The 115,343-nt window shown below is 32.1% G+C and carries 99 protein-coding genes, 1 other RNA gene, 1 pseudogene, 1 riboswitch and 3 other annotated features; of the genes and pseudogenes, 15 read left to right on the plus strand and 86 right to left on the minus strand.

All coding sequences use genetic code 11. The annotated features are described in order from the left end of the window. Positions 1-194: 194 nt before the first annotated feature. The 24 genes from BDW31_RS04190 to BDW31_RS04305 all read right to left on the minus strand — a co-directional run bounded on the left by BDW31_RS04190 (position 195) and on the right by BDW31_RS04305 (position 23,604). Positions 195-971 (minus strand): tRNA threonylcarbamoyladenosine dehydratase, encoded by a 777-nt coding sequence (locus BDW31_RS04190; RefSeq protein ID WP_011275590.1) that lies wholly within the window; start codon positions 969-971, stop codon positions 195-197. 91 nt (positions 972-1,062) lie between these two features. Continuing rightward, a non-coding RNA gene (ssrS, locus tag BDW31_RS04195) (6S RNA) lies at positions 1,063-1,253 on the minus strand. 233 nt (positions 1,254-1,486) lie between these two features. Further along, a complete protein-coding gene (aspS, locus tag BDW31_RS04200; protein ID WP_053024734.1) occupies positions 1,487-3,253 on the minus strand; it encodes an aspartate--tRNA ligase in 1,767 nt (588 codons plus the stop codon). Positions 3,254-3,270: 17 nt separating this feature from the next. Beyond that, positions 3,271-4,542 carry a histidine--tRNA ligase gene (gene hisS, locus BDW31_RS04205; RefSeq protein WP_037550954.1) on the minus strand — a complete coding sequence of 424 codons (1,272 nt, stop codon included), beginning with the start codon at positions 4,540-4,542 and terminating at the stop codon, positions 3,271-3,273. 360 nt (positions 4,543-4,902) lie between these two features. Continuing rightward, entirely contained in the window at positions 4,903-5,778 is an 876-nt protein-coding gene (locus tag BDW31_RS04210) for an N-acetylmuramoyl-L-alanine amidase family protein (RefSeq protein ID WP_053024735.1), read from the minus strand. Then, complete coding sequence (gene dtd, locus BDW31_RS04215) at positions 5,775-6,227, minus strand: D-aminoacyl-tRNA deacylase (protein ID WP_037550958.1); 453 nt, start codon at positions 6,225-6,227, stop codon at positions 5,775-5,777. Before dtd ends, BDW31_RS04210 begins: the two co-directional genes overlap by 4 nt. A gap of 15 nt (positions 6,228-6,242) precedes the next feature. After that, the gene (locus BDW31_RS04220) at positions 6,243-8,432 is read right to left on the minus strand and encodes a RelA/SpoT family protein (protein ID WP_053024736.1); all 2,190 of its coding nucleotides are present in this window, start codon (positions 8,430-8,432) and stop codon (positions 6,243-6,245) included. 368 nt (positions 8,433-8,800) lie between these two features. Then, on the minus strand, positions 8,801-9,319 hold the full coding sequence (locus BDW31_RS04225) for an adenine phosphoribosyltransferase (RefSeq protein ID WP_037536725.1): 519 nt from the start codon (positions 9,317-9,319) through the stop codon (positions 8,801-8,803). Positions 9,320-9,340: 21 nt separating this feature from the next. Continuing rightward, positions 9,341-11,614, minus strand: coding sequence for a single-stranded-DNA-specific exonuclease RecJ (gene recJ / locus BDW31_RS04230; RefSeq protein WP_037550962.1), 2,274 nt, complete (start codon positions 11,612-11,614; stop codon positions 9,341-9,343). A 141-nt stretch (positions 11,615-11,755) separates the two neighbouring features. Continuing rightward, a complete protein-coding gene (gene secDF / locus BDW31_RS04235) occupies positions 11,756-14,041 on the minus strand; it encodes a protein translocase subunit SecDF (RefSeq protein ID WP_053024737.1) in 2,286 nt (761 codons plus the stop codon). A gap of 224 nt (positions 14,042-14,265) precedes the next feature. After that, entirely contained in the window at positions 14,266-14,526 is a 261-nt protein-coding gene (gene yajC, locus BDW31_RS04240; RefSeq protein ID WP_011275581.1) for a preprotein translocase subunit YajC, read from the minus strand. A gap of 15 nt (positions 14,527-14,541) precedes the next feature. Further along, the gene (gene tgt, locus BDW31_RS04245) at positions 14,542-15,681 is read right to left on the minus strand and encodes a tRNA guanosine(34) transglycosylase Tgt (RefSeq protein WP_037536731.1); all 1,140 of its coding nucleotides are present in this window, start codon (positions 15,679-15,681) and stop codon (positions 14,542-14,544) included. Between the two features lie 19 nt (positions 15,682-15,700). Next, entirely contained in the window at positions 15,701-16,726 is a 1,026-nt protein-coding gene (gene queA, locus BDW31_RS04250; protein WP_037550966.1) for a tRNA preQ1(34) S-adenosylmethionine ribosyltransferase-isomerase QueA, read from the minus strand. A 19-nt stretch (positions 16,727-16,745) separates the two neighbouring features. Beyond that, complete coding sequence (ruvB, locus tag BDW31_RS04255) at positions 16,746-17,735, minus strand: Holliday junction branch migration DNA helicase RuvB (RefSeq protein WP_037550968.1); 990 nt, start codon at positions 17,733-17,735, stop codon at positions 16,746-16,748. Between the two features lie 52 nt (positions 17,736-17,787). After that, on the minus strand, positions 17,788-18,393 hold the full coding sequence (ruvA, locus tag BDW31_RS04260) for a Holliday junction branch migration protein RuvA (protein WP_053024738.1): 606 nt from the start codon (positions 18,391-18,393) through the stop codon (positions 17,788-17,790). 12 nt (positions 18,394-18,405) lie between these two features. Further along, a complete protein-coding gene (locus BDW31_RS04265; protein ID WP_037550972.1) occupies positions 18,406-18,861 on the minus strand; it encodes an ACT domain-containing protein in 456 nt (151 codons plus the stop codon). Between the two features lie 11 nt (positions 18,862-18,872). Then, complete coding sequence (gene obgE / locus BDW31_RS04270) at positions 18,873-20,165, minus strand: GTPase ObgE (protein ID WP_037550974.1); 1,293 nt, start codon at positions 20,163-20,165, stop codon at positions 18,873-18,875. A 152-nt stretch (positions 20,166-20,317) separates the two neighbouring features. Beyond that, complete coding sequence (gene rpmA, locus BDW31_RS04275) at positions 20,318-20,602, minus strand: 50S ribosomal protein L27 (RefSeq protein WP_011275573.1); 285 nt, start codon at positions 20,600-20,602, stop codon at positions 20,318-20,320. Positions 20,603-20,613: 11 nt separating this feature from the next. Next, positions 20,614-20,934 (minus strand): ribosomal-processing cysteine protease Prp, encoded by a 321-nt coding sequence (locus BDW31_RS04280; RefSeq protein ID WP_037536746.1) that lies wholly within the window; start codon positions 20,932-20,934, stop codon positions 20,614-20,616. Between the two features lie 3 nt (positions 20,935-20,937). Further along, positions 20,938-21,246, minus strand: coding sequence for a 50S ribosomal protein L21 (gene rplU, locus BDW31_RS04285; RefSeq protein ID WP_002448968.1), 309 nt, complete (start codon positions 21,244-21,246; stop codon positions 20,938-20,940). A 13-nt stretch (positions 21,247-21,259) separates the two neighbouring features. Beyond that, positions 21,260-21,336, minus strand: a sequence feature (ribosomal protein L21 leader region). A 46-nt stretch (positions 21,337-21,382) separates the two neighbouring features. Continuing rightward, complete coding sequence (gene mreD / locus BDW31_RS04290) at positions 21,383-21,892, minus strand: rod shape-determining protein MreD (protein ID WP_037550976.1); 510 nt, start codon at positions 21,890-21,892, stop codon at positions 21,383-21,385. After that, complete coding sequence (mreC, locus tag BDW31_RS04295) at positions 21,892-22,728, minus strand: rod shape-determining protein MreC (RefSeq protein ID WP_053024739.1); 837 nt, start codon at positions 22,726-22,728, stop codon at positions 21,892-21,894. The genes mreD and mreC overlap by 1 nt, the downstream gene beginning before the upstream one ends. A 196-nt stretch (positions 22,729-22,924) precedes the next feature. After that, positions 22,925-23,047: a hypothetical protein gene (locus tag BDW31_RS12705; RefSeq protein WP_011275568.1), complete on the minus strand. Its 123-nt coding sequence runs from the start codon at positions 23,045-23,047 to the stop codon at positions 22,925-22,927. 80 nt (positions 23,048-23,127) lie between these two features. Beyond that, a complete protein-coding gene (locus BDW31_RS04305; protein ID WP_053024740.1) occupies positions 23,128-23,604 on the minus strand; it encodes a DUF4930 family protein in 477 nt (158 codons plus the stop codon). A 165-nt stretch (positions 23,605-23,769) separates the two neighbouring features. Between BDW31_RS04305 and BDW31_RS04310 the strand changes: the two genes are divergently transcribed. After that, positions 23,770-23,949, plus strand: coding sequence for a hypothetical protein (locus BDW31_RS04310; protein WP_011275566.1), 180 nt, complete (start codon positions 23,770-23,772; stop codon positions 23,947-23,949). Positions 23,950-24,005: 56 nt separating this feature from the next. Here BDW31_RS04310 and BDW31_RS04315 read toward each other — a convergent pair whose 3' ends face one another. The 5 genes from BDW31_RS04315 to BDW31_RS04335 form a co-directional block, all read right to left on the minus strand. Beyond that, a complete protein-coding gene (locus BDW31_RS04315) occupies positions 24,006-24,287 on the minus strand; it encodes a hypothetical protein (RefSeq protein ID WP_053024741.1) in 282 nt (93 codons plus the stop codon). Between the two features lie 69 nt (positions 24,288-24,356). After that, a complete protein-coding gene (radC, locus tag BDW31_RS04320; protein WP_110709210.1) occupies positions 24,357-25,043 on the minus strand; it encodes a RadC family protein in 687 nt (228 codons plus the stop codon). Positions 25,044-25,058: 15 nt separating this feature from the next. Continuing rightward, positions 25,059-25,754, minus strand: coding sequence for a prepilin peptidase (locus BDW31_RS12930; protein WP_080287551.1), 696 nt, complete (start codon positions 25,752-25,754; stop codon positions 25,059-25,061). Positions 25,755-25,946: 192 nt separating this feature from the next. Next, positions 25,947-27,209, minus strand: coding sequence for a bifunctional folylpolyglutamate synthase/dihydrofolate synthase (locus tag BDW31_RS04330; protein ID WP_037550987.1), 1,263 nt, complete (start codon positions 27,207-27,209; stop codon positions 25,947-25,949). 11 nt (positions 27,210-27,220) lie between these two features. After that, on the minus strand, positions 27,221-29,851 hold the full coding sequence (locus BDW31_RS04335) for a valine--tRNA ligase (protein WP_110709212.1): 2,631 nt from the start codon (positions 29,849-29,851) through the stop codon (positions 27,221-27,223). A gap of 43 nt (positions 29,852-29,894) precedes the next feature. Next, positions 29,895-30,113, minus strand: a binding site (T-box leader). A gap of 56 nt (positions 30,114-30,169) precedes the next feature. Here BDW31_RS04335 and BDW31_RS04340 point away from each other — a divergent pair. Continuing rightward, positions 30,170-30,724: a DNA-3-methyladenine glycosylase I gene (locus BDW31_RS04340; protein ID WP_053024744.1), complete on the plus strand. Its 555-nt coding sequence runs from the start codon at positions 30,170-30,172 to the stop codon at positions 30,722-30,724. 126 nt (positions 30,725-30,850) lie between these two features. Here the strand turns inward: BDW31_RS04340 and BDW31_RS04345 are convergent, their stop codons facing one another. The 28 genes from BDW31_RS04345 to BDW31_RS04480 form a co-directional block, all read right to left on the minus strand. Beyond that, positions 30,851-31,927 (minus strand): AbrB family transcriptional regulator, encoded by a 1,077-nt coding sequence (locus BDW31_RS04345; protein ID WP_053024745.1) that lies wholly within the window; start codon positions 31,925-31,927, stop codon positions 30,851-30,853. Between the two features lie 80 nt (positions 31,928-32,007). Continuing rightward, on the minus strand, positions 32,008-33,291 hold the full coding sequence (gene hemL / locus BDW31_RS04350) for a glutamate-1-semialdehyde 2,1-aminomutase (protein ID WP_037550994.1): 1,284 nt from the start codon (positions 33,289-33,291) through the stop codon (positions 32,008-32,010). Between the two features lie 22 nt (positions 33,292-33,313). After that, positions 33,314-34,288 carry a porphobilinogen synthase gene (hemB, locus tag BDW31_RS04355; RefSeq protein WP_037550996.1) on the minus strand — a complete coding sequence of 325 codons (975 nt, stop codon included), beginning with the start codon at positions 34,286-34,288 and terminating at the stop codon, positions 33,314-33,316. Further along, entirely contained in the window at positions 34,278-34,958 is a 681-nt protein-coding gene (locus BDW31_RS04360; RefSeq protein WP_037550998.1) for a uroporphyrinogen-III synthase, read from the minus strand. Before BDW31_RS04360 ends, hemB begins: the two co-directional genes overlap by 11 nt. A gap of 26 nt (positions 34,959-34,984) precedes the next feature. After that, a complete protein-coding gene (gene hemC, locus BDW31_RS04365) occupies positions 34,985-35,917 on the minus strand; it encodes a hydroxymethylbilane synthase (protein ID WP_037551000.1) in 933 nt (310 codons plus the stop codon). A 30-nt stretch (positions 35,918-35,947) separates the two neighbouring features. Next, positions 35,948-36,760: a cytochrome c biogenesis protein gene (ccsA, locus tag BDW31_RS04370; protein ID WP_053024746.1), complete on the minus strand. Its 813-nt coding sequence runs from the start codon at positions 36,758-36,760 to the stop codon at positions 35,948-35,950. Positions 36,761-36,781: 21 nt separating this feature from the next. After that, positions 36,782-38,128, minus strand: coding sequence for a glutamyl-tRNA reductase (hemA, locus tag BDW31_RS04375; protein ID WP_110709214.1), 1,347 nt, complete (start codon positions 38,126-38,128; stop codon positions 36,782-36,784). A gap of 170 nt (positions 38,129-38,298) precedes the next feature. Beyond that, positions 38,299-38,886, minus strand: a complete 588-nt coding sequence (gene yihA, locus BDW31_RS04380; protein ID WP_053024748.1) for a ribosome biogenesis GTP-binding protein YihA/YsxC — start codon at positions 38,884-38,886, stop codon at positions 38,299-38,301. Positions 38,887-39,103: 217 nt separating this feature from the next. Beyond that, entirely contained in the window at positions 39,104-40,366 is a 1,263-nt protein-coding gene (clpX, locus tag BDW31_RS04385) for an ATP-dependent Clp protease ATP-binding subunit ClpX (RefSeq protein WP_037551007.1), read from the minus strand. A 157-nt stretch (positions 40,367-40,523) separates the two neighbouring features. Then, positions 40,524-41,828, minus strand: a complete 1,305-nt coding sequence (gene tig / locus BDW31_RS04390; RefSeq protein ID WP_037551009.1) for a trigger factor — start codon at positions 41,826-41,828, stop codon at positions 40,524-40,526. A 158-nt stretch (positions 41,829-41,986) separates the two neighbouring features. Further along, positions 41,987-42,910: a hypothetical protein gene (locus tag BDW31_RS04395; RefSeq protein ID WP_110709216.1), complete on the minus strand. Its 924-nt coding sequence runs from the start codon at positions 42,908-42,910 to the stop codon at positions 41,987-41,989. Positions 42,911-42,922: 12 nt separating this feature from the next. Continuing rightward, on the minus strand, positions 42,923-43,531 hold the full coding sequence (locus tag BDW31_RS04400) for an NUDIX domain-containing protein (protein WP_053024750.1): 609 nt from the start codon (positions 43,529-43,531) through the stop codon (positions 42,923-42,925). Positions 43,532-43,815: 284 nt separating this feature from the next. After that, positions 43,816-44,172, minus strand: a complete 357-nt coding sequence (gene rplT / locus BDW31_RS04405) for a 50S ribosomal protein L20 (protein ID WP_011275545.1) — start codon at positions 44,170-44,172, stop codon at positions 43,816-43,818. 54 nt (positions 44,173-44,226) lie between these two features. Then, the gene (gene rpmI, locus BDW31_RS04410) at positions 44,227-44,427 is read right to left on the minus strand and encodes a 50S ribosomal protein L35 (RefSeq protein ID WP_002448990.1); all 201 of its coding nucleotides are present in this window, start codon (positions 44,425-44,427) and stop codon (positions 44,227-44,229) included. Positions 44,428-44,454: 27 nt separating this feature from the next. Next, positions 44,455-44,982 (minus strand): translation initiation factor IF-3, encoded by a 528-nt coding sequence (gene infC / locus BDW31_RS04415; protein WP_029376631.1) that lies wholly within the window; start codon positions 44,980-44,982, stop codon positions 44,455-44,457. A gap of 22 nt (positions 44,983-45,004) precedes the next feature. After that, positions 45,005-45,131: a sequence feature (ribosomal protein L20 leader region), on the minus strand. A gap of 63 nt (positions 45,132-45,194) precedes the next feature. Beyond that, the gene (locus BDW31_RS04420; RefSeq protein ID WP_053024751.1) at positions 45,195-46,688 is read right to left on the minus strand and encodes an amino acid permease; all 1,494 of its coding nucleotides are present in this window, start codon (positions 46,686-46,688) and stop codon (positions 45,195-45,197) included. 158 nt (positions 46,689-46,846) lie between these two features. Beyond that, positions 46,847-47,022, minus strand: a riboswitch (Lysine riboswitch). A gap of 49 nt (positions 47,023-47,071) precedes the next feature. Beyond that, entirely contained in the window at positions 47,072-49,009 is a 1,938-nt protein-coding gene (gene thrS, locus BDW31_RS04425; RefSeq protein ID WP_037551017.1) for a threonine--tRNA ligase, read from the minus strand. Positions 49,010-49,329: 320 nt separating this feature from the next. Further along, on the minus strand, positions 49,330-50,250 hold the full coding sequence (gene dnaI / locus BDW31_RS04430) for a primosomal protein DnaI (protein ID WP_053024752.1): 921 nt from the start codon (positions 50,248-50,250) through the stop codon (positions 49,330-49,332). Continuing rightward, on the minus strand, positions 50,251-51,636 hold the full coding sequence (gene dnaB / locus BDW31_RS04435) for a replicative helicase loading/DNA remodeling protein DnaB (protein WP_053024753.1): 1,386 nt from the start codon (positions 51,634-51,636) through the stop codon (positions 50,251-50,253). Continuing rightward, positions 51,637-52,107 carry a transcriptional regulator NrdR gene (nrdR, locus tag BDW31_RS04440; protein ID WP_037551021.1) on the minus strand — a complete coding sequence of 157 codons (471 nt, stop codon included), beginning with the start codon at positions 52,105-52,107 and terminating at the stop codon, positions 51,637-51,639. 254 nt (positions 52,108-52,361) lie between these two features. Further along, entirely contained in the window at positions 52,362-53,387 is a 1,026-nt protein-coding gene (gene gap, locus BDW31_RS04445) for a type I glyceraldehyde-3-phosphate dehydrogenase (RefSeq protein WP_110709218.1), read from the minus strand. A 220-nt stretch (positions 53,388-53,607) separates the two neighbouring features. Next, positions 53,608-54,216, minus strand: a complete 609-nt coding sequence (gene coaE, locus BDW31_RS04450; protein WP_053024755.1) for a dephospho-CoA kinase — start codon at positions 54,214-54,216, stop codon at positions 53,608-53,610. A 16-nt stretch (positions 54,217-54,232) separates the two neighbouring features. Beyond that, on the minus strand, positions 54,233-55,105 hold the full coding sequence (mutM, locus tag BDW31_RS04455) for a bifunctional DNA-formamidopyrimidine glycosylase/DNA-(apurinic or apyrimidinic site) lyase (RefSeq protein ID WP_053024756.1): 873 nt from the start codon (positions 55,103-55,105) through the stop codon (positions 54,233-54,235). A gap of 15 nt (positions 55,106-55,120) precedes the next feature. Beyond that, positions 55,121-57,751 (minus strand): DNA polymerase I, encoded by a 2,631-nt coding sequence (gene polA / locus BDW31_RS04460; protein ID WP_053024757.1) that lies wholly within the window; start codon positions 57,749-57,751, stop codon positions 55,121-55,123. A 243-nt stretch (positions 57,752-57,994) separates the two neighbouring features. Continuing rightward, positions 57,995-59,692: a two-component system histidine kinase PnpS gene (gene pnpS, locus BDW31_RS04465; RefSeq protein WP_110709220.1), complete on the minus strand. Its 1,698-nt coding sequence runs from the start codon at positions 59,690-59,692 to the stop codon at positions 57,995-57,997. Continuing rightward, complete coding sequence (locus BDW31_RS04470; protein ID WP_037536805.1) at positions 59,692-60,402, minus strand: response regulator transcription factor; 711 nt, start codon at positions 60,400-60,402, stop codon at positions 59,692-59,694. Before BDW31_RS04470 ends, pnpS begins: the two co-directional genes overlap by 1 nt. A gap of 369 nt (positions 60,403-60,771) precedes the next feature. Beyond that, complete coding sequence (gene icd, locus BDW31_RS04475) at positions 60,772-62,040, minus strand: NADP-dependent isocitrate dehydrogenase (RefSeq protein ID WP_037551095.1); 1,269 nt, start codon at positions 62,038-62,040, stop codon at positions 60,772-60,774. Between the two features lie 43 nt (positions 62,041-62,083). Then, positions 62,084-63,202: a citrate synthase gene (locus tag BDW31_RS04480; RefSeq protein ID WP_037551027.1), complete on the minus strand. Its 1,119-nt coding sequence runs from the start codon at positions 63,200-63,202 to the stop codon at positions 62,084-62,086. A gap of 349 nt (positions 63,203-63,551) precedes the next feature. Between BDW31_RS04480 and BDW31_RS04485 the strand changes: the two genes are divergently transcribed. Continuing rightward, the gene (locus tag BDW31_RS04485) at positions 63,552-64,913 is read left to right on the plus strand and encodes an amino acid permease (protein ID WP_053024759.1); all 1,362 of its coding nucleotides are present in this window, start codon (positions 63,552-63,554) and stop codon (positions 64,911-64,913) included. 118 nt (positions 64,914-65,031) lie between these two features. On the opposite strand, the gene BDW31_RS04490 is transcribed toward BDW31_RS04485, so the two are convergent. The 9 genes from BDW31_RS04490 to BDW31_RS04530 form a co-directional block, all read right to left on the minus strand. Continuing rightward, positions 65,032-66,009, minus strand: coding sequence for a tRNA dihydrouridine synthase (locus tag BDW31_RS04490; RefSeq protein WP_037551029.1), 978 nt, complete (start codon positions 66,007-66,009; stop codon positions 65,032-65,034). A 289-nt stretch (positions 66,010-66,298) separates the two neighbouring features. Next, positions 66,299-68,059: a pyruvate kinase gene (gene pyk, locus BDW31_RS04495; RefSeq protein WP_053024760.1), complete on the minus strand. Its 1,761-nt coding sequence runs from the start codon at positions 68,057-68,059 to the stop codon at positions 66,299-66,301. An 18-nt stretch (positions 68,060-68,077) separates the two neighbouring features. Beyond that, positions 68,078-69,046: a 6-phosphofructokinase gene (pfkA, locus tag BDW31_RS04500; RefSeq protein WP_037551031.1), complete on the minus strand. Its 969-nt coding sequence runs from the start codon at positions 69,044-69,046 to the stop codon at positions 68,078-68,080. Positions 69,047-69,332: 286 nt separating this feature from the next. After that, positions 69,333-70,280: an acetyl-CoA carboxylase carboxyltransferase subunit alpha gene (locus BDW31_RS04505; RefSeq protein WP_110709222.1), complete on the minus strand. Its 948-nt coding sequence runs from the start codon at positions 70,278-70,280 to the stop codon at positions 69,333-69,335. Further along, positions 70,273-71,139, minus strand: coding sequence for an acetyl-CoA carboxylase, carboxyltransferase subunit beta (gene accD / locus BDW31_RS04510; RefSeq protein ID WP_037551033.1), 867 nt, complete (start codon positions 71,137-71,139; stop codon positions 70,273-70,275). Before accD ends, BDW31_RS04505 begins: the two co-directional genes overlap by 8 nt. 128 nt (positions 71,140-71,267) lie before the next feature. Continuing rightward, positions 71,268-72,497, minus strand: coding sequence for an NADP-dependent malic enzyme (gene ystJ / locus BDW31_RS04515; protein WP_053024761.1), 1,230 nt, complete (start codon positions 72,495-72,497; stop codon positions 71,268-71,270). Positions 72,498-72,653: 156 nt separating this feature from the next. After that, positions 72,654-75,857: a DNA polymerase III subunit alpha gene (locus BDW31_RS04520; protein ID WP_053024762.1), complete on the minus strand. Its 3,204-nt coding sequence runs from the start codon at positions 75,855-75,857 to the stop codon at positions 72,654-72,656. Between the two features lie 21 nt (positions 75,858-75,878). Then, on the minus strand, positions 75,879-76,817 hold the full coding sequence (locus BDW31_RS04525) for a DHH family phosphoesterase (protein ID WP_053024763.1): 939 nt from the start codon (positions 76,815-76,817) through the stop codon (positions 75,879-75,881). A gap of 37 nt (positions 76,818-76,854) precedes the next feature. Beyond that, on the minus strand, positions 76,855-78,159 hold the full coding sequence (locus BDW31_RS04530; RefSeq protein WP_110709223.1) for a DRTGG domain-containing protein: 1,305 nt from the start codon (positions 78,157-78,159) through the stop codon (positions 76,855-76,857). Positions 78,160-78,387: 228 nt separating this feature from the next. On the opposite strand from BDW31_RS04530, the gene BDW31_RS04535 reads away from it, so the two are divergent. After that, positions 78,388-78,801 carry a universal stress protein gene (locus BDW31_RS04535; RefSeq protein ID WP_037551038.1) on the plus strand — a complete coding sequence of 138 codons (414 nt, stop codon included), beginning with the start codon at positions 78,388-78,390 and terminating at the stop codon, positions 78,799-78,801. A 121-nt stretch (positions 78,802-78,922) separates the two neighbouring features. Here the strand turns inward: BDW31_RS04535 and BDW31_RS04540 are convergent, their stop codons facing one another. Continuing rightward, positions 78,923-79,612: a metal-dependent hydrolase gene (locus tag BDW31_RS04540; RefSeq protein WP_011275517.1), complete on the minus strand. Its 690-nt coding sequence runs from the start codon at positions 79,610-79,612 to the stop codon at positions 78,923-78,925. Between the two features lie 154 nt (positions 79,613-79,766). Here BDW31_RS04540 and BDW31_RS04545 point away from each other — a divergent pair, with 154 nt between their 5' ends. Continuing rightward, positions 79,767-80,822 carry a M24 family metallopeptidase gene (locus tag BDW31_RS04545; RefSeq protein WP_053024765.1) on the plus strand — a complete coding sequence of 352 codons (1,056 nt, stop codon included), beginning with the start codon at positions 79,767-79,769 and terminating at the stop codon, positions 80,820-80,822. A gap of 72 nt (positions 80,823-80,894) precedes the next feature. On the opposite strand, the gene ald is transcribed toward BDW31_RS04545, so the two are convergent. Further along, complete coding sequence (ald, locus tag BDW31_RS04550; protein WP_037551040.1) at positions 80,895-82,016, minus strand: alanine dehydrogenase; 1,122 nt, start codon at positions 82,014-82,016, stop codon at positions 80,895-80,897. Between the two features lie 145 nt (positions 82,017-82,161). On the opposite strand from ald, the gene BDW31_RS04555 reads away from it, so the two are divergent. Further along, complete coding sequence (locus tag BDW31_RS04555) at positions 82,162-82,659, plus strand: universal stress protein (protein WP_037551041.1); 498 nt, start codon at positions 82,162-82,164, stop codon at positions 82,657-82,659. Positions 82,660-82,807: 148 nt separating this feature from the next. Here BDW31_RS04555 and BDW31_RS04560 read toward each other — a convergent pair whose 3' ends face one another. The 7 genes from BDW31_RS04560 to ezrA all read right to left on the minus strand — a co-directional run bounded on the left by BDW31_RS04560 (position 82,808) and on the right by ezrA (position 90,994). Then, positions 82,808-84,004 carry an acetate kinase gene (locus BDW31_RS04560; RefSeq protein ID WP_053024766.1) on the minus strand — a complete coding sequence of 399 codons (1,197 nt, stop codon included), beginning with the start codon at positions 84,002-84,004 and terminating at the stop codon, positions 82,808-82,810. 81 nt (positions 84,005-84,085) lie between these two features. Further along, on the minus strand, positions 84,086-85,033 hold the full coding sequence (locus BDW31_RS04565) for a class I SAM-dependent methyltransferase (RefSeq protein WP_037536841.1): 948 nt from the start codon (positions 85,031-85,033) through the stop codon (positions 84,086-84,088). A 132-nt stretch (positions 85,034-85,165) separates the two neighbouring features. After that, positions 85,166-85,660 (minus strand): thiol peroxidase, encoded by a 495-nt coding sequence (gene tpx / locus BDW31_RS04570; RefSeq protein ID WP_110709225.1) that lies wholly within the window; start codon positions 85,658-85,660, stop codon positions 85,166-85,168. Positions 85,661-85,750: 90 nt separating this feature from the next. Beyond that, positions 85,751-86,527, minus strand: a complete 777-nt coding sequence (locus BDW31_RS04575; protein ID WP_037551043.1) for a sulfite exporter TauE/SafE family protein — start codon at positions 86,525-86,527, stop codon at positions 85,751-85,753. Positions 86,528-86,568: 41 nt separating this feature from the next. Continuing rightward, positions 86,569-87,792 carry a tRNA uracil 4-sulfurtransferase ThiI gene (gene thiI / locus BDW31_RS04580; RefSeq protein ID WP_037551044.1) on the minus strand — a complete coding sequence of 408 codons (1,224 nt, stop codon included), beginning with the start codon at positions 87,790-87,792 and terminating at the stop codon, positions 86,569-86,571. Then, complete coding sequence (locus BDW31_RS04585) at positions 87,793-88,929, minus strand: cysteine desulfurase family protein (protein WP_085060167.1); 1,137 nt, start codon at positions 88,927-88,929, stop codon at positions 87,793-87,795. A gap of 370 nt (positions 88,930-89,299) precedes the next feature. Beyond that, positions 89,300-90,994 (minus strand): septation ring formation regulator EzrA, encoded by a 1,695-nt coding sequence (ezrA, locus tag BDW31_RS04590; protein WP_037551046.1) that lies wholly within the window; start codon positions 90,992-90,994, stop codon positions 89,300-89,302. Between the two features lie 129 nt (positions 90,995-91,123). Between ezrA and BDW31_RS04595 the strand changes: the two genes are divergently transcribed. Continuing rightward, on the plus strand, positions 91,124-91,591 hold the full coding sequence (locus BDW31_RS04595; protein WP_053024774.1) for a GAF domain-containing protein: 468 nt from the start codon (positions 91,124-91,126) through the stop codon (positions 91,589-91,591). 224 nt (positions 91,592-91,815) lie between these two features. After that, on the plus strand, positions 91,816-92,418 hold the full coding sequence (gene rpsD / locus BDW31_RS04605) for a 30S ribosomal protein S4 (RefSeq protein WP_011275505.1): 603 nt from the start codon (positions 91,816-91,818) through the stop codon (positions 92,416-92,418). A 72-nt stretch (positions 92,419-92,490) separates the two neighbouring features. Here the strand turns inward: rpsD and BDW31_RS04610 are convergent, their stop codons facing one another. Continuing rightward, on the minus strand, positions 92,491-93,237 hold the full coding sequence (locus BDW31_RS04610; RefSeq protein WP_037551048.1) for a glycerophosphodiester phosphodiesterase: 747 nt from the start codon (positions 93,235-93,237) through the stop codon (positions 92,491-92,493). A gap of 78 nt (positions 93,238-93,315) precedes the next feature. On the opposite strand from BDW31_RS04610, the gene BDW31_RS04615 reads away from it, so the two are divergent. The 3 genes from BDW31_RS04615 to serA all read left to right on the plus strand — a co-directional run bounded on the left by BDW31_RS04615 (position 93,316) and on the right by serA (position 96,620). Next, positions 93,316-93,756: an OsmC family protein gene (locus BDW31_RS04615; protein ID WP_037551049.1), complete on the plus strand. Its 441-nt coding sequence runs from the start codon at positions 93,316-93,318 to the stop codon at positions 93,754-93,756. Positions 93,757-93,871: 115 nt separating this feature from the next. Beyond that, the gene (locus BDW31_RS04620) at positions 93,872-95,032 is read left to right on the plus strand and encodes a pyridoxal-phosphate-dependent aminotransferase family protein (protein WP_037551050.1); all 1,161 of its coding nucleotides are present in this window, start codon (positions 93,872-93,874) and stop codon (positions 95,030-95,032) included. Then, complete coding sequence (gene serA, locus BDW31_RS04625) at positions 95,022-96,620, plus strand: phosphoglycerate dehydrogenase (protein WP_110709227.1); 1,599 nt, start codon at positions 95,022-95,024, stop codon at positions 96,618-96,620. The genes BDW31_RS04620 and serA overlap by 11 nt, the downstream gene beginning before the upstream one ends. Before the next feature lie 128 nt (positions 96,621-96,748). On the opposite strand, the gene BDW31_RS04630 is transcribed toward serA, so the two are convergent. The 3 genes from BDW31_RS04630 to BDW31_RS04640 all read right to left on the minus strand — a co-directional run bounded on the left by BDW31_RS04630 (position 96,749) and on the right by BDW31_RS04640 (position 100,519). Continuing rightward, the gene (locus BDW31_RS04630) at positions 96,749-97,873 is read right to left on the minus strand and encodes an HAD family hydrolase (RefSeq protein ID WP_085060172.1); all 1,125 of its coding nucleotides are present in this window, start codon (positions 97,871-97,873) and stop codon (positions 96,749-96,751) included. Positions 97,874-98,097: 224 nt separating this feature from the next. Beyond that, entirely contained in the window at positions 98,098-99,561 is a 1,464-nt protein-coding gene (gene nagE / locus BDW31_RS04635; RefSeq protein WP_110709229.1) for an N-acetylglucosamine-specific PTS transporter subunit IIBC, read from the minus strand. Between the two features lie 334 nt (positions 99,562-99,895). Continuing rightward, a complete protein-coding gene (locus BDW31_RS04640) occupies positions 99,896-100,519 on the minus strand; it encodes a lysophospholipid acyltransferase family protein (protein ID WP_037551054.1) in 624 nt (207 codons plus the stop codon). Between the two features lie 167 nt (positions 100,520-100,686). Here BDW31_RS04640 and BDW31_RS04645 point away from each other — a divergent pair, with 167 nt between their 5' ends. Then, positions 100,687-101,973 (plus strand): S1C family serine protease, encoded by a 1,287-nt coding sequence (locus BDW31_RS04645; protein ID WP_110709231.1) that lies wholly within the window; start codon positions 100,687-100,689, stop codon positions 101,971-101,973. Positions 101,974-102,052: 79 nt separating this feature from the next. Here the strand turns inward: BDW31_RS04645 and BDW31_RS04650 are convergent. The 3 genes and pseudogenes from BDW31_RS04650 to tyrS form a co-directional block, all read right to left on the minus strand. Continuing rightward, positions 102,053-103,445, minus strand: a pseudogene (locus BDW31_RS04650) (DHA2 family efflux MFS transporter permease subunit). Positions 103,446-103,564: 119 nt separating this feature from the next. Beyond that, complete coding sequence (locus tag BDW31_RS04655) at positions 103,565-103,954, minus strand: MarR family transcriptional regulator (protein ID WP_229664813.1); 390 nt, start codon at positions 103,952-103,954, stop codon at positions 103,565-103,567. A gap of 203 nt (positions 103,955-104,157) precedes the next feature. Next, positions 104,158-105,420: a tyrosine--tRNA ligase gene (gene tyrS, locus BDW31_RS04660; protein ID WP_110709233.1), complete on the minus strand. Its 1,263-nt coding sequence runs from the start codon at positions 105,418-105,420 to the stop codon at positions 104,158-104,160. 383 nt (positions 105,421-105,803) lie between these two features. Here tyrS and BDW31_RS04665 point away from each other — a divergent pair, with 383 nt between their 5' ends. Beyond that, the gene (locus BDW31_RS04665) at positions 105,804-106,718 is read left to right on the plus strand and encodes a biosynthetic peptidoglycan transglycosylase (protein ID WP_037551097.1); all 915 of its coding nucleotides are present in this window, start codon (positions 105,804-105,806) and stop codon (positions 106,716-106,718) included. Positions 106,719-106,860: 142 nt separating this feature from the next. Here BDW31_RS04665 and BDW31_RS04670 read toward each other — a convergent pair whose 3' ends face one another. After that, on the minus strand, positions 106,861-108,528 hold the full coding sequence (locus BDW31_RS04670; RefSeq protein ID WP_037551056.1) for a formate--tetrahydrofolate ligase: 1,668 nt from the start codon (positions 108,526-108,528) through the stop codon (positions 106,861-106,863). A 332-nt stretch (positions 108,529-108,860) separates the two neighbouring features. Next, complete coding sequence (gene acsA / locus BDW31_RS04675) at positions 108,861-110,570, minus strand: acetate--CoA ligase (protein WP_110709234.1); 1,710 nt, start codon at positions 110,568-110,570, stop codon at positions 108,861-108,863. A 164-nt stretch (positions 110,571-110,734) separates the two neighbouring features. On the opposite strand from acsA, the gene BDW31_RS04680 reads away from it, so the two are divergent. Together BDW31_RS04680 and BDW31_RS04685 are read left to right on the plus strand one after the other, a co-directional pair. Next, the gene (locus tag BDW31_RS04680) at positions 110,735-111,367 is read left to right on the plus strand and encodes a GNAT family N-acetyltransferase (protein WP_085060177.1); all 633 of its coding nucleotides are present in this window, start codon (positions 110,735-110,737) and stop codon (positions 111,365-111,367) included. 34 nt (positions 111,368-111,401) lie between these two features. Beyond that, positions 111,402-112,559 carry an acetoin utilization protein AcuC gene (locus BDW31_RS04685; protein ID WP_037551060.1) on the plus strand — a complete coding sequence of 386 codons (1,158 nt, stop codon included), beginning with the start codon at positions 111,402-111,404 and terminating at the stop codon, positions 112,557-112,559. Positions 112,560-112,705: 146 nt separating this feature from the next. Here the strand turns inward: BDW31_RS04685 and ccpA are convergent, their stop codons facing one another. Both ccpA and BDW31_RS04695 read right to left on the minus strand, forming a co-directional pair. Then, positions 112,706-113,698, minus strand: coding sequence for a catabolite control protein A (ccpA, locus tag BDW31_RS04690; RefSeq protein WP_085060178.1), 993 nt, complete (start codon positions 113,696-113,698; stop codon positions 112,706-112,708). A gap of 319 nt (positions 113,699-114,017) precedes the next feature. Continuing rightward, complete coding sequence (locus BDW31_RS04695) at positions 114,018-115,109, minus strand: bifunctional 3-deoxy-7-phosphoheptulonate synthase/chorismate mutase (protein ID WP_037536884.1); 1,092 nt, start codon at positions 115,107-115,109, stop codon at positions 114,018-114,020. Between the last annotated feature and the right edge of the window lie 234 nt (positions 115,110-115,343).

The raw sequence follows: 115,343 nt of genomic DNA on the forward strand, positions 1-115,343 counted from the left end.
AAACTCATTAAAAGGGTATCTTTTGGTTATAGAAATTATGATAATTTGCGTAATCGAATTATTATAACTTCGCGACTATTTGCCTCAACAACAAAAAAAGAGATTAAACAACCTAAGGTTGCTTAATCTCAATATTTGGACTCATCAGTCCGATTTGACGTAGAGCCTTTTAAATTTGATTCATAGTCTATTATTTAAATATTACCTTTATCCTTAATACGGCGTACAGGTATATTTTTTAAAATGTCGTTTACTACGTAACTCGCACAGATTAATCCTACTGTACTTGGTACAAATGCATTTGATGATGGAGGCATTTGCCCTTTACGATTAATGGCGTTTGCATCTCCAACGGTTGCTTTTACATCTTCACGAATTACAATAGGACTTTCATCAGAAAACACGACAGGTACACCCTTTTTTATACCTTGACGCTTTAGTTTATTACGGATAATTTTAGCCATAGGGTCCATATAAGTTTTAGAAATATCTGCTATTTTAAATCGTGTAGGATCAGTTTTATTAGCTGCCCCCATGCTTGAAATCATCTTAATTCCTCGTTCTAAACACTCTTTCATCAGATGAACTTTATATATTATAGTATCACTTGCATCGATAAAGTAATCAATATCATAATTATTAAATAAATCCTCATATGTCTCCTCAGTATAAAACATGTGAAGTGGTGTTACTTTACAATCAGGGTTAATAAGTTTAATACGTTCTTCCATCAAAGTGACCTTACTTTGTCCGATAGTTGTAGTGAGTGCATGTATTTGACGATTGACATTTGTAATATCTACGTCATCTTTATCGATTAAAATAATATGACCAATATTGGTTCTAGCTAATGCTTCGGCAGCAAATGAACCAACACCACCTACCCCAAGAACTGCAACTGTTTTTTCTTTTAATAGATCTAAACCCTCTTGTCCATATGCTAATTCGTTTCTTGAAAATTGATGTTTCATTTTAAACTCCTTTATAAAAAACAATACGATAACTATATGTTAACAGAAAAAGACAAATAAAAATACGCAAGACATAAAGCCTTGCGTACCGGTAGAGTCCGTGATTGCCGTAGTTATAAAAAGCTTGATCATTCGGCCTGCTATATACAGGTGGGTGCCCTGTTTCTTGTTTTGCAAGTCCTCCAATTGAGGCGTGTGCGCTGCAAGAAAACCTATTGGGCTCCCTGATCAAAAAGTGTTAGGCCCAAATAAAAAGCAAACATACGAACAATACAGATGACTACCTTATGTTTATATATTACCACAGAGGTTTAAATAAAGAAATCCTTATGAACTAGATGGAATATACATTTTGTGAAGAAAAATTTTAATTATATTTAGTTTACATAATATTATTATAGTTTTTATTGGATGAATATAGTTCTACAACAAAACGAAAAAACGCTAAATAAAAGTCACCAAAATCAATTGTGATTTTGATGACTAATGTATTTATATCATTTTATATGTTAAATCTAATGACGAATACGTAAAGAAAGCTCTTCTAATTGTTTGTCTGAGACTTCACCTGGTGCATCTGTAAGCAAGCAAGTCGCAGAAGCTGTTTTAGGGAATGCAATTGTATCACGTAAGTTTGTACGATTAGTTAATAGCATTACTAAACGGTCTAAGCCTAGTGCAATACCGCCATGTGGTGGTGTACCATATTTAAATGCATCTAATAAGAATCCAAATTGTTCTCTAGCTTGTTCTTTAGTGAATCCTAATACTTCAAACATTTTTTCTTGTAATTCACCGTCTGCAATTCTGATTGATCCCCCACCTAATTCATAACCATTTAAAACGATGTCATAAGCATTCGCTTGTGCATTTTGAGGTTCTGAATCTAATTTACTAATATCCTCTTGTTTAGGTGAAGTAAATGGATGGTGTGCAGCTACATAACGTTTAGCATCTTCATCATATTCTAATAACGGCCAATCTGTTACCCATAAGAAATTAAGTTTATTTTCATCGATTAAACCTAATTCTTTGGCAATTTTAATACGTAAAGCACCTAAACTTTGAGCTACTACACTTGGTTTGTCAGCGACAAACATTACTAAGTCTCCTGATTCAGCCTGTGTAAGTTCTTTTAAAGTCGCGACATTTGAATCTTCAAAGAAACGAGCGATTGGACCACTCAATCCATCATCAACAACTTTTACCCATGCTAGACCTTTAGCACCATAAATATTTACGAATTCTGTTAATGCGTCCATGTCTTTACGAGTATAATTGTCGGCTGCACCTTTAGCTACAATGGCTTTTACTTCGCCATTATTTTCTACAGTATCTTTAAATACTTTAAAGTCCATTTCACGACCTAACTGTGATACATCTTTAAGTTCCATATCAAAACGAGTATCAGGTTTATCTGAACCATAGCGTCTCATCGCTTCTTCATAAGTCATTCTAGGGAAAGGACCTGATACTTCAATGCCTTTAACATCTTTAACAATTTTTCGTAACATTTCTTCACCCATTTCAATCACATCTTCTTGATCAACGAAACTCATTTCAATATCGACTTGAGTGAATTCAGGTTGACGATCTGCACGTAAATCTTCATCACGGAAACATTTAACAATTTGATAATATTTGTCAAAACCACTAATCATTAATAATTGTTTAAATAATTGAGGTGATTGTGGTAATGCATAAAATTCTCCTTCATGAACTCGAGAAGGTACTAAATAATCTCTGGCACCTTCCGGCGTAGATTTAGTTAAAACAGGAGTTTCAATATCGAAGAAACCATTGTTATCTAAATATTCACGAATAGAGCGTGTTGTTTGATGTCTCATTTTGAAAGTTTGTGCCAACTCTGGGCGTCTTAAATCTAAATAACGGTATTTTAAACGGATGTTTTCATCAACATTTTGATTTTCTTCATTAATAGAAAATGGTGGTGTTTCTGATTTATTGATAATTGTTATATTAGAAACTTGTACTTCTACTTGACCAGTTTTAATTTTAGGATTCACAGTATCTGGATCTCTCTTGGTTACTGTTCCCTCAACTTCAACTACATATTCTGATCTTACTTTTTCAGCTACATTTAAAGCTTCTTCAGAAAAATCAGGGTTAAATACGATTTGCACGATACCTTCTCTGTCACGTAAATCGACAAAGATTAAACCACCTAAGTCACGACGATTATGAACCCAACCTTTTAAAGTAACTTTTTGGTTTAAAAGTTCTTCTGTAACTAAACCACAATACGTTGTTCTTTTACTCATTTGTATTCTCCTTTTTATTAATTATTTTTTTCTTGAAAATAATTTACTAAGTTATTTAAGTTAATAGTTTCTGTTTCACCTGTTGACATGTCTTTGACATCAATCACTTCATTTTCAAGTTCTTGATCACCGATAACAACTGTATATTGAGCATTCAACCGATCAGCTTGTTTCATTTGACCTTTAACTTTACGTTGTAAATAATCTTTGTCGGCTTTTATACCCGATTTTCTGAGTTGATTTAAAAGCTTAACGCTATATCGTTCAGCTTCTTCACCCATAGTAACGATGAAAAGATCAAACGTATCCTCGACGTCCAAATCAATTCCTTCTTCTTCAAGCGCCAATAACAATCTTTCAATACTTAAAGCGAAACCAATACCCGTTTGATTTGGTCCATCTAATAATTCAAGCAGTCCATTATATCGACCACCACCACATAAGGTAGTTATTGCACCATCATAATTAGGATTATCCATCATTAATTCAAAAGCAGTGTGTGTGTAATAATCAAGACCACGTACAAGGTTAGGATCTTCAACATATGAAATACCTAAATCATCTAAGTGAGTCTTCACTTCATTAAAGTAAGCTTTTGAATCGTCATTTAAGTAATCAGTAATTCTTGGTGCATTTTTAACCGCTTCTTTATCTCTATCAATTTTGCAATCTAGTATTCTCATTGGATTTGTGTGTAATCTTGATTTACAATCATCACAAAATGTATCTATCACTGGCTCAAAATGACGTATTAGTGCCTCATTATATTCTTTACGTGAATCAGCATCACCAATACTATTGATAACTAATTTTAAATGTTTAAGGCCGAATGATTCATAGATATGCATCACCATAGCTAGAACTTCAGCATCCATGCTCGGATTTTCAGCGCCAATCGCTTCAACGCCGAATTGAGTGAATTGACGGTATCGCCCTTTTTGTTTACGTTCATATCTGAACATTGGCCCATTATAATATAATTTAACAGGCTGATTTGGAATACCTTGCATTTTATTCTCAATGTATGAACGTACAACAGCTGCTGTTCCTTCTGGTCTTAAAGTTATGCTTCTGTCACCTTTATCTTTAAAAGTGTACATTTCTTTTTGTACGACATCTGTAGAGTCACCCACGCCACGTGCAAACAAATCTGTACTTTCAAATATAGGCGTGCGAATTTCTTTATAATTATATAATTTCATTAATTTATCAAGTTGATTTTCAATGTAACGCCATTTACTAGAATCTTCAGGTAAGATATCTTGTGTACCTCTAGGAATTCTAATCACACAATCACTCCTTCTTTTTATTTTTACAAACTCCCTTTAATAAAAAAAGTCCCTTATATAGCATTTCTGCTATACAAGGGACGAATCGCCGTGTTGCCACCCTAATTGTAATTAAATTCGTTAGTAAAACTTAATTACCACTCAAAACGTGTAACGTACGTAAAACGGCTTAATCTATTAAAGCACCTGTTCTTGTGTTCAAAGTAATAAATTACTCAGTATAATCTTACAGCCATGGATTATATCTCTTCACAATATCAATTATTGCTACCTCTTTCATTTACACTTTCAAGAATCATAACGGTATTATATATAAAGTTCACTAATTATAATAACGAGTTTATGCATAGTTTGCAAGCTTTAAGAGGCAAAATATTGTTTTAAACCATCCACTACAGCTTCTTCTACAACTTGTCGATGAATTTGATCTCGTATCATTACCTCATCTGTTGGATTACTTATATATCCTAATTCTAATAACACGGCTGGCTTATTGGTCTGTCTTAGTACTTGGAAGTTCTCTTGTCGAGTTCCTCTATTAGACAACATGGCTTTCTTTTGTATGTTTGTATTTAACGTTTCAGCTAAAGCTTCTTGATTATTTTTATACCAATAAACAGTTGCACCATTAGCATTAGGACTATCAAGAGAATCATTATGTATACTAATGTATGCGTCACCATTAAGTTTTCTATCATCTAAGCTAACATATGTATCATCAGAACGTGTTAATTTAACTGTTGCCCCCGCTTTTTCAAGAGCACGTCTCAATTCTTTAGCTGTTTTTAAAGTATAGTTCTTCTCCAAACTCTTTTTTGAAGTATTACTGGATGCACCCTGGTCATTGCCTCCATGGCCAGGATCTAAGACAATGACCTTATTTTTTAATGGGTTTACTTTTTTATTCGCATCCGCTTCAATATTTAAGCTTGTGTGCCACCCAGCTATCCAACCTTTTTCAGAACCATCTCTGCTTTCAACTTCTATCCATTTACCTGATTTATTCAATCTAGTAAACGTATCACCTTTTTCGATTTGGTAAATCACAGGATAAGCAGCATTTGGACCAGTTCGTAATTCAGCATTCTCTGAAACTATAATTCTATTACTCCCTTGATCACTATGATTCATTAGCATAAATAATAATATTAAAAATAATATAAAAGCACCTACAACAATCAATGTTGTCAGATTTTTAAGGTCATGTTTAGATAACCATGCATCTATTTTGTTCATATTATTTTGCCATCCTGACTTTCATAAATAATAGTAACTGGACCATCATTGATAATTTCAACTTCCATATCAGTACCAAATTCACCTGTTTTCACTTCAACGTCATAAGCTTTTAAAGCAGTGTTAAATTTTTCGTATAACACATTGGCTTCTTCAGGATTTTTTGAATTTGAAAATCCTGGTCTATTCCCTTTACGTACATCAGCATATAAAGTAAATTGAGAGATAGATAAAATTTGACCTTCAACTTGTTGGATATTTAAATTAAGTTTGCCATTTTCATCTTCAAACAAACGAGCGTTAATAATCTTTTTAGCAACTGCATCTATATCTGCTTCTGTTGTATCCTTACCTATTCCGACTAAAAGACAGAAACCCTTGTCGATTTCATTGTGAATGCTGTTATTTGTAACTGCTGCTCTTTTTACTCTTTGTACAACTACTTTCATATTAATAGCACCTCATTAATTCCAAACTCTTGACACTGTATATACATCACTTAATTGTTTTAGTTTTTCAACTACACGGAATACATCATTAACATTACGCACCATAACACTAATAGTGATAATTGCATTCTTATCAGTATCAGACCGTCCATTGATTTTAATAATACTTCCGACTGTAGAGTTAACGGCTTGTATTACTTCATTTAATAAACCATTACGATCATATGCACTAACTTCTAAATCTACTTGGTATCGTTGAGTAGAATCTTTAGATTTAACCCACTCAACTGCTATTAATCGTTCTGTTTCATTTTTAACATTTGGACAATCTGTACGGTGCACTTTTATACCATGTCCTTTAGTGATATATCCTACAATATCATCTCCAGGGATTGGATTACAACATTTTGAAAGCTTTATCAATACATTCTCTATACCTTCGACATAGACACCACTATCAGTGATGATATCATCTTTAATTGGAAGTGATTTAATAACTTCCTGCGCCTCGTTTAGCGCTTTTTGTTTATCTTGTATACGTTGTCTTTCGGTCAATTTATTAACAACCTGTAAAGCTGTTACACCACCAAATCCAACTGCTGCAAATAGATCATCATCATTAGCAAAATTGTATTTCTCATTAACAACTTCTATATTTTTATCAGTTAAAATATCATCTACTCTAAAGACCTGTTCTTTAATTTCTGCTTCGACCATAAACTTACCTTTTTCAATGTTAGATGAACGGTCTTGTTTTTTAAAGAAACCCTTAATTTTACTTTTAGCACTTGATGATTTAACTATCTTTAGCCAATCTCTACTAGGTCCATAAGAGTGCTTACTTGTACGAATTTCAATAATATCTCCGGTTTGAAGAACATAATCAATAGGAACAATTTTACCATTAACTTTTGCACCAATCATCTTATTTCCGACTTCGCTATGAATAGCATAAGCGAAATCTATTGGAACCGCACCATAAGGCAATTCAATAACATCACTTGCAGGTGTGAAAGCGTACACTTTATCACTTTGTAAATCATATTTCAGTGATTCCATAAATTCTTGTGCGTCAGATGATGTATGATCAGCTTCAGCTAATTCTTTTAACCAATTTAATTTATTTTGAAAATCTTGATTCTTTTCATTAACTGTTTTTCCTTCTTTATATGCCCAATGAGCTGCAACACCATGCTCAGCTATTTCATGCATTTCATATGTTCTAATTTGTATTTCTAAAGGGTCACCATTAGGACCAACGACAGTTGTATGTAGAGATTGATACATATTCTGTTTAGGCATGGCAATATAATCTTTAAATCTTCCAGGCATTGGTTTCCATAATGTATGGACTAACCCTAAAATTGCATAACAATCATTAATAGAATTTACAATTACACGAATAGCTAATAAATCGAATATTTGATCAAACTGCTTTTTCTGCTTCATCATTTTTCGGTATATGCTATAAATATGTTTAGGTCTACCGCTAATTTCTCCAGTGATGTCCATTTTAATCATTTCTGTTTGAATTTTATCTATTGCATTAGCGATATAAGCTTCCCGTTCACTACGCTTTTTCTTCATTAAATTGACAATACGGAAATACTGAACACTGTCTATATATCTAAGTGCAGTATCTTCTAATTCCCATTTAATCGTATTAATACCTAATCTATGTGCCAATGGTGCATAAATTTCTAGTGTCTCTTTAGAGATACGCACTTGTTTTTCTCTAACCATAGCTTTTAATGTTCTCATGTTATGTAATCTATCGGCTAATTTGACAAGTATCACTCGAACATCTTTTGCAATTGCAATAAATAATTTACGATGATTTTCTGCTTGTTGTTCTTCTTTAGAGCGGTATTTTACCTTTTTAAGTTTAGTAACACCATCAACAATTCGCGCTATTTCTTCATTAAACATATCTTTAACATCGTCAAATGTGTATGGCGTATCTTCAATGACATCATGCAGAAAGCCTGCCACTATCGTTGGACCATCTAAACGCATTTCTGTTAATATGCCCGCTACTTGAATTGGATGCATGATATACGGAAGACCATTTTTGCGGAACTGTCCTTGATGGGCTTCATAAGCTATATGGTAACTTTTTAGGACATATTGATAATCATCAGTTGATAAATATGATTTAGCTTTATTTAGCACCTCATCAGCGCTATATGGATACTCGTTATTCAATATATGACACCCCAACTCATTTGTATTTCAAATACTCAACTCATATTCGAATTTTTGAAAATTAAGAAAATATACATTGTCCCTTCATTAATCCGAGTATATCATCTATTTAGATATAGAAATGCGAGTATTACTTTAATTTTATCAAATGTTAAAAGAACTACAAAAGCCTTAACATTTTTATAAATAATAGTTCTATGATACTACAAGTTTATAAATAAATAAATGGTGTTACGCTGAAATCAAATCAAGTAAACAATTTAACGAAAAAATGGGAATGAGATAGAATCCCATTACGAATTCATTATCTCATTCCCAAAAATTGTTAGACATTAAAAGCATATACTATGTCTTTTAATTCTAGTCATCTATTCATCATATGAAATTAAACTCATCACATCATAATCTTTAATTTTTTCAATACCGTTTAAATATTTAAGTTCAATTATAAATGCAATACCTACGACGATTCCTCCTAGTTTTTCAACTAGTTTAATTGCCGCCTCTATAGTACCTCCAGTAGCTAATAAGTCATCAGTTATAAGAACACGTTGACCTGGTTTAATTGCATCATTGTGCATTGTAAGAACATTTGTACCATATTCTAAGTCATATTCATATCGGATAACTTCACGAGGTAATTTACCCTCTTTTCTCACGGGCGCAAAACCAATACCCATTGAATAAGCTACAGGGCACCCAATTATAAATCCTCTTGCCTCAGGACCTACAACTATATCAACGTCTCTCTCCTTAGCATATTTTACAATTTGATCGGTAGCATAACCATAAGCTTCCCCGTTATCCATAATTGTTGTTATATCTTTAAAACTGACTCCCGGTTTAGGCCAATCTTGCACTTCCGAAACATATTGCTTTAAATCCATATATCTATTTCCTCCTATGTACTAACCCTTCTGTGATTTGATCCAAGTTTTTAATTGCGTAAAATCATCATAAAGTAAAAGTTTCTCAACTTCCATTCTGGATTGTCTTAATTGATAAACACGACTTGTTTCAATATTTTGTTTGTCAGCATTATCTACAATTTTAATTATACCATTTTCTTCTGTTACAAAACCTAACTCATAAAATACTTTAAGCATAAATTTTAAAATATTAGGTTTAACATTCAAATGTTGACATAGTAACATACCCTCTTGTTCAAGATTGGTTTCTTTTTTGGTCATTAGCGCTTTGAAACAGCTTTTAAATTGATTTGACGAGGGCATACCATCAAAATATATACTCTGCTGATGTTGCAAAACTAAATAGAGTTGTGAATAATTTAAGTTTTTGAGACTATCTTTAAGACTGTCTAAATCATTTGGCAAATCTCTTAAAATTACTACTTCATGTTCTTGATCGATTTTATCACCATAATAATAGTAATTATGATTCAATTTTTCTTTTTTAGGGTGTATTAAAAAAGCAACTCTAGTATCGTTTGGGTCTATATTTAATTGTTTACGTTTACTTCGGTAATCTAATATTTGTTCTTTATTCGTTGCTATATCTTGAATAATAAACTGTGGTGATTGATTTCCGTTCCATTCATTGATTTGTAAATTTCCTAGTAGATTGATTGGTTGACCAGGTTCAATTTGAGTTGCTAACTGACCATTTTTCCAAAATAGGCTTTGTAATTGTAACTGACCGGTTACTAATTTCAAATGGTTTTTATCTTTTCCTATTGCTCTAACATCAACGACTTCATTATCATCTATTTCCAATAATGGTTTTTCAAAGTCTGTGCCAAATGGACTTAGTCTTTGAATATCACGAATGTTATTTATAGAAATATCATTCTCTTCTAATTTAACTGATACATGTTTTGCCGGCGCTAGTGACGTATGTTCTGATAATTTAAACATCCAGTCATTCAATCCTTGCTCTAAAGCTTCAATATAATCTATTTCCATAGTCATACCCGCTGCCATATGATGACCACCAAACTTAGAAATTAAATCTTGATGTGCACTCAAAATTTCAAACATTGAAACTTGTTCTATACTACGAGCTGATCCTTTAGCATGATTTTGTTCTAAATCAATATTCAGAATTAAGGTAGGTAATGCATATGTCTCAACAATTTTAGATGCTACTATACCTAAGACACCTTCATGCCAATTTTCTTTAGCTAATAGTAAAAATTGATTGCCATTATTCACTTTTTCTTCAGCAATGGCTAGTGCCTCATCAGTTATCTGAGCTACTATTTCTTTACGTTCAACATTAAAATCTTCTACTTGTTCAGCTAGAAATTCAGCTTCTTCTTCATCCTCGGTCATTAATAACTCCGCAGCTAACGATGCATCCTCTAATCTACCAACAGCATTAAGTCGAGGCCCTATAATAAAACCTACAGTTTCTTCGTTAATCGTGTTATTATAACCAGCTTGGTTAAGTAATGCTTTAATTTGAATCGGACAGCTTTGATTTAAAAATGATAAACCTTGTTTTACTATAGAGCGGTTTTCATCTGTCATTGACACTAAATCTGCTATAGTACCAATCGCAGCTAAACTTACAAAATAATTAGGAGGATTGTCTAATAAAACTTGAGATAATTTGTAAGCTACACCAGCACCGCATAAAAAGTGAAATGGGTATTCATACTCTGGATGCATTGGATGGACGATGGCATACGCTTCAGGCAAAGTACGTCCAATTTCATGATGATCAGTTACTATGACATCAACTCCTAGCTTTTGTATCATTTCAATCTCTTTATGACCTTGTATGCCATTATCGACAGTTATGATGAGAGACACGCCTTCATCATAGGCATTTCTAAATGCAAGTTCATTAGGACCATAACCTTCTGAAAATCGATTAGGAATATACCAACCCACTTCAGCACCTAATGTCTGCAATGTATTAACTAATATAGTTGTAGAAGTGACACCATCGGCATCATAATCACCATATACCAATATACGCTCATTTTTATCAATTGCTTCATTGATTCGAGTCACCGCTTTTTCCATATCACTTAATAGCCATGGATCGTGATTAATGATAGTTTCATCTAATAAGGCTTTTATTGACTCATCATCAGTTATCGATTTACTTTCAAGCAGTTTTTTTATAATCGGTGTTAATTGATATTTTTTTATTAAAGTTTCATTTATGTATTCTGTTGGAGGTTCATAGAGCCAGTTATATTTAGATTTAATCATGTAATTATCCTCCCTTTTTCCAAAAGCCATTATACCGAAAATTCAACTAAATAAAAAGTAAACAACGCTAAGTTGATAAAACTATTAATGATACTAGAAAAAGAGTAGAACATTGAATACAATGTCCTACTCCCTAATAATTTATACTAAAATCTTTTCATCATTTGATTTTTTCTCTTTGTATACCGTTAATTTACCGTTATCTGCTTTTTTAAGTTGTCGTTTCTTCATTATACCCCATAAAGGTACAGCGATAAATACTGAAGAGAATACACCAGATACTAATCCAATTAATAATGCTAATGAGAAATTGAATAAGCTTGATGCCCCAAATATTAAAATCGCAACTACGACAACAATTACTGTTAAAACAGTATTAACGGAACGAGTCATTGTTTGACGAATAGAGCGATTAACGATGTCATCGATTTGCTCTGGTTTGGTAATGACTTTAATTTTATGCAGATTTTCTCTTACACGGTCAAATGTTACAATCGTATCATTAATTGAATAACCTACGATAGTTAGTACTGCTGCAATAAATGTAATATCAACTTCCAAACGAAGTAAGCTGAATAATGCAACAATCATAAAGACATCATGCAGTAATGCTAATACCGATGATAGACCCATTCTCCATTCGAATCTTAGTGAAACATAGATAATAATACCTATTGCCGCATAGATAAGAGCCTTCATAGCGTTTTTAGCTAATTCTTGTCCAATCATTGGTGATACTGTATTTACAGTTGGTTTATGACTGTATTCATTGTTCACTTTTTTGTTAAGTTCTACAACTTCATTTTTAGATAAATCTTTCTTAAATCTCACAGTTGCTTGTTTATTGTCACTACCATTTATTTGAACTTGATCTGGAGTTAATCCCATGTCTTTCATCGTACGTTCAACTTTAGGTTGAGACAATTTTGTATCAGAGTCAATATCAACACGCGTACCTGCAGAGAAATCAATACCTAAGTTTAATTTGAATATACTTAAAATCACAATACCAACAATCAAAATCAGAATACTGAATCCGATTAATGGTTTGGCTAATTTAACAAAATTCCACTTTTCATATGAAGTTTTAAGATCATGAACATCTACACCTTCATTAATATCATGTCTATTTTTCTTACTAACTCCAAATAGCCAGAATTTCTTCTTAAAGTAATTAGATGATACAAGTAATGATAATAAACCTCTTGATAAAAATACAGCTGTTACAAATATCATAAGAATACCTAAAAGTAACATTGTCGCAAAACCTTTTACTGAACTTTCACCGAAGAAGAATAATACACCCGCAGCAATAACTGTAGTTAAGTTCGAGTCAAATATCGTTAAGAGTGAACTCTTGTTTGCTTTAGAGTAGGCTTGTTTTAACGTCCTACCAATTCGCAATTCATCTTTTATCCGTTCATACATAATTATGTTCGCATCTACAGCCATACCTACACCGAGTACGAGAGCTGCTAATCCTGGTAATGTAAGAACACCAGAAATGAAATTAAATGCTACTAATGTAAGATAAATATAAACAGTCAATGCGATGATAGCAACTAAACCAGGTAGTCTATAGAAACCGACCATAAATAGATATATAATTGCTACGCCTATCGCTGATGCAAATATTGTTTTATCAAGTGCATCTTGACCAAACTGTGCACCTACTGAATTAGAATAAATTTCTTTTAAATCAACAGGTAGTGAACCAGCATTTAGTAATTCTGCAATTTGTTTAGCTCTTTCCACACCTTGTTGACCATGGAATCCACCTGAAATTTCAACACTATCTGAATTAATAGGTTGATCTACTGAAGCAGCTGAAACGTATTTACGTTTATCTTCAGTTTTTTCTAACTCTTTATGGTAGCTATCACCTTTTTTATAATCAAGCCATACTACCATCATATTTTCTTGTTTTTTCGAAATTTCTTCTGTTACTTTTTTAAATTTAGCACGATCTTTTAATTTAAATGTAACAGCTGGTTCATTAGTACCTTGCTTAAATTCTTGTTTTGCTGAACCTTGTACAATATCTTTACCAGTTAATTTAACTTTATCATTGGCATCACGAATAGTTAAATTGGCTTGGGAAGATAATATTTTACGAGCTTCATCTGGATCTTTAACACCCGCTAATTGAACTCTAATTCTGTCTGGATCCTCAACTTGAATATGAGGTTCAGAAACACCGAGAACATTGACACGATTTTCCAAAGTTCTAGCAGTTGATTGTAAGGCTTTCTCATCAATTTTTTTATCACCATCTAATGGTTTAACTTGATAAAGAACTTCAAATCCACCTTGTAAATCTAATCCAAGATTTACGTTTTTAACTACATTCTTATATGTAAGTCCCATTCCAACGAACAAAACGGCTACAATTAGTATGAATGCAATTATCCTACTAAATTTCTTCACATGAACACCTCATTGTTTACTTATGTACTAAGAATAATCTTTTAATAAACCATGTGCAAGTTAATTAAAAATTACATAGTTATTACATGACCTATCTATATTAACATACTACATCTTTTAGTGAAATTAAGATTATTACGCATATACTTATAATAAAAAAACTGTCAACATAGTATGAACTTTGTCGACAGTTTTAAATAAATAAATTTCATTTCCCCTTAACTTTAAGAAGGGTCTACTTGTTTAATTGCTGGTTTTTCAAAAGTCATTTCTGTTCCATGACCATTAACTGTGATAACAACTGTAGTTTCATCAACAGCTTTAACAGTTCCTTTCAAACCACCAATTGTAGTAATACGTTGACCAGATTCGATTCGGCTAATCATTTCACGATGTTCTTTAGCACGTTTTTGTTGAGGTCGAATTAAAAAGAAATAAAATACTATAATTAAAATTATAGGTAAAATAAGTGCTGAAACGTTCATTATGTTGTCTCCTTATTAGAAATTTTTAGGGTTTTCTACATTAAGCCCATATTGTTCAAAGAATTCATCTTTAAAATCTAAAAGACGATCTTCTCGAATAGCTTGTCTAATATCTTCCATCAATTTTAGCAGAAAATGTAAATTATGAATAGTAGTAAGACGGATACCGAAAGTTTCTTCAGCTTTAATCAGATGTCTGATATAAGCACGTGAATAATTCTTACATGTGTAGCAATCACAATTTTCATCTAGTGGTTTAAAATCGTTTGCATATTTAGCATTCTTAATTACTAATCTTCCGTTTGAAGTCATACATGTACCATTTCTAGCAATACGCGTTGGTAATACACAATCAAACATATCCATGCCACGTATGCTACATTCAATTAATGCATCAGGAGAACCTACGCCCATTAAATAACGAGGTTTATCATCTGGCATATATTGCACTGTATGTTCAACCATTTCATACATAACTGGTTTAGGTTCGCCTACCGACAACCCACCAATAGCATATCCAGGGAAATCTAAAGCAACTAATTCCTTAGCGCTTTGTTCTCTTAAATCTTTATATTCGCCACCTTGAATAATACCAAAGAGTGCTTGGTCCTCTGGGCGCTTATGTGCGTTTAAACAACGCTCAGCCCATCTCGTAGTGCGTTCAATTGAATCCTTAACATACTTATACTCAGAAGGCATAGGTGGACATTCATCGAAAGCCATCATTATATCTGAACCTAAGTCATTTTGTATTTCCATTGATTTCTCTGGACTTAAAAATAACTTTGATCCATTTGTATGATGTCTAAACTCAACACCCTCTTCAGTTATCTTACGGAGATTACTTAAACTAAATACTTGGAAACCACCTGAATCAGTAAGAATAGGGCCATCCCAATTCATAAACTTATGCAGACCCCCAGCTTGTTTGATAATATCATTTCCAGGTTGTAACCACAAATGATACGTATTTCCTAATATTATTTTCGCTTCTATTTGTCTTAATTCTTCAGGACTCATTGTTTTAACAGTTGCTTTTGTTCCTACCGGCATAAACATAGGCGTTTCAAAAGAACCGTGCGGTGTATGAACGATACCTAAACGTGCACCTGATTGTTTACATGTCTTTATATGTTCATAAGTTACTGCTGGCATATTTAATACCTCTCATTCATTAAATAATTAACATCGCATCTCCAAAACTGAAAAATCTATATTCTAGTTTAACAGCTTCTTTATATGCGTTTAAAATGTTTTCTCGACTACTAAATGCTGATACAAGCATGACTAAAGTTGATTTAGGTAAATGGAAATTAGTAATTAAACCATCTATAGCTTTATATGTAAATCCTGGATATATAAAAATATCAGTCCATCCACTAACAGCTACAAATTCATTGTAATCACGACGAATAGTCTCTAAAGTCCTTGTTGAAGTTGTACCTACAGAAATGATTCTATGACCTTCTTTTTTTGTTTGATTTAATAAGTCAGCTGTTTCTTGGGTCATTTGATAATATTCACTATGCATTTCATGGTCATTAATATCTTCAACACTTACAGGTCTAAATGTTCCTAATCCAACATGCAATGTTATAAATGCAATATTTATACCTTTTGCTCTAATTTCATCTAAAAGTTCATCTGTAAAATGCAACCCTGCTGTTGGTGCTGCTGCAGAACCACTTTCTTTAGCGTAGACAGTTTGATAGCGGTCAGGATCATCTAACCGTTCTTTTATATATGGCGGTAAAGGCATTTCACCGAGTTCATTTAATCTTTCCTCAAGAATTCCTTCATAATGCAAACGCATGATACGTCCACCTTGATCCAATTCCTGTATACATTCAGCTATAATCTTACCCTCTCCGAAAGACAACTTATTCCCAACTTTAATTCGCTTTGCTGGTTTAAGTAATACTTCCCAATCATTATTCTCAATTCGAGTAAGCATAAGCATTTCAACTTTTGCACCAGTCTCTTCTTTTAAACCAAATAATCGTGCAGGCATAACACGTGTGTCATTTAAGACAAGTGTATCACCAGTTTCCAAGTAATCAATGACATCTTTAAAATGTTTGTGTTCAATGTTACCACTGTGTCTACCTAACACTAACAATCTACTTTGGTCTCTATCTTTTAAAGGGGTCTGAGCAATTAATGATTCAGGCAAGTCATAATCAAATTCCTCAACATTCATTTTTTATATCCCTCATTTATTAAAAATTTTTGAAATGTTCGTATGCAAATGCAGTAGCTTTTCTACCTCTTGGTGTACGCTCTATAAATCCTTTTTGAATTAAAAAAGGCTCATAGACATCTTCAATTGTTATACGCTCCTCACCGATTGAAACAGCTATAGTATCAAGACCCACCGGACCACCATCATATTGATTAATGATGCATCTCATCATTTTATGATCAATGTAGTCTAAACCTTCTGCATCTACTTGAAGCAATTGTAAAGCTTGTTTAGTAGTCTCAATATAAATCTGTTCATCTTCATTGACTTGTTGAAAATCTCTAACGCGTTTCAATAAACGATTTGCGACTCGAGGCGTTCCTCGTGAACGTTTAGCTAACTCAGTTGCACTTTCATCATCAATTTTTGTGTTTAACACTTCTGCTGTTCGAATTATAATTTCCTTTAAATCATTTTCATTATAATATTCTAATCTCAGATGAACGCCAAATCTATCTCTTAGTGGACCAGTTAAGCTTCCAGCCCGTGTAGTCGCACCTACTAGTGTAAATGGAGGCAAATCTATTCTAATACTACGAGCTTCATCACCTTTTCCAATGATAATATCAATGAAGAAATCCTCCATCGCTGAATATAAAACTTCTTCAACGGTGCTGCTTAAACGATGAATTTCGTCAATAAATAGTACATCCCCAGGTTGCAAACCAGATAGTATTGCTGCTAAGTCACCTGGTCTATCTAATGAAGGACCTGAGACAGTTCTTATATTAACGTTCATTTCATTTGCGATAATATTGGATAGTGTTGTTTTACCTAATCCTGGTGGTCCGAATAGAAGTACATGATCCAATGGCTCTTCACGTAGTTTAGCAGCTTTAATGAATACTTCTAAGTTGTTCTTTATTGATGATTGCCCAATATATTGTTTTAACATTGTTGGTCTAAGTGATAATTCGAAAGAAGTTTCTTCACTATGCAAAGATTGATCAACCATTCTGTCATCCATAATTTCTCCCCCCAGATACATTAGTAGTTGTAAATAATACGAATTTTCTAATTTAAGACACAAGTGTTTTTAGTCCTAGTTTTACTGCTTCATCAACAGAATCAAATGTTGATTTGTTGAGTACTTTTTCAACTTTAGAAATTTCTCGTTTTGAGTAACCTAAAGCCTCTAGGGCGAGTAATGCTTCTTTAACTAGTTTTTCGTTATTTGAATTTTCTTCATTGATGCTTAAAAGTGTCTCAGTTGTTTCACTTGTAATTTGAACTTTGCCTTTTAGATCCAGCACAATTTGACGTGCAGTTTTCTTACCAATACCTGGAAACTTAGTCAAATAAGCATCATTCTCATTTTCAATTGCCATTTTAACTTCATTTGGTGTACTAGTAGCTAAAATTGCTAATGCAGACTTTGGACCTATACCTGTAACTTTGATTAAACTTAAGAACATATCTTTTTCTTCTTCATTAATAAATCCATAAAGTAACTGAGCATCTTCTCTAACAATTAAAGATGTATAAATTACTAATTCTTTCTCTAAATATTTTTGAAATCGATAGGAATTTGGAGTCTGAATTTCATATCCAACCCCATTAGTTGATTCAACAACTACATGCGTTGGAAATAATTGCGTCAATTTACCTCTAATATAAGCGTACATTCGTTACCTTCCTTACATACTCATACTTATTAATTCAACTTTAGAAACATGTTCAATATTTCTTAATGCCTTTATAATTTCATCAATTGAAATGGTGGTATCTTTTGCGCTAAGTGATAATGTTATCGTAGCTTTCTCTTCCATTGGTACACTTTGATGTATAGTAAGAACAGATAATTGCAATTTAGAAACCTTATTAAGTACTTGCGCTAACATCCCAACAATATCATTAACATAAAGAATAAGCGTAAATTCACGATGATCTAACATTTTTTCATCTACAGGGAAGATTGTTTCTCTATATTTATAAAATGCACTACGTGAAAGATCAAATAATTTAACAGCTTCATAAATGGACAATTCCGGATTATTTTTTAAAGCATCTTTAATTTTTAATGTTTTTACCACTGATTCAGGTAAGACATCTTCACGTATCAAGTAAAACTTTTTATAATCTTTATTGTCCACTGTTAGCACTCCTATTCTACAAATTCAAATTCTCCACCTAAAATTCTAACGATGTCTCCATTACTACAGCCACGTTCTCTCAGTGCATCATCAATACCCATTGAACGCATTTGTCTAGCAAACCTTCTTACTGCTGGGTCACTATTAAAGTCTGTCATTTTGAACATTCTCTCAATTGCATTACCACTTACTACATACGCACCATCGTCGTCTCTAGTGATAGTGAATTTATCTTGAGAAGGCGTATGTTTATAAAGTACACGGTTAACACCTATTTCTTCATCGTTATCAACGCTAAAGTCAATATCTTTAACTTCATCTAATTTATCTGCTATAGCGTATAATAACTGTTCAATATTATCTCTTGTAATTGTAGAAACAGGAATTATCGTAACGCTATCATCTACTTGTTCTTTAAATAAAGTTAAATTATCTTGTGCATCGGGCATATCCATTTTATTAGCGACCACAATTTGAGGTCTATCCTCTAATCGTTGTTTATAATTTATTAATTCTTTATTTATAATTTGGTAATCATCAAATGGATCTCTACCTTCTGATCCACTCATGTCTATCATATGAACAATCACTTTTGTACGTTCAACATGTCTTAAAAATTGATGTCCTAATCCAACACCATCTGAAGCACCTTCAATTAAACCTGGTAAATCGGCCATAACAAAACTTCTATTGTCAGGTGTTGAAACGACACCTAAATTTGGCTTAATTGTAGTAAAATGATACGCACCAATCTTTGGTTTTGCTTTTGAAACTATTGACAATAATGTTGATTTACCAACACTAGGGAATCCAACTAATCCAACATCTGCTAATAATTTAAGCTCTAATGTTACATCTAATTCTTCACCTGGCTCACCATTTTCACTAAAGTCTGGTGCTGGGTTTCTAGGTGTAGCAAAACGAGAATTACCTCGTCCACCTCGTCCACCACGAGCTACGACAGCACGTTGGCCATCTTCAACAAGGTCAGCTAATACTTCATCCGTTTCCACACTTTTGATTATTGTACCAGGAGGTACTTTTAAAACTAAATCGTCTGCACCTCTACCATGCATATTACTACTTTGCCCATTCTCGCCCTTTTTAGCTTTAAAATGACGTTGGTATCTAAAATCTAATAATGTTCTTAATCCCTCATCTACTTCAAAAACAACTGATGCGCCCTTACCACCGTCACCACCAGCTGGACCTCCAAATGGAACATATTTCTCTCTTCTATAGGCAGTGATACCATTACCACCATCACCAGCTTTAAGAGATATTGTAACTTGATCGACAAACATATATCTCACCTCTTTTACGATTTGTTCTTTAATGACAACATTATATCATTATCCATTAAAGCATGAAAAATTAACACTATAAAGTTACTACTTTTGTATTAAAACAAAATAAAACACCAGAAGCATTCACTTCTGGTGTTAACTAGACAAAATTATTCAGCTACTGCGTATACAGAAACTTGTTTTTTGTCGCGACCTTTGCGTTCGAAACGAACAACGCCGTCGATTTTAGCGAATAATGTATCATCGCCACCACGACCTACATTTTCACCAGGATAAATTTTAGTACCACGTTGACGGTATAAAATAGAGCCGCCTGTAACGTATTGACCATCAGCACGTTTAGCACCTAAACGTTTTGATTCTGAGTCACGACCGTTTTTAGTAGAACTTACCCCTTTTTTAGATGCAAAGAACTGTAAGTTTAATTTTAACATCGGGATACACCTCACTTGTAATTTAATCTGATATTTTCATTATATTCATCTTCAATCGTTTGTAAAGAAACTAACATTGCTTGAAGAATTAATTGCGCTTGTTCATTGTTTGTATCTACACTTCTTATATGAAAATGACCTCCATCATCCTCATAGTCAATGTCTGGTTTCTCAGAAGTTAAACCTAGAATTGCATTAACGCTTCCAAACAAAACCGCTGAGGCACCTGCACAAACAATGTCATGTCCATATTCACCATGATTAGCATGACCATCCATAATAACGTCTGTTACTTTTCCACTATCATTAATAGTGATGTCAACTGTAATCATAAATTAAGCGTTGATTTTATCAATAGTTAATTTAGTATATGGTTGACGATGGCCTTTTTTACGTTTAGAGTCTTTACGACGTTTATACGTAAATACAGTGATTTTTTTACCGCGACCTTGTTTGTTAACTGTAGCAGTAACAGTAGCACCTTCAACAGTTGGGGCACCAACTTTAACTGAATCGCCACCTACAAATAATACTTTATCAAATGTGAATGAGTCACCTTCATTAACATCTAATTTTTCAACGAAGATTTCTTGACCTTCTTCTACTTTAATTTGTTTACCGCCTGTTTCGATAATAGCAAACATACTTTGCACCTCCTATATTAATAAGTCACGCCATATATAGGTGACATTAAAAATGTTCTTAAACCTATATTTGAGCGGTTGTATGTAGCTATAAAACTACTCAACTATTGCATCTTACCATTACTAAATACCGGTGTCAATCTTGTATATGAGTTTTTTTCATAAATTTTATAAAAACTGGGAAAAGTATAATAAGTAAAATGACATTTAATAAAATAGTTGGAATCATTCTTAATAAGATGAAATTGATTATATCAATATTAGCAAATCCAATCACACCATAAATAATTGCTACGTAAATTTCGAAAACAATAATACTAATAATACTCAAAATACAAATCATTGTATAGTCTCGATAAAAAACTTTGAGAAATTTATCAAATATAACGACAAGTGCTAAGTAACCAAACATATATAATCCATAGACACTGCCGACATATATATCAGTTACGATTCCAAACAGAATTGCGAATATTAATCCGATTCCAAAGCTACGATAAATCGTTATCAACAAAATATACAACAAAATTAAGTGAGGAATAAAATTAAACTCGAAATGACCAAGATGCATTGGGATTATAAGTCCAATGATACTGTCAATGTAAAACAGTACTACACCAACGATTAAGTACAAAAATACTCTCATCAATTGTCCCTGCTTTCATCGGTAGCATTGTCAGGATCTTTTTTGGCGATATATATGTGGCTAATATCGGATAAATTAGCGCCTGTTTTAACTCTAACTTCTTTTGCTAATCCATACTCATCATTTTCAACTTTGGTCACTTCACCTATGTATAAATCACTTGGCAATTGATCGGCTAATCCACTAGTTATGACCTTATCGCCTTTTGAAACCTTATCTTTATTATTGATATTGCCAATGACTAGTTCTTGATTCTTTTTATCATACTGGTCGATTAAGCCAAATACATTTTTAGAATCGTGTTGAATGTTAACAGACAATTTACCTGTTCTAGTGTTAGTAGATAATAAGTCTACTTGTGCTGAAAATTGGTTAACTTTCGTTACTCTTCCAACTAAACCTTCAGCTGTCATAACAGCCATATTTGATTTAACACCGTCTTTATTTCCTTTATCAATGATTATTGTATTCATCCATTGGTCAGCATTTCTAGCGATTACAGCACCAGAAATTGGATCATATTTAGAAATATCAGTCATATCTAATTCTTTTTTTAAATCTTTATTTTCCGCTTCTAACTTTTCATTTTTAGCCTCTAGTTGTTTTATTTTCTTGTTGTCAGTTGTTTTATTTGAGCTAAAAAGATTATTTATCGCTCCAGTAACAAAATTGACAGGATAGCTCACGACTCTTTGCCCAAGAGAAACAGAATCCCCCACATATTGTTCAGGAGGTGATTGGGTATGTGACCTTAATGACAAACCAATCAGTGCAATAAAAATTATAACCGCACAAAAAACAACAATTAATTTGTTATTTTTAAAAAACTTTTGCACTCATAACACCTCTACAAATTCTAATTTAAATCATCCTTTATTATTTTATATTACTCGTTGTTTGAAATAAAGCACTAAGTTCATTCTATATCAACATCTTTAATTAAAAAAGAGATTAGATAGCACGACTATTACGCAATGCGTCAAATAGTTAGTGGTACCTAATCTTAATAAACTCAGTATGAACTCAATTTAGTTATTTATCTTTATCCTTTTTATCATCGTCACTATAAAGTTTTTCATCTTTTCTCCATTTAGCGAAAAGATTTTGTGCTTTAGCTTGTTCATTTGCTTGTTTTTCTTTAGATTGTTCAGACATGTATCACACCAACCTTTGAAATATAGTTTATAACTTAACCATAACGTAGAAAATAAACTAGTTCAATTATGAAAACTTAATTAATATGCATCAAAAGGCTTTAATTCAATATATTGACCAAGTGCATTCAAATCTTGTTCCATTTCTATTTCAGTTCGATATACTTTTATTTGATCACTACCAAATTTATAAATAATGAATTCGTCATTACGTTGTCCAGCAATGTAATTGTCATTATATCCCATTCTTCCTAAGCCTGATACAGCCATAAACTCTTTCTTGTCTATGTATTTAAATACATTTCTTGTTTGACTTGCCGGGATATTTTGTAAAATATCATTATCCTCAAGCACATAACGCTTACCATTTGTTGATATGTTATGAGGACAATCTAAATTGCTAGGTGAGTTATTCAACTGCTCATTGTTTATAGAATGATTTATCGGATTCCAATCTTGATCCCTTAGAAATGGTGCGTATTTTAATGCAAAATATATAATACAAATAATAGCTATAACTGCAATAATATTTTTTATAATACTAAGAAAAAACCGCATTAAATACCCTCCAATAGTAATCTTTATTATAATAGAACAATACTATATCAACATCAGTCTTTAGCATGATAATGGTATGTACTAAAGTATGATTCCAAATTAATACTGGATGCTTTATAATAAGGTTATATTATCGTTTATGGATATTCATGAGGAGTGTTGATAATGAGTATTGTGAGTATCATTTTAATTGCATTACTTGTGATATTGTTATTTAGAGTTGGGTTTGCAATTCTTAGATTTATAATATCTGCAGCCTTAATATTATTAGGATTATATTTAGGATATCAAGGCATACTTTGGATTATGGAAAATTTCCAAGTACTATCAGCCTATATTCAATAAATTATTAAACTAGCCATGTCTCAATTCTTGTAGGATTGATATTGCAATGGCTAGTTTTATTTTTTAAATGTATGTGTCAGATAGTTAAATAATTTATATACACCTGATAATAATAGTCCCCATATTACCCCTGTAATTAACGAGGCAAAAATTAATGATGTTATATTAATATTTTGACCGCTTATCAGTACACCTATTACAGAAAATAAGACAATCCCTATCATAGATAAAACAATTGTCGTGAACATTTCCTTAAGTCCAATCGTATGTTCTTTGATTGTCAGTCTAAGAACATAAACTACTGGTATCAAAATTCCTATTATTAAAAATAATGTCATAATGCACCTCTATAAAATTTTTCAACCATAATTATACAGGATTACTAATATTTTAAACAAATGATATCATTAATTACTCAAGTCAAAGTAACCTTCTTCTACTAAACTAGCATATTTTTGATCACCAATAATTATATGATCAAGGACTTGAATTCCTAGTAATTCACCACATTCTTTTAATCTAATTGTTGTTTCAATATCTTCTTTAGAAGGTGTGACATCGCCAGAAGGATGATTATGTAAAACTATAATCGCATTACTAGTTGCTCTAATAGCTGCTTTGAAAACTTCCCGTGGATGTATTACTGAAGAATTTAATGTCCCTTTATAAATCGTTTCTTCTTTTATCACAATGTTTTTAGAGTTTAATAAAAGTACTACAAAATGTTCTTGAGTCAAATCTTTCATTTTTGACATCATAATATTAGATACATCACTTGGTGATGTTATCTTAATTTTTTCATTAAAATCTCTAGCATACATTCTTTCACCTAATTCAAAAGCAGCTTTAAGGATGACTGCTTTATATAGTCCAATTCCTTTAATGGTTGTTAAATCATTAATTGATAAATGTTTTAATTCTTTCAAACCATTAAAGCTAATCATTAATTCATTAGCAATATCTAAACTTGAAAATCCTTGTCTTCCTGTATTTATAAGAATTGCTAATAACTCACTATTTGATAAACTTTTTGCTCCATTGTGAATAAGACGCTCTCTAGGTAATTGAGACTTTGCCATACTTTTAATTCTCAAACTAGATCAACCTTTCTAAATGTATAATAGCGTGTTCTGGTATAAATAATTTGTCATCATAAAACCAATAAACATGAATGGTACAAAAGGAATATAAGTTTGCTGTTTCATTATTAATAAAATTGAAGAAACTATAATAGCGATTAATAGCGTATAAAGAAGAAATATCAAATAAAAGTGATATGGGAAAAAACAAGATAAGATACTTAATAGTAATATATCACCATATCCTATTTGTCTTGGAAAAAGAAAATAGTATAGATGTAATATTAAAGTGAAGAATATAAAGGTTGAAAAATAAATCATCGTGATTTTTGCACATACAATAGTATATAGAATTATTATGACTATATTAATTGTTAACGTTTGAAGGTCATACAATGCCATTGTAAGAAGGAATAAATAAGTAGTAATAAATAGAGAGAAGTGTACATTAGTATCAAAATTAATTATTAAAGGGATAATTAAGAAGGCTAAGCATTCCCCAAAAATATAATGACGTTTTAACTTTTGATTACAACAATTAGATTTTCCTTTTAAAATAAAAAAGCTAAATATAGGTATTAATTCGAACCAACCTAATTTACGACCGCAATGATCACACTTGGAACGCCTAACCAGATAATTCAAATTCAAACTGTTCGTATTGGTGAGATGGTATAAAAAACTAAACAAAACACTACAAACATAAGATATTAATAACACTAGCATCACCTAAACTAATTATAACTATTTCATCTTGAAAGTAAATGAGTTATGTTATTTATTTTATAAATAAATAATAGTATTTAAGAAAAATGTTAATTTCATTATCAATAACTAAAATTTAGTGATAATCAAATATCCCCGAGTCATTTAGGTACAACGTTATCCTAAATGACTTGGGGATATACTATTTCAAGTTTAAAATTCAGTTTTACTTTTTACTTCACTTATAAAATATAAACTACCAGTAATTAATAACCCATTGCCATCATAATTTTTTATATAAGAAACATAATCATCAATAAATTCAATATGCTCTAAATTTACTTGTTCTGACAACTCATCTTTAGTCAATGCTTTAGGGAAATCGAATTCAGTGAAATATAGGTGATTTGAGATCTCTTCAAGTTTATTAAGCATGCCATGCACTGGTTTACCTTTTATTGCCGAGAAAAGAACGTCCATTTTTTCGTTATCATAATAATTCTTAATCGTATCAATTAAAGCTTCAATACTTTCGTTATTGTGGGCTCCATCTATAATGATTAATGGATTCTCTTTTACTTGTTCAATACGACCAGTCCAACTAACACTCTCAATAGCATCAATCATTTTATTAAAATCTAACGTAATAATTTCTTGTTCATATAGCTCAATCAATGCAGTAATTGCAAGCGCTGCATTTTCTTTTTGATGTTCACCAAGCATGTTTAAAATAATTGTTTCTAACTCATAGTCCTTATAACGATAAGTGAATTCATCGTCTTGTGAAACAACCACAATCTCACGGTCTAATTCAATTGGTTTCGCCTCATTACTTTCAGCTAAGTCTCTAATATATTTTAATGCTTCCTCATTTTTAACAGCATAAATCACAGGTATATTAGGTTTAATAATGGCACCCTTGTCTTTTGCAATATCTAAATAAGTGTTACCTAAAATATCAGTATGATCTAATCCAATACTTGTAAGTACTGAGAGAATTGGGTTAAACACATTAGTAGAGTCATTTTTTATACCTAACCCTGCTTCAACTACAACAAAATCAACAGGGTGAATTTGTCCAAAGTATACAAACATCATTGTTGTAATGATTTCAAACTCAGTAGCACCACCTAGTTCTGTTTCCTGCTCTAAAGCTTCACTAATTGGTTTAACTATTTCGACTAATTCAACAATCTCGTCATTTGTAATTGGAAGTCCATTTAGACTAATTCTTTCATTAAAAGTTTCAATAAATGGAGAAGTAAAAGTTCCTACCTCATAACCATTTTCCACTAAAGCTGCTCTAATGTAAGCTACAGTTGAGCCTTTTCCGTTTGTACCACCAACATGTATGCCTCTAATATTTAATTGAGGGTTATTCAAACGATCTAGCATCCACTCCATACGTTTTACACCAGGTTTGATACCAAATTTAGTTCTCTCATGTATCCAATACAAACTCTCTAGGTAATTCATTGGCGATTCTCCTATGCTTTTAATTGTTCAATTCTGTTTTTTACACCATCATATTTTTCTTGATAACGTAGTTGTTTTTCTTTTTCTTCGTTGATAACTTTTTCAGGCGCTTTATTAACAAAATTTTCATTAGATAATTTTTTATCAACACGATCAAGTTCTTTTTGTAATTTATCTAATTCTTTTTCTAAGCGTGCAATTTCTTTATCCATATCAATTAGACCTTCTAAAGGTAATATAACTTTACCAGCGATTACCACTGCAGTCATTGCTTTTTCAGGAATATCAATATGTGTATCAATCGTTAATTCACTAGGATTACAGAATTTATGAATATAATCTTCATTTACAATTAGTGTTGCTTTAATATTTTCATCTTTAGCTTGAATGTAAATAGGTATAGCTTTAGAAAGTGGCGTATTTACTTCAACACGAGATTGTCTTACAGATTTGATAATTTCAACTAATTGTTGCATCGTTTGCTTACTTTCTTCAAATACAAGTTCTTCCCTAACCTTAGGCCATGATGCTTTCACAATCGTATCGCCTTCATGTGGAAGACTTTGCCATATCTTCTCAGTAACAAAAGGCATAAACGGATGTAACATTCTCATAATTTGATCTAGTGTATAACTTAAAACAGAACGTGTCGTTTGTTTTTGTGCTTCATCTTCACCATTCATTGGTATTTTACTCATTTCAATATACCAATCACAGAACTCGTCCCAAATGAAATTATATAGTGCACGACCAACTTCTCCAAACTCATACTTTTCACTTAAATTAGTAACTGTTTCAATCGTCTCATTTAAACGAGTTAAGATCCATTTATCCGCTAATGAAAGGTTTCCAGTTAAATCGATATCCTCAAATTTAAATTCATCACCTATATTCATTAAGCTAAAACGTGCACCGTTCCATATTTTATTAATGAAATTCCAAACAGACTCTACTTTCTCAGTAGAATAACGTAAGTCATGACCAGGTGATGATCCTGTTGCCAAGAAATATCTTAAGCTATCTGCTCCATATTCATCAATTACATCCATAGGATCTACACCATTACCTAATGATTTACTCATTTTCCGACCGTCTTCAGCTCGAACTAAACCATGAAGTAAAACATCGTTGAATGGTCTTCTGTCAGTAAATTCAAGACCTTGGAATATCATTCTTGCAACCCAGAAGAAAATAATGTCATATCCAGTTACAAGTGCATTAGTTGGATAGTAACGTTTAAAATCATCTGCATCAATATTCGGCCAACCTAAAGTTGAAAATGGCCACAATGCACTAGAGAACCAAGTATCTAAAACATCTTCATCTTGCACCCAATTATCAATATCTTTAGGCGCTTCTTCACCAACATAAATTTCACCAGTTTCTTTATGGTACCAAGCAGGTATTTGATGCCCCCACCATAATTGTCTAGAAATTGTCCAGTCTCTAATTTCTTCCATCCAACGATTGAAAGTGTTCTCAAAACGTGGTGGATAAAAATCGATGCGATCATCTGTTTTTTGATTATCAAGTGAACGTTGCGCTAACGGTTTCATTTTTACAAACCATTGCGTTGATAAGTAAGGTTCAACAACAGCACCTGAGCGTTCAGAATGACCAACTGAATGAACATGCTCTTCAATCTTAATGACTAGATCTTGCGCTTTTAAATCTTCAACCAATTGTTTACGACATTCAAATCGATCTAATCCAGCATATTTATCAGCTTTATCGTTCATTTTACCATTTTCATCCATGACAATAATGTTCTCTAAACTATGTCGTTGACCAATCTCAAAATCATTTGGATCGTGTGCTGGCGTTACTTTCATAGCGCCACTACCAAAATCAATATCAACATATTCATCAGCTAATATCGGTAACTCTCGACCAACAATTGGTAATATAACTTTCTTACCAATTACATCTTTATAGCGGTCATCATTAGGATTAACAACTATGGCAGTGTCTCCTAACATTGTCTCAGGTCTTGTTGTCGCAATTTCAATATGTCCATCACCATCAGCATAAGGATACTTAAAATGATAGAAATGACCCTGCACATCCTCGTGAATTACTTCAATATCTGATAAAGCCGTTCTAGCTTCAGGATCCCAGTTAATAATACGTTCACCACGATAAATAATGCCTTTATTGTATAAGTCAACGAAGACTTTTCTTACTGCTTTACTTAACCCATCATCTAAAGTAAAACGCTCTCTACTATAATCTAGACCCAAACCTAATTTAGCCCATTGTTGGCGTATAAATGACGCATATTCTTCTTTCCATGACCAAGCGTGTTCTAAGAACTTCTCACGTCCGATATCATGACGAGAAATGCCTTGTTCTTTTAATTTAGCATCTACTTTTGCTTGAGTAGCAATACCTGCATGGTCCATACCAGGTAGATATAGTGTGTCATACCCTTGCATACGTTTCATACGCGTAATAATATCTTGTAAAGTTGTATCCCACGCATGTCCAAGGTGTAATTTTCCTGTCACATTGGGTGGTGGAATTACAATTGTATATGACTCTTTTGATTTGTCTTCTGAGGGTTTGAAATAATCATTCTTTACCCATTCTTCATAACGCCCAGCCTCAACTTCGCGTGGATTATACTTAGGCTCCATGTTCATCGATTAAAACCTCCTAATAATTAAAAAAACATCCTCCTAAATAATATAGGACGGATGTTCCGTGGTACCACCTAAATTCAAGTATAAATTAATATACCTGCACTTAATTTGATTAACGCTCAAACACGCTTTTATCTACTAATAAATGATTCAATAAAAGTTCAAGTGGGCTACCTTCAGATTGAATGTTATACATATTTACACCAACCATATGCTCTCTGTGCTATCATTCAAACTTACTCTTCCCAATAATATATTTCATTACTTAATTATAGTATAATGGATATCGTGATAAGTCAATCTCTTGGAGGTATATTTATGAATGAATGTGCATTTAGTACAAAAGACCCGACTTACTTAGATTATCATGACAATGTATGGGGACAACCCATATATGATAGCAAAGCCTTATTTAAGCTAATGGCTTTAGAATCTCAACATGCTGGGTTATCTTGGCTAACCATTTTAAAAAAGAAACAATCTTATGAACAAGCATTTTACAACTTTGAGCCAAGCAAAATTGCTCAGCTATCTACGAAAGATATAGATAATTTAATGGAATTTCCTAACATTGTTCATAATCGTAAAAAGTTAGAAGCGATTGTATCACAAGCACAAGGTTATTTTGAAATAGAAAAGGATTTTGGTAGTTTTAGTAATTTCCTTTGGTCATATGTTAATCATCAACCTATAGATTTGAACTATACAACTGCCTCAGAAAGAATTACTGTTGATGATCGTGCTAAACAATTATCTAAAGACTTAAAAAAATACGGTTTTAAATTTTTAGGACCAGTAACTGTTTTTTCATTTTTAGAAGCGGCAGGTTTATATGATGCCCATTTGAAAGGATGTCCATCTAAGCCTTCATAATAATTTATATAGGTTGTGTCATAGAGTGCAATTTAAGAAATAAGTCGAAAGGTAATTGTAGGTAAAGGTTTTATCAACCTTCTTTAATATTAAAATTACTAACGCTTAAACTTTGCATGACACAACCTATCTTTTTTGATGAAATTTTAAAATACCGCCACGTAAGAAAAAGCCAATGATAGGCGCTACTACAAATAAAATAAAAAAGATTCTAAATATGTGGAAACTAGAAATCATTGCTACATCCGCCCCCGTTGCCATAGCCACTAAAACAATCTGACTCATACCTCCTGGCGCTCCGCCCAAAAACAACTCATTAATATTATTATTTGTAAATATGTGCACAATATATACCATGATAAATGATCCAATGATTAGAAAGATATTTTGATAAATGATTGCAACGGCAATTCGACCTTTTAAATCGGAAAGTAAATTGGCAATCTGCAATCCAATTCTAATCATATAAATCACTTGTGCAGAAGCAAGAATATAATTATCTAATGTAAATATGTGATGTGTAGTTAAATTCCATATTACTAACACGACAATAGGAGCCAATAATTGCTTAGTAGGAAAATTGATTTTAGCCATAAGACTATAAATGATTGCAATACAACAAATTAATAGTATTACTTGCGATAAGTTTAGTACTTCCGTTAATGGAGGTGATTTAATAGAAGTTGTTTCATTTCCACTATCACTACTAAAGAAATAAGAAATTAAGGGTACTAATATCACGACGAATATAACGCGAGACGTTTGAGTTAAACTCACTACGAGAATATTTGCCTTTTTATTTTCCTCTGCCATAATTAGCATTTGACTTAAAGCACCTGGAATGACACTTAATATAGCTGTCTCAGTGTTTACTCTTGCTATTTTTTTGAAAAAGAAGGCGATCAATAGAGATAAAACTAATAGTAATAGTGTAATAACAACAATCATCAACCAATCATTTTTAATATCATGCAACACTTCAGACGTAAATGTTGATCCAATTTGTACCCCTAATACAATCAATCCAATTTGACTAAGCCAGAATGGCCATTTGACCTCTAATTTAAATACTTTAATGACGATTATCGATGCAATAATCGGACCGAACATAAATGGTAAAAGAACGTGCGCAACATGTAATAACAAACTTATAACAACAGCAGTCACTAATAGAATAAAGTTATTGATCCATACACTTTTCATTATGCAGCCACTTCTTTCATTAAAAATGAGGTTAAGACGTCATCGAGTTGAAAGTCCTAACCTCATTCTATTTCATAACATTATACAATACGACTTAAAGCAGTATCAAATGCTTGGATTGTTTTTTCAATGTCTTCTTTATTATGTGCTGTAGATAAGAATGTTCCTTCAAATTGAGAAGGTGGTAGGAATACGCCTTCTTTAGCCATTTCACGATACATTTGACTGAACAATTCTAAATTACTTTTATTTGCTTCTTCAAAGTTAGTTACTGGTCCTTCATTTAAGAAGTATCCAATCATAGATCCAGCTCGATTAATAGTAATTGGGACATTATGTTTGCTAAATACTTTTTTAAGTCCTTCTTCTAAGATATCACCTAATTCTTGGAAATACTCATAAGATTCAGGTGTTAATTGACTTAGAGTTTCGTAACCACTCGTCATTGCTAAAGGATTCCCGGATAATGTTCCAGCTTGATAAATATTTCCAACTGGAGCAACTTTGTCCATAATCTCTTTTCTACCGCCAAACGCACCTACTGGTAATCCACCACCAATAACTTTACCTAAACATGTAAGATCTGGTGTAACACCAAAGTAACCTTGCGCACAATTGTACCCTACTCGGAAACCTGTCATTACCTCATCGAATATTAATAGCGCACCATAGTCATTTGTAATCTCACGTAACCCTTGTAGGAAGCCATCTTTAGGAGGTACAACGCCCATATTACCAGCAACTGGTTCTACGATAATTCCAGCGATATCATCTCCATAATTTTCGAAAGCAATTTTAATTGCTTCTAAATCATTATACGGAACTGTAATCGTATTCTTAGCAGTACCTTCTGGGACACCAGGTGAGTCTGGTAATCCTAGTGTTGCAACACCAGAACCCGCTTTAATTAATAAGGAATCACTATGACCGTGATAACAGCCTTCAAATTTTATAATTTTATTTCTTCCAGTATAACCACGAGCCAATCTTAACGCTGCTAACGTTGCCTCAGTTCCTGATGAAACCATACGCACTTTTTCAATTGATGGTACGCGTTCGATTACTAATTCTGCAAGTTTGTTTTCTTCTAAGGTAGATGCTCCGAAGCTTGTTCCTCTATCAACCGCCTCATGTAGTTTTTTTATAACTTGTTCGTTTTTATGTCCTAGAATTAAAGGTCCCCAGCTTAATACATAGTCAATATACTCGTTACCATCGATATCATAAATTCTTGATCCTTTTGCTTGATCCATAAAAATCGCTGGTGTATCAACAGATTTAAATGCTCTTACAGGACTATTAACGCCACCTGGCATTAAATTTTCAGCTATTTTCATCGCTTCAATCGATTTCTCGTAACCCATATCAAAATCCTCCTAAAATTAATTATTTATCTAAGTAATGACAAATATCTTTCGCAAAGTAAGTAATAATCATATCTGCACCTGCACGTTTCATTGAAACCATTTGTTCCATAACAACACGTTCTTCATCTATCCAACCATTTTGTGCTGCTGCTTTTGTCATTGCATACTCACCACTTACGTTATAAACAATAACAGGAATATTTGTATTGTTTTTAACATCTCTTACAATATCTAAATAACTTAGCGCTGGTTTTACTATCATCATATCTGCGCCCTCTTTTAAGTCACTTTCAAGTTCGCGAAATGCTTCTAAACGATTCGCTGGGTCCATTTGGTAAGTCTTTCTGTCACCAAAAGAAGGTGCAGAATCAGCCGCATCTCTAAATGGACCAAAGAAACTTGATGCATATTTGATACCATAACTCATAATTGGAATATTGTAATAACCGGCATCATCTAGACCTTTACGAATTTCTGCAACAAAACCGTCCATCATATTACTTGGTGCTATAATGTCTGCACCCGCTTCAACTTGTGAGATAGCTGTTTTAACAAGTAAAGGTAATGATTTATCATTATCTACATCATGAGTATGATCATCAATAACACCACAATGTCCATGATCGGTATATTCACATAAACATGTGTCTGCTACAATTAATAAATCTTTATGTAATTCTTTAGCCTTTCTTGTTGCTTCTTGGATAATACCATTATGATCATATGCACCAGAACCTACCTCATCTTTAGAATTTGGTACACCAAAGAACATGATTGCTCTAATTCCTAGTTCATATGCCTCATTTATTTCATCATCTAATAAATTCAAGCTAATTTGGTAAACGCCTGGAAGTGATTTAATCTCACTTTTTACATTATCTTTTTCAACTACGAATATTGGATAAATTAAATCGTCTTTTCTAACATGGTTTTCTCTAACTAAATTACGCATTGACTCTGATGAGCGTAATCGTCTATGTCTATCAAATTTCATTATTATACCAACTTTCAATAATTTTATTTATAAGTGATTCCGAAGTTTGTTTATTAGCTATTAATGGATTGAGACCGTTCTTTCGTAATGTGTTTGCAGTTTGGGCCCCAATAGCAACATACTTATCAAAACCACAAGGAACGTCATGCCTTATATACGCTTTTACTGCAGATGAACTTGAAAATGTTACCGCATGAACTTTATGATGTTCTATCAATTGAATGACTTCTCTAATATTCCTATCATTAGGAATAGGTTTATATAAATCGATTTTAGTCACTATATTGTTTTGTGCTAATGTATGTTGGAGTTTGGGACGCGCTTCAGCACTACTTGGTATGAGAATGCTTTGTTGATCTTTTTTAAACTGATTCAAAAATCCTTCTTGAGAGTAGTCATTAGGTATAAAATCAACATTAATTTTAAGCGTTTCACAAAGTTCGGCAGTTTTCTTTCCAATGACAGCTACATATTTAACATCTAATTGATTTAAATATTTATAAAATATGCGAACCGCATTTTTAGAAGAAAAAATAATCCAGTCATATTTATGATGCAAAACTTGAGTATCAAATTCAAGTGATTGAATTTCTATAAATGGCTTATGCATTATTTCCACTAAATCACTATTAAATTCACTCGATTGCGTCATAGCTACAACTGGTTTCATATTTCATTACACCTCAACAATATGGTTTAATGCGCTTGTTCTTCATTTAGTTTTTTGATTATTTCATAAGCACCCTGCTCTTTTAAAACACGGCTGACTGTTTCACCTAAATCAACAGGATTTTTACCAACTTCTGTGTGCTCATATCTCTTTGTACCGTCTGGAGTCATAATTAACCCAGTAAATTCAATTTCACCATTCTCCTTATTAGTTGCATACCCTCCAATAGGTACTTGACAACTACCATCCATAGCTGAAAGGAATGTTCTTTCAGCTGTAACACAATTCGCTACTGCTTGATTATGAACTTTACTTAATAATTCCAATAGTTCGACATCATCACTACGACACTCTATACCTAATGCACCTTGTCCAATAGCTGGTAATAAAATATCTTTGTCCAGATATGTCGTTACAATATCATCTGACCAACCCATACGTCTAAGTCCTGCAGCAGCTAAAATAATTGCATCATAATCTTCTGTTTCTAATTTTTTAAGTCGTGTGTCAATATTTCCTCTTATCCATTTAATTTCTAAGTTTGGATATTTAGATAAAATTTGAGCACCACGTCTTAATGAACTCGTACCAATAATACTACCATCCGGTAATTCATTTAACGGTATATGATTATTAGAAATATAAGCATCAAATGGAACTTCTCTATCAGGTATGCAACCTAATGTTAAACCTTCAGGAATGATACTTGGTACATCTTTCAGTGAGTGTATTGCCATGTCAATTTCTTTGTCAAAAAGTTCTTGTTGGATTTCTTTAACAAATAATCCTTTACCGCCCACTTTAGATAATTGTTTATTTACGATGCGGTCACCTTTAGTAACAATCTCCTTAATTTCTATTTCAAGGGTTGGATCCACCGCTTTTAACTTATCTATAAATTGTTGACTCTGAGTTAAGGCAAGCTTACTTCTACGTGAGCCTACAACCAATTTGCGCATAATTGTTGCCTCCTAATGACATTTGAAATTTTAAGTGAAATGTGTTGTAAAAAATAGATTAATCATGCATAAGCAAAATAACATAATATTAAAGTAAATTAAATAAATTGTTTTAAACCATCGATTAATACGACTTAGTAAATAAATAGCATAAAAAATTGTAATAACAGAAGATAGTACTACTTTAGGGTCAGCAAAAATACTATGTCCAATTGCATAGACACCCCACTGTGCGCCTAAAATAATACTCAAAATTAAAATAATGAAACCACTTAAAGATGAATAAAACACAACTGTTTCAAGTGTGGCTACGCTACCAATTCTAAAGTATTTTTGATCAAAATTCTTTTCCCTTAAATTGCGGTATTGAATAATATAAAGTAATGAATTTACAAAAGCTAATGCAAAAAGAGCATAACTTAATACCGCTAAGCCTATATGCACTAATAACAATTCATTTATAACTGCAATGCGTTGCACATTTGTTGAGTAATATTCAGGTTGAAAAGTATTCATCATCAATAATATAAATCCAATAACATTGAGAAAGAATACTGAAAAACTTAATACTTTAACTACATTTAAAACCAGTGCTATACATATAATTATCCATGATAAAAAGAAAAATACATCAAATAATGAACTCAACGGAATTTCATTATGCGAAGTGATATAAACAGACAAAGAGATTGTTTGCAATATCCAAACAATCCCTAATGTATAAATTCCTAATTCTCTAATTTTATGACTCTTTTTAACGAAATCTATAAAATAACAGAGAATACTAATTAAATATATAATTAATATTATTTCATGAAATCTAATAAACAGGGTCTCTTGCATATTATCACCATATTAATATGCTTATTCAAAACTAAAGATGTGACGGATAGAAACTTCTTTTTCTTTTTGTGCTTTACGAGCTTTAATATCCTCGTAAGGGTCTGCAGCATCAATATCAAATATGTTTTGAAATAGCTCTAATTTTTCATTACTTCTCTTATCATTACTCAATTCTTTGGCCTGTTTTATTGGATCTTTCAACATTTGATTAATAATACTTTTAGTATGTTTCGAAATGATTGTACGTTCTCTATCACTAAGATCAGGTAGCTTTCTATCAATACTATCCATTGTTTCTGACTGGATTGTCATTGCTTTTTCACGCAATGCTCTAATTACAGGTACAACACCTAACATATTTACCCAATCATTATGAGCCTGGACTTCATCAGGAATCTGACTTGCTATAAAGTCAGCAGCCATCTGACGTTCTCGCAAGTTAGCATCAACTAAACCTTTAAGATCATCCACATCATAGCTGAAAATATTTTCACTGATATTAACATTTGGTTCGATATCTCTAGGAACCGCAATGTCTATTAACAATAATGAAGAAGCTTTTCTATTAAGATTGACCGACTCTATCATAGATTTTGTAACAATAAAATCTGGCGAACTTGTTGAACTGATAACAATATCAGCATTAGTCAAAAGAATTGGTAATGACTCAAGTGTATTATAATTTACGCCGTGCTTCGTTGCTAATTTATACGCATTAGTTTCAGTTCTATTAACGACAGTAATATCATCAATACCAGAACCTAATAAATTTAAGAGTGATAATTCACTCATTTCCCCTGCACCTATAATAATAGCTTGTTTACCTTTTAATTTACCAAATACCTTTTTAGCTAATTCAACTGCTGCATATGAAACACTCACAGCATTATCTGCTATGTCAGTCTCATTATGAGCTTTTTTAGCGAAAGTAATAGCCTGTTTAAATAAATGATTAAAAATTGTACCAGTTGTTTGAATGTCTTGAGCTAAAAAGAATGCACCTCTCATTTGTCCAAGAATTTGAGTTTCACCTAATACAATTGAATCCAAGCCAGAAGTGACTCGCAGTAAATGTTCAACTGCTTCGTCCCCCACTTTAACTTCTGACATATTTTTTATATCATCTACATCAAATCCAAATGAACGCGCTAAAAATCTTTGAATATAGTAACGACCTGTGTGAATTTGATCAACAATAGCATATACTTCAGTACGATTACATGTAGATAAAATGACGTTCTCTAAAATAGATTTAGTTTCGAACAAATCTTCATGGGCTAATCGCAAGGCATCATCTCTAAAAACTACTTGCTCTCTAAGTGCTACATCAGCAGTGCGATGATTTATACTTATAGCAATAAAATGCATTTATAACGCCCTCCAAATACTAACAATACTGATAGTATAACACATTATTTAATGATTTTAAGTTGATTGCTCAAACAAATTAGAAAGATTCTAATTTGAAGTCAAAATTTTGACACTTATCCCATTAAAAAATCTAAACAGAAGTTTGACCCCTTCTTAGATTAAAATCATTATAAATAATCAGCAATTAAATCCCATATTTGTTGCTGCTTTGTATTTTGAATTGATGAGTAACTAATAATCGTATCATCTGGATCTAAATCTAATTTCTCTTTAATATTTTTAATATGCTTTTGAATCTTACCCTTTGCAATCTTGTCCTCTTTAGTACAAATAACTAGTGTAGGTATATCAAAATGTTTTAAGTAATTATACATTAAAATATCATCTTCAGTTGGATTGTGTCGTAAGTCAACTAGTTGAATGACTAGCTTTAAACTCTCTCTCTTAGTCAAATATTCTTCAATCATTTTACCAAATTTCTCACGTTGTGATTTACTCACTTTTGCATAGCCATACCCAGGGACGTCGACAAATATTAATTGATTATCAATATTAAAGAAATTTAATGTTTGTGTTTTACCTGGTTGTTGCGACGTGCGAGCCATATTTTTTCTGCCAATCATACTATTAATGAAAGAAGATTTACCAACGTTTGAACGTCCACTTAATGCCACTTCAGATAAACCTGTATCAGGATATTGAGCCTCTTGTACAGCACTTATAATCAAATCAATGTTATTAGGATTAATATTCATAAATTATCCTCTCTTTTGTAATTAAATTTAACTGTTTCATTATAATATATATTTCATTATATCTAAATAAGCAATTTTTTAATTAAAAAAGGAGCAGAACAGAATTCAAATAGAATTCGATGTTCCACTCCAACTTTAATTGTTTATAGGATCTTAAAAACATTTCACTTGTTCGGCGCAATCTTTACAGAGCGTACTCAAACTTAAATAACTTATATTATGCTGATGTTTTACTATCATTCAATAAGTTACCTTCAGAATCGTATAATTCTGGGTCAACTTCATCATTAATTGTTTTATCAGTAATAACAACTTTAGTTACGTTTTCTGATGAAGGAACATCATACATAATATCGATTAATGCTTCTTCAATAATAGAACGTAATCCACGTGCTCCTGTTTTACGCTCAATAGCTTTCTCACTTACCGCAGCTAATGCTTCTTCGGTAAATTCTAACTCAACATTATCAAGTTCTAACATTTTAGTATATTGTTTTACTAAAGCGTTCTTAGGTTGCGTTAAAATGTTTTTAAGCGCTTCTACATCTAATGTTTCTAAGTTAGCAACTATTGGCACACGACCAATAAACTCAGGAATTAAACCATATGATTGCAAATCTTCTGGGCGAATTTGTTCTAACAATGCTTCCTCATCATATTTATCCGCTTCATTACTTGCAAATCCAATCACTTTTTCTCCTAAGCGACGTTTAATTACTTCATCGATGCCATCAAACGCACCACCTAGAATGAATAAGATATTTGTTGTATCAATTTGTATTAATTCTTGGTTGGGATGTTTACGTCCACCTTGTGGAGGCACACTTGCAGTCGTACCCTCTAAAATTTTAAGTAAGGCTTGTTGAACACCTTCACCAGATACATCACGCGTAATTGATGTGTTTTCAGATTTTCTAGCAATCTTATCAATTTCATCAACATAGATAATACCTTTTTCAGCTTTATCAATATCGAAGTCAGCTGCTTGAATTAATCGTAATAAAATATTTTCTACATCGTCACCAACGTAACCTGCTTCAGTTAAACTTGTAGCATCTGCAATAGCAAATGGAACGTTTAAAGTTTTAGCTAATGTTTGTGCTAATAATGTTTTACCGCTACCAGTTGGTCCTATTAACGCAATATTACTTTTTTGTAATTCAACTTCATCTTCATTAGGTCCTAATTGTTGGATACGTTTATAGTGATTATATACGGCAACTGCTAAAGATTTTTTAGCTTTTTCTTGACCAATAACATATTCATTTAAATGATCCATAATTTCTTTCGGTGTAGGCAGTTCAGTAAACTCTTCAGAAGTCGATTGAGCTAATTCTTCTTCTACAATTTCTGAACATAGTTCGATACACTCATTACAGATATATACGCCACTTCCTGCGACTAATTTCTTAACTTGGTCTTGGTCCTTACCACAGAAAGAACATTTTAAATTTTCTTCATCTTCATTGAATTTAAACATTCATTTACACCTCTATTCTTAAACGACTATACTAGATAGCATTCTACAATGCAAATTCATGGTTAACAACTAAAATGCTTAAAATATAGAGTAGCAGGTTACATATATTGATGCACCTGCTACTTTAAATTTTAATTATTAATTTAACAATGAATTATTATTTATCTTCTTTAGTAGATTCAACGTATTTAGCATTGTCTCTAAGTAAGTCAATTACTTTTTGGATACGTACATCATTTTTAATAATGTCAGTATTACCTAAAGTATTTTTAATATCTTCAACTGAGATATTAAATTGTTTACTCATTTTTTCTAATTCTTTTTCGATATCTTCATCATTTGCTTCAATATTTTCTTTATCGGCAATAGCTGAAAGTGTTAAGTTTGTTTTAATGCGTTGTTCTGCATCATCTTTCATTTGTTCTCTTAATTGAGATTCATCTTGACCTGAAATTTGGAAGTAAGTTTGTAAATCTAATCCTTGTTGTTGGATTCTTTGACCAAATTCTTGAACCATACGATCTAATTCAGTGTCAATCATTGCTTGAGGAATATCGATTGTAGCATTATCAGTTGCTTTATTAATTGTTTCTTCTTTTTCAACATTTTCAGCTTCCTCAGCTTTTTGTTCTGATAAACGTTTGCGTAAGTTTTCTTTGTACTCATCAACACTGTTAGCATCTGAATCTAATTCATTTGCAATTTCATCATCTAATTCAGGTACTTCTTTATATTTAATTTCATTTACTTTAGTTTTGAAAGTAGCTTCTTTGCCTGCTAATTCTTCAGCATGATATTCTTCAGGGAAAGTTACAACTACATCTTTTTCTTCACCTGTTTTAACGCCTACTAATTGATCTTCAAATCCAGGAATAAATGAGCCTGAGCCAATTTCAAGATCATAACCATCTGCTTGTCCACCTTCAAATTGCTCGCCATCAACATAGCCATCAAAGTCAATGTTTACTGTATCTCCATTTTCAACAGCACCATCTTCTTTAACTACCATATCAGCTAAGTGTCCTAGGCTGTGGTCAATTGCTTCTTGTAAATCTTCATCAGTTAATTCTGAATCTTGTTTTTCTATTTCTAAACCTTTGTAATCACCTAATTGAACTTCAGGTTCAACAGTTACAGTAGCTTCAAATTCAAAATCTTTACCTTTTTCAATTTGTGTAACATTAATTTCTGGTTGAGCTACTGGATTGATTCCAGTTTCATCAATAGCTTCACCATATGCTTCAGGTAATAGAATATCTACTGCATCTTGATATAATGCTTCTACACCGAAACGTTGTTCAAAGATAGGACGAGGCACTTTACCTTTACGGAAACCAGGCACGTTAATTTGTTTAACTACTTTTTTAAATGCTTGATCTAATGCTTTGTCTACTTTTTCTGCTGGAACTGTAACTTTTAATAATCCTTCGTTACCTTCCTTTTTTTCCCAAGTTGCTGTCATGTATAAATACCTCCATGATTACATTTTTATTTTTTCAACTTCCCTATTATAGCACACGTCCTATACGGACACAAACAGTCTTTTATAGGGCTTAAAACACTTTTAAAATTCAATAATCTAACTTTAACGAATTAATTTAACAATATAAAATAATTTGCTCAAAGTTGACCATCAAGACTATTAATAAAATTTAATATTTTTACATTCCCTTGCTTAGTTTGTATACCAATCATTGATTTAAAGTAAACATCATAACCAGTAATCCAATCATCACAGGTGTATAAATCGAATATATTGAGTGGATATAGTAAAATAGCATGATTATTCATGGTATGTATTGCTTCATCAATGATATTGAGTGCTCCATTTTCTAGTTTATCAATTACTCGAGGAATTACTTGAGTTTTAAGTTCAGTATGTTCCAAACCATTAAGCTCATTAGGAATAACGTTAACTGTATAATTCATCTTGTTAATATTAATTGGTATATTGTAGCCAGCAAATCTTAAAAATTCTAGCATTAAACTTTTTAAATTATCTGCCTCAACCTCATTAGATAATAAAAAGGCTATAGTTTCTTTAAATTCATAATGCCCATTATCAATTAATTTAAGAACTAATTGTATTTGTTCATTCAAATTGAGCGTATTAAATTTAGCCAATGATTGGCTGGTGATATGTTTATCTTCATTGAGTTGAGATTGAGCATATTCTTTTAATGGAAATAACGCCATTCTTGTTTTATGACGTTGAACCTCGTCTATAATTTGATTGATAACATTTACAGACTCATAATACTGACCTAAGCCATTTAACGCCTTGATATAATATAACATTAACTCATCATACGCTTGAATGCCTCTTTTTAAAAGTACAATAGCTTCTTCTCTTAACTCCAAAAACGAATTCAAATGAAATAACATATCACATTTAATTAAGGCTAATGTCTCATCTAGTTCAAATTGTGCTTCATAATCTTCAATTAATTGATATACCATTTCGTAATGTTGACTGTTATGAGATGATTTAATATCTTTATACATTTTTTGCTGTAGTTTTGGAAAAGGGATGATGTCTGACATGTTGTATCCCTCCTATAAATTTTGTAAAATTAATGCACTCCATGTTTCAAATTCATCATAATTATCAATACGCTCTTTTTCTAACCATTGAATTTTTAATGTATCTGTTTCACGTACTTCAATATCATTTGAGTTAACTTTAATTTTAAAGACTACACCTATATGTACTTTACCCACATCGTTTGTATCATCATTTATAAAACCTATATATTCCAAATTCTGAGAATTAGCTTCTAATAAACCGACTTCTTCTTCTAGCTCTCTTTGAGCATTTACCCTTAAAATTTCATTTACAGAACTTGCGCCAATCACATCATTCATGTGTCCACCTACACCGATAGAAGATTGACCATGTAAACGTGACTCTCCACCACCACTTAATCTTTTGTATATTAATATTTCATTTTTCTCATTTTCTAAAAGACAATATGATATTAATTGTTTATACGAAGGATCTTCTTCCATATCTCCACGTCTTTTAACTTCATAATTAGAAAAAGTATTAAATATCGCTTCACCTTGTGGATCATTTTTAGTTAAAAAGCCGTTAAAAGCATTTGACTCTTGTTCAAAAAGGATATCTCTTGATACTACTATTATTTGTTCATCATATTTAGACATAATGTTCTCCTTACATTAGTTTCTTAATTAGCATTTTATCAAACTAAATCATTAAACAACAAATAAAGGTGCATAAATTAATAATGTACTATTCACCTGATGGTTAAAATAAAAAGGAGTGGAACAGAAATAATATTTTTAAAAATTCATTTCATCGTCCCACCCCGACAAAGTTGTTTAGAATTAAAAACTTGTTACAAATGAAAATTTAATTCAAGCAACTGTTGCCAATATATAATTATAGCCTGAGACATTAGATTATGTCACAGGCTCGGAAAAGTTAATTATTTTAAAGCTTCTTTAGCTTTTGATACTAACTCTGCGAAAGCTTTTTCATCTGAAATAGCAACTTCAGAAAGCATTTTACGGTTAATATTGATGTCAGCTTTTTTCAAGCCATTCATTAATCTTGAATAGCTCATGTCATGTTGACGTGCAGCTGCGTTAATACGTGTAATCCATAATTTACGGAAATCACGTTTACGTTGACGACGGTCACGGAAAGCGTATTGACCTGATTTCATTACTTGTTGTTTTGCTACTTTATATAATGTGTGTTTAGCACCGAAGTAACCTTTAGCTAATTTAATCGTTTTTTTACGACGTGCTCTTGTTACTGTTCCACCTTTAACTCGTGGCATATTAAATTCCTCCTTAGATATAACAATTAATTATCGTTCATTTATCAATTACAATTATTTTTTATAAGCTAATAATTGTTTTACTCGTTTCATATCGCTTTTAGAAACTAATTTAGCTTTACGTAATTTACGTTTTTGTTTAGTGTTTTTATTTGCAAATAAGTGTGATGTGAAAGCTCTTGAACGTTTTAATTGACCTGAACCAGTTCTTTTAACACGTTTAGCTGCTCCACGGTGAGTTTTCATTTTTGGCATGATTCATTTCCTCCTAATAATAGTGAATTATTTTTCGTTAATAGGCGCTAACATGATAAACATTTGACGCCCTTCCATTTTAGGTTTCTGTTCAACAGTGGCAATATCTTTACATTCGTCAGCGAATTTTTCTAATACGCGCTGACCAATTTCCTTATGAGTGATTGCACGACCTCTGAAACGAATAGAAACTTTACATTTATCGCCTTTAGATAAGAATTTACGACCATTTTTCAACTTAGTTTGGAAATCATGTTCCTCAATAGTTGGACTTAGGCGTATTTCTTTAACATTGATAACTTTTTGTTTCTTTTTCATTTCTTTTTCTTTTTTCTGCTGTTCGAATTTGTACTTACCATAATCCATAATTCTTGCAACAGGTGGTTTAGCATTTGGTGCTACAACTACTAAATCTAATTCAACACGTTCAGCCATTTCTAATGCTTCTCGTTTTGATTTAACACCAATTTGGTCACCATTTTGGCCAATTAAACGTAATTCTTTAGCGCGAATCTTTTCGTTAACTTGCGTTTGATCTTTTGCTATGGTTGACACCTCCCAAAATTTTACGAAATTTTCCAAGCAAAAAGAGCGGACAAATTATGCCCGCTCTTCTCTCATACACATTTATGTGTGACATGATTGACCTGCCAACTACTTTAAGCGTCGCTACAGGTGAGAAACGGGTGTTTCTACTTGGTACGTTTCGTATTCAACGTTAATAATCATATCAGTGTATATCATATAAGTCAACAATTATTTTAATATTAGTGATGTTTTACTTCATCCATTGAAACATCTTGTCTTAAATCTACATTATCTAATGGAATTATCTTCGTTTTATATCTCAATTTATGATAAATAAAGAATACTACGAAAACTGGGATTCCCATATATGTGATAATGAAGCGATTTAAATCGAAATGACCTGTTTTAATAAAATCAACATCTTGCCCAATTATGACAATCACACAGAGCAAGCCTGCGAATATAGGACCGAATGGGAACCATTTAGCTTTATACTTCAATTCCCTTTTACTATGATGTTGTTTTTCGAAAGCTCTTCTAAATCTGTAGTGACTAATTGCAATACCTACCCATGCGATAAAGCCAGTCATACCACTAGCAGCAACTATATACTCATATGCATCACCACTTAGTTTTTGCACTAAGAAAATAATAACTACTAAAATCGCTGTTCCAACTAGTGATAAATAAGGAACACCATATTTATTCGTTTTACCAAACGAATGAAAAGCTAATTTATCTTTACTCATTGAATAAAGCATTCGTGTTGAGGCATACATACCTGAATTACCTGCTGATAATACTGATGTTAAAATAACTGCATTCATAAATGATGCCGCAAAAGCTAACCCTGCATTTTTAAACACGAGTGTAAATGGAGAAGTAGCAATATTATCATCGCCACCCATCAATGCATTACTATCGTAAGGAATTAACATACCTATAACAAATATTGCTAATATGTAGAATAATAATATTCTCCAGAATACTTGTTTAATAGCTTTAGGTACAGCGCGTTCTGGATTTTCAGATTCTCCAGCTGTAATACCAATTAATTCTGTACCTTGGAATGAGAATCCAGCAACTAGAAAGACGCCTAGAATTGATAATAAACTTCCACCTAAGTTACCACCTAGAATTGGTCCGTCACCTTTCGTAAATGTCTCGAAACCTACAAATTCTCCACCCATAATACCTAGTATCGTTAAAAGACCAATAATGATAAAGATAATGACTGTTACAACTTTGATTAAAGCGAACCAATATTCACTTTCACCATAAACTCTAACAGATAAAGAGTTTAGTGCGAATATAATAACTAAGAATATACAACTCCAAACCCATGCTGGAATACCAGCCATAGGTGTCCAATATTGAATGACTTGTGCAGCAATGGTTACATCTGCTGCAACTGTAATAACCCAGTTAAACCAATAGTTCCAACCTAACGCAAATCCTAAAGATGGATCTACAAAACGTGTTGCGTAAGTACTAAATGAACCAGACACTGGTAAATACGTTGCCATTTCACCTAAAGATGTCATGAGGAAGAATACCATAGCTCCAATAATCGCATATGCAATTAAAGCACCTAGTGCCCCTGCATCGTGTATTGCTCCCCCAGAGGTCATAAATAATCCGGTACCGATACAACCACCCATTGCTATCATAGAAATATGACGGTCCTTCAGTCCTCTTTTGATTCCATCAACTTGATTTTCGACTTTTTTCATAGAAGCTCCCTTTCTTACAGTAGAGGCTAACTAAAATAGTTTTGTTGTGTTATGCGATGATTATGAACGCATTCAAATTATACTTCCAAATAGTTTATAATTCTTTAAAGCATAAAAAATGGTTGCATACCTTTAGATATGCAACCATCTGCTTAATCTATGTCGGTAGCACATCACAAATTGTGACAGTACAGTTTCTATTCGATAACTGTCCCAACAAATGATAATTAAGGGTATCATTCATTTCGGCATCTTTACCTTCCACACTTTCAACATACGTTCCTTAATAACTTCTGAAGTGTTACTAATTAAAGACGCAACCTCTAACTCTTTTTTTAATTAACTATATAGTAATATACATTAAGCTATCATTTTTATCAAGACTATCTATGTTTTTTCAAACGAATTTCATCTACTAAATTCCAAATAAATTCATCTTTTTCAACTGTTTCTTGATCTTGAGAGCCGTATTTACGTACATTGACTTGATTGTTTTCAACTTCTTTATCACCAACAACTATTTGATAAGGTATTTTTTGCATTTGTGCTTCACGAATTTTGTACCCCATTTTTTCATTACGGTCATCAATTTCTACACGTACACCTTGTGATTTTAATTCATCTTGTAAATTTCTAGCATAGTCATAGTGTAAGTCAACATTAACAGGTATTATTTCAACTTGTTTAGGTGCTAACCAAGTTGGGAATGCACCCTTAGTTTCTTCAGTTAAGAACGCTACAAATCGTTCCATAGTTGAAACTACACCACGATGAATAACTACTGGACGATGATTTTCACCATCGCTACCGATGTATGTTAGTTCAAAACGTTCTGGCAATAAGAAATCAATTTGAGCAGTTGATAAAGTTTCTTCTTTACCCATAGCAGTCTTAACTTGAACATCTAGTTTTGGACCATAGAATGCTGCTTCACCAATTGCTTCAACATATGGTAATCCCATTTCATCGACTGCTTCTTTTAACATAGTCTCAGCTTTGTTCCACATTTCATCATCATCCATATACTTCTCTTTATCTTCTGGATCTCTGTAACTTAATCTGAATGTGTAATCTTCAAAGCCAAAGTCACTATATACTTCTTGAATCATGTTAACAACACGTTTAAATTCATCTTTAATTTGATCAGGTCTAACAAATATGTGTGAATCGTTTAATGTCATTCCACGTACACGTTGTAATCCTGATACAGCACCACTGGCTTCATATCTGTGCATAGTTCCTAATTCTGCAATACGGATAGGTAGTTCACGATAAGAATGAGGACGGTTATTATAGACCATCATATGATGTGGACAATTCATTGGTCGTAATACCATTTCTTCTGTTTCGTCTAATTTCATTGGTGGGAACATATCATCTCTATAATGATCCCAGTGTCCAGAAGTTTTGTATAACTCTACATTTGCTAACACTGGAGTATATACGTGGTCATAACCCATACTTACCTCTTTATCAACTATATAACGTTCAATTTCTCTACGGATTGTAGCACCATTAGGCAACCATAATGGAAGACCTGCACCTACTAATTGATTGTTAGTGAAAAGCTCTAAATCTTTACCAATTCGACGGTGATCACGCTCACGACGTTCTTCAAGCATCTCTAAATGTGCTTTCAAATCTTTTTTATCAAAGAATGCTGTACCATAAATACGTTGTAACATTTTGTTATTGCTATCCCCGCGCCAATATGCACCGGCAGTTGAAAGTAATTTAAATTCTTTGATTTTTGAAGTTGAAGGAACGTGTACACCTCGACATAAATCAGTAAATTCACCTTGTGAATATAAAGTAACACTTTCATCTTCAGGTATAGCGTCAATTAATTCCAATTTATAAGGATCGTCTTTGAAGAATGATTTAGCTTCTTCTCTTGATACAACTTTACGTTCAATTTTATGATTTTCATCAACGATTTGTTTCATCGTTTTTTCAATTTTTTCAAAGTCATCTGACGAAACCTTTTCATCCATATCAAAATCATAATAGAACCCACCATCTATAACAGGGCCAACTCCAAACTTAACATCCCCATATAAACGTTTTAAAGCTTGAGCCATTAAATGGGCAGTAGAATGACGTAAAACTTCAAGCGCTTCATCACTACCTGGAGTCACAATTTCAATTGAACCATCTTCTTCTAATGGTCTAGTTAAATCAACCATTTGATTATTAAATTTACCAGCAACCGCTTTTTTTCTTAATCCAGGGCTAATTGATTGTGCTATTTCTTCAGTTGTTACGCCTTTATCAAACGCTTTCGAATTACCATCTGGGAATTGAACATTTATTTGATCCATTATAAAACCTCCATAAATAAATTCTAATTTCAATTAAATTCTAATTTCGTTGAAATAAAAAAACTCGCCCCTAAAAAAGGGACGAGTTCGTCGTGGTACCACCCTAGTTATTTAGCAACAACTAAATATCTCTACTTAAGATAACGGTCTTGAGCCGGGCATTGATTACCAACACCTAATGATGAAGGAGTAATAATTTAATTTGTTAGCTAATCTCTCATCATTTATTAGCTCGCTGTATAACATGGATTAAATTATCATATCTTCAATTATTTCAACGATTAAGATTTATCTTAATTATACAATAGTTATTTTAAATTTCAATTGTTTCTTAAATTTTTACCATCCAAATAATATGGCGTTGATAAAGATTTAATTCTTTCAATAATTCTAGCAGCTTTTGTTTCTTCCGCACCTTCACGTGTGATAGATAAATGATGTTCTAGCTCATCAAAATTTAAATTCGATGAGAAAAACGTTGGTAGTTCTTGAACCATGCGATAGTGTAGTAATGGTCCAATTACTTCATCTCTAACCCAAGGTGTTACTTCTTCCGCACCTATATCATCTATCATTAATATATTTGCCTCTCGTATTCGTTGTAACTTTGTTTCATAACTACCATCTCTGAAACCACTTTTTAGCGTGCGAATATATTCAGGTAAATAAACAATCGTAGAAGCAACACTTTTAGCTTTAAGTTGATTGGCAATTGCACCTAGAATAAATGATTTCCCAGTTCCAAATGGACCGTGAATATACATTCCTTTTACATTTTCTCCATTTACTAATTTTTTACAGATATCATTTACATTTTTAGCAATAACTAATCGGTTCAAATCAGTGTCATAAATATCTTTCATCTTAGCGTTTAATGTATCACGTTGCATATGGTGTGATGTGATTAAGTGAGAATTAAATCTTTCTTCATCGTGTTTAATTTTGCAAGGGCACATATTATAACGTATTTTAATTCTATTATTGTCGATATATAATTCAGGTACATGACCTTTAACAAAGTTCGGACAATTTTCATAATCATGCCCATCATAATTTTTTTGTTGGTCTTTATACTCTTGTAACACATTTAAGTCATTATCAATGATTTCATTGGTCAATTCAGATTGATGTTCATTTAAGAATGATTTAACATCAGGATCGTTAACGACTTGTTTTTTTATTTTAGCAATTCTTTTTTCTAAATCGCCATTTGATTTGATAATACTATTGAATGATTTCATTTAATCCTCCTCCCAATCGCGTTTTAATTGTTCACGAAACGCAGCTCTTTCCTTTTCAAACTGTTCTTGTTCTTCTTTAGTCGTTTCTTTATCAGTATTTTCTTGACCTCTATTTTTTAACCATCTAGGTGTTTTTTCTCTAGATACAATCTCACGTGATTTTGAATAACGTTTTCTTGATTGACGTTGGTCATTACCTTTATATTCTGATTTTGATTCATTTGCTTTTAACGCATAGTTATATGCTTCTTTTGCAGTCTTAATACCTAATTTTTTCCAATTAGAAGCGATTTCTAAAATATATGTTTTAGGTAGTTTCATCTCATTTTTTAGCATTACAAATTGTAAAAGAATATTAATTACACCAAAGTTTAATTTTTCTCTTTCAACTAACTCTTCAATCATTTTCTTTTGTTGAAATGTTGGTTCTGATTCTGACCATGACGCCAACATATCTACTGGACTTGTTTCCTCTAACAATTGAAACCAATCATCATTTGAAGTGGGTTGACTTGAAGACACAGATTGATTGTTACTATTCACTTCATTTTGATTACTAGCCTTAGTTTCTAGCTCAGGTAATTGTTGATTATGTTCAATTAAATAATACGAACGCGCATGCTTTCTCATTTCTTCGTATGATAATTGTTGATTACTTGTAATAGAATTTAATATAATTCGTTTCATAGCATCTTCAGTTAAACCATACAATGTAGCCAATTGAACAATTAAATCTCTAGCTTCTTTAGTTATAATTTCATCGCTAATAAAATGATGACGTAGCATTTCTTTTAAAATCTCAAAATCAAATGATACATTGGATAAATCTATACCATGATATGGTTTTTCTTTTTTTATTGATGAAGCATCAATAGTAACGCTTGAGTGTGGAATTTTAAAAACATCAGTAAACTTGCGAGTTACTTGTTGAAACCCACTTAAATCAAAATCATGCTTTTTAAAATAATTTTTTAAGCTTTTAAAACGTTGTTTATCGACTTGGTTATATAGATAAATCGATAACATAGGATCATTAAAAAATTGATAGGCAGTTGGTGGCTGTATCAATTCGTAAATAAAAAATGATTGTTGTTCATCATGCTTTACATATGTTTTAAATAAACCGATTGCTTCCAATAAATCCATATACTGTCTAAATTCTGATAAATTCATTTTCAATTCATTCATTATTGTGTAATGCGTTAATGTGTCATCACTATTCACGAATTGGTTCATAAAGTGATATGTACCTATCGCTTGCGCGCCAATTAATGGCATATACAATCTATTAAGTATTTCCAAATGATTATGATTTATTTGGAACTGACGATACACTTTAAAACCGTCATGTGGACTCAAACCATACTCATACGATTGTAAACTCATTTATATATCACTCCGTTTATTATCGTTCAAGATACCTTGCATTGATGCTAACAATTGATCAACATCTTTAAACTCTTTATAAACTGAAGCAAATCTCACATAAGAAACTTGATCGACATGCATCAATAGGTTCATAACATGTTCACCAATATCTCGTGAAGATATTTCAGTTTGTCCGCTATCACGTAGCTGCCATTCAACTTTATTAGTAATATCTTCTAATTGTTGATAACGTACTGGTCTCTTTTCACAAGATCTAACAAGACCATTTAAAATTTTCTCTCTTAAAAATTGTTCTCGAGTTCCATCTTTTTTTACTACAATTAATGGACTTACTTCTATATGTTCGAACGTCGTAAATCGAGTACCACAATTTTCGCATTCTCTTCTTCTTCTAATTGCATTTGCATCATCGGCATGTCTAGAATCAACTACACGCGAATGTGTTGAACTACATTTTGGGCATTTCATATCTTCATCCTCTTGAATAGATTATGATTTATTATACTATAAAAGCATTCTTGACAAAAGAAGTCTAATTCTCATTTAAATTAGACTAAAACAAAAGTATCTTAATAAGAATCTAGTTATATGCATAATATATTTCTTAAATGACAAGAATGTGTGAAAGTTTAAATACAAAATCACATAAAAATAAAATACGAGACTATCAAATCTTAGTCAAAAGATTTAACAGTCTCGTTTTAATTTATAGTGATATCTTCTTAGTTAGCCGTTGCAACATTTTCAGAGGCAATTAATTTAGCAATTTGTTGAGCAACTTCAACTACTCTATTTGAGTAGCCCCACTCATTATCATACCATGCAATCACTTTTACTTTATTATCATCCATCACAATTGTGTTTTGAGCGTCAATAACTGCTGAATTAGGATTTGTATTGAAGTCCATTGATACTAGAGGCGCGTCTTCTACATCAAGAATACCATCTAGGCCAGCATTTCTGAATGCATCATTGACTTGTTCAGCTGTAACATCTTCTTTTAAATCTACAACTAAGTCTACAAGTGACACGTTTTTAGTTGGCACACGTAAAGCTAAGCCATGCAATTTACCTTCTAATTCTGGAAGTACTTCTTTTAAAGCTTTAGCTGCGCCAGTTGAAGTTGGAATAATACTTTCATTACATGAACGTGCACGACGTAAATCTTTATGCGGATTATCAATATTATTTTGATCGTTAGTAATCGCATGTACTGTTGTCATAAGACCGTTAACGATGCCAAATTTATCATTAAGCACTTTTGCTACCGGACCAATGCAGTTAGTTGTACAAGATGCATTACTAAAAATGTCATATGTATCTACATCTAATTGGTTATCATTTACCCCTTTAACCACCATTTGTACATGGCCACCCTTAGAAGGACCAGTTAATAATACTTTTTTAGCACCTGCATTAATATGGCCTATTGCTTTATCTCCATGGTTAAATTTACCTGTAGCTTCAATTACAATATCAATGTCTAAGTCTTTCCAAGGTAAATTTTCAGGATTACGGTCAGAAACAAGTTTAATATCTTGTCCATCGACCCGGATACCGTTCTCAATTGGTTCTACTTTTTTATCAAATCTACCATGAGTAGTATCATAATTTATTAGATGTGCAATTGTTTCAGGTGGATAGCTTGCGTTAATCGCTACAACGTTTAAATCTTCTTTATGTAATGCGATTCTTAACACCATTCTACCTATTCTACCCATACCATTAATTGCAATATTTGTTGACATTTAAAGCACCCCTTGATCGTTTGTTTATATGTTATACTTTATAAAAATAGTGTAACATAATAATTTGATTTTGAAAGCGTTTTCTATTAATTTTAAAAAATTTTTTAATCGACAATATTTGATTAACAAAAAAGCTCTAATAGACTTCTCTATGTAAAAATTTGACATTTACATCATTCATCTACTAGAGCCGAAGCATAAATAATTGCTTAAGCAAATTTTATATATCTTTGTTAATAAAACCTTTATCAGTCAATAGCTGTTCTAAGTTTTGTTTCAGTTCCAACTTATCCCCTAGGTTATCAATAACATGGTCTGCCATTCTACTCTTTTTATCTATCGATATTTGACTATAAACGCGCGCTTTCGCATCCTCTAGCGACAATTGATTTCGCTCCATCAATCTCTCAATTTGAATACTTTCAGACGTGTATACTAACCATACTTCTTCAACTGTATTTTGTAATTCATTTTCAAAAAGAAGCGGGATATCCATAATGACATCATAACCTTGATTAAGATATGATTGCTTTTCTTCTTCCATTATTTCTCTAACTATAGGATGCACAATATCATTTAACTCTAAACGTTTCTCTGGGTGATTAAAAACAATTTCACCTACATATTTGCGATCCATTTCACCTTCCTCAGTGATAGCACTATCACCAAAAGCTGCTCTAACTTGTTCTAAACCTTTGGTTCCTTTTGCAACAGCTTTTCTTGCAGCTATATCAGCATCTACAACTTTAAAACCAAATGCTGTTAATAACTCAGAAACCGTTGACTTTCCAGTGGCAATACCACCTGTTAATCCAATAACTTTTGGCATAAATATTCACTCACCTTTATTTCTGACAATGTGGACAAAAATGACTATTTCGCGATGCAATGACTTTTTGCTCAATATCATGACCACATATTTTACATGTATTTTGTTTATATACATTTAAGTGTAATTGCATTTCTCCTGTTTTGCCATCAGCATGACGATAATCAGAAATGCTAGTACCGCCATTATTTATACCCTCATTTAATACTTCTTGAACATAATAAAATAACATTTGTCGTTCTTGATTAGATACATCTTTTACTTTTCTCTCAGGTAAAACGCCTGCTCTAAATAACGCTTCACATGCATAAATATTTCCACAACCTGCTATCATTTTATGATCAAGCAACATTTGTTTAATAGGTTTGTTTTGGTATTTCTTAAGTTTAATCCGGTCTAAAAAATAGTTTAATGCATTGTCATCAAAAGGTTCAGGCGCAATTTCAAGAAAAGCTGGATAATCATTATAAGTAGCTAGATTTCTTAGTTCACCAAATCGTCTAATATCAGAATAAACAAGTTGTTGACCATTATCTAAATGAAACACAACATGCCAATGTTTTCGATAGTTAGGTGTACTAATATCTGATAATTTATCGACAATAAAAAATCCGCCTGCCATACCTAAATGACTTAATATAATACGCTGGTTGTTATTTTTTTCAATAGTGAAGACAATATATTTACTTCTTCTATCAACGGATTTTATTTTAAAACTTTCACTATTCAATCTGAAACCATCCAAATTAATTCCTTTAATAATTGTCTCTTTTCCTTGTTGTTTACCCTCAATAACTTTGTTTGAAAATGTCACACTTTTAATAGTTGCATTCAATATATAAGGCTCTATACCCCTTTTAACGTGTTCAACCTCTGGTAATTCTGGCATTTCTAATTCCTCTTTCTATTTTGCATCATACCATGTAGATCCGTAGTTAGAATCTACTTTTAACGGCACATCTAATTGTAATGCGTGTTCCATAATTTCCTCAACAAATAAACTAAAATCTTCAACTTCATTTGCAGGTACTTCGAAAATTAATTCATCATGTACTTGTAGTAATAATTGAGCATGATATGACGTTCGTTTAATTTGTCTATCAAATTCTACCATTGCTAATTTAATAATATCTGCTGCACTACCCTGTATTGGAGTATTCATTGCCGTACGTTCAGCAAAACCTCTCAAATTAAAGTTTCTACTATTAATATCTGGTATATATCTACGACGGTGCAATAATGTTTCAACAAATCCATCTGCTTTCGCATCTTTAACAATATCAGACATGTATTGTTTTACACCTGGGAAACTTGCCAAATAATCATCTATAAATGCTTTTGCTTTATTTCGAGTAATGTTTAAGCTCTGGCTCAAACCATAATCACTAATACCATATACTATTCCAAAGTTAACAGCTTTAGCTTGTCTTCTCATTAAAGCGTTAACTTCATTCGCTTCTACATCAAATACTTTCATCGCAGTAGCAGTATGAACATCTCTTTCATTGATAAATGCTTCTTTCATACTTTCATCTTGGGTAATATGAGCAAGTACACGTAATTCAATTTGAGAGTAATCAGCTGATAATATCACACTATCATTTGTAGTAGGCTTAAAAGCTTTTCTAATCTTACGTCCTTCTTCAAGACGGACAGGTATATTTTGTAAATTAGGATCTACACTTGATAAACGACCAGTTTGTGCTAATGTTTGATTGAAGCGAGTATGAATTCTGTTATCTTTACTTATGACTTTTTGTAATCCTTCTACATAAGTGGATTGTAATTTTGATAATTGACGATATTCAAGTATATAGTCAATGATTGGGTGCTGACCTTGTAACTGCTCCAACACATCAACTGCAGTAGAATATCCAGTTTTTGTTTTTTTAATGACCGGTAGTTCTAGTGTTTCAAATAATACTACACCTAATTGTTTAGGAGAGTTAATGTTAAATTCTTCCCCAGCCGCTTCGTGAATATTACTTATTAGTAAATCTAATTTTTCTTGAATTTCAGACTGCATTTGTTTTAAATCATTAATATCCGTATAAATTCCTGTTTCTTCCATTTCACTTAAAATACGTGCAAGTGGAAGTTCTAAATTTAACAATAGATCAATTTGTTGGTGCGATTCTAATTCAGCAACCATTTCAGGTTTGCAGGCATAAATTGCCTCTGTGATTGTAGCAATATGCTTATTTAAAATTGCGTCTTCTGGAACATGTCGCTTTTTCCCTTTTCCATAAATTGAAATATCATCTTGAACAAAATTTTGATTATAATTACTTACTACAGAGTTTACATCACCTATCGTTCTCGATGGATCAATAATATAACTTGCTAACATAACATCAAATACAATATTTTTTATATCTATATCTAATCTATGCGCAACAACGTATGTTTTTTTAGCATCATAAACAATTTTTTCTGTAGTATCATTCTCTAGCCATTTAATCAATTCAGGATATTCCTTTAGTTGATCGGAAGCTATTACAACATGGTCCACTCCATCATAAAATCCAAATTTTAAAATTGTATCCTGTAAGTAATTGGTACCATCTACTTCGATGTGAATCACAGCTTCTTTTAATTCTTTAAAATTTATGTTGCTAAAATCATTACTCACTTCAATGACTTTATCCTCGTGATTCTCTTCAGTATTATTACTATCTATATCAGATAATAATTGTTTGAATTCTAACTTTTTGAATAATTCAATTTTATCTTTATTATCATCTTGATTTTCTAACTTAGTATCTTGTAATGCAACTTCAATTGGGCTATCTTTATTAATTGTTGCTAATTCTTTACTCATAAATGCATCTTCACGACTGTTTTCAAGTTTTTCCTTTAATTTTTTTCCTGAAACAGATTCTATATTGTCATAAACACCTTCAACAGTATTGAATTGTTTCAATAATTTGATAGCCGTCTTTTCACCTACACCCGCAACGCCAGGGATATTATCAGATGTGTCACCCATAAGTCCTTTCATATCTATAATTTGACTTGGATTAAGTCCATCATATTTTTCATTAATGAATTCTGGAGTATAATGATCAACATCTGTTACACCTTTCTTAGTGTAATAAATTGTAACATTATCAGTTGCTAACTGTGTCAAATCTCGATCACCAGTAACAATAATCGTTTCAAACCCTTGCTCGTTTGCTTCTTTACTTAATGTGCCTATAATATCATCAGCCTCATAATTTTCTAACTCATAGTGCTCTATATGGTAAGTATCTAATAATTGTCGAATGTATGGGAACTGTTCGCTTAACTCAGGTGGGGTACTCTGTCTTCCGCCTTTGTATTCACTAAATTTTGAATGTCTAAATGTTGTTTTGCCGGCGTCAAACGCAACTAAAAAGTGTGTTGGTTGTTCTTTTCTTATAATCTTTTCCAATAACATAGCAAAACCGTATACTGCATTCGTATGTATTCCTGCTTTGTTAGAAAGTAGTGGTAACGCATAAAATGCTCTAAAACTTAAACTATTACCATCAATTAAAACTAATTTATTCAAAGCGTATACCTCCAGAGTGATTTTATTATATTTTAGCATATAACCTGTGTCATAACGAATGTATGGTTTATACAATAACTTTTCACACTCTACATTACTTATTTAAATAAAAAAGGCACTTTCATATCCTCAACCAAATTTTTGGTTCAAGTATACGAAAGGCCTTAAAAAAATAGTATTAATTATTAATCAAAATAAAAGTTCTTGTACCTCGATATTATAGTCATTCTTAATTGAATGATATTATTCTTGTTCATCTAAAAATGAAACTTTAAATAGCGAGCCCTCACCAATATCGCTTTCGACATTAATCGTTCCATGGTGTGCCTCTACTATATGTTTTGTTATAGATAAACCTAAACCTGTACCACCTGAATCTCTACTTCTTGCTTTATCCACCCGATAAAATCTTTCAAAAATATGCTTTTGATCACTTTTATCTATTCCAATACCAAAGTCTTGTATTTCTAAATTTACTTCATGTCCTTCTCTATACACTCTTACAATAACCTCATTATTCTCAAGTGAATAATTAATTGCATTTGATAGTAAATTAGTAATGACTTGTGCAATTTTGTTTTCTTGTGCTTCTATAATGACATCTTTTTCTATTTCGGATACTATTTTAATATTTTTATATCTTGCCTGGTTTTGTAAATTATCTATAGTTGTGTAAGCAAGCTCTGATAAATTCATAAATGCTGTTTCTATCTCTGTTTGTTGTTCGATATGTGATAAATCCAATAAATCCATAACGAGTGACTCAATACGATTAGATTCTTTTAAAATAATATTTAAGAACATATCAAGTGATTCTTCATCATTTTTCGCACCTTCGATGAGTGTTTCAGCGAAGCCTTTAATAGATGTAATAGGTGTTTTAAGCTCATGAGATACATTTGCAACAAATTCCCGACGCAAGTTTTCCAATTTTTTCAAATTTGTAATGTCATGCATTACTACAACCATACCTTGTAACTTTTTCTTAGATTTACTTAGTATTGGAACACATGACAAATCGAAATATTTATGATGAACATTATTTAATAAAATTTCTATCTGATCATGTAATGGCTTTTCAGTTTTAAAACTTTCTAGAATTAATTGTTGAATTTTAGGATCTAAATATGATGTATAGTTTTTATTTTCAACCTTACCGTTTGGCCTAAACAACTCATAGTACGCATGATTGGCCACAACAATTTCACCATGTTTGTCAATCATTAATACTGAACTTGGTATATTTTCTAATGTTGTTTTTAATCGATTTGATTGCATTTTTTGTTTATTATTAAGCTTTTGTAAACGTCTTGCAAGATCGTTAGTTGTGACAAATAGCGCTTTTGTCTCCTTAACATTGCTTTCAGGTACTCTAACATGATAGTATCCATCAGCAATTAACGAGGTAGCATAAGTCACTTCATTAATCGGTCTAATATATGTACGATTGATACTTCTAACAGCTAAATAAATCGCTAAAAGAACAATAATTCCTATTAAAGATAAATACTTCCACATACTCTTTTGTAATTCAAGAATCTCAGTATTCATCCCACCTATGTATATCGTTTTGTCATTGACAGTTGTTTTAAATGTGTATCTAACCTGACCATTTTCTCTTTTATAAATGATATTTGATGGATTAGCTTCATTATCAATGTTATCATTTATTTTATTTTGGTTACCAGTTTGGTATATCACTTTACCATTTTCAGAAATTCTAACAATTAAATTTTGATTAGCTGAAATATTTTTAATTTCATTATTTTCATTTTGCTTGTTTAATTTAAAAAAATTTTCAGATACATGTTTGAGTTCCGTAACCTGAGCTGTTGATAATATTTGATAAATTGTATGATGAATAATGACGCCTAAACCAATAAAACTGATTATAGTAATTGTGCTTAATAGCAATAATAATCTATGATGAAATTTAAGCATTAAGCTTTAGGTCTCTCTAATTTATAACCGAGTCCACGAACAGTTTTAATTAATTTAGGTTGTTTCGGATTCTCTTCGAGTTTGTCTCTTAAATGACTTATATGAACATCAACAATTCGAGAATCGCCTGCGAATTCATAATTCCATACTGAATTTAACATGTGTTCTCGAGTGATTACTCGCCCTTGTCTTTCTATTAGATACAACAATAGTTCAAATTCTTTAGGAGTGAGTTCTAATAATTCATCATCTTTATATACCTCAAAGAATTCAGGTCTGATTCTAATATTTTCAATCAATATATCCTCATCATCAACATCTTCTTTTTCAATTTCACTAGCAAATTTCGATCTTCTCAAGATAGCTTTAACTCTCGCCACTACTTCTCTAGGAGAAAAAGGTTTTGTCATATAATCATCGGCACCTAATTCTAATCCTAATACACGATCAAACTCATCATCTTTTGCAGTTAACATTAAAATAGGTACTAAATTTTTATCAGAACGTATTGTTTTACATACTTCAATACCATCTTTCTTAGGTAACATTACATCTAAAACGACAAGTTCTGGTTGAATTTCATTCACCTTTTCCAAAGCCTCTTCACCATCGTAAGCTACTTCAACGATGTAACCAGCCGTTTCAAGATTATATTTAAGTAAAGTTACAATTGATTGCTCATCGTCAACCACTAATACTTTTTGTGACATAATGTGCCTCCCTGAATTAATATAACATTTCAATTTCATTATAACGGAAGTTAAAACAAAAATAACATACAACATATTAAATTTACATAATCTTAACAATCATATAATTATTTTCCATATATTGAGTATTTATTTATTTATTTTTAAAAAATTATTAACAAATTATAAACAAAATATAGTTATTTGCTTTACTTCATAATAAAAAAGCGGAACAGAATTTAATTTAAATTCAATGTTCCACTTTTATTAAAAATTATTAAAATTGAGAATTCCTTAAAACTTGCGCTATTGTGTTAACTACTACAATAGTGCAATGCATCATCAATCTATTAATTTTTTAAAGTTTTAAATTATAAATGTGTAAATAAATTACTTTAAGTTTTTAATTAACTCATCAGCGAATTCTGAAGTTGATACTTCAGTAGCACCATCCATTAAACGAGCAAAATCATAAGTTACAACTTTAGAAGCAATAGTAGCTTCAATTGCATCAGTAATCTTATCAGCGGCTTCTTGCCAACCTAAATGTTCTAACATTAGAACTGAACTTAATAATTCAGAAGATGGGTTAACTTTGTTTAAACCAGCATACTTAGGTGCAGTACCATGTGTTGCTTCGAAAATAGCGTGTCCTGACTCATAGTTAATGTTTGCACCAGGTGCAATTCCAATTCCTCCCACTTGAGCTGCTAAAGCATCTGAAATATAGTCACCATTTAAATTCATTGTAGCAACTACATCATGTTCTGCTGGACGAGTTAATATTTGTTGTAAGAAAATGTCAGCGATAGAATCTTTAATAATGATCTTTCCATCTTGTTCAGCTTTTTCTTGAGCTTGATTTGCTGCATCTTTACCATCTTTTTCAACAATTTCATCATATTGTTGCCAAGTAAATACCTTATCAGCAAATTCATTATGAGCTACATCATAGCCCCATTGCTTAAATGCGCCTTCGGTGAATTTCATAATATTACCTTTATGAACAAGCGTAACAGTTTTACGGTTATTATCGATTGCATACTGAATTGCAGCTCTAACTAAACGTTCAGTACCTTCTTTAGAAACTGGTTTCACACCAATACCTGAAGTTTCTGGGAAGCGAATGTTAGTAGCACCCATTTCATTTTGTAAGAAATTAATGATTTTTTTAACTTCATCAGTACCTTCTTTAAATTCGATACCTGCATAAATATCTTCAGTATTTTCACGGAAGATAACCATATCAACATCTTGTGGACGTTTAACTGGTGAAGGAACACCTTTGAACCAACGAACTGGACGTAAGCATGTAAATAGGTCTAATTCTTGACGTAATGCAACATTTAATGAACGAATACCACCACCAATTGGTGTAGTTAAAGGTCCCTTAATAGCGATTAAATATTCTTTAATCGTATCAAGCGTTTCTTGAGGTAACCATTCACCAGTTTTATCAAAAGCTTTTTGACCTGCTAATACTTCTTTCCATTCAATACGTTTTTCGCCGTTATATGCTTTTTCAACTGCCGCATCAATAACGCGACTCGCTGCTTTCCAAATATCTGGGCCAATACCATCACCAATAATAAAAGGAATAATTGGTTCATTAGGTACATTTAATCCATCGTTAATTCTAGTAATTTTTTCAGTTGACATAATTTTACCTCCAAATATTGTGAAATCTATTAAAGTTTATAATTTATCTTTCTTCAATTGGTAAATACTTACGATTTGTTTCACCGACGTAATTAGCTCTAGGACGCATTATTCTATTATCACGATACTGTTCTAGAATATGTGCTGTCCAACCAGATGTACGACTTACCGCGAAAATTGGCGTGAATAAATCGTGTGGAATATCCATACTATGATATACAGTAGCACTAAAGAAATCGACATTAGGAATAAGTCCTTTTTCTTCTTTCATACGTTTCTCAATAGCTATTGAAATATCATATAATTCACTTCTACCAGTTTCAGAAGTGATTTTTCGGCTCATCTCACGTAAATATTTGGCTCTTGGATCTCCGTCTTTGTATACTCTATGACCGAATCCCATGATTTTTTCTTTATTTTTGAATTTTTCATCTAAATAAGCATCAACCTCATCAACTGATTTAACATCAGCAAGCATGCTCATTACTTGTTCATTTGCTCCACCATGTAAAGGTCCCTTTAATGAACCTACAGCAGCTACAATACCAGAGTACATATCAGATAAAGACGATACGGCACAACGTGCAGTAAATGCAGAAGCATTAAGTTCATGGTCAGCATGTAACACTAATGCTTTATTAAATGCTTCAGCTTCAGTATCTGTTGGTAATTCTCCTCTTAACATATATAAGAAGTTAGCTGCATAACTTAAATCAGGATTAGGTTTAACAGGATCTTTACCCTCACGAACACGCGCAAATGCTGTAACTAAAGATGCAATTTTCGCTTGAATACGTATTGCTCTTTCTTTTCTATTTTCTTCTGTTTCATTTTCAGCATCAGGATCAAAATGAGCAATATATGATACAGATGTACGTAGTGCCGTCATGGGGTGCACATTATCAGTTGCGTATTCTTCAAAATGCTTATAAACTCTTGGGTTTAAAGTCATATAATGATTAAATTTTTCTCTTAATGCATCTAATTCATCTTGAGTAGGCAATCTATAATTCCATAATAAAAACACTATTTCTTCGAACAATGCATTTTCTGCTAAATCATCAATATCGTATCCCGCATACGTTAATTGACTATCAATAATTGAACTGATTTTAGTTTCAGCTGCAATTACCCCTTCTAAACCTTTTTGTAATTCTGCCATAAGTAATTCCCCTTTTCTTATACATAATGTAATGGCTTTCAAATACTATTATAGCCAATGTGATAAGTTTTGTGAACGATTATATATCGTTCAATAAATGCTATTTAACTTTAAATTTTTAAACTTATTTTAACTTAAACGCCCAATAAACGCCATTATATAAGCTTTCATTCCAATTTAAATTATGTAATTAATGAGAAAATATTGAAAATTTCAATTTAATTATCAAGCTTGATTACAATTATTTAATCTAAATTTAGAGGGATTTTTAGAAAAAATTCGAAAAATAATTGTCGAATTGAATTTATAAGTGCATAATAAAATTAATTAAATGTAAGGGAGTTGTCTTATGGCTGAAGAAAAATTACAAAGAGGATTGAGTAATCGTCATGTGCAATTGATTGCTATTGGCGGCGCTATAGGTACCGGATTATTTTTGGGAGCAGGTCAAACAATAGCAATGACTGGTCCATCTATTCTATTAACTTATATTATTATAGGTTTCATGTTGTTCATGTTTATGAGAGGCTTAGGTGAGATTATAATTCAAAATACTCGCTTCAAATCTTTCGCCGATGTGACAAATGAATACATAGGACCGTTTGCTGGTTTTGTAACTGGTTGGACTTATTGGTTGTGCTGGATTATAACAGGTATGGCTGAAGTAACTGCTGTTGCTAAATATGTTAGTTTCTGGTTCCCTGCAATTCCAAACTGGATTAGTGCACTATTCTGTGTGCTTATATTAATGCTATTTAATTTGCTTAGTGCTAAATTATTTGGTGAATTAGAATTCTGGTTCGCTATTATTAAAATTATAACTATCATCGCTTTAATCGTTGTAGGTTTAGTCATGATTTTAATGGCATATAAAACACAATTTGGACATGCTAGTTTTACAAATTTATATAAACATGGCATCTTTACTCACGGAGCATCTGGGTTCTTTAAGTCATTCCAAATGGCATTGTTCTCATTTGTTGGTATTGAAATGATTGGTGTAACTGCAGGAGAAACTAAAGATCCTCAGAAAACAATTCCAAAAGCTATCAATGCTGTACCGTTAAGAATTTTAGTATTCTACGTTGGTGCATTAGCGGTAATTATGTCTATTATTCCTTGGGATAAAGTTGACCCTAGTGAAAGTCCATTTGTTAGATTATTCTCATTAATTGGTATTCCTTTCGCTGCTGGATTGATCAACTTTGTAGTATTAACTGCTGCAGCATCATCTTGTAATAGTGGTATATTCTCAAACAGTCGTATGTTATTTGGTTTATCAGAACAAGATCAAGCACCACCTATCTTTAGAAGTACTAATAAAAATGGTGTTCCTCATTTTGCTATTATTGGTTCATCTGCATTATTATTAGTAACAGCATTATTAAACTACATCTTCCCAGATGCTACGTTAGTGTTTACTTATGTAACAACAATTTCGACTGTATTATTTATTATCGTATGGGCATTAATTATTATTGCTTATATTAATTATCACAGAAAAAATCCTGAGCTACATAAAACTGTATCTTATAAACTTCCTGGTGGTAAATATATGGGTTACGCAATATTAGTATTCTTCTTCTTAGTATTTTGTTTATTATTTGTAAATGAAACAACTAGAAATGCTATTTTCTTAACTCCAATTTGGTTTATATTACTAGGTTTAATGTATTTGAGATATAGACAAGTTGCTAAGAATAATAAATAATTTAAAATTCTTATGAGATTATAATAGCCAGTAAATGAATTAAAATAAAAATTCATTTACTGGCTTGTTTTTTATAATAAACCTATTATCTAATAACTAAATCTAATGTTTTAGAAAATTAATTTATATCTTCTTCAATTTTAGACTCAAATTCATCTAATAAATCGCGTGCTTCATCAACCGATTCTGTACTCATTAATTGATGACGTAATTGACTAGCTCCTTTAATCCCCTTCACATAAATCTTAAAAAATCTTCTTAAACTTTTGTATTGTTGACTTTCATCACTCGAATATTTCTCAAATAATGATAAATGTAATCTAAACAAATTCAATAGTTCTTTACTAGTATGTTCACGGGGTGCTTTTTCAAAAGCAAACGGATTATTAAAGATCCCTCTACCGATCATCACGCCGTCAACACCATATTTCATGGCAAGTTCATGTCCAGTTTGTCTATCTGGAATATCTCCATTAATCGTTAGTAATGTATTAGGTGCGATATCATCTCTTAATTGTTTAATTGCTGCGATTAATTCCCAATGCGCATCTACTTTACTCATCTCTTTGCGTGTTCGAAGATGAATAGATAAATTTGCGATATCTTGTTTAAAAACGTGTTTTAACCAATCTTTCCACTCTTCAATATCATAATAACCTAAACGGGTTTTAACACTAACAGGTAATCCACCAGCTTTAGTAGCTTGAATAATCTCAGCAGCTGTTTCAGGTCTCAATATTAAACCAGAACCTTTACCTTTCTTTGCGACATTAGCTACTGGACATCCCATATTTAAATCTATACCTTTAAAACCCATTTCAGCTAAGCCAAAACTCATTTCTCTAAACTGTTCGGGTTTATCGCCCCATATATGTGCTACCATAGGCTGTTCATCTTCACTAAATGTCAATCTTCCACGAACGCTATGAATACCTTCCGGATGGCAATAACTCTCAGTATTTGTAAATTCAGTGAAAAAAACATCAGGTCTAGCAGCCTCACTTACAACATGTCGAAAAACGATATCAGTAACGTCCTCCATAGGTGCTAAAATAAAAAAAGGACGTGGTAATTCACTCCAAAAATTTTCTTTCATAATAATTAAACCTTCTTATAATAGTATATCTCAATTAATCCATGCTATATTACCACAAATTATAACCTTATTCAAAATGAAATTTTATAACTCAATTAACTTTCCTATTTGAAATTCTCATTTAATGAATTTCTTTCTAATGAAATGAAAAAACTGAGAAGAACTCTTCACGAGCTTATTCCCAGTTTAATCAACTATTGCGAATTTGCAATATTGCTTTGAAATATTATCTGTTCTGGCTCTCTTATCTTACTAAATTAGCCATCATTTATAATAATAAATTAATGAATTAAAGTACGTTAGCATACCCTTCAAATATTTTACCTTGGGCAGCATCTACTGTTACTAAAATACCATCTTTTAATTCTTTAGTAGCATTTTCAACACCTATAATTGTTGGAATACCTTTTTCAAGTCCGATAATCGCACTTGGTGATGTGATACCATTTTCTTCTGTAATTAATCCAACTGCTTGCTCAATATAAGGCACTAATGTCTCATCTACAGAATTAGTAACAATAACTGATTCACTTAAATCTACGCCTTCTAAATCACTAGCACTGTTAGCAACTACAGTTTTACCAACTACTGATCCACGACCGACACCTTGTCCTTTTGCAATTTCATCTCCAACTAAATGTAATTTCATCATATTAGTTGTACCTTTTTCACCAGTAGGTACACCGGCAGTAATAATAATTAAATCACCATTAGTAACTCTTCCCGTTTCTACTGCTGTAGCAACTGCATTATTTAATAGGTCATCAGTAGTTTTACGACCTTTTTTAATTACAGGATATGCACCCCAAACTAAAGCAAGTTGACGTGCAGTGTACTCGCTAGGGGTAACCGCAATGATATCAGAATGTGGGCGATATTTAGAAATAGTTACTGCAGTTGAACCACTTTCAGTTGCTGCAACAATAGCTTTAACTTTTAAATTTAAAGCAGTATGTGCAACTGAAACACCAATAGCATTCACTAATGAAGTTTCTACTAGTTTAGTACGGTCTGATAATAATTTTTTGTAATCTTGTGCCGCTTCAGCAGAAATCGCAATATTTCTCATTGTTTTTACAGCCTCTTCTGGATATAAACCAGCAGCAGTTTCACCAGAAAGCATAACTGCGTCAGTACCATCATAAATTGCGTTAGCAACGTCACTAGCTTCCGCTCTTGTCGCACGAGGATTTCGTTGCATTGAATCTAACATTTGAGTAGCTGTGATGACTGGTTTACCTAGTTTATTACATTTTCTGATTAAATCTTTTTGTACAATTGGTACAGATTCTGGTGGAATTTCAACACCCATGTCACCACGAGCTACCATTAAACCATCAGACACTTCTAATATTTCTTCTATATTATCAATACCTTCTTGGTTTTCAATTTTAGGGAAAATAGTGATATTATAATTATTTTCTCTTTCAAGAATTTCACGAATATCTAAGACATCACTTGGACGTCGTACAAAGCTTGCTGCGATATAATCAATATCTTCTTTGATACCAAATAAGATATCATCAGCATCTTTATCAGTAATACCTGGTAAATTAACTTTTACACCTGGTAAATTTACGCCTTTTTTATTTTTTAATTCACCAGTATTTAAGATATCACATTTAACTTCGCCTTTTGTTTTATCGATGTCTTTTACTTGTAGTTCAACTAAACCATCATCAAGTAAAATGTAAGAACCTATTTGAACATCATTGATTAAATCTTCATAAGTTACTGAGAATTTTTCAGGTGTACCTTCAACTTGAGACATACTAACAATAACTTCTTTGCCTTTTTCAAGCATAATTAAGCCATCTTTCATGTCATGAGTACGAATTTCAGGTCCTTTAGTATCTAATAAGATACCAATTGTTTTACCTAATTTATCAGCTACTTTACGAATCGTATCAATACGTGCTTTATGCTCTTCATGACTACCATGAGAGAAATTCAAACGCGCTACGTTCATACCAGCTTTCATTAATTTTTCTAACATTTCCTCAGACTCTGATGCAGGTCCAATTGTACATACAATTTTAGTCTTTCTCATTTTAAAAAGCCTCCTAAATTAAATAGATAACTCTTTCGTTAATTCATAAATATCAGTATTGAATTTATGGTCGTTACCATTGAAAATTTCATCAAATGGTGTGGCAGTCAATTTGTTATTCATAATACCTACTCCATGTCCAGAACGACCTTGTATTAATAAATCAACGGCGTAACCACCTAAGCGTGAAGCTAATACTCTGTCAACACCTGATGGGCTACCACCACGTTGGATATGGCCCAGTACAGACACACGTGCATCAACATTAATATATTTCATTAATTGATCCGCGCATTCTTGGCCACTCATACTGCCCTCAGCTACCATGACGATTGAGTGTTTTTTACCTCGTTTGATACCTTTTTCTATTTTTTCGGCAATATCTTTAATATCTGTATTGACTTCAGGAACTAATATTGTTTCAGCACCGACTGATAAGCCAGCCCATAATGCTAAATCACCACAATCACGTCCCATAACTTCTACAATAAAAGTTCTAGCATGACTTGAAGCAGTGTCTCTAATCTTGTCTACACTATCAATAATTGTGTTCAACGCTGTGTCAAACCCAATAGTGAAGTCAGTACCATTAATATCATTATCAATAGTACCTGGAATTCCTATTGTTTTAATATCTTTCGTCTCTTCACTAATACGTTGGGCACCTCTGTAACTGCCATCTCCCCCAACTACTACTAGTCCCTCAATACCACGTTTGTGTAAATTCTCTATACCTTTTTGTCTTACACTTGCCTCTTTGAATTGTGGACATCTTGCAGAGTAAAGGAAAGTTCCTCCACGTTGAATTGTATCCCCTACTGAACCCAATTCAAGTTTATGAATATTGTCATCAAGTAATCCTTGATAACCTTGATAAATTCCATAAACTTCAATGTTGTTATAAATCGCCTTACGCACAACTGCTCTAACAGCAGCATTCATGCCTGGTGAATCTCCACCACTAGTTAAAACCGCAATTTTTTTCATGACGACATTCCCTTTCCTAACTAGATTTCTCTTTAATAATAAATTACCACAATTTTTTTTAGTGTTCCATCAATATAGGTTCACAAAATACATGTAAACGTTTTATAAACAATTTTTCCTTTCGAAATAAAAAAGGGGTGAACAATATTCACCAAGAATCAATTGTTTCACCCTTATAAGGAAAACTACAGCTAGAAAAATATAATAAAGGTTCCTTCATAACTTAATTTGCAACTGTGTTTTTCAAAGTAGTTTTAAATATTAATTTGTATATGTACCAGCCCAGCTATTTTTCAATAAAAGCACCGATATTTCTAAACTTATTAAATCTATCTTCAACTAATTCATCAGCACTTTGTTGTTGAAGTTGTTCTAAATGATTTACGAATGCTTGCTTAATATCAATAGCTTGTTGTTCTGTATTATTGTGTGCACCACCTAAAGGTTCGTCAATCACACTATCAATAACGTTTAAATGATGTAAATCTTTTGCAGTAATTTTCATAGTTTCGGCAGCCATTTTTGCTAATGAGCTATCTTTCCATAACAGTGCCGCTGCTCCCTCTGGGGAAATAACAGAATACGTACTGTTTTCAAGCATCATAATTCGATTGGCTATACCAATTCCTAGTGCACCACCACTACCACCTTCGCCGATAACGATAGCTATCACTGGCACTGTTAGAGATGCCATCTCAACTAAGTTTCTAGCAATAGATTCACTTTGTCCGCGTTCTTCAGCAGCTTTACCTGGATAAGCACCTTTAGTATCAATGAAAGTAAAAATAGGTCTATTAAATTTCTCAGCTTGTTTCATTAATCTCAATGCTTTACGATAACCTTCAGGATGCGCCATACCAAAGTTTCGATATATATTATCCTTAGTATCTTTACCTCTTTGTTGGCCTATAACTGTAACAGGGGTACCGTTTAAATACCCAATTCCACCAATCATTGCAGGGTCATCTCTAAAATTACGATCTCCATGTAATTCAATAAATGAATCGAAGATATATGGAATATAGTCTAAAGTCGTAGGTCGTTCTTGGAGACGAGCAATTTGCACTCTATCCCAAGGCTTAAGATTGGTATATATTTTTTTGGTTTCTCTTTCAAGTGATGCTTCAAGTAAATCAATTTCATCTTGTAAATCTACATCATTTTTTCCTTGAGATTGCTTAAGAGATTCAATTTTATTTTTTATTTCAAAAAGTGGTTTTTCAAAATCAAGCATCTTTATTCACCTCTTGGTGCAATTTTAATAATTGAGCAAGTGTTTCTTTCATCTCTTTACGGTGAACAACTTTATCAAGTTGACCATGCTCAAGAAGAAACTCTGCAGTTTGGAAATCATCTGGAAGTTTCTCATTAATAGTTTGCTCAATAACACGTCGACCAGCAAATCCAATTAAGGCTTTTGGTTCACTTAAATTGATATCCCCAACAGATGCAAAACTAGCAGAAACACCACCAGTTGTTGGATGCGTAAGATAAGAAATATATAATAATCCGGCATCTGAGTGACGTTTCAGTGAAACACTCGTTTTACCCATTTGCATCAATGAAATAATACCCTCTTGCATCCTAGCACCACCACTTGCAGAAAATAATATGAATGGTAGTCTATGTTCTGTTGCATAATCAATAATTCGACATATTTTCTCACCAACAACTGAACCCATACTTCCCATTCTAAATCTAGCATCCATAACAGCTACACCAAATTGAACACCATCTAGTTTGGCAGTACCGGTTACAACCGCTTCGCTTAAATCAGTTTTTTGTTGGTCTTTTTCAATTTTTTCTTGATAGCCAGGAAAGTCTAAAGGATTTGCTGATGTCATTCCTTTATCAAATTCAACGAAACTATTTTCATCAGTGATTGCTTCAATTCTCTTATATGCAGGTAATGCAATATGGTGATCACAATTAAAACATACATTTAAATTCTCATTTAATTCTTTTGTATACATTATTTTTTTGCATTTTGGACATTTAGTCATAATACCTGCTGGTACTTCATTTTGTTTTGAATCTTGAACTGTTAAATATTTTCGCTTTTTACTACTACGATTAAAAAAGTCTTTAAACATTCGTAAACCTCCACCTAACCATACAACCTTAATTTATTACATATCAATTTAATATATGATCGAACATAAAGTATGAGTTAGAAATAATACATGTCTTTGTTTTTTATTAAAATTGTTGCAATTCTAGGTTATTTCAAGTCTGTTAATTGCATTGTTTTATCATAAACTTTTTGAGGATTCACTTCAATTCTTGCCACGCCAGTTTCCATTGCTGCTTCTGCAACTTCACGTGCAACTGAAGGAGCTACCCTTTTATCGAAAGGACCAGGAATACAATAATCCGGATTCAACTCATCTTCATCTATAAGATTAGCAATCGCTTCAACTGCCGCTTTCTTCATATCTTCATTTATATGTGTTGATTCAGTGTCTAATGCACCTCTAAAAATACCTGGGAACGCAAGTACATTATTAATTTGGTTCGGAAAATCTGAACGACCTGTTCCTACAACTTTAGCTCCTGCTTCTTTAGCATCATTGGGCTTGATTTCTGGATCTGGGTTAGCCATTGCAAAGATGATTGCATCATCCGCCATTGATTTAACCATGTCTTTTGATAGTAAGTTAGCAACTGAAACACCTATAAATACATCAGCACCTTTAATTACATCTTGTAATGAACCTTCAATTTTGTCTTTGTTTGTGAATTTAGCTACATAATCCTTAGTGTCATTCATACCATAAGGTCGACCTTCAAAAATAGCACCTCTTGAATCGCACATTATCATATTTCTGACACCGTAAGAATCTAATAATTTAACAATTGCAATACCTGCTGCCCCTGCACCATTTAACACAACTTTAATATCAGATAAATCTTTATCAACAATTCTTAGTGCATTGATTAAACCAGCCATAGTAACAATCGCTGTACCATGTTGATCATCATGGAAAACTGGAATATTAGTTTCTTTTTTAAGACGATCTTCTATTTCAAAACATCTTGGTGCTGAAATATCTTCTAGATTAATTCCTCCATAATTAGGTGAAATTAATTTAACTGTTCTAATAATTTCTTCTGTATCTTTAGTATCTAAAGCGATAGGTACACCGTTTATACCTGCAAAACTTTTAAAAAGAACAGCTTTACCTTCCATAACAGGAATACTAGCTGAGGCACCTATATTACCTAAACCTAAAACTGCAGTGCCATCAGTAACAACAGCCACAGTGTTTTTTTTAATCGTGTAATCATATACAGTTCTTGGATCTTCATGTATTTCTTTACACGGTTCTGCTACGCCTGGTGAATAGGCTAAACTTAATTCTTCTTTATTAGTAACTTTGATATTAGGTGTAATTTCCAACTTACCTTGATTTTCTTTATGCATTTGTAATGCATCATCTCTTAAAGACATTAAATCAACCCCTGTTTATTTACTAAAATATCGAAAGCTCATCAGTATAATGAATATATATTCTCTGCATTTAAAATTTTTTAAGATAAAATAAACTGATGACTTTATTTTATAAATCATCAGTTTACTATATCATAATTTTTTTATACATAAAAGTTATAAAATTCTTATATCTTTTGGATCAAAAGCCTCAACAAAGTTTTTAATTTCATTCGATGTTTTATCCATACTACCCAAATAATCAAGTTCTCCAGTTTGTTCATTATATATATTCACTTTAATCATATGGTTGTTTTTATGATCACTAAGAATTTGTTTAATTTCATCTAAGTTATGAATGTTTCTTAAAATAATTTGAGATGCCCCATTCATTTTAGTTACTTCAAAATGGTCAACTGAATCCATTTGATTTAAAATGAGCTGCAATTGTTGTTTTCTCTTTTCAAATTTCCCCCAAACAATATACATTTCTCTCTCATTTAATTGAGTTTCATATCGTTTGAATTTATCTGGAAATAAAACTGCATCCATCGTATGTCGCCCATCATTTAGAACTAAAAATGCCATATTTTGACCATTCTTGGTCCTTATTTGTTTGATTTGATCTACTTGAACCAAAATAGGTTTGTGATTTACAACATTACTTAGTGTATAAATACCTAAATATTGCTTTTTATTAAATTGCTTTTCGACTGGATGATTAGAAACATAAAATCCCAAGTATTCCATTTCATAACTACTAATCATTTGATCACTAAATTCATCTTTATCAGTGTAAGATTGTTTAGGTGTCAAAATATTCATTAATAAATCGTTTTGTTCTACATTTGATACTTCATCTAAAACTTGATCAATAGAACTTAATAAAGTTGAACGTGTTTTTCCAAAAGTATCAAAAGCGCCTACCAATATTAATGATTCAAGTAATTTTCTAGTCTTTACGCGATTTGGTATTCGTCTAGTAAAATCAAAGAAATCTTTATACTTACCATTTTGATACCTTTCATCAACAATTGATTTAACGCTCTGATAACCAACCCCTTTAATAGCACCTAAGGATAGATAAATATTTGATTTAGTTGCTCTATAATACCAATGGCTTTCATTAATATTAGGAGGCAAAATTTTCAATTTTTGATTTTTAGCTTCATCAATTATGGCCGCTGTTTTAGATTCATTACCAACGACATTACTTAAAATATTAGCATAAAAATAATTAGGATAGTGAACCTTCAAATATGCCATGATATATGCAATTTTTGAATAACTTACCGCATGTGCTCTAGGAAATCCATAATCAGCAAACTTTAGAATTAAATCAAATATTTGTTTACTTATCTTCTCATCATATTTATTTTTTATCGCACCTTCGACAAAATGTTGTCTTTCACTTTCTAAAACTGCTCTATTCTTTTTACTCATGGCACGACGTAGAATATCTGCTTGTCCATAATTAAAGCTAGCAAATTGACTAGCGATTTGCATAATTTGTTCTTGATAGATTATTACACCATACGTATTTTTAAGTATGGGTTCTAAATCAGGATGTAAGTATTTAATTTCACTTTCGTTATGTCTTCGTGAAATATAAGTTGGAATTTCTTCCATAGGTCCTGGTCTATATAAAGACGTAACCGCAACGATATCTTCAAAATGTTCAGGCTGAAGTCGTTTTAATACTTTTCTTACACCTTCGGATTCAAGTTGGAAGATTCCAGTTGTATCTCCCCTAGATAATAACTTAAATACCTCTACATCATTAAACGGTATCTCTTCAATCTCTATAGTAATATTTAAATCTTTTTTTACTTGAGTGATAATTTGATGTATGATAGATAAATTTCTTAACCCCAAAAAGTCAATCTTAAGTAGACCAATTCGCTCTGCTTCTGTCATCGTCCATTGCGTCAATAAACCAGTATCGCCCAATGTTAGTGGTGCATAATTATATAGAGGTTGATCGTTAATAATAATACCTGCTGCATGTGTTGAAGTATGTCTAGGTAAGCCTTCTAATTTCTTACTTAATTCAAACCACTTTTCATGTCGATGATTTCTATGTACAAATTGCTTAAATTGCTCATCCTCATATGCCTTATCTAAAGTTATACCAAGTTGATGAGGTATTAACTTAGAAATTTCATTTAAAGTTTTATCATCAAATCCAATTATGCGACCAACATCTCTTGCAACGGCCCTAGCCAATAAATGTCCGAATGTGACAATACCCGAAACACGATGTTTTCCATATTTGTCTTGAACGTATTGAATGACTCTTTCCCTACGCGTGTCTTCAAAATCAATATCTATATCTGGCATTGTTACACGTTCAGGATTTAAAAAACGTTCAAATAATAGATTAAATCTAATTGGATCTATTGTAGTAATGCCGAGTAGGAAGCTAACTAATGAACCAGCTGAGGATCCCCGCCCAGGACCAACCATAACATCATGTGTTTTAGCGTAATGAATTAAATCACTTACAATTAAAAAATAGTCTTCAAAGCCCATTTCAGTTATAACACGATATTCATGTTCTAATCTTTTTGTATAGCGTTCATTATGATTTAATTTCATCTTCTTTAAACTTGATTGGAGTTGTGACCATAAATACTCTTTTGAGGAACTACCTGATGGTGCATCGAATTTAGGTAGTAAATTTTGATGATATTCTAAGCTTGCACTACATAAACTAGCTAGTTCAAGTGTATTATTCCATACGTCTCTGTCTATATTTAATGTTTCTAATTCATTTTGATTAGGAAAATGTTCCCCAATATCTTCAGTATCATTAACCAAATCTATCTTAGTATTATTTTTAATTGCTTCAAGTGCTGGAATCGTCTCAACATCTTCTTGATTTAAGTATCGTGCATTTTCAAACCAAACTACTTTTATATTATTATAAAATGCTAAGTTGCTTGAATGATTTATAAATATATTTTGATGGTTTTGAAATTGTTCAACTATAGAATAATGAGATTGATTTGCTTGCTTAAATATGATTGCAATATTTGTTGAATACTTTTTTAACCACTCAACTGATATAACGTCTTTTTGCTTCATTTTAATTGCAGAAGAGAGTTGAAATAGTGATCTTAAGCCATCATTATTTATAGCTAAAACCACAGTCTCAATTGTATACAAACCATCCGTAACGTTAACTGTCATTCCAAAAATTGGTTTAATATTGGCTTTAATACAAGCATCATAAAATTTAGGGAAGCCATATAAGACATTAGTATCTGTAATCGCTAATGTATCATAATGATTATGTTGTGCTTTTTTAACTACATCATCGATTCTCAAACTAGAATTTAATAAATCATATGCTGTATGAAGATTTAAATGAGCAACCATGAATGACTTCCTTTCTTAAATTTATAATTTCTGACGTAAAGCTTGTGCTAATTCTTCAAATTCATCCCAACTATAGACTGACACACCTGATGCATTTGGGTGGCCTCCCCCACCAAATTGATTAGCGACATCATTAATAGTGATCCCTTTAGATCGAATACGACATCTAATTTGATCTCCCTCATCTACACCAAACACCCATATTTTTAAACCGCTAATATCCGCAACTGTATTTACAAATTGAGAAGCTTCATTAGGCTGAATGTCAAACTGCTTTAAAACATCATTAGTTATTTTAATTTGACAATATTCATGTGAATCTGATAGTTCAAAATTTTGTAAAATATATCCTTGGAAAGGCATTAACTTAGGATCTTTTTCGGACATTTTATTTAATTCAGCATTATGATTGAATGGATATGCCAATAATTGACCAGCAACTTCCATTGTATGGGGTGATGTATTACTAAATAAGAATCGCCCTGTGTCTCCAACAATACCTAGGTACAATACTCGAGCTACATGTTCATCAATTATACTTAGATCATTAAAATGTACGATGAAATCAAATATAATTTCACTTGTAGAAGATGCTTCAGTATTAACAAAATTTACATCACCGTATTGATCAGTAGCAGGATGATGATCTATTTTAATTAATGACTGTCCATTTAGATATCTTTGATCATCAATACGTGGTGCATTTGCAGTATCACATACAATTACAAGTGCATCACCATATACACTGTCATCAATTTCATCTAAGTCTCCTATAAATGATAATGATGGTTCAGCTTCACCTGCAGCATAGACATTTTTTTTAGGGAATTTTCGTTCAAGATATAACTTTAATCCAAGCTGTGAGCCATAAGCATCTGGATCAGGTCTCACATGTCTATGAATAATAATTGTTTCTGCCTCTTTAACTCTTTGCATGATTTCATTAAAAATTTCTACCATTGTTAAATCTCCTTAAATTAGATTTATTACTTTAAAATTAAATACTTTGCATATCCTCAAACATCTGACAAATTATCATTGCATTTGCGACTTTTTCATTACCACTTACCATCGCGACTTCCAATTTAGCAAAGTTCCTTCCAACATCGAGCATGTCATATTGAACTCTAATTGATGCTTCAATTGGCACAGTTTTAATATAGATGATATTTAAACTTTCAATCATAACATCTACCTTTTTATATTTTCGCAATTCATGCTTTATTGTTTCTTCAATAATAGCGACTAATACAGCCTTACTTAATGTGCCATATTGATTGGTTAATAACGGAGAAACCTCAACCGAAATATCACTTTGTGAAATCGTAATATGTTTCGCTATTTGATCATTAATCGTCTCACCTATTTGAGGTTGTCTGACAATAAGTTGCATCGCTTTTAATACGTCATCTCTCGTTATTACACCTATTGCTCTTTTATTCTGAGTTACGGGTAATATCTCAATTCCTTCCCAAATCATAATGTGAGCACAACTCGCTACCGTTGTATTTAATTCAACATTGATAGGACGTTTCGTCATTACTTTAGCAATGATATCATCCGAATTCATTTGAATGACTTCCTTACTCGTAACGATTCCAACTAATCGCCAATCTTTATCTACGACTGGAAACCTTGAATGACCTGTAACTTTGGCACGTGATTTATAATCTTCAATACCCATTTCATCAAAAATAACCGTCATATCATTAATTGGTTTCACTATATCTTCAACTATTAAAATTTCTTTTCTAATCATTTGATTATACATTGCTCTATTAATAATATTGGCTACAAGAAATGTATCATAATTTGAAGACAGAATTGGTAACTCATGATTATTAGCATAATCTATAATTTTTTGTGTTGTTTTAAAACCTCCAGTAATAAGTACGCCACTACCTCTTTTTAGCGCTTCTAACTGAACATCAGGCCTATTACCTACGATTAACAATGTATGATGACTTAAATATTTAACCACATCTTTTAGTTCCATTGCACCTATCGCAAATTTTGAAACACTTTTTGTTAATCCATTTTTGCCACCAATGATATCTCCATCAATGATTTTTAAAATTTCTTTAAATGTAAGGTTCTCAATCTCCTCGCGATTCTTTTTATCAATACGTACTGTACCTACTCTATCAATGGTAGTTACTAATCCAAGTTGTCCGGCATCTTTTATAGCTCTATATGCCGTCCCCTCAGATACTTTCATTACTTTGGCAACTTTCCTAACAGAAATTTTTTGGCCAACATTTAACGATTCTATGTATGCTATGATTTGTTCATGTTTAGTCATTGATAATACCTCTTTATAATGTACAGTGTTTTATTTATTATAACTTTTTAATTATAAAAAATCGATTTAGAAAATGTAAATTAATTAGTTTTAAAAACGCTTCATCAGTTTGATTTTTTATTAATTAATAAATCAAGTTATGTTAATTAAATCTTTAATTATTTTAATTATATACATTGGTAAAATTAAAATATTTTATATATAATTGTTTATGAGGAGGGATGACCTATGTATAAAAATATTTTATTAGGTGTAGATACTCAATTAAAAAATGAGAAAGCGTTGAAGGAAGTATCAAAATTAGCAGGTCCAGATACCGTAGTAACTATTTTAAATGCGATTGGTGAACAGGACGCACAAGCATCAATTAAAGCTGGTACGCATATTAATGAATTAACTGAAAAACGTAGTCATTTGCTAGAAAAAACACGAACTACTCTAGAAGACTACGGAATTGATTATGATCAAATCATTGTGCGTGGTAACCCTAAGGACGAATTAGTGAAACACGCTAATAGTGGTAAATATGAAATCGTCGTTTTAAGTAACCGTAAAGCTGAATCTCAGAAAAAATTCGTATTAGGCAGCGTAAGTCACAAAGTAGCTAAACGTGCTACTATCCCTGTATTGATTGTAAAATAGTTAGTAAAATTCAAAAGATGCGTCAAAATAAAAGCACAAAGATGATTGTTCATGTATAAATCACCTTTGTGCTTATTAATTTCATTAAACTAATCAATTACTTCATTTATATTTACATTTATTAAAATGATACAGACTCACCAGGTTCTAATATTTGTACTTCACCTTCATGCACTGCATCCTTAAATTGTTGTGGATCTTGTTCAATTAAAGGGAAAGTATTGTAATGAACTGGAACCGAAATCTTAGGTTTAACAAATTCATTAATTGCATAACTTGCATCATCAATACCCATAGTAAAGTTATCACCAATTGGAACAAAACATACATCAACAGGGTGTCTTTCAGCAATTAATTTCATATCACTAAACAATCCTGTATCACCCATGTGATAAATCGTTTTACCTTCAACTTCTAATATAAGTCCCATTGGCATGCCTAAGTAAACAGGGATACCATCTTCATGTGTGAAACTTGAACTATGGAAAGCTTGAACATATTTAACGCTACCAAAATCAAATTTAGCTTTGCCACCGATATTCATACCATGAACATCTTCTACACCGTGATAAGTACTTAAATACCCTTGTAATTCAGCAGAACCTATAACAGTTGCGTGATTACGATTTGCTAACTCAACTACATCGCCAAAGTGATCAGCATGACCATGAGTTAAAATAATATAGTCTACATCTAATGTTTGTTCATCTAAATCACATTTGTCATTACCGGAAATAAATGGATCTACAATTACTTTTTTACCATTACCCTCAAAATAAATCGTTGATTGCCCATGAAAAGAAAGTTTCATAATTATAGCCTCCTATTGCTTGATTACTATAATTATACCCTAGCCGTAAAAGATATAACATGAAACTAAAATAATCGCTTATCGTATTAAATAATTTTGAATTCTAAGCTGATTAGACGTAAAATTAACATAAATACTTAATGGAGATGATTGAATGAGTAAAATCGAAAAAATAACTAAACAATTACAACATGAACAAGCTGACGCTGCATGGATAACAACTCCTCTCAATGTATTCTACTTCACTGGATATAGAAGCGAACCTCACGAGAGATTATTTGCACTATTAATTACAGCAAATGGAGATCAAACCTTATATTGTCCAAAGATGGAAGTTGAAGAAGTTAAGAATTCTCCATTTAAAGGAAAAATCATTGGTTACTTAGATACTGAGAATCCATTTGAAATTGACCCTTCATCTTTTAATAAGTTATTGATTGAAAGCGAACACTTAACAGTAAAACGTCAACGCGAGTTAACTCAAAACTTTGGTGTTCAGCACTATGGAGATATTGATCAAACAATTAAAGAATTACGTAATATTAAAAATGAATCCGAAATTGAAAATATTCGCGAAGCGGCAAAGCTCGCTGACAAATGCATCGAAATTGGTACCGAATTCCTTAAAGTCGGTGTAACAGAACGGGAAGTAGTCAATCATATTGAAAATGAAATCAAAAAATTTGGTGTTAGTGAGATGAGTTTTGACACAATGGTATTATTTGGAGATCACGCAGCATCACCTCACGGAACTCCAGGAGAAAGGAAACTTGTTAAAGATGAATATGTATTATTTGATTTAGGGGTTATATATAATCATTATTGTAGCGATATGACACGTACAGTAAAATTCGGAACCCCTTCTGAAGAAGCTCAAACAATTTATAATATTGTTTTAGAAGCAGAAACCAATGCTATTGAGGCAATTAAAGCGGGCGTTCCTTTACAAGATATTGATAAAATCGCTAGAAACATTATAAGTGATGCTGGATATGGTGATTATTTCCCTCACAGATTAGGACATGGCCTTGGTTTAGAAGAGCATGAATATCAAGATGTTTCAAGTACAAATTCAAACCTACTTGAAGCAGGGATGGTTATTACGATAGAACCTGGTATATATGTACCTAATGTTGCTGGCGTACGTATTGAAGATGATATTTTAGTAACTGAAAATGGTTATGAAATACTAACAAACTATGATAAATAAAAATTAAAAATCCAGTTGAGTTAATAGTAAAAAACTATGTACTCAACTGGATTTTTTATATTAAATCAATTATTAATCTTCTTTTAATGCATCTTCAACAGACGTATATTCTAAACCGAACGCTTCAGCTACTCCTTTGTGAGTTACATAACCTTTGTACGTATTTAAACCTAAAGATAATGCGTGGTTAGCTTTAAATGCTTCACGGTAACCCTTACTAGCTAATAATTGCGCATAAGGTAATGTTGCATTATTTAATGCAATTGTAGATGTACGAGGTACTGCACCTGGCATATTCGCAACTGCATAGTGAACAACACCATGTTTTACATATGTTGGATCATCGTGTGTCGTAATTTTATCTGTAGTCTCAAAAATACCACCTTGGTCAATAGCAATATCAACAATCACTGAACCATCTTTCATTTGTTTAATCATATCTTCAGTTACCAAGCTAGGTGCTTTTGCACCAGGGATTAATACGGCACCAATAACTAAATCACTTTCTTTTACTGCATTTTCAATATTTAATGGGTTAGACATAATTGTGTTCACACGGCCATCAAATAAATCATCTAATTCAGCTAATCGTTTAGGGTTTACATCTAAGATTGTAACATTAGCACCTAAACCTAGTGCGATTTTAGCCGCATTTGTACCAGCTTGACCGCCACCGATGATAGATACTTTACCTTTTGGTACTCCAGGAACGCCTCCAAGTAAAATACCCATTCCACCGTTAAATTTTTGTAGGAATTGTGAGCCAACTTGAGCAGACATACGTCCAGCAACTTCACTCATTGGTGTTAATAATGGTAATGAACGGTCAGGTAATTGAACCGTTTCATAGGCAATACCTACGACTTTATTTTCAACTAACGCTTGAGTTAATTTTTCTTCATTTGCTAGATGTAGGTATGTAAATAAGATGAGTCCTTCTTTGAAATATTTATACTCTTCTTCCAATGGTTCTTTAACTTTAATAACCATTTCTACATCCCAAACAGATGACTGTTCAGATACAATGTTAGCACCTGCATCTTTGTAATCTTTATCTTCAAAGAATGAACCTAAACCAGCATCTTTCTCAACAAGTACTGTATGTCCTTGCTCAACTAATGCATGTACACCACTTGGTGACAAACCAACTCTGTTTTCGTTATTTTTTATCTCTTTTGGAATACCAATTTTCATTCCATCCACCTCCATCACTATCGTAACGCTAAACCAATGAAAGCGCAATCAGAAAAAGTACACATTATTGTTAAAATATAAAGAGCAAAAAAATTCTGAAATTTGTGGTAATATATAAGTAAGAAAAGCTAAGGGGGTTATTAAGATGTTAACATACAAAAACATTTTAATCGCAGTTGATGGTTCACACGAAGCTGAGTGGGCTTTCAACAAAGCAGTAGACGTAGCTAAACGTAATGACGCTAAATTAACTATAGTGAACATTATCGATTCAAGAACGTATTCTTCTTATGAAGTATACGATGCACAATTCACTGAGAAGTCTAGGAGTTTCTCTGAAGAATTGTTAAAAGGTTATCAAGAAGTTGCAACACGTGCTGGAGTTACTAACGTTGAAACTCGTTTAGAATTTGGTTCTCCTAAAGCAATTATACCTAAAAGGTTAGCAAGTGAATTAGGTGTAGATTTAATTATGTGTGGTACTTCAGGTTTAAATGCCGTTGAAAGATTTATTGTCGGTTCTGTATCTGAAGCAATTGTACGTCACGCACCATGTGATGTATTAGTAGTACGTACAGAAGAAATCCCTGAAGATTTCCAACCTGAAGTTGCAACGCCAGAATTTAGAAAACAATATTCATAAAAGTTATATCTAATTATTCATTTACAAAGTGAGTTTAATATGGCGATAAGGTCTTTGACTTTATCGTCATTATTTATTTGTCACAATTTTATTTAAAAAAGATAACATACATTGTCTAATTACAATGCATGTTATCAGTATTAATAAATTATAATTCGCCAAATTTAACTGTATCTCTAGCAATCATAACTTCTTCATTTGTTGGAATAACAATAACTTTAACTGGTGAGTGTGGGTAATTGATAAATCCTTCTTCACCACGCATTGCTTCATTTTTCTTAGGATCCCAATAGATGCCCATGAATTCTAAGCCTTCTAATACTTTAGCACGAACTGTTGAAGAGTTTTCTCCTACACCAGCTGTAAATACAATGACATCCACGCCATGCATTCTTGTAGCATAAGAACCAATATATTTATGAATTCTTGAAGCAAATACGTCTAGTGCTAATTGTGCACGTTCTTTACCTTCTTCTGCATCACTTTCAAGGTCACGTAAGTCACTTGATGTACCTGAAATACCAAGTAAACCTGATTCTTTGTTTAACACATTAAGAACTTCTTCGGCGTTTTGACCAGTCTTTTGCATAATGAAAGGAATTAATGCAGGGTCGATATTACCTGAACGTGTCCCCATTGTAACACCCGCTAATGGAGTGAATCCCATTGATGTATCGATTGATTCACCACCATCGATGGCAGCAATTGATGCACCATTACCAATATGACAAGAGATAATACGTAACTCTTCAATTGGTTTATTCATGATTTCAGCAGCACGTTGTGATACATATTTGTGACTTGTACCATGGAAACCATATTTGCGAATACCATAATCTTTATAGTATTGGTAAGGTAAGCTATATAAATATGATTGTTCTGGCATTGATTGGTGGAATGAAGTATCAAACACTGCTACATGAGGAATGTTTGGTAATAATTTTCTGAATGCACGGATACCCATTAAGTTAGCAGGGTTATGTAATGGTGCTAATTCACTTAATGACTCAATTTGTTCTTCCACTTTATCTGTAACTAATGCTGACGTTGGGAATAACTCACCACCGTGCACGACACGATGTCCTGTACCAGCAATATCATTAATGTCATCAATGATGCCATGTTGTTTGCAACTGTCTAACATGATGTTAATTGCTTCTTCATGATCCTTGATATCTTTAACATCTTTAATTTTTTCACCATTCACTTCAATTGTGAAGATTGAATCTTTAATACCGATACGTTCGATTAAACCTTTTGTTACTAGAGTTTCTTCAGGCATTCTTATTAGTTGGAATTTTAAAGAAGAACTACCAGCGTTAATCGCTAAAACTAAACTAGACATATATTATTGTCCTCCAATTTATTAATTAATATCCATATTTATTTAACCATTAATACAGCCATAATTCAAGAATATCACAGTTTATTTTTGAGGATGATTGTCTTTCATCCAAGTATTTAATTCACCAATAAATCCTTGGAATTGATTAGGATTTTTAAAATCAGGAATATTTGCTAATAACACTTCAACTGGCTTAGTCTCATTCGATTTTTTCTTTTGTAAAATCAATATTGATTTACGCGCATTTTCGTTCTTAAATAGCGTCTTAGGTAAATTTAGAAATGCTTGCATTTCTGTTTCTGTAGCAATGAAATTTTCCAACTGTTTTACATTGTCATCTTCAAAAATATTACTTGGAACTACTAAAAATGCGAAACCAGATTGTTTCAAGGCAGTAATTGCTTGTTCAATTAGTAAATAGTGAGAATAGCTATGCCCTTCTTTAAAACCTAATTGCATTTCATGACTTCGTTCATCTAGAGGATAATATCCTATCGGTAAATCACCAATAACAATATCCGCTTCTTCTAATGGTAACGGCATAATTGCATCCTGAGGATAAACATCAAACGGTATCTCCAAGAAATTTGCTAAATGTACACTAACTCTTGAAAGTACCGGATCAACTTCAATAAGATGATGCATAATTGTAGTATCCTTAAGCACTTCATTAACAGATGCACTTAAATGGCCTGCACCACTAGCGATATCTACAACATGTAATTCTTCGTTGTTTTCAGTAAATTTTTGAACTAAAAATCCGAGAATTAAACCAATAGAATCGGGTGTTATTTGGTGATTGGCTTGAATCGTTTCTTCTTGCATTAAACTTAAATAAGCGAACTGAAATGCTTTTCTACGATCTTGTAATGTGGCTTGTTCCAATAATTCACGTTTATTACTATAAACATCTTCCATCGCTAATCCTAAATTCTCAATAAAACTTTGACCATTTTGTTCATTTAAAGCTTTAGCTTTTTCATCTAATGTTTTGAAAAGCTTTTCCATGATTGTTTGTTCTTCACTCATAAACTTAATCCTCTCCATTAAAAAAGTGTCCATTCGGTTTATTTCTTAATAATAATCAACGCTAATTTAAAGTAGCATTTCTGAAATAAATATGGACACTTTTACGTTATATCTATCTTCTAAAAATTGATATTAAATGTTGCGATATGCTTCTAATGCAGCATCAAAGTTAGGGAAATCAGTACCTTCACTAACTAATTCTTTATATACAACTTTGTCATTGCTATCTAATACAAAAACAGAACGAGCTAATAATCTTAACTCTTCCATAACAACACCATATTGTTGACCAAATGATAAGTCTTTATGGTCACTTAAAGTAATAACGTTGTCTAAACCATTTGATGCACACCATCTTTTTTGAGCAAATGGTAAATCTGTAGAAATCGTTAAAACAACACCGTCTTCTTGCGCCGCTTCTTCATTAAATTTACGAGTTTGTTGGTCACACACACCTGTATCAATAGAAGGTACAACGCTGATTAATTTCTTTTGACCTTTATAATTTTCTAAACTAACTTCATTTAAATCGTTATCTAATACTTTAAAGTCAGGAGCATGTTGCCCTTCTGATACTTCAGAACCAGCTAAATGAATTGGATTATTTTTAAAAGTGATTTGTGTCATGATGAAATGACCTCCTATAGTATTTATCATTATATTGCTATCATACGACAGTCGTAAAACTTAAATCAATCATTTAAAACTAAATCATATCTAATGTTGAAGTAGTTGTAAAATGTAGTCATATGTGTTTTTCAATATTAGAACTGTTGTAACGATGATAAAAAGTATCTTTACATAACCAACACCATTACTTATGGCAAATTGTGCACCTACATATGAACCAATTATCATACTTACAGCCATAATTAAGCCATACACAAAATCAACCTGACCTAAGATAATAAACAGAACTAATGCACCTAAATTAGAAGCAAAGTTTAAGACTTTCGCATTACCTGCTGCACTTAAAAAATCAAATCCAAACATAAGCAAAACAAATAACATAAAAGAGCCAGTGCCTCCACCTAAGAAACCATCATAAAAGCCAATCATTAACATTAAAGATACAAAAATGACAGCTTTACCAATTGTTAGCTTAGAAAATGTGCGCACATTTCCCCAATCTTTTTTCGTAATTGTATATATCAGTACAAGGCTCAATATAATGATAATTAAAGGCATTAAAACTTGTGCAGGCAACATAGTAGCTAAACTAGCACCGCCTGCTGCAAATATAAACACAAATGGAAATAACTTAAGTACAATATTTAAATCTACTTTGCCTGAACGTATAAACTTAATTGCACTTGTAAGCGATCCAAATGAACTGGCTAATTTGTTAGTACCAATGGCCAATGAAGGTGGCATTCCTATAGCTAATAGAGCTGGTGTTGAAATTAGGCCCCCACCACCTACTACTGCATCGATAAAAGCAGCTAAAAATCCAAATGCTATAATAATCAATATAATATTTAGCGTTATCTCCATGATGCATATCCCCTTTGTTTTTAATACTTGATTACTCCATTTTAGAATAACTCATCAATTAATGCATCAGTGTTTTGGTCTTTTTCGCTTTTATAATCTTTGTTAATCGTTAATGTTTCAATATTATCTGCTGCACGTTGAACCATTTCATCGAAGTTAAATACACTTTCATATTTAATTACTTTATCAAAATCTGGTTCAGTTACAGGATTTTTAGGAGTGAAAATAGTACAACAGTCTTCATAAGGTTGAATCGAAACATCAAATGTACCAATCTCTCGTGCTTTCTTGACAATATCTTCCTTATCAAGCGAAACAAGTGGTCTTAAAATCGGAGTAGAAGTCACATCATTAATTGCGTACATACTCTTTAATGTTTGACTTGCCACTTGTCCTAAATTTTCACCGTTAACAATCGCATTAGCCCCAACTTTTTCTAATACAATATCCGCTACACGTAACATCATGCGACGTGTAGATGTCATTGTGTATCTAGGATGAACTACTTTATTTATTTGTTTTTGTAATTCTGTAAATGGCACTATATGCAATTTTATTGGCCCCACTCTTTCAGAGAGGATACGTGTAAGTTCAATCACTTTGTCTTTAGCTTTTTCACTAGTGAAAGGTGGACTATGGAAATGAATCGCTTCTATATAAACACCACGTTTCATAATTTCCATTCCAGCTACTGGAGAGTCTATGCCTCCTGACAACATTAAGAGTGTTTTACCGCCAGTGCCAACTGGTAAACCACCAGCACCTTCATAAATTTGTGTGAATACATACACACCATCCATTCTTACTTCAACTCTTACGTTATAATCCGGTTGTTTCACATCAACCGATATATCTTCAGTTGCTTGTAAAATCGCACCTCCAAGTTCACGTTGTAAAGCATATGTGTCCATTGGAAATGACTTATCTACACGTTTAACATCAATTTTGAATGTCTCTCCCGGTTTAAAATCTTGAGCTAAATCAACACATAATTTTTTTATTTCATCTAATTCTTGAGATGTTTTATGAACAGGACTAATAGATTTAATACCAAATATTTTAGTTAAGCGATTGATTACCTCTTGTGCATCCGCTTTTTCAGTTAATGAGATATACATTCTATCTCTCTTACCTTTAACATGCGTTCCTTCTATAGTTTGTAAAGACTTAATAACGTTATCTTTCAAAGCATTTACAAACTTTTTCCGATTTGTTCCTTTTAAAGTCAGTTCACCATATCTAACTAATAAATGATCAAACTCCATTTACTTTAACAGCTCCTTAATTTCTTTGTATATTGTTCCAAATTTCACTTTAAATTGATCAATATCTTCTTGAGTAGTCATATCTCCTAAGGATAATCTAATACTTCCTTCAATTTTATTATCCGGAAGTCCCATTGACATTAAAACTTCATTTAGTTTCCCTCTTTTAGATGAGCAAGCGCTTGTAGTTGAAACCATGATATCCAATTTAGAAAATGCATTAACTAAGACCTCACCTTTCACACCTGGAAACGCAATATTTAATATTTGCGGTGCACAATCCATAGGAGAATTGATATATACACCTCTAAACTCTTTTAAAAATTCACGTAATTCATGGTTATAATCACTTAATCGTTGATTACGTTCATTTAAATTATCCATTGCTAAAGTTATTGCTTTCACTAGTGACACATTCATTGGCAAGTTCACTGTTCCACTTCTTACGCCGTATTCTTGTCCTCCGCCATGAACAATAGGCTCTAATTTATCTTTATTGTCAATTAATAGGAGACCTTGTCCTTTAAGTCCATTAAATTTATGGCCACTAAAGCTTACACTATTAACACCTTCAAGGTTCATTGTTACCTTTCCCAAAGCTTGAACTGCATCAACGTGTAAATGTGCTTTAGGATATTCTTTTAATATGTTCACTATTTCATCAATAGGTTGAATTTGTCCCATAATATTATTCACATACATACAAGAAACAAGGCCGACCTTATCATTCATCAATGAAGCTAAATGTTCAATATCAACACGACCATTCGCATTAACATCAACATATTTTAAGACAAACCCATCTTCTTCTAAATATCTCATCACTTCTAAGACGGATGGATGTTCTAAAACGGAAGTAATAATTTCATTTGCAAATTGCTTTTTACGATAAGCAATACCTTTTAAAGCTATATTATTCGATTCAGTGGCACCACTTGTGAAAATAACATCTGTATTTTGTCCTATAGATAACATTGAAGATATACGTTCCTTTGCTTGTAGAAGCACCTTCTCCGCTTGCAAGCCCCACTTGTGAGGACTATTTGGATTGAAATAAACAGTTTCATTTACTTTATTAAATGAATCGAGTACATCTTTATGAGGCTTAGTAGTGGCTGCATTATCAAAATAGATCACTTAAAACACTCTCTTTCATTCACTATTAAATTATTTACCCTTTGTAAATTTATCGTTTATAGACATATTATTCAAAAATAGATACTAAAGCATTATACTATTTTTAAATAAAAATAAAAGGCGTCGGACTCAAATTAAATGATTTTGAGTTGAAAACTTATTTAGCATTATTTATTAAGCGTTCCGAATTTGAGTAACCCCCCTTAATTTCAATAACTTTATATAAGTTTAAATAAATCAAAAAAGATGGGACAGAATTCATTACGAATTCATTGTCCCACCTCAAAATAGACTACTATTTATTTGCTTTAACCTAACATTTATTACTTACCAAAGTTATAAATGTTTATTGTCAATATGACAAGCGAAATTAACCTTTGGCTACCTCATCTTCAATATATTTAGTAATTCCAGGTTCTACACTTTCAAGTGCTTGTTCTGAAATTTCAATTGATCGTTTGTAACGATTATTTTTAAACAAGCGTTCTGCTTCGTTTAAACTCTTATCTACATTATTATGATCTTTACGATAACGGTTACCATATTGAATTAAACGTTCTGCGTATACGGCATTCACCAATACATCATTTGCTTCATCTTCAAAAGTATTCATTTGAATAACAATTTTGGCAACTTTATCTTTAAGTTGTTTAACGTGAATTGGACGTTCACTAAATTGATCATTAGTTTCACGAACTTCATGGTCAATTTCATTTTTCATAATAATGAATCTTTCAGGTACACTTGTTAAATTTGAAGCTAAAAGTCGGCGATAAACTTCTTCTTTTTTAGATTGAATTCTTAACAGATTATCTTCTGCCTCAGCTTCATCCTCTCTCAATTGAATAAGATGATTTTGTAATTTTTCTTGGTTCTCATTAATTACTTTAACGTGATCGTCTAAATATTCTAAGTTGTCTTTAACTTCGCTGTAACGTACAGCAGATTTAGCCATTTCTTTAAGAATTTCATCATATACTGCTACTAAATTTTGAATTTCGTTCTCATGTTGTCTAATGCTATGAACATCGCTTTCATTAATGAAATAATTTTCACGAATATAGTCAATTTCTGTACGTAATGTGTAATTCATCTCTCGTGCTTTGAACAATTCATCAGTAATTTGTTCTTTAGTTTCTTCCACTTCATTTTTAGCTTTAACTTCATGCTCAATCAAATCATACATTTCATCAAGCTTATCATTAATTTGTTCAAGTTTATCGTTTGCATTATCTAACTCAAGACGACTGATCATAGGTTCTACAAAATTCAACTCTGTCTTTAAGCTTTGTAGCGTACCATCGATTTTAACGTGATCTAGATCATAACCGTTCATCTTTAAGTCACGACAACCATATTTTAAATCTTGAAATTGCCCAGGTAGTTCTTTTTGAGCTTCTCTAATTAATTCTGGAATTTCATCCATATACTTTTGGACTTCATTCATAGATTCATTTAGACCCATAATGTGGTTATGTGCTTGAACGTAATTACCTTCTTCTTTAAGTTCTTCATACTGTACAAGTTCTGGCTCAAATGATTCAATTCTTTTTTCAAGTGGTGAAGCTGCATCGCCGAACTGATGTCTGTTAGCTAACACATCACGCTTCATTTCTCGATAATTAGTCTTGCACTTTTCATAAACTTGTTCATTTTCCTTATGTAAAGATACAATTTCATTAACATCTTCAACTTGTTGTTGATACCCAGCTTCATATTTATCCATTAATTCATGTGCATCGTCAATATCACTTTGAGCTCCAGAAAATTGAAACTTATCAAGTTGAATTTCAGCATCGTGGATTTTTTCCTCTACGGGTGCTAAATAGTTATTTGTATAGTCTAAGGTGTCTCTCTTAAAGGCATCATATTTTGTTCTAGTTTCCCCTTTTAAATTTAATTCAGAAAGTTGTTTTAAATTTTCTTCAAAAGGTAATCTTTGAACTTTTAACTTACGTTCTTCAGCTTCTTCAACAATTTTTCGTTTGTTAGAACGTAAATAAAACATGATTCCTACAATGATTAAAACAATGATAATTATTGCTAATATTGTGTATAAAACCATCTCATTCTCCTCCTATGTTATCATTATTATAACGCAAATACCGCTTTCATTAAACTAGTAAATGAATGAATTGATAGAATAAATTTTTCCATTTATAATTTATTAAAAATAACAAAATGAGGTAAGCATATGCCAATAATAAAAGAAACAAATTATAATTTATTAACGAAACAGCTTCAAAGTTTAATCGAAGACGAACAGAACCTTATCGCAATTCTAAGCAATACATCAGCTATATTAAATGATAATTTAGATCAAATTAATTGGGTTGGTTTTTATCTTATTGAAAATGAAGAACTTATTCTTGGACCCTTTCAAGGTCATCCAGCTTGCGTTCATATTGCAATTGGCAAAGGTGTCTGTGGTACTGCAGTTGCAGAAGATAAAACTCAGTTAGTTAAAGATGTACACGCGTTCCCAGGACACATTGCTTGCGATGCAAACAGTAAATCAGAAATAGTTATTCCAATTCATGTCAATGATGAAATAATTGGGGTTCTAGATATTGATGCACCTATCACAGATCGATTTACTAATGAAGACAAGGAAGGTTTAGAAGTTATTGTCAAAGTTCTTGAAAAACAGCTAACTAAATAACTAAAAAGTATTGACACTTTGTAAAATACTGTTACAATGAACTCTGTGTGAATTAACGAAAATAGCAGTTGCATATCAATGAGCTCTATGTTGTTCCCGATGAGGACGTGTCGCGTAACTGACGCTATAAGGTGAAGACACATAAAACAACATATCCTATTGGGCATGCAACACTCTTTTTTGTTTATTCATAACAACAAAAAAGAAAAAGGAGGAGTCTTAATATGGCTCGATTCAGAGGTTCAAACTGGAAAAAATCTCGTCGTTTAGGTATCTCATTAAGCGGTACTGGTAAAGAATTAGAAAAACGTCCTTACGCACCAGGACAACACGGTCCAAACCAACGTAAAAAATTATCAGAATATGGTTTACAATTACGTGAAAAACAAAAATTACGTTATTTATATGGAATGACTGAAAGACAATTCCGTAACACATTTGACATCGCTGGTAAACAACACGGTGTACATGGTGAAAACTTCATGATTTTATTAGCTAGTCGTTTAGACGCAGTTGTTTATTCATTAGGTTTAGCTCGTACTCGTCGTCAAGCACGTCAATTAGTTGGTCACGGTCACGTTGAAGTTGATGGTCGTCGTGTTGATATTCCATCATATTCATTAAAACCTGGTCAAGTTATCACTGTACGTGAAAAATCACAAAACTTAGACATCATCAAAGAATCTGTTGAAATTAATAATTTCGTACCAGAATACTTAGACTTTGATGCAGATAGCTTAAAAGGTACTTTCGTACGCTTCCCTGAACGTAGCGAATTACCAGCTGAAATTAATGAACAATTAATCGTTGAGTACTACTCAAGATAAGTTCATGATAATGAACAACCACCCTTCCTTATAGAATGGGTGGTTTTTTATTCATAGATGATCAAAGTGATTTTATATTCTAAAGATATCCTCTGGTAGATCAGAAATAATGCCATCTACGCCAAGATTGATAAGTTTTTTAACATCTTTCGGTTTATTCACAGTATATGGAATAACCTTCAATGATTGACTATGTGCATTTTTTATAAATTTAGAATTAACTAATTTGTAATTAGGATTAATAAAATTTGCATAATCAGATATTTCTTCAAAGTTTGGAGATTTATACCAATATTTCTTTCTACTAATAAGCAACCCCAATTGATACTCACTATCCATTGAGTTTAAACGTTTCACACAATCTTCATCAAAAGATTGAATGATTGCCTTATGTTTAGGAACTTTATATATTTCTAAAGCATTCAATACAGCTGTTTCTATTCCGGGATATTGATGTGGAACTTTAATCTCAATAAGTAACTTTTTTGAAAAATTTTTAATTAAGGATAACACCTCTTCAAATGTCGAAATCTTAGTATTTTGAAAGGATTTATCATGTTTTACTCCAAAATCAAATGTTAACAATTCTTCAAGTGTATAGTCTTTTACTTTTCCTTCACCATTTGAAGTTCGATTAATAGTGTCATCATGTATAACAACTAAATGATTGTCTTTGCTGAAATGTACATCTATTTCTAACATATCAACATGTTGCATTAAAGCCGCCTTAAAACCAACAAGAGTATTTTCTGGAAATTGATTCGATAAACCACGATGAGCAACTATTTGAAATGCTTGATTAGGTTTATTAATTTTCATAAAAGTCACCTTTCTTTAATTATGTCACACTTTAAACTACACTTAAATTACCATATTATAAGTGGAGGTTAAACATAAATGGTTAAGCATGATTTTAAAGTACAAACAAAATGGCGTGGTGGAAGAGAAGAAGTTGGAACTGTTAATGGAGACATTATTTCCGAACAAATTTCTATACCTGCACCGCTTGGTGGTAATGGAGTAGGTACAAATCCTGATGAATTATTAGTATCAGCAGCATCGTCTTGTTATATCATCTCATTGGCAGCAACATTAGAAAGAGCAAAATTTACCGACATCGATCTGATAAATGATTCAGTGGGTACTGCCCTATTCGAGAATGGTAAGTTTAAAATGGCAACAATAACACATTATCCTAAAATTTCAGTGACTGCAGAACACAAAGAAAGTCTTGAGAAACGACTTCCTAAATTATTAGAAATAGCCGATAATAATTGTATGATTTCGAATTCTATACGTAATAATGTAGAAATTAAAATTCAAGCGTCAATTCAATAATTGTTAAAATTGCGCTAGTTTCACCATGAATCTCATATAAACATGGTGATTGCTCTTTTAAATTATCAGAATATTTGGTAAAATGATTAAATCTTATACCGTGGGAGGAAATTTAATGAATTATTATGAACCACTTTTATTAACACCAGGACCTACTCCAGTTCCAAAGGAAATCAATCATGCTTTAGGTTTACCTATGGTTGGTCACCGTTCACCAGATTTTGAATCTATAGCTAAAAAAGCATTTAACAATTTAAAACCCATTTTTGGTACAGAAAATGAAGTTATGATTTTAACATCAAGTGGCACTAGTGTCTTAGAAGCAAGTATGTTAAATATAGTTAATCCTGATGATCATTTTGTCGTTATAGTGTCAGGCGCCTTTGGCAAACGCTTTAAACAAATTGCTGAAACATACTATGAAAATGTATACATATATAATGTGGAATGGGGACAACCCATTGATGTTAAAGAATTCATAACATATCTTAACAATTTAAATCATCAAATCAGTGCTGTATTTACTCAATTCTGCGAAACGTCAACAGCTGTCCTACATCCTGTAGGTGAACTTGGTAAAGCATTGAAAACATTCGATCAAGATATCTACTTTGTTGTAGACGGTGTGAGTTGTATTGGTGCTGTAGATGTTAATTTAGAACGTGACAACATAGATGTGTTAGTTTCTGGAAGTCAAAAAGCAATTATGTTGCCACCTGGACTAGCATTCGTTGCTTTTAATGATCGTGCGTTGAAACGTTTTAAGGAAGTGACTACACCACGCTTTTACTTAAATTTAAATAAATACTTTGACTCACTTCAACAAGATTCTACTCCTTTTACACCAAATGTCGGGTTATTTAGAGCTGTAAACGCTTATGCCGAATTAATTCATTCTGAAGGGTTTGAAAATACCATCAAACGTCACTATATTATTAGAGACGGTCTAAGATCAGCTTTAAATGCATTAGATTTGGAACTTCTAGTAGAAGATGATTTCGCTTCCCCAACGGTAACATCGTTCATACCAACATCCAAAGATGAATTAACTCATATTAAATCAACTTTAAAAACAAGATTTAATATTACAATTGCTGGTGGTCAAGGTAAATTGAAAGGAAAGATTTTACGTATCGGACATATGGGTAAAGTCTCACCTTTCGATATGCTCTCAGTTATAAGTGCTTTAGAGATTATACTTACAGATTACCGTCAAACGAATTATATTGGGAAAGGCTTAACAAAATTTTCAGAGGTGATTCATAGTGAAGCATAATATTCTAGTGTCAGACCCTATTTCAACAGATGGATTACAAAGTTTATTAAACCATTCTGATTTTAACGTCGATATTAAAACTAATTTGGATGAACAATCATTATTAGATATTATAGATAATTACGAGGGTTTAATTGTTCGTAGTCAGACGCAAGTGACTCAACAAATCATTGAAAAGGCTAATAAATTGAAAGTTATCGCTCGTGCTGGTGTTGGTGTTGACAATATTGATATTGATGCTGCTACTCTCCAAGGTATTTTAGTTATTAATGCACCTGATGGTAATACTATTTCTGCAACTGAACATTCAGTAGCTATGATTTTAGCTATGGCTAGAAATATTCCTCAAGCGCATGCATCTTTAAAAAATAAGGAATGGAATAGAAAAGCATTTAAGGGTGTCGAACTTTATCACAAAACATTAGGTGTCATAGGTGCAGGACGAATAGGTATTGGTGTAGCACAACGACTTCAAAGTTTCGGTATGAAAGTGTTAGCTTATGACCCTTATCTTACGGAAGATAAAGCACAGCAATTAGGCGTTAAACTTGCTACTATAGATGAAATAGCTAGACAAGCTGATTTTGTAACAGTTCATACGCCATTAACACCTAAAACAAGAGGTATTGTGAATGCTGATTTCTTTTCAAAAGCAAAGCCAACATTGCAAATTATTAACGTCGCAAGAGGCGGTATCATCAATGAAGATGATTTATTAAATGCACTAAATAACAATCAGATCGCACGTGCTGCATTAGACGTATTTGAACATGAACCCCCTACCAATTCACCATTAATTGAGCATGATAAAATCATTGTTACGCCACACTTAGGTGCATCAACTATTGAGGCTCAAGAGAAAGTTGCAGTATCAGTGTCAGAAGAAATTATAGATATACTGGAAAACGGTAATGTAACGCACGCAGTCAATGCCCCAAAAATTAGTTTCAATGATATAGATGAAATAACACAACAATGGATTGAAATAGGTGAGTTATCTGGTGAATTAGCAATTCAATTAATTGAAGGTGCACCAAGAGAAATCAAGGTGACTTTTAATGGTGATGTCGCTAAACAAGAAACTGACTTAATTACACGCTCAATTGTAAAACAAATTTTGCAACAGGATTTAGGAGATCGTATTAATATCATTAATGCTTTTGCACTTTTAAATGAACAAGGTGTAACACGTAACGTTGAAAAAAGAGCATCACAAGGTACTTTTAGTAATTATATTCAAGTTCATTTAGTTAGTGATACGGAAGAAGTAAAAATTGGTGCCACTGTCATAGCTGGCTTTGGTGCTCGTATTGTACGTATTAATGATTACTCTGTTGACTTTAAACCTAATTCCTACCAACTTGTTTCTTATCATGGTGACAAGCCTGGTATGGTCGGTTTAACTGGTCAGCTACTAGGTAATCATAATATTAATATTGCATCAATGTCACTTGGCAGAAATGTACAAGGAGGCCAAGCGATGATGGTATTATCAATTGATCAACCTGTTACTGAGGATATTATCAATGAACTATATGATGTGGGTGGTTTCGATAAAATATATGGAACTACACTTTCAGTCAAATAACTAATCTTTTTAAAGATTCACTACTATAACTACTTGAAATAATAATGCCCCTCAATGATGAATTTTACTTCATCATTGAGGGGCGTATTAATACTAATGATTTAATATCAATTTATGGTGAATTAACCTTACAATAAAATACTTTTAATTAAACCTATATGATCAACAATATAATCTGCTTCATGATGCTTCAATTCTTTATGAGCCTCTTGCCCTTTTAATCCTGTTAATGTACCTATAAAAGTAGCACCTATTTGTTTAGCACAGAATAAATCAGCCAGTGAGTCACCAACAATGATTACATCTTCTTTATTTACAATTTGATCTTGTTGAGTAATGAATTGTTTATAATTCTCCTTGTTATTTCCATATAGAGTAGCTATATAGCAAAAAGGATTAGGCTTACCTAGAGGTATAAATTCAGGATATTCATTTTCAGCTTCCATAACATCACTTGCAGTAACAATGTGATTATCTGAAAAGAACGCTTTTAAACCTAAAGATTCAAATGGAACTAATGTCTCAGTTCTAGGTCTACCTGTAGCTATTGCAAGATGATAACCTCTCTCTTTAAGAGATTTAAGTAATGACTTTATCTCTTCAATAGGTCTAAGAACAGTTTCGTGATAAATAAAACCATTAATGCCATCAAGAATAGAAGGCTTTTCTTCAACTTGTTCAAATAATTCAGAACCCAAGTATAATTCTTGGTATAAATCTCTTGCAACAAACCATAGAGGTCCTTTAAGTTTAAACAAACGCGCATCATTAACATTTAATTCTTTCTTAGCATATTGTTCTAACTCAGCATAAATATTATTTTTACCACCTTGACTATGATTAATAAAATTCATAGGAAGTTCATAATCGATTTTAAAATCTTTATTGATCAATGACTGAATGTCTTGAATACTTCTAGCTGAAAATTGATTATCTTCTATAATGTCTTTAATTTGTTGAAAGGTAAATTGCTTCATTAAATGGATAAAATGTATGCAAAAAACGACAAATAACATATCCCAATTTGAATTTAATCCCATTGATTTTAATCGATTAAGAATTATATCATTATTAAATACTTTACTGCGAATATTATTTATAGTTTCGTAACTTAATGTATTTAATTTAAATGATTTATCTAAACCTAAAAAATGTTCACTTTTAAGTAACGCATCTATAGTTAAAGCTGACGTATCGAAACAACGTTCCTCACTTAAGAATACACCGTCTACATCAAATAAAATTGATTTCATGACTTTTCGCTCCATTATTTTTGAATATTCTGATACTTATAATCTTAACGTCTTATATCTCAATGTCAATAAAACTATAATAAAAAACTGATGAATTCTAGGTAGCCTCCTAAAATTCATCAGCTAATTGAACAACACATATTTATCAATATGGTTATATCTTATCAAATCAGTAAGACATATTTTGTCTGTCTTAATACATTTAAAAAATGAAATTATAAATTTTACATTTGCTTTTCAATTTCATCTGCGACCTGCTGTACATGAGTGCCAATTATAACTTGTGCTGAGTGTTGACCATTTTTGGTTACCCCAACCGCTCCTGCATTTCTAATTTTTTGTTCGTCAATAATAGAATTATCCTTTAATTCCATTCTTAATCTAGTAGCACAATTGGTCAATGTAGTAATATTTTCACTATCACCTAATCCTTCTAAGATTTGACTTGCTGTGTGATGATATTTGCTTTTACTTGTAGTTTCAGCCCCATCTTTCTCAGTTGTATTAGCAGTTGGATCAGCTAATAAATTGTCACCACGACCAATTGTGTTGAGGTTAAAGATTTTAATGACAAATCTAAAGATAAAGTAATATAAAACGAAGAATACAATGCCTTGAACTAAAATCATTAACGGATGATTAGCCACTGGATTAATTAGTGATAATGCGTAATCAATTAAACCTGCACTAAATGAGAATCCTGCTGTCCAATGAAATAGTGCAGCTATAAATAATGACAAACCGGTTAATAATGCATGGATTACAAATAATACCGGTGCAACAAACATAAATGCAAATTCAATCGGTTCAGTTACACCAACCATAAATGCAGAAATGGAACTTGCTATAAACCAACCATATACTTGTTTTTTCTGAGCAGATTCAGCGGTGTGATACATCGCCAACGCTGCAGCTGGCATACCAAACATCATAATTGGGAAGAACCCTGCTTGATATCGACCAGTAATACCTTTGATTGCATCTTGTCCAGTTTGGAATTTACCGATATCGTTAATTCCTGTTGTATCAAACCAGAACACAGCATTTAATGCATGGTGAAGCCCAGTAGGAATTAATAGTCGGTTAAAGAAGCCGTATAGGAATGCACCGAATGGTCCAAAACCAACTAACCATTCACCAAATGCCACTATAGCTGAATATATAAATGGCCATGCGAATAATAAAATCACAATTAAAAAAGTACAATAGAATACTGTCATAATTGGAACTAATCGCTTACCACTAAAGAATGATAACGCTGTAGGTAATTCCACATCACTGAATTTGTTATAACAGTATGCTGCAATTAGTCCTATTATAATACCAATAAACACATTTGAATTATCCATCTTACTAAATCCGTCGTTTACAGCACTCTCTTTTATATTAAATAATGGTGCTACTAACTCAGGAGATAATACTTTAACGACCAGTGCAAATCCCAAAGCACTCGCTAATGCGACTGCACCATCATTTTTCTTTGCCATACCAATCGCAACGCCAATTGCAAAGATAAGCCCTAGTTGGCCTAGTATTGCATTCCCTACCGTAGTGAAGAATAATGACACTGTTGGTAATATATTTAATGCTTTAAGCAAATTACCAATTCCAACGATTATTGCGCCAGCGGGTAAAACAGCTACTGGTAGCATTAAGGATCTCCCTAAATTTTGAAAAAATTTAAACATTTCACTCACTCCCAAAACAGATATTATTCAAATAATTTAAATATAACTAAGATATGTATATAGTTCCTTAACTAATTTACCATATATGTAAGCGCTTTTGATGTGTCAATTTTAAATCATTTTAAAAATATAATAAGCATACAGGTATCTAACACGCTAAAGCTCTTCAACCTATAAATGTAAAATTTTAATTTTAAATAAATTTATAAGAATAAAAGTCTCGTATTAAATTCACTGAGATTAATTAAGTGTATATTTAAAAACAAAAACACCCTATTAAAATAACTATTTGAGTCATTAAATAGAGTGTTTATTGTTAATTAGTTACTATAATTTATTTATCTAGACTACCTTGAATTAAGTGTAGTTCTTTTTGTAATTGGGCTGTACGTCTTTCAATTTCATGTGTTAAATAATCTATTTTTTCATTTCTTTTTAAATTTTTAGGAATATCTGATTGATAAATTGGCTCACCAAATTTAATAAGTGCCTGACCTGTAATTAAACCAAGTAATTTTTTAGGTCCAACATAGGCTGCTGGTAAAATTGGCGCTTTGCCTAACATTGCAATAGTTGAAGCGCCTCTTTTTAATGGAGCCCCTTCAGCTGATGTACGATGTCCCGTTGGGAAGATACCAACAGTTTTATTTTCTTTTAACAAATTAACTGGTCTTTTCAATGTACTTGGTCCTGGATTTTCACGGTCAACAGGAAAAGCATTCAATGAAGTTAAAAATTGACCAAACCATTTATTATTAAACAATTCTTTTTTAGCCATGTAATGAATTTCATTAGGAACTAATGCCATACCTAACATGATCACTTCATTATAACTTTCATGAGTACATGTTACTACGTATTTGTTATCTTTAGGAATGTTCTCCTTTCCAATAACATATAATGATTTAGCCATTTTAACTAATATAAAATCTAATAGTCTACTTATAAATTGATACATTATGTCACCTGCTTATTGATTTCTATACTTTATTGATTTTATCATTATCCTTATATATGAACAACTTATCAAAAGATACATCTAAAGTCTGATAGTGGATTACTGGCAATATTTGATTAAACCTTTCATAATTAAATAAAGGGTTAATATTATAATGGAGGTTAAAAATGTCTGAATTCAATCAAGAGAATCAATCAAATTATAACAACTATCAGCAACCTCAACCTGGAAAACCTAAATTCCCATGGTTTAAAACAATTATCGTTGCATTAATTGCTGGTGTGATAGGTGCTTTACTTGTCTTAGGTGCAAGTAAAATAATGGGATTAGTTGGAATAGATAATGGTGGTGCCCAAGTTCAAGAAGCCAATAATAGTAAAGGTGGAAATGTATTAGACGGAAAAAGTGATAAATATAAATCTGTTAATGCAATGATTAAAGATGTATCACCTGCGATAGTTGGTGTCATTAATATGCAAAAAGCTAATGGTCTAGAAGATTTTTTACAAGGTAAATCGTCATCCGAATCTGAAGAAGCAGGTATTGGTTCAGGTGTAATCTATCAAATTAATAATAATTCTGCTTACATTGTGACAAACACCCATGTAATAAGTGGTGCATCCGAGATTAAAGTGCAATTGCATAGTGGTAAACAAGTTAAAGCGAAGTTAATTGGGAAGGATACTGTATCAGATATAGCTGTCTTAAAAATAGATAATACTAAGGGTATCAAATCAATTAAATTTGCAAATTCTTCAAAAGTGCAAACTGGGGATAGTGTATTCGCTATGGGTAATCCTCTAGGTTTGGAATTTGCTAATTCAGTTACTTCTGGAATTATTTCAGCAAATGAGCGTACAATTGAGTCAGATACTACTTCTGGAGGTACTAAAGTTAACGTCTTGCAAACTGATGCTGCAATAAACCCTGGTAACTCTGGTGGTGCATTAGTAGATATTAATGGTAACTTGATTGGTATCAACTCTATGAAGATAGCCGCTGAGCAAGTAGAAGGTATTGGTTTTGCTATTCCAAGTAATGAAGTTAAAGTAACTATTGAACAACTTGTTAAAAACGGTAAAATTGAACGCCCTTCTATAGGAATTGGTTTACTAAATTTAAGTGATATTCCTGATTCTTATAAAAAAGAATTAAACACAGATCGTGATGATGGTATTTATGTTGCTAAAGTAAGTCGCTCAAGTGAATTAAAAACAGGCGATATCATTACTAAAATAGATAATAAAACTGTAAAAGAAGATACTGATTTAAGAACTTATCTGTATCAAAATAAAAAGCCTGGTGAGACTGCTAAACTAACTGTTATACGAGATGGAAAAACGCTAACAGTTAATGTTAAGCTAAAAAGCCAGTCCGATATATCATCTACTCAATCATCTGACTCTGAATCAGACAATAGACGAAATAGTCGAAACAGTCAATTTATACAATAGTTTTTCTAACAAAAGAACATAATACACAAATACAGCCAGTATATGATTAATCAAAATCAATTACTGGCCGTATTATTGCTTATATTGTCGCCTTTGACTTATTAGTAAGAAATAAAGCTAGAACAATAATTAAAATTAATGTAATGACTGATACTAAGAATCCAGCATGATAAGCGATAATACTGTGTGTCAAGGAATTACCTAATTGATTTATTACAACTAAAAGCTGTTCCAAAACTTGAACCAATATTTTCAATCATATTAATTCCCACAGCCGCTTCAGCTAATACGCTTTCTTTAATGCCCATATATGCATCAGTAGTTAAACCTAAATTAATGCCTCCAACACTACATCCTCTTAAAAACAAGATAATAGATAGAGCAATGATACTAGTATGATCTGTAATAAATAATAAAGGTATTGATCCAAACATCGAGATTATAACACTGACTAAAACCACCCATTTCGCTCCATATTGATCGATCAATTTCCCCATGTATGGTCTTGTAATAAGCATTCCAATTCCCTGTGGTATAAGTGCTAGAACTGCTTCAATAGGAGTGTAATGCTTAAATGTCTGAAAATATAATGGTATTATGACCATAGGTTCCTTGATACCTATGTTCGAGAGAAATAAACCTATAAATGGTGCTGTATAATTTCCCTTACTAAAGAGTGATAACGACATAATGGTATTATCATTTTTAACTTTATTATGAATATAATACATAAGTATCATAATACAACCAATAATCAGAAGAAGAATAGTAGTTCTATTATAAAAACTATGGTAATCACTTGCTTTTGTTAAACCGTATATGGTTGATATACTGATAAGACCTAGCAATATGATTCCTAACATGTCAATAGACTTACTTTTATTAAAAGGGACAAAGTTCGGTAAATATTTTATTTGCAATAATATGGCGATGATTACGACTAAGACATTAATAAAGAACATCCAGCGTCAAGACACAATATGAATTACAAATCCACCAATGACTGGTCCCATGATGGGCCCGAATATCATAGGTGCACTTACGACAGCCATGACTTTCCCAATATGGTCTTGACCCGTTGTCTTAATCAATAGCGTGAACATTAACGTTGTAATTATGCCCGCAGACAATCCTTGAATAATTCTGAACACAATAAAACTCTCTACATTCCAACTAATACCAGCTAATACAGATGTAATTCCAAATAGAATTGAGGCTCCTATAAATACATACTTCCGATTAAATTGATTGACCAGCCATCCTGCAATTGGAATAACTAGCGCTAAAGCAAGGACATATCCTGTTATACCCCACTGAGTGATTTCAATAGTAGTATTAAATGCGTTGTTAAGTTGTTTGATTGCTATATTAATCATTGTTGAATCTAACATAGGTGCTATAGCCCCTAATGCTATTGCCCAAGCAGCTATCATAATTTCTCTCGATACTTGACTATCATTTAATTTTGACATACATTCCTCCTACATATTGTTTCCACGTCAACAATATACACTCTCTTTTTGTTTCCTTGTCAACAATATATAACAAAAAAACTCGCTTAACCTGTAAGCGAGTTTTTTAGTTTAATCTCTTATAATGATCTTTTCTCTTGTTCGATTAGTTGATCCAAATGTTGATGATACCTATTAATGAAGGTCATCATATTATTAAATTCATCTTCTGTCATGCTGTCAAAAACACTTTGATCTCTATTTTGAAACGATTCATGTAATTCAGAGTGAATTTGATAAACGCTTTCACCCTGTGCAGTTAACTTAAAATATATTGCTTTTTTATTGTCTTTACTTTTAAAACTTTCAATTAAACTTTTTTGCTGCAAACGTTTTGTTAATTTACTAATTGCACCTCTTGTCATAAATAGCTTATTCGCTAAATATTGTACATTGGGATTCTGATATTCTTTAATCACTTCAACGCAATGAACTTCAGATGATTTGAACACATTAAGTGCTCGTTCCATTTTATCTTTATTTAGCTAACCTATTTTATTAAACAAATCTCTAAAGCTACTCATTAAAATTTCTTCTTTATTATTAGTCATTTCATCACTTCTTTTTAATCTTTATAACACATTTATTATACCCGTACTTTATTTATTTTCATAAAAAGGGCAATGCGCAAAGTCTATAAGATTTCGCTACATTGCCAATAAAATTAAACTTATTATTTATAGTTAACCATGAAATATTTTTTCTTACCACGACGAATGATTGTAAATTCATCATCTATTTTATCCTCATTGCTTAATTCGTAGTCTACTGATTGTTGTCTTTCCCCATTAATATAAATAGCACCGTTATTAACATCCTCACGTGCTTGGCGTTTAGACGTCGCAATGCCTGTTTCAATTAAGACATCAATAATATTTGAAGTTTCAGTTGATAATTCAACTTGAGGAACATCTTTGAAACCTTCTTTTAATTCTTTGCCTGATAATGATTTTAAATCGCCGCTAAACAAAGCTTTAGAAATACGAATGGCATCATCTAATGCCTCTTTACCATGAATAAATTCTGTAACATTCTCCGCTAAGGCTTTTTGCGCTTCTCTTAAATGAGGTTCTTGATTTTTAAATTCTTCGAGACGATTAATTTCATCTTTATCTAAAAATGTGAAGTATTTCAAGAATTTAATGACATCATCATCTGATTGATTAATCCAAAATTGGTAAAATTCATAAGGACTTGTTTTGTCAGCGTCTAACCATACAGCACCTGATTCTGATTTACCAAATTTCTTACCATCCGATTTCGTAACTAAAGGAATTGTTAAACCATATGCTTCAGTTTGTCCATACATACGTCGCATTAATTCAATACCACTAGTGATATTACCCCATTGATCTGAACCACCAACTTGTAATTTACAATTTAATTCACGGTTTAAATGACCAAAGTCGATAGCTTGAAGTATAGTATAAGTGAATTCAGTGTAAGATATGCCATTCTCAAGGCGAGATTGAATAGAATCTTTACCTAACATGTAGTTCACACCAACATGTTTACCATAATCTCTTAGGAAACTAATTAATGAGATTTGACTCAACCAATCTTTGTTATTAACTAAAATGGCACCTTTATCCGTACCAAATTCAAATAATTTATGCATTTGAGCACTAATACCCTCAACGTTAGCCTCTACTTGGTCTTCTGTTTGTAGTATACGTTCTTCAGATTTACCGGATGGATCACCAATCATACCAGTTCCCCCACCAATTAGAACGATAGGTCGATGACCATGTTCTTGGAAACGTCTTAGAGTCATAAAGGGAAGCAAATGACCAATATGCAGACTATCAGCAGTAGGGTCAGCACCACAATATAAAGAAATTTGTTCCTTATTTAATAATTCTTCAATGCTACTTTCATCTGTTTGTTGATAAATTAAACCTCTCCATTGTAACTCTTCAATTAAAGCGTTTGACATCAATATTCCTCCTAAACAAAGATTTTATTTTTAATATTTAGTAATCTATACTCTATTTATGAAAAATAAAAAGCACCCATACATCGTTAAATGTAAGGGCGCTTGAGCACGTTACCACCATACTTAAATAGCATATTGCTATTCACTCTATCAATGATACGTTCATTAATAAACGTTGGACAATTCATAATGAGGTGTATTCATATAAGTGCAACTATTAGTTCACAGCTACCACTAACTCTCTGGAAATCACAAATATATTACTTGTCCTCTTATCCAAAATATATTGAATTGTAATTAATTATAAGTATTAAAAATATAAAAGTCAAATCAGTGATTATGGTATACTATATTTAAATTTCAAGAGGCTTAAGGTGAAAGAAATGTTAACCAACATTAATAGAGATACTAAGTTTAATTCATTTGAAAAGTCCTACAAAAAAAAGAAACATGCAATTGTAGGATTATTTAGTGTTGGGTTATTTATATGTTTAATAGGATTTATAGGTACAGTTATTTATTTCAATCATTTAACGCATGAATCGTCTAAAATAAGCGATCGTGAATTAAAACAGAAAGTCTTGCATTTTGCAGGTGACGATTTAATAAATCATGAAAATTCTGATGTCTTAAGTGAATATGATAAATCTGAGAACTCTCTAATAGTAGGTCCTAAACACGTCAATCCAAATGTCATTAAAGCCCTTACCTCTTCCGAGGATACCATGTTTTATAAACATAAAGGTATTCTTCCAAAAGCACTCGTACGAGCAATGATACAAGATATATTTAATCTTGATCAAAGTACTGGTGGTAGTACAATTACTCAACAACTAGTAAAAAACCAAGTGCTTTCAAGTAAAAAAACATATAGTCGAAAAGCAAATGAGCTTATTTTAGCAATGCGTCTTGAAAATTTATTGTCAAAAAATGAAATCATCTATACATATTTAAATATTGTACCTTTCGGTAGAGATTATGAAGGTAACAATATTACAGGTATTGCGTCAGCGTCTTATAGTTTATTCGGTATTCCACCGAAAGATTTAAATATTGCACAGTCTGCTTACCTAATTGGTTTATTACAAAGCCCGTATATGTATACACCGTATGAAGAAAATGGTGAATTAAAAACTTATAAAGAAGTCAAAATCAGTGTTGATCGTCAACACTATGTATTAAAACGAATGCTTGTTGAAGGTGTAATCGATAAAGAGGAATACCGACACGCTAAACGTTATCATATCTATGACCATTTACTTACAAAACCGCAATTGAATAATAATCAATCTGCATAATTGATAAAATGTCTTATTTAATTAAATTTATATTTTGTTTCAAAAACAAATTCATAAAAAAACTGCCGACAAAGTTTTGCGCTTTGTCGGCAGTTTTCAACGTAACATAATAATACATTATGATAGTCGGTACTTCAGTCTACTAGAATAAGCCTACTGCATGGCCGTCTTCTGTAACGTCCATATTTAATGCAGCTGGTTTTTTAGGTAATCCAGGCATAGTCATGATTGCACCTGTTAATGCAACAATAAATCCTGCACCTGTTTTAGCCTCTAATTCTCTAATAGTAATATCAAAATCAGTTGGAGCACCTAAAGAAGTTGCATCATCACTGAATGAATATTGAGTTTTAGCCATACAGATTGGATATTGACCCCAACCATTGTCAGTAAATTCTTTTAGTTGTTTTTTAGCTTTTTTACTAAATGTAACTGAAGAACCACCATAGATATCTTTAACGATTGTTTCAATTTTTTCTTCTAATGATTGATCTAAATCATATAAGAATTTGAAATCATTTGGTTGTTCAATAACTTCAAGTACTTGGTTAGCTAATTCAACGCCACCTTTACCGCCTTTTTCCCATACTTCAGTTAAAGCGATTCTAACGTTATTTTCTTTAGCCCAAGCTTTTACTGCTTCAGTTTCAGCATCTGTATCATGAATAAATGCATTTAATGCGATAACTGGTTCAACACCAAATTTACGGATATTGTTAACATGACGTTCTAAGTTAACAATACCTGCTTTAACTGCTTCAACATTTTCTTCTTTTAAGTCATCTTTAGCTACGCCACCATGCATTTTAAGGGCACGAACTGTTGCAACTAAAACTACTGCTGAAGGTTCAAAGCCAGCTTCTCTAGCTTTAATGTCGATGAATTTTTCAGCACCAAGGTCTGAACCGAATCCTGCTTCTGTTACAACGATGTCTGCAAGATCACGTGCTGTTTCAGTAGCTAAAATTGAGTTACAACCATGTGCAATGTTAGCGAATGGTCCACCATGAACTAATGCAGGTGTACCTTCAATAGTTTGAACTAAGTTAGGTTTAATAGCATCTTTAAGAATCATTGCTAATGCGCCTTCAACTTTTAAGTCTGCAACTGTAACTGGTTTACGATCACGAGTGTAACCAATAGTAATACGGCTAATTTTTTCTTTTAAGTCATTAATATTACGAGCCAAACATAAGATTGCCATTACTTCTGAGGCAACTGTAATATTGAAACCATCTTCACGAGGTACACCGTTAGTAGGTCCACCTAAACCAACATTTACATGACGTAATGCACGGTCGTTCATGTCTAATACACGTTTCCATTCAACACGACGTACATCAATGCCTAATTCATTACCTTGATGGATGTGATTATCGATAAATGCAGATAAAGCATTATTTGCAGTAGTAATCGCGTGGAAGTCACCATTGAAGTGTAAGTTAATATCTTCCATTGGTAATACTTGCGCATAACCTCCACCAGTTGCCCCACCTTTAATACCAAATGTAGGTCCTAATGCTGGTTCACGTAAAGCTACCATTACATTTTTCTTTAATTCGTTGAACGCATCAGATAATCCAACAGTAACTGTAGATTTACCTTCACCTGCTGGTGTTGGACTCATTGCAGTTACTAAAACGACTTTCCCTTTGTTGTCTTTTGGTTTGATTTGATTGATATCAATCTTAGCTTTATAGTGACCATATTGTTCTAAAGCGTCTGCTGGGATTCCAGCTTTTTCAGCGATTTCTCCAATAGGTTTTAGTTCTGATTGATTAGCAATATCTAAATCTGATAAATGTGCCAACTTATTTCAACCCCTTGTTAATTATAATTTGATTTATGTAAGAATACCTCAAATCAGTTGCTTAAGGTTTCTTTTAATCTTACATATTAATAATAACTAACAATGTAAGCGATGTCGAATTTTTGAGAGCGTTTCCAATGATTTGTGTAAAATTCAACTTAATTTTATGATAAATCTGCTAATTTAAATAAATTTTTTTATAAATCTAAACATTTAAAGTAAAAATACATCATAGTATGAATTCAAAAACCTTTATTTCGACTTAGGTCAACTATAATCATTATAAAAGCTAGGACCAATAATTGTCCTAGCTTAGTTACATTCATTAAAGTTTAATCTTCCATCGTACTTAAATCGCCTGCATCTAAATTAAGCTCCCAAGCTTTTAACACACGTCTCATAATCTTACCAGAGCGTGTTTTAGGTAATTTATCTTTAAATTCTATTTCTCTTGGTGCTGCATGACCTGATAGCCCCTCTTTAACAAATTTACGAATATCTGCTTTTAGCTCATCTGAAGGTTCATAGCCTTGGCGTAATGAAATAAAGGCTTTGATAATTTCGCCTCTGACAGGATCTGGTTTACCGATAACACCCGCTTCAGCTACTGCTTCATGCTCAACTAATTTCGATTCTACTTCAAATGGACCTACACGCTCACCAGCAGTCATAATTACGTCATCAACACGGCCTTGGAACCAGAAATAACCCTCTTCATCTTGATATGCTGAATCACCTGAAACGTACCAATCTCCAATAAAATAAGAATTATATTTTTCAGGGTTTTTCCAAATTGAATACATCATAGATGGCCAACCTTTTTTAATAGCTAAATTCCCCATTCTGTTCGGTGGTAATACATTACCTGAGTCATCTATAATAGCAGCCTCTATTCCCGGTAATGGTTTACCCATTGAACCTAATTTAACGTTAACTGCAGGATAATTCACAATCATATGCCCCCCTGTTTCTGTCATCCACCATGTATCTAATACACTTTTATCATATACATCTTTAGACCATTTAATAACTTCAGGGTTAAGTGGCTCACCAACAGATAAAATTGATCGTAATGATGATAAATCATATTTTTCTACTACATCATCACCTGCGCTCATTAACATTCTTAATGCTGTAGGCGCAGTATACCAAATTGTTACTTTAAATGTTTCAATCATGCTATACCATTGTTCAGGAGAGAATCGACCACCCGCTATGCAATTTGTAACACCATTTAACCAAGGTGCAAACACACCATAAGATGTACCTGTAACCCAACCAGGATCAGCTGTACACCAGTAAATGTCACCTTCTTTTAAATCTAATACATATTTACCTGAAATATAATGAAGTAACATTGCTTTTTGAACGTGTAATACCCCTTTAGGTTGACCAGTAGAACCTGATGTGTAGTGTAAGATTAAACCATCATCTTCTTTTAACCACTCAATATCAAATTCTTCATTTGCTTGATTCAATTCTTTATTGAAATCAACATATTGTTCATCAACTTCATCGTCAACAACTACTATTGTTTCTAAGTGAGGTAATTTATCCTTAGGAATTCTGCCTAGTAAACTATTTGTAGTAACAATGACTTTTGCTTCACTATTTTCTAATCTATCAGTTACCGCTTTTTCCATAAAAGCTTCAAATAATGGACCAACGATAGCACCAATTTTTAGAATACCAAGAAAGGCAAAATATAGTTCAGGCGTTCTTGGCATAAAGATAAATACGCGATCCCCTTTTTGAACATTCGCTTTATCTACTAAAACGTTGGCAGCCTTATTTGATAGCACTTTTAATTCTTTAAAACTATATTGTTCCTTACGTTTTTCATCTCTATAATTAAGTGCAATTTTATCGCCTTTACCATTATCAACATGACGATCAATACACTCGTAAGCCATGTTTATTTTTCCTGTTTCATTCCATGAGAAAGCTTTTTTCACTTCATCCCAATCAAAGTCCTGATATGTCTTTTCATAATCTTGTAAATTATAATTACCTTGCTCGCTTTCAAATACTTCTACTTTCATTATAAACTCCCCCTCATTTAATGAAATCGCTTTCTTTAAAAAGTATTATACATTAATTTTTGTGTTATTCAAAATTTTTAGATAATTATTACAATTTAATTTGTTTATTTCTCTAAATAAATATAAAATAACTATAATAGTAGTTCGTATTGGGAGTGAGATGAATGAAACACATTAAAACAAACGTAACCAAGCACCTAACAATTAACAATAAGCATTTCATTATTGAAGGCCCTGTTTCATGCAATTATTTGAAAACGCTTTCTTTCGATGAGTCCTTAAATGCCTTTAGACCGGCAAAAGATCAATTTGACGCTTTGAAAGAAATTACGCAATTACCTGAAGGTCGTATTTATATTGCTCGAGAAAACAAACATGTCATAGGGTATGTAACATATCACTATCCCGATGAATTTGAAAGATGGGCTGAGGGACAGCTACCCTATTTAATTGAGTTAGGTGCTATAGAAGTGCATCGTGATTTTAGACAGTTTCATCTAGGTGGTGAGCTTATTTCATTAAGTCTTTCTCAAGATGAGTTTGAAGACTATATTGTTTTGACAACTGAGTATTATTGGCATTGGGATTTGAAATCAGCTAAATTAGATGTTTTTGAATATAAAAAAATGATGCAAAAATTAATGTCTAAAGGTGGATTAGAAGTATTTGCTACTGATGATACAGAAATTACCTGTCATCCAGCTAATTGTTTAATGGCGAGAATTGGTAACAGAATTACATTAGACCAGCAACAGTCTTTTGATGATTTACGTTATAAGAATCGATTTTTATTTTAAGATTTCTGTTAAAAATTTAAGGGGTATGATATTTATGCAAAATAATTTAAGAACGGGTTATGTCTATTCAGATGAACTATTAAAATATCGTTTTAATGATAACCACCCTTTTAATCAAATGCGATTAAAATTAACTACAGAATTACTCCAAATGATGAAATTGTTGAAGGATGATCAAATCATTAATCCTAGAATAGCCACTGAAGAGGAATTGGCTTTAATTCATAAATATGATTATATACAAGCAATTAAACATGCGTCTCATGGAATTTTAAGTCCATCGGAGGCTAATAAATATGGATTAAATACAGATGATACATTCCAATTTCAACATATGCACAGGCATAGTGCAAGGATTGTTGGCGGTGCACTTAATTTGGCAGATGAAATAATGAATGAAAATATATTAAATGGTTGTCACTTAGGTGGCGGATTACATCATAGTTTACCCGGACGTGCCAATGGATTTTGCATTTATAATGATGTTGCCATTACAGCAAAATATCTTGCTACTAAATATAAGCAACGTGTGATGGTCATTGATACAGATGCGCATCACGGTGATGGGACTCAATGGAGCCTTTATACTGATAATACGATCATGTGTTATTCCATCCATGAAACAGGGAAATTTTTATTTCCAGGTTCAGGACATTACACTGAACGTGGCGAAGATTTAGGCTATGGTTATACAGTAAATTTACCGTTAGAACCTTATACTGAACATGATAATTATTTAAAAGTCTTTGAAGAATCCGTGACAAGTGTTATTGAGGCTTATAAACCTGATATCCTACTTAGTGTACATGGTGTGGATATTCATTACTTAGATCCTTTAACACACATGAGTTGTTCATTAGAAACTTTATACGAGATTCCATATATAATTAATAAATTAGCGCACAAATATACAGATGGAAAAGTTTTAATGTTTGGTGGTGGAGGTTATAATATTTGGCAAGTAGTTCCAAGAGCGTGGAGCCATATATTTTTAGCATTAATTAATAAACCCATTCAAGAAGGACCTTTACCAGAACAATGGATTAAAAAATGGCGTGCGTACTCACCAGTAAACCTACCTAAACATTGGACAGAAGATTATCGCGACTATCAAACAATACCCAGAACATATGAAATCTCACAGAAAAACAACGAACGAGCAAGTAGAATCGTTCATTGGTATACACACTAAGGGAGCGGTATGATGATTTAATTTTAAAATCATCGTACCGCTCCCTTAAAGCAATTATAATTGGAAAGTTTATAACATATATTCTCAGTTTGTCAGTTGATATGTGTTGAAATTGTAACTATTAATAATAAATTATTTTTTTACTACTAGTCTTTGGTTGTACCTCTATACTCAATACGGTGAGGTAAAATAACATTAGGTTCTTCAATTTCTTCTTCGTTCATATATTTTGTTAATAAACGCATGCCTACAGCACCGATATCATATAATGGTTGAATAACACTAGATAGTTTTGGTCTTACCATCTCTACTAATCGTGTATTGTTGAAACTAACAATTTGTAAATCTTCTGGTACTCTAATACCAGCATCTAATGCACTATGCATAATACCTATTGCCTGTTCATCACTTATTGATAAAATGGCATCAGGTAAATCACCTTTCAAATCCTCGAATACTTTAATACCGTCTTTATAACTTTCAGATCCAGAGAATTGCACAGTTTCATTTAAATTTAATTGATGACGATCCACTACTTCTTTAAGACCATTAAATACATCTTCTTGAGCTTTTTTAGAGTAATCACCGCTTACTAATGCAAATTCTTTAGCACCTGATTGAATTAGTTGCTCAGTAATTTCCATTGCTGCAGTTTTGAAATCAATATTAACAGAAGCGATATTGTCATCTTTTCCATTCGTACCTGATACGACGACTGGAACAGATGATTGATTAATTAAATCTTTAATTTCTTCAGAAATCGTTCCACCTAAAAAGATAATACCATCTACTTGTTTACTTAATAAATTATTAAATATTTCTTTTTCTTTTTCAGAATCATTATCTGAGTTAGAAATTATAGAATGATATTTGTACATTGTTGCTATATCCTCAATACCACGAGCTAATTGAGAATAATAGATATTGGATATGTCAGGAATGATAACGCCTACTGTTGTTGTTCGTTTACTAGCTAGTCCTCTTGCAACAGCGTTTGGTCGATAATTTAATCTTTTGATTACTTCATTAACTTTTTTTCTAGTTTCAGGTTTAACATTTTGATTACCATTCACTACTCGTGAAACGGTTGCCATAGATACTCGGGCCTCTCTAGCAACATCATATATAGTTACTGTCATAATTTCCTCCTTGTAAGCGTTTTATTTGTTATTATAACGTGTTTTCATTTCATTTTCAAAGTTTACCACAAAATCGCTTTCATTCAAACCTATTGGTAATAATTTCACATTTATGTCAAATTTTATATTATTTTATTTACAAAAGAGTAATTTGCCATATTATTCAATAAAATGAAATCGTTGATTAATAAATAGAATAGCTAAAGAATGACAATTTAAAGAGCTGTTCATTATTACCAGAATTAGTATTATAAAACATACTTATAATTCAGTAAAACGAATAGCTCATGTATATCAATTATCTAATTAGATAAACTTATTATTTTAATTTTTTTGAATTATATAATTCAGCTAATGGTTTCAATTCATTGTAAAATTGATCAAATTCATTTAAATCCATTTGTTGACCACTATCACTTAGTGCAACAGATGGGTCTGGATGAACTTCTGCCATTACACCATCTGCACCAACAGCTAAAGCAGCTTTTGCAGTTGGTAACATAATATCTTTGCGTCCTGTGCTATGCGTTACATCTACCATTACAGGTAAATGCGTTCCTTGTTTTAAAATTGGAACAGCAGATATATCTAGAGTATTACGTGTTGCTTTTTCATAAGTACGGATACCACGTTCACACAGGATAATATTTTTATTTCCTTGTGAAGCAATATACTCGGCTGCAAAGGTAAATTCCTCAATAGTCGCAGACAATCCTCTTTTTAATAGGATAGGTTTATTAGTTCTGCCAGCTTCTTTCAGTAATTCAAAGTTTTGCATGTTACGCGCGCCAATTTGAAATACATCTAGGTATTCATCAGCAACTTCAAAATCAGCAGGATTTACAATTTCACTAACAACATTAAGACCAAATTTATCTTTAACATTTTTTAAAATTTTAAGCCCTTCAACGCCTAAACCTTGGAAATCATAAGGCGATGTACGAGGTTTAAATGCGCCACCACGAATGAATTTCTCTCCCCTAGCTTGCAAATCTTTTGCGACTGCATCTACCTGTTCTTGAGATTCTACAGAACAAGGTCCAAATACAAATGATTTATTCCCATCGCCAATAATGCCACCGTTGTCAAATTTAACAATTGTATCTTCAGGTTTTAATTTACGTGATACATAAAGATGTTTCTCATTCTCAGATTTTTGCAAGTCAGTTGACGCTTTGAAGATTTCTTTGAATAATTGCTTAATAACATTATCATTAAAAGGTCCTTGGTTACGATCCATTAATTCATTAATCATTTCCTTTTCGCGCTGTGGATCATAAACTTTTGTGCCTTGTTTTATTTTTTCTTCACCAATCTTTTGAGCTAACTCACCACGTTTAGATAATAATTCTAAAATTTGATTATTAATCGAAACAATTTCTTCTCTGTATTGTTCTAATTTCGTTGACATTACTACTCACCTCAATAAAAGTTACTTAATTAATTATATTACTTTAAAGCGATAAAATAATATTAGTTAGATAATATTCTAACAATTTAAAAATAATAGTTCAACCTTAGAAGTCTAAAAATTTTCTAAAATTTATGAATTATCTAATTACTATTGTGAAATGTTTAATTAATCGTTTTCGATATAAAAAATGGAGCGAATCAAAAATCTAATATATATATAGATTTATGAATC

It is taken from the genome of Staphylococcus sp. AtHG25 (genome assembly GCF_003217445.1).
GTDB lineage: Bacteria > Bacillota > Bacilli > Staphylococcales > Staphylococcaceae > Staphylococcus > Staphylococcus haemolyticus.

Coding starts and splice junctions, on each gene's coding strand:
- BDW31_RS04190 (WP_011275590.1), bottom strand. CDS start 971: ATGAAACATCAATTTTCAAGAAACGAATTAGCATATGGACAAGAGGGT.
- aspS (WP_053024734.1), bottom strand. CDS start 3,253: ATGAGTAAAAGAACAACGTATTGTGGTTTAGTTACAGAAGAACTTTTA.
- BDW31_RS04210 (WP_053024735.1), bottom strand. CDS start 5,778: ATGAACAAAATAGATGCATGGTTATCTAAACATGACCTTAAAAATCTG.
- dtd (WP_037550958.1), bottom strand. CDS start 6,227: ATGAAAGTAGTTGTACAAAGAGTAAAAAGAGCAGCAGTTACAAATAAC.
- BDW31_RS04225 (WP_037536725.1), bottom strand. CDS start 9,319: ATGGATTTAAAGCAATATGTTTCGGAAGTGCAAGATTGGCCTAAACCG.
- recJ (WP_037550962.1), bottom strand. CDS start 11,614: ATGATTAAATCTAAATATAACTGGCTCTATGAACCTCCAACAGAATAC.
- yajC (WP_011275581.1), bottom strand. CDS start 14,526: ATGAACGTTTCAGCACTTATTTTACCTATAATTTTAATTATAGTATTT.
- tgt (WP_037536731.1), bottom strand. CDS start 15,681: ATGCCAGCAGTAACTTATGAACATATAAAGACATGTAAACAATCAGGT.
- queA (WP_037550966.1), bottom strand. CDS start 16,726: ATGAATGTTGAGGAATTTGATTATGACTTGCCTGAATCATTAATTGCT.
- ruvB (WP_037550968.1), bottom strand. CDS start 17,735: ATGGATGACAGAATGGTTGATCAATCTTTGCATAGTGAAGAAACTTCT.
- ruvA (WP_053024738.1), bottom strand. CDS start 18,393: ATGTACGCTTATATTAGAGGTAAATTGACGCAATTATTTCCAACGCAT.
- obgE (WP_037550974.1), bottom strand. CDS start 20,165: ATGTTTGTCGATCAAGTTACAATATCTCTTAAAGCTGGTGATGGTGGT.
- rpmA (WP_011275573.1), bottom strand. CDS start 20,602: ATGTTAAAATTAAACTTACAGTTCTTTGCATCTAAAAAAGGGGTAAGT.
- BDW31_RS04280 (WP_037536746.1), bottom strand. CDS start 20,934: ATGATTACAGTTGACATCACTATTAATGATAGTGGAAAAGTAACAGAC.
- rplU (WP_002448968.1), bottom strand. CDS start 21,246: ATGTTTGCTATTATCGAAACAGGCGGTAAACAAATTAAAGTAGAAGAA.
- mreD (WP_037550976.1), bottom strand. CDS start 21,892: ATGAGAGTATTTTTGTACTTAATCGTTGGTGTAGTACTGTTTTACATT.
- BDW31_RS12705 (WP_011275568.1), bottom strand. CDS start 23,047: ATGTCTGAACAATCTAAAGAAAAACAAGCAAATGAACAAGCTAAAGCA.
- BDW31_RS04305 (WP_053024740.1), bottom strand. CDS start 23,604: ATGCGGTTTTTTCTTAGTATTATAAAAAATATTATTGCAGTTATAGCT.
- BDW31_RS04310 (WP_011275566.1), top strand. CDS start 23,770: ATGAGTATTGTGAGTATCATTTTAATTGCATTACTTGTGATATTGTTA.
- BDW31_RS04315 (WP_053024741.1), bottom strand. CDS start 24,287: ATGACATTATTTTTAATAATAGGAATTTTGATACCAGTAGTTTATGTT.
- BDW31_RS12930 (WP_080287551.1), bottom strand. CDS start 25,754: ATGCTAGTGTTATTAATATCTTATGTTTGTAGTGTTTTGTTTAGTTTT.
- BDW31_RS04330 (WP_037550987.1), bottom strand. CDS start 27,209: ATGAATTACCTAGAGAGTTTGTATTGGATACATGAGAGAACTAAATTT.
- BDW31_RS04335 (WP_110709212.1), bottom strand. CDS start 29,851: ATGAACATGGAGCCTAAGTATAATCCACGCGAAGTTGAGGCTGGGCGT.
- BDW31_RS04340 (WP_053024744.1), top strand. CDS start 30,170: ATGAATGAATGTGCATTTAGTACAAAAGACCCGACTTACTTAGATTAT.
- BDW31_RS04345 (WP_053024745.1), bottom strand. CDS start 31,927: ATGAAAAGTGTATGGATCAATAACTTTATTCTATTAGTGACTGCTGTT.
- hemL (WP_037550994.1), bottom strand. CDS start 33,291: ATGGGTTACGAGAAATCGATTGAAGCGATGAAAATAGCTGAAAATTTA.
- hemB (WP_037550996.1), bottom strand. CDS start 34,288: ATGAAATTTGATAGACATAGACGATTACGCTCATCAGAGTCAATGCGT.
- BDW31_RS04360 (WP_037550998.1), bottom strand. CDS start 34,958: ATGAAACCAGTTGTAGCTATGACGCAATCGAGTGAATTTAATAGTGAT.
- hemC (WP_037551000.1), bottom strand. CDS start 35,917: ATGCGCAAATTGGTTGTAGGCTCACGTAGAAGTAAGCTTGCCTTAACT.
- ccsA (WP_053024746.1), bottom strand. CDS start 36,760: ATGCAAGAGACCCTGTTTATTAGATTTCATGAAATAATATTAATTATA.
- hemA (WP_110709214.1), bottom strand. CDS start 38,128: ATGCATTTTATTGCTATAAGTATAAATCATCGCACTGCTGATGTAGCA.
- yihA (WP_053024748.1), bottom strand. CDS start 38,886: ATGAATATTAATCCTAATAACATTGATTTGATTATAAGTGCTGTACAA.
- clpX (WP_037551007.1), bottom strand. CDS start 40,366: ATGTTTAAATTCAATGAAGATGAAGAAAATTTAAAATGTTCTTTCTGT.
- tig (WP_037551009.1), bottom strand. CDS start 41,828: ATGACAGCAACTTGGGAAAAAAAGGAAGGTAACGAAGGATTATTAAAA.
- BDW31_RS04395 (WP_110709216.1), bottom strand. CDS start 42,910: ATGTCAGACATCATCCCTTTTCCAAAACTACAGCAAAAAATGTATAAA.
- BDW31_RS04400 (WP_053024750.1), bottom strand. CDS start 43,531: ATGTCTAAATATGATGAACAAATAATAGTAGTATCAAGAGATATCCTT.
- rplT (WP_011275545.1), bottom strand. CDS start 44,172: ATGCCACGAGTTAAAGGTGGAACAGTAACAAGAGCACGTCGTAAAAAA.
- rpmI (WP_002448990.1), bottom strand. CDS start 44,427: ATGCCAAAAATGAAAACTCACCGTGGAGCAGCTAAACGTGTTAAAAGA.
- BDW31_RS04420 (WP_053024751.1), bottom strand. CDS start 46,688: ATGAAAAAAGTCGAAAATCAAGTTGATGGAATCAAAAGAGGACTGAAG.
- thrS (WP_037551017.1), bottom strand. CDS start 49,009: ATGGATCAAATAAATGTTCAATTCCCAGATGGTAATTCGAAAGCGTTT.
- dnaI (WP_053024752.1), bottom strand. CDS start 50,250: ATGAAATCATTCAATAGTATTATCAAATCAAATGGCGATTTAGAAAAA.
- dnaB (WP_053024753.1), bottom strand. CDS start 51,636: ATGAGTTTACAATCGTATGAGTATGGTTTGAGTCCACATGACGGTTTT.
- nrdR (WP_037551021.1), bottom strand. CDS start 52,107: ATGAAATGCCCAAAATGTAGTTCAACACATTCGCGTGTAGTTGATTCT.
- gap (WP_110709218.1), bottom strand. CDS start 53,387: ATGTCAACAAATATTGCAATTAATGGTATGGGTAGAATAGGTAGAATG.
- coaE (WP_053024755.1), bottom strand. CDS start 54,216: ATGCCAAAAGTTATTGGATTAACAGGTGGTATTGCCACTGGAAAGTCA.
- mutM (WP_053024756.1), bottom strand. CDS start 55,105: ATGCCAGAATTACCAGAGGTTGAACACGTTAAAAGGGGTATAGAGCCT.
- pnpS (WP_110709220.1), bottom strand. CDS start 59,692: ATGCTTAAATTTCATCATAGATTATTATTGCTATTAAGCACAATTACT.
- BDW31_RS04470 (WP_037536805.1), bottom strand. CDS start 60,402: ATGTCACAAAAAGTATTAGTGGTTGACGATGAGCAATCAATTGTAACT.
- icd (WP_037551095.1), bottom strand. CDS start 62,040: ATGTCAACTGAAAAAATTACTAGAATTAACGATGGATTAAATGTACCT.
- BDW31_RS04480 (WP_037551027.1), bottom strand. CDS start 63,202: ATGGCAGAATTACAAAAAGGTTTAGAAGGGGTAATTGCAGCTGAAACT.
- BDW31_RS04485 (WP_053024759.1), top strand. CDS start 63,552: ATGGCTGAAGAAAAATTACAAAGAGGATTGAGTAATCGTCATGTGCAA.
- BDW31_RS04490 (WP_037551029.1), bottom strand. CDS start 66,009: ATGAAAGAAAATTTTTGGAGTGAATTACCACGTCCTTTTTTTATTTTA.
- pyk (WP_053024760.1), bottom strand. CDS start 68,059: ATGAGAAAGACTAAAATTGTATGTACAATTGGACCTGCATCAGAGTCT.
- pfkA (WP_037551031.1), bottom strand. CDS start 69,046: ATGAAAAAAATTGCGGTTTTAACTAGTGGTGGAGATTCACCAGGCATG.
- BDW31_RS04505 (WP_110709222.1), bottom strand. CDS start 70,280: ATGCTTGATTTTGAAAAACCACTTTTTGAAATAAAAAATAAAATTGAA.
- accD (WP_037551033.1), bottom strand. CDS start 71,139: ATGTTTAAAGACTTTTTTAATCGTAGTAGTAAAAAGCGAAAATATTTA.
- ystJ (WP_053024761.1), bottom strand. CDS start 72,497: ATGTCTTTAAGAGATGATGCATTACAAATGCATAAAGAAAATCAAGGT.
- BDW31_RS04520 (WP_053024762.1), bottom strand. CDS start 75,857: ATGGTTGCTCATTTAAATCTTCATACAGCATATGATTTATTAAATTCT.
- BDW31_RS04525 (WP_053024763.1), bottom strand. CDS start 76,817: ATGGTAGAAATTTTTAATGAAATCATGCAAAGAGTTAAAGAGGCAGAA.
- BDW31_RS04530 (WP_110709223.1), bottom strand. CDS start 78,159: ATGACTAAACATGAACAAATCATAGCATACATAGAATCGTTAAATGTT.
- BDW31_RS04535 (WP_037551038.1), top strand. CDS start 78,388: ATGTATAAAAATATTTTATTAGGTGTAGATACTCAATTAAAAAATGAG.
- BDW31_RS04540 (WP_011275517.1), bottom strand. CDS start 79,612: ATGAAACTTTCTTTTCATGGGCAATCAACGATTTATTTTGAGGGTAAT.
- BDW31_RS04545 (WP_053024765.1), top strand. CDS start 79,767: ATGAGTAAAATCGAAAAAATAACTAAACAATTACAACATGAACAAGCT.
- ald (WP_037551040.1), bottom strand. CDS start 82,016: ATGAAAATTGGTATTCCAAAAGAGATAAAAAATAACGAAAACAGAGTT.
- BDW31_RS04555 (WP_037551041.1), top strand. CDS start 82,162: ATGTTAACATACAAAAACATTTTAATCGCAGTTGATGGTTCACACGAA.
- BDW31_RS04560 (WP_053024766.1), bottom strand. CDS start 84,004: ATGTCTAGTTTAGTTTTAGCGATTAACGCTGGTAGTTCTTCTTTAAAA.
- BDW31_RS04565 (WP_037536841.1), bottom strand. CDS start 85,033: ATGAGTGAAGAACAAACAATCATGGAAAAGCTTTTCAAAACATTAGAT.
- tpx (WP_110709225.1), bottom strand. CDS start 85,660: ATGACACAAATCACTTTTAAAAATAATCCAATTCATTTAGCTGGTTCT.
- BDW31_RS04575 (WP_037551043.1), bottom strand. CDS start 86,527: ATGGAGATAACGCTAAATATTATATTGATTATTATAGCATTTGGATTT.
- thiI (WP_037551044.1), bottom strand. CDS start 87,792: ATGGAGTTTGATCATTTATTAGTTAGATATGGTGAACTGACTTTAAAA.
- ezrA (WP_037551046.1), bottom strand. CDS start 90,994: ATGGTTTTATACACAATATTAGCAATAATTATCATTGTTTTAATCATT.
- BDW31_RS04595 (WP_053024774.1), top strand. CDS start 91,124: ATGCCAATAATAAAAGAAACAAATTATAATTTATTAACGAAACAGCTT.
- rpsD (WP_011275505.1), top strand. CDS start 91,816: ATGGCTCGATTCAGAGGTTCAAACTGGAAAAAATCTCGTCGTTTAGGT.
- BDW31_RS04610 (WP_037551048.1), bottom strand. CDS start 93,237: ATGAAAATTAATAAACCTAATCAAGCATTTCAAATAGTTGCTCATCGT.
- BDW31_RS04615 (WP_037551049.1), top strand. CDS start 93,316: ATGGTTAAGCATGATTTTAAAGTACAAACAAAATGGCGTGGTGGAAGA.
- BDW31_RS04620 (WP_037551050.1), top strand. CDS start 93,872: ATGAATTATTATGAACCACTTTTATTAACACCAGGACCTACTCCAGTT.
- BDW31_RS04630 (WP_085060172.1), bottom strand. CDS start 97,873: ATGAAATCAATTTTATTTGATGTAGACGGTGTATTCTTAAGTGAGGAA.
- nagE (WP_110709229.1), bottom strand. CDS start 99,561: ATGTTTAAATTTTTTCAAAATTTAGGGAGATCCTTAATGCTACCAGTA.
- BDW31_RS04640 (WP_037551054.1), bottom strand. CDS start 100,519: ATGTATCAATTTATAAGTAGACTATTAGATTTTATATTAGTTAAAATG.
- BDW31_RS04645 (WP_110709231.1), top strand. CDS start 100,687: ATGTCTGAATTCAATCAAGAGAATCAATCAAATTATAACAACTATCAG.
- BDW31_RS04655 (WP_229664813.1), bottom strand. CDS start 103,954: ATGGAACGAGCACTTAATGTGTTCAAATCATCTGAAGTTCATTGCGTT.
- tyrS (WP_110709233.1), bottom strand. CDS start 105,420: ATGTCAAACGCTTTAATTGAAGAGTTACAATGGAGAGGTTTAATTTAT.
- BDW31_RS04665 (WP_037551097.1), top strand. CDS start 105,804: ATGTTAACCAACATTAATAGAGATACTAAGTTTAATTCATTTGAAAAG.
- acsA (WP_110709234.1), bottom strand. CDS start 110,570: ATGAAAGTAGAAGTATTTGAAAGCGAGCAAGGTAATTATAATTTACAA.
- BDW31_RS04680 (WP_085060177.1), top strand. CDS start 110,735: ATGAAACACATTAAAACAAACGTAACCAAGCACCTAACAATTAACAAT.
- BDW31_RS04685 (WP_037551060.1), top strand. CDS start 111,402: ATGCAAAATAATTTAAGAACGGGTTATGTCTATTCAGATGAACTATTA.
- ccpA (WP_085060178.1), bottom strand. CDS start 113,698: ATGACAGTAACTATATATGATGTTGCTAGAGAGGCCCGAGTATCTATG.
- BDW31_RS04695 (WP_037536884.1), bottom strand. CDS start 115,109: ATGTCAACGAAATTAGAACAATACAGAGAAGAAATTGTTTCGATTAAT.